The sequence below is a fragment of the Devosia sp. RR2S18 genome (genome assembly GCF_030177755.1).
GTDB classification, from domain to species: Bacteria; Pseudomonadota; Alphaproteobacteria; order Rhizobiales; family Devosiaceae; genus Devosia; species Devosia rhizosphaerae.
In genome coordinates, this window is sequence record NZ_CP126539.1 from 225,911 (window position 1) to 336,196 (window position 110,286).

Annotated in this window: 120 protein-coding genes and 1 tRNA gene (2 of these 121 only partly in view); 71 read left to right on the forward strand and 50 right to left on the reverse strand. The window is 62.3% G+C overall.

Going from position 1 to position 110,286, the window contains the following annotated elements; all coding sequences use genetic code 11:
* Together QOV41_RS01115 and QOV41_RS01120 are read left to right on the forward strand one after the other, a co-directional pair.
* Positions 1-451: the 3' portion of a ParA family protein gene (locus tag QOV41_RS01115; RefSeq protein ID WP_284578951.1), read on the forward strand. It extends 350 nt beyond the left edge of the window; 451 of the gene's 801 nt are visible here — the last part of the coding sequence; its start codon lies beyond the left edge, outside the window; the stop codon is at positions 449-451.
* A 9-nt stretch (positions 452-460) separates the two neighbouring features.
* Positions 461-1,336 carry a ParB/RepB/Spo0J family partition protein gene (locus QOV41_RS01120; RefSeq protein ID WP_284578953.1) on the forward strand — a complete coding sequence of 292 codons (876 nt, stop codon included), beginning with the start codon at positions 461-463 and terminating at the stop codon, positions 1,334-1,336.
* A 13-nt stretch (positions 1,337-1,349) separates the two neighbouring features.
* Here the strand turns inward: QOV41_RS01120 and holA are convergent, their stop codons facing one another.
* Positions 1,350-2,372 (reverse strand): DNA polymerase III subunit delta, encoded by a 1,023-nt coding sequence (gene holA, locus QOV41_RS01125; RefSeq protein WP_284578954.1) that lies wholly within the window; start codon positions 2,370-2,372, stop codon positions 1,350-1,352.
* A gap of 36 nt (positions 2,373-2,408) precedes the next feature.
* Positions 2,409-5,027: a leucine--tRNA ligase gene (gene leuS, locus QOV41_RS01130; protein ID WP_284578956.1), complete on the reverse strand. Its 2,619-nt coding sequence runs from the start codon at positions 5,025-5,027 to the stop codon at positions 2,409-2,411.
* 131 nt (positions 5,028-5,158) lie between these two features.
* On the opposite strand from leuS, the gene QOV41_RS01135 reads away from it, so the two are divergent.
* The 3 genes from QOV41_RS01135 to QOV41_RS01145 all read left to right on the forward strand — a co-directional run bounded on the left by QOV41_RS01135 (position 5,159) and on the right by QOV41_RS01145 (position 7,243).
* Positions 5,159-5,848, forward strand: coding sequence for a YggS family pyridoxal phosphate-dependent enzyme (locus QOV41_RS01135; RefSeq protein ID WP_284578957.1), 690 nt, complete (start codon positions 5,159-5,161; stop codon positions 5,846-5,848).
* Between the two features lie 147 nt (positions 5,849-5,995).
* Positions 5,996-6,679: a response regulator transcription factor gene (locus tag QOV41_RS01140; protein ID WP_284578959.1), complete on the forward strand. Its 684-nt coding sequence runs from the start codon at positions 5,996-5,998 to the stop codon at positions 6,677-6,679.
* 99 nt (positions 6,680-6,778) lie between these two features.
* A complete protein-coding gene (locus QOV41_RS01145) occupies positions 6,779-7,243 on the forward strand; it encodes a cyclic nucleotide-binding domain-containing protein (RefSeq protein ID WP_284578960.1) in 465 nt (154 codons plus the stop codon).
* Here QOV41_RS01145 and QOV41_RS01150 read toward each other — a convergent pair.
* From QOV41_RS01150 to rimM, 4 genes are all read right to left on the reverse strand, one after another.
* The gene (locus QOV41_RS01150) at positions 7,240-8,052 is read right to left on the reverse strand and encodes an exodeoxyribonuclease III (RefSeq protein ID WP_284578962.1); all 813 of its coding nucleotides are present in this window, start codon (positions 8,050-8,052) and stop codon (positions 7,240-7,242) included. The genes QOV41_RS01145 and QOV41_RS01150 overlap by 4 nt on opposite strands.
* Before the next feature lie 147 nt (positions 8,053-8,199).
* Positions 8,200-8,748 carry a 50S ribosomal protein L19 gene (gene rplS / locus QOV41_RS01155; protein ID WP_284578964.1) on the reverse strand — a complete coding sequence of 183 codons (549 nt, stop codon included), beginning with the start codon at positions 8,746-8,748 and terminating at the stop codon, positions 8,200-8,202.
* A 178-nt stretch (positions 8,749-8,926) separates the two neighbouring features.
* Positions 8,927-9,616 carry a tRNA (guanosine(37)-N1)-methyltransferase TrmD gene (gene trmD, locus QOV41_RS01160; RefSeq protein WP_284578965.1) on the reverse strand — a complete coding sequence of 230 codons (690 nt, stop codon included), beginning with the start codon at positions 9,614-9,616 and terminating at the stop codon, positions 8,927-8,929.
* On the reverse strand, positions 9,613-10,152 hold the full coding sequence (gene rimM, locus QOV41_RS01165; protein ID WP_284578967.1) for a ribosome maturation factor RimM: 540 nt from the start codon (positions 10,150-10,152) through the stop codon (positions 9,613-9,615). The genes trmD and rimM overlap by 4 nt, the downstream gene beginning before the upstream one ends.
* A 187-nt stretch (positions 10,153-10,339) precedes the next feature.
* Here rimM and QOV41_RS01170 point away from each other — a divergent pair, with 187 nt between their 5' ends.
* The gene (locus QOV41_RS01170) at positions 10,340-10,732 is read left to right on the forward strand and encodes a hypothetical protein (protein ID WP_284578969.1); all 393 of its coding nucleotides are present in this window, start codon (positions 10,340-10,342) and stop codon (positions 10,730-10,732) included.
* On the opposite strand, the gene QOV41_RS01175 is transcribed toward QOV41_RS01170, so the two are convergent.
* Together QOV41_RS01175 and leuC are read right to left on the reverse strand one after the other, a co-directional pair.
* Entirely contained in the window at positions 10,733-11,161 is a 429-nt protein-coding gene (locus QOV41_RS01175; protein WP_284578970.1) for a metallopeptidase family protein, read from the reverse strand. It abuts the gene before it with no gap.
* Entirely contained in the window at positions 11,152-12,552 is a 1,401-nt protein-coding gene (gene leuC, locus QOV41_RS01180) for a 3-isopropylmalate dehydratase large subunit (protein WP_284578971.1), read from the reverse strand. The genes QOV41_RS01175 and leuC overlap by 10 nt, the downstream gene beginning before the upstream one ends.
* Before the next feature lie 188 nt (positions 12,553-12,740).
* Between leuC and QOV41_RS01185 the strand changes: the two genes are divergently transcribed.
* The gene (locus tag QOV41_RS01185; RefSeq protein WP_284578972.1) at positions 12,741-14,051 is read left to right on the forward strand and encodes a lipopolysaccharide biosynthesis protein; all 1,311 of its coding nucleotides are present in this window, start codon (positions 12,741-12,743) and stop codon (positions 14,049-14,051) included.
* A gap of 114 nt (positions 14,052-14,165) precedes the next feature.
* Positions 14,166-15,335 (forward strand): carboxylate--amine ligase, encoded by a 1,170-nt coding sequence (locus tag QOV41_RS01190; protein WP_284578973.1) that lies wholly within the window; start codon positions 14,166-14,168, stop codon positions 15,333-15,335.
* Between the two features lies 1 nt (position 15,336).
* Here QOV41_RS01190 and purH read toward each other — a convergent pair whose 3' ends face one another.
* The 4 genes from purH to htpX all read right to left on the reverse strand — a co-directional run bounded on the left by purH (position 15,337) and on the right by htpX (position 20,982).
* Entirely contained in the window at positions 15,337-16,923 is a 1,587-nt protein-coding gene (gene purH / locus QOV41_RS01195; RefSeq protein ID WP_284578975.1) for a bifunctional phosphoribosylaminoimidazolecarboxamide formyltransferase/IMP cyclohydrolase, read from the reverse strand.
* Between the two features lie 65 nt (positions 16,924-16,988).
* Positions 16,989-18,587, reverse strand: a complete 1,599-nt coding sequence (locus QOV41_RS01200) for a heparinase II/III family protein (protein WP_284578976.1) — start codon at positions 18,585-18,587, stop codon at positions 16,989-16,991.
* A 107-nt stretch (positions 18,588-18,694) separates the two neighbouring features.
* Positions 18,695-19,993: an RsmB/NOP family class I SAM-dependent RNA methyltransferase gene (locus tag QOV41_RS01205; RefSeq protein ID WP_284578977.1), complete on the reverse strand. Its 1,299-nt coding sequence runs from the start codon at positions 19,991-19,993 to the stop codon at positions 18,695-18,697.
* An 8-nt stretch (positions 19,994-20,001) separates the two neighbouring features.
* A complete protein-coding gene (gene htpX / locus QOV41_RS01210; RefSeq protein ID WP_284578979.1) occupies positions 20,002-20,982 on the reverse strand; it encodes a zinc metalloprotease HtpX in 981 nt (326 codons plus the stop codon).
* Positions 20,983-21,088: 106 nt separating this feature from the next.
* Here htpX and QOV41_RS01215 point away from each other — a divergent pair, with 106 nt between their 5' ends.
* Positions 21,089-21,289 (forward strand): DUF1674 domain-containing protein, encoded by a 201-nt coding sequence (locus QOV41_RS01215; RefSeq protein WP_284578980.1) that lies wholly within the window; start codon positions 21,089-21,091, stop codon positions 21,287-21,289.
* Here the strand turns inward: QOV41_RS01215 and QOV41_RS01220 are convergent.
* The 5 genes from QOV41_RS01220 to ccmA are packed head-to-tail and all read right to left on the reverse strand — an operon-like array spanning position 21,286 to position 24,050.
* Positions 21,286-21,819: a DsbE family thiol:disulfide interchange protein gene (locus QOV41_RS01220; protein ID WP_284578981.1), complete on the reverse strand. Its 534-nt coding sequence runs from the start codon at positions 21,817-21,819 to the stop codon at positions 21,286-21,288. The genes QOV41_RS01215 and QOV41_RS01220 overlap by 4 nt on opposite strands.
* On the reverse strand, positions 21,819-21,983 hold the full coding sequence (ccmD, locus tag QOV41_RS01225) for a heme exporter protein CcmD (RefSeq protein WP_415926735.1): 165 nt from the start codon (positions 21,981-21,983) through the stop codon (positions 21,819-21,821). The genes QOV41_RS01220 and ccmD overlap by 1 nt, the downstream gene beginning before the upstream one ends.
* The gene (locus QOV41_RS01230; protein WP_284578983.1) at positions 21,980-22,738 is read right to left on the reverse strand and encodes a heme ABC transporter permease; all 759 of its coding nucleotides are present in this window, start codon (positions 22,736-22,738) and stop codon (positions 21,980-21,982) included. The genes ccmD and QOV41_RS01230 overlap by 4 nt, the downstream gene beginning before the upstream one ends.
* A gap of 11 nt (positions 22,739-22,749) precedes the next feature.
* Positions 22,750-23,403, reverse strand: coding sequence for a heme exporter protein CcmB (ccmB, locus tag QOV41_RS01235; protein ID WP_284578984.1), 654 nt, complete (start codon positions 23,401-23,403; stop codon positions 22,750-22,752).
* The gene (gene ccmA / locus QOV41_RS01240; RefSeq protein ID WP_284578985.1) at positions 23,400-24,050 is read right to left on the reverse strand and encodes a heme ABC exporter ATP-binding protein CcmA; all 651 of its coding nucleotides are present in this window, start codon (positions 24,048-24,050) and stop codon (positions 23,400-23,402) included. The genes ccmB and ccmA overlap by 4 nt, the downstream gene beginning before the upstream one ends.
* Positions 24,051-24,215: 165 nt before the next feature.
* Here ccmA and acnA point away from each other — a divergent pair, with 165 nt between their 5' ends.
* The 3 genes from acnA (at position 24,216) to QOV41_RS01255 (ending at position 28,478) form a co-directional block, all read left to right on the forward strand.
* On the forward strand, positions 24,216-26,888 hold the full coding sequence (acnA, locus tag QOV41_RS01245; protein ID WP_284578987.1) for an aconitate hydratase AcnA: 2,673 nt from the start codon (positions 24,216-24,218) through the stop codon (positions 26,886-26,888).
* A 161-nt stretch (positions 26,889-27,049) separates the two neighbouring features.
* A complete protein-coding gene (locus QOV41_RS01250; protein WP_284578988.1) occupies positions 27,050-27,790 on the forward strand; it encodes a DUF1223 domain-containing protein in 741 nt (246 codons plus the stop codon).
* Positions 27,791-28,088: 298 nt separating this feature from the next.
* Positions 28,089-28,478, forward strand: coding sequence for a DUF2794 domain-containing protein (locus tag QOV41_RS01255; protein ID WP_415926736.1), 390 nt, complete (start codon positions 28,089-28,091; stop codon positions 28,476-28,478).
* 3 nt (positions 28,479-28,481) lie between these two features.
* Here the strand turns inward: QOV41_RS01255 and QOV41_RS01260 are convergent, their stop codons facing one another.
* Positions 28,482-28,979 (reverse strand): GNAT family N-acetyltransferase, encoded by a 498-nt coding sequence (locus QOV41_RS01260; protein WP_284578989.1) that lies wholly within the window; start codon positions 28,977-28,979, stop codon positions 28,482-28,484.
* Between the two features lie 87 nt (positions 28,980-29,066).
* A complete protein-coding gene (locus tag QOV41_RS01265) occupies positions 29,067-29,801 on the reverse strand; it encodes a Bax inhibitor-1/YccA family protein (protein WP_284578992.1) in 735 nt (244 codons plus the stop codon).
* Between the two features lie 198 nt (positions 29,802-29,999).
* Between QOV41_RS01265 and thpR the strand changes: the two genes are divergently transcribed.
* From thpR to QOV41_RS01295, 6 genes are all read left to right on the forward strand, one after another.
* Complete coding sequence (gene thpR / locus QOV41_RS01270) at positions 30,000-30,539, forward strand: RNA 2',3'-cyclic phosphodiesterase (RefSeq protein ID WP_284578994.1); 540 nt, start codon at positions 30,000-30,002, stop codon at positions 30,537-30,539.
* Between the two features lie 203 nt (positions 30,540-30,742).
* Positions 30,743-31,264: an invasion associated locus B family protein gene (locus QOV41_RS01275; RefSeq protein ID WP_284578995.1), complete on the forward strand. Its 522-nt coding sequence runs from the start codon at positions 30,743-30,745 to the stop codon at positions 31,262-31,264.
* Between the two features lie 98 nt (positions 31,265-31,362).
* Positions 31,363-31,866 carry an invasion associated locus B family protein gene (locus tag QOV41_RS01280; protein ID WP_284578997.1) on the forward strand — a complete coding sequence of 168 codons (504 nt, stop codon included), beginning with the start codon at positions 31,363-31,365 and terminating at the stop codon, positions 31,864-31,866.
* 141 nt (positions 31,867-32,007) lie between these two features.
* Positions 32,008-33,216: a dual-specificity RNA methyltransferase RlmN gene (gene rlmN, locus QOV41_RS01285; RefSeq protein WP_284578998.1), complete on the forward strand. Its 1,209-nt coding sequence runs from the start codon at positions 32,008-32,010 to the stop codon at positions 33,214-33,216.
* Positions 33,217-33,245: 29 nt separating this feature from the next.
* The gene (locus QOV41_RS01290; protein WP_284581417.1) at positions 33,246-33,593 is read left to right on the forward strand and encodes a restriction endonuclease; all 348 of its coding nucleotides are present in this window, start codon (positions 33,246-33,248) and stop codon (positions 33,591-33,593) included.
* Positions 33,590-34,009: a GNAT family N-acetyltransferase gene (locus QOV41_RS01295; protein WP_284579000.1), complete on the forward strand. Its 420-nt coding sequence runs from the start codon at positions 33,590-33,592 to the stop codon at positions 34,007-34,009. The genes QOV41_RS01290 and QOV41_RS01295 overlap by 4 nt, the downstream gene beginning before the upstream one ends.
* A 3-nt stretch (positions 34,010-34,012) precedes the next feature.
* Here the strand turns inward: QOV41_RS01295 and QOV41_RS01300 are convergent, their stop codons facing one another.
* Genes QOV41_RS01300 through QOV41_RS01315 form a run of 4 tightly spaced genes read right to left on the reverse strand, consistent with a single transcriptional unit; the run spans position 34,013 to position 36,207 of the window.
* Entirely contained in the window at positions 34,013-34,171 is a 159-nt protein-coding gene (locus QOV41_RS01300; RefSeq protein ID WP_284579002.1) for a YqaE/Pmp3 family membrane protein, read from the reverse strand.
* Between the two features lie 51 nt (positions 34,172-34,222).
* A complete protein-coding gene (locus QOV41_RS01305; protein ID WP_284579004.1) occupies positions 34,223-35,071 on the reverse strand; it encodes a 23S rRNA (adenine(2030)-N(6))-methyltransferase RlmJ in 849 nt (282 codons plus the stop codon).
* Entirely contained in the window at positions 35,068-35,715 is a 648-nt protein-coding gene (locus QOV41_RS01310) for a LysE family translocator (protein WP_284579005.1), read from the reverse strand. Before QOV41_RS01310 ends, QOV41_RS01305 begins: the two co-directional genes overlap by 4 nt.
* A 27-nt stretch (positions 35,716-35,742) precedes the next feature.
* A complete protein-coding gene (locus tag QOV41_RS01315) occupies positions 35,743-36,207 on the reverse strand; it encodes an Lrp/AsnC family transcriptional regulator (protein ID WP_284579007.1) in 465 nt (154 codons plus the stop codon).
* A gap of 128 nt (positions 36,208-36,335) precedes the next feature.
* On the opposite strand from QOV41_RS01315, the gene QOV41_RS01320 reads away from it, so the two are divergent.
* From QOV41_RS01320 to QOV41_RS01360, 9 genes are all read left to right on the forward strand, one after another.
* Positions 36,336-37,559: an argininosuccinate synthase gene (locus QOV41_RS01320; RefSeq protein WP_284579009.1), complete on the forward strand. Its 1,224-nt coding sequence runs from the start codon at positions 36,336-36,338 to the stop codon at positions 37,557-37,559.
* A gap of 131 nt (positions 37,560-37,690) precedes the next feature.
* Positions 37,691-39,820, forward strand: coding sequence for an EAL domain-containing protein (locus tag QOV41_RS01325; RefSeq protein WP_284579010.1), 2,130 nt, complete (start codon positions 37,691-37,693; stop codon positions 39,818-39,820).
* A 12-nt stretch (positions 39,821-39,832) separates the two neighbouring features.
* Positions 39,833-40,450, forward strand: a complete 618-nt coding sequence (locus tag QOV41_RS01330) for an RNA polymerase sigma factor (RefSeq protein ID WP_284579012.1) — start codon at positions 39,833-39,835, stop codon at positions 40,448-40,450.
* Positions 40,451-40,510: 60 nt separating this feature from the next.
* Positions 40,511-40,894 carry a VOC family protein gene (locus tag QOV41_RS01335; protein ID WP_284579014.1) on the forward strand — a complete coding sequence of 128 codons (384 nt, stop codon included), beginning with the start codon at positions 40,511-40,513 and terminating at the stop codon, positions 40,892-40,894.
* A 230-nt stretch (positions 40,895-41,124) separates the two neighbouring features.
* Entirely contained in the window at positions 41,125-42,939 is a 1,815-nt protein-coding gene (gene typA / locus QOV41_RS01340) for a translational GTPase TypA (RefSeq protein WP_284579015.1), read from the forward strand.
* A 104-nt stretch (positions 42,940-43,043) separates the two neighbouring features.
* Positions 43,044-43,652 (forward strand): DedA family protein, encoded by a 609-nt coding sequence (locus QOV41_RS01345; RefSeq protein WP_284579017.1) that lies wholly within the window; start codon positions 43,044-43,046, stop codon positions 43,650-43,652.
* Between the two features lie 291 nt (positions 43,653-43,943).
* The gene (locus tag QOV41_RS01350) at positions 43,944-44,246 is read left to right on the forward strand and encodes a YggT family protein (protein WP_284579019.1); all 303 of its coding nucleotides are present in this window, start codon (positions 43,944-43,946) and stop codon (positions 44,244-44,246) included.
* Between the two features lie 4 nt (positions 44,247-44,250).
* Entirely contained in the window at positions 44,251-44,580 is a 330-nt protein-coding gene (locus QOV41_RS01355) for a DUF167 family protein (protein WP_284579020.1), read from the forward strand.
* A 133-nt stretch (positions 44,581-44,713) separates the two neighbouring features.
* Positions 44,714-46,858 (forward strand): sodium-translocating pyrophosphatase, encoded by a 2,145-nt coding sequence (locus tag QOV41_RS01360; protein ID WP_284579022.1) that lies wholly within the window; start codon positions 44,714-44,716, stop codon positions 46,856-46,858.
* A 66-nt stretch (positions 46,859-46,924) separates the two neighbouring features.
* Here QOV41_RS01360 and QOV41_RS01365 read toward each other — a convergent pair whose 3' ends face one another.
* Positions 46,925-48,193, reverse strand: coding sequence for a cytochrome P450 (locus QOV41_RS01365; RefSeq protein WP_284579024.1), 1,269 nt, complete (start codon positions 48,191-48,193; stop codon positions 46,925-46,927).
* Positions 48,194-48,349: 156 nt separating this feature from the next.
* On the opposite strand from QOV41_RS01365, the gene QOV41_RS01370 reads away from it, so the two are divergent.
* The 4 genes from QOV41_RS01370 to QOV41_RS01385 all read left to right on the forward strand — a co-directional run bounded on the left by QOV41_RS01370 (position 48,350) and on the right by QOV41_RS01385 (position 51,320).
* Positions 48,350-49,327 carry an ABC transporter substrate-binding protein gene (locus QOV41_RS01370; RefSeq protein WP_284579026.1) on the forward strand — a complete coding sequence of 326 codons (978 nt, stop codon included), beginning with the start codon at positions 48,350-48,352 and terminating at the stop codon, positions 49,325-49,327.
* Positions 49,328-49,407: 80 nt separating this feature from the next.
* Positions 49,408-50,100: an ABC transporter permease gene (locus QOV41_RS01375; RefSeq protein ID WP_284579028.1), complete on the forward strand. Its 693-nt coding sequence runs from the start codon at positions 49,408-49,410 to the stop codon at positions 50,098-50,100.
* Entirely contained in the window at positions 50,097-50,819 is a 723-nt protein-coding gene (locus QOV41_RS01380; RefSeq protein ID WP_284579030.1) for an ABC transporter ATP-binding protein, read from the forward strand. Before QOV41_RS01375 ends, QOV41_RS01380 begins: the two co-directional genes overlap by 4 nt.
* An 87-nt stretch (positions 50,820-50,906) precedes the next feature.
* Positions 50,907-51,320 carry a VOC family protein gene (locus QOV41_RS01385; protein ID WP_284579031.1) on the forward strand — a complete coding sequence of 138 codons (414 nt, stop codon included), beginning with the start codon at positions 50,907-50,909 and terminating at the stop codon, positions 51,318-51,320.
* A gap of 72 nt (positions 51,321-51,392) precedes the next feature.
* Here the strand turns inward: QOV41_RS01385 and QOV41_RS01390 are convergent, their stop codons facing one another.
* The gene (locus tag QOV41_RS01390) at positions 51,393-52,694 is read right to left on the reverse strand and encodes a PQQ-dependent sugar dehydrogenase (protein ID WP_284579033.1); all 1,302 of its coding nucleotides are present in this window, start codon (positions 52,692-52,694) and stop codon (positions 51,393-51,395) included.
* A gap of 150 nt (positions 52,695-52,844) precedes the next feature.
* Positions 52,845-52,934: transfer RNA gene (locus QOV41_RS01395), tRNA-Ser, on the reverse strand.
* Positions 52,935-53,160: 226 nt separating this feature from the next.
* On the opposite strand from QOV41_RS01395, the gene QOV41_RS01400 reads away from it, so the two are divergent.
* From QOV41_RS01400 to QOV41_RS01485, 18 genes are all read left to right on the forward strand, one after another.
* Positions 53,161-53,937, forward strand: coding sequence for an MBL fold metallo-hydrolase (locus QOV41_RS01400; RefSeq protein ID WP_284579036.1), 777 nt, complete (start codon positions 53,161-53,163; stop codon positions 53,935-53,937).
* A 222-nt stretch (positions 53,938-54,159) separates the two neighbouring features.
* The gene (gene rplU / locus QOV41_RS01405) at positions 54,160-54,705 is read left to right on the forward strand and encodes a 50S ribosomal protein L21 (RefSeq protein ID WP_284579038.1); all 546 of its coding nucleotides are present in this window, start codon (positions 54,160-54,162) and stop codon (positions 54,703-54,705) included.
* A gap of 11 nt (positions 54,706-54,716) precedes the next feature.
* Positions 54,717-54,983 (forward strand): 50S ribosomal protein L27, encoded by a 267-nt coding sequence (gene rpmA, locus QOV41_RS01410; RefSeq protein WP_284579040.1) that lies wholly within the window; start codon positions 54,717-54,719, stop codon positions 54,981-54,983.
* Positions 54,984-55,104: 121 nt separating this feature from the next.
* Complete coding sequence (locus tag QOV41_RS01415; RefSeq protein ID WP_284579042.1) at positions 55,105-55,635, forward strand: GNAT family N-acetyltransferase; 531 nt, start codon at positions 55,105-55,107, stop codon at positions 55,633-55,635.
* On the forward strand, positions 55,628-56,149 hold the full coding sequence (locus QOV41_RS01420; RefSeq protein ID WP_284579044.1) for a GNAT family N-acetyltransferase: 522 nt from the start codon (positions 55,628-55,630) through the stop codon (positions 56,147-56,149). The genes QOV41_RS01415 and QOV41_RS01420 overlap by 8 nt, the downstream gene beginning before the upstream one ends.
* Positions 56,146-56,670: a GNAT family N-acetyltransferase gene (locus tag QOV41_RS01425; protein ID WP_284579046.1), complete on the forward strand. Its 525-nt coding sequence runs from the start codon at positions 56,146-56,148 to the stop codon at positions 56,668-56,670. Before QOV41_RS01420 ends, QOV41_RS01425 begins: the two co-directional genes overlap by 4 nt.
* Positions 56,667-57,203 (forward strand): GNAT family N-acetyltransferase, encoded by a 537-nt coding sequence (locus tag QOV41_RS01430; RefSeq protein ID WP_284579048.1) that lies wholly within the window; start codon positions 56,667-56,669, stop codon positions 57,201-57,203. Before QOV41_RS01425 ends, QOV41_RS01430 begins: the two co-directional genes overlap by 4 nt.
* The gene (obgE, locus tag QOV41_RS01435) at positions 57,200-58,243 is read left to right on the forward strand and encodes a GTPase ObgE (protein WP_284579050.1); all 1,044 of its coding nucleotides are present in this window, start codon (positions 57,200-57,202) and stop codon (positions 58,241-58,243) included. The genes QOV41_RS01430 and obgE overlap by 4 nt, the downstream gene beginning before the upstream one ends.
* Positions 58,243-59,385 (forward strand): glutamate 5-kinase, encoded by a 1,143-nt coding sequence (gene proB / locus QOV41_RS01440; RefSeq protein ID WP_284579052.1) that lies wholly within the window; start codon positions 58,243-58,245, stop codon positions 59,383-59,385. The genes obgE and proB overlap by 1 nt, the downstream gene beginning before the upstream one ends.
* Positions 59,372-60,655 carry a glutamate-5-semialdehyde dehydrogenase gene (locus QOV41_RS01445; RefSeq protein WP_284579054.1) on the forward strand — a complete coding sequence of 428 codons (1,284 nt, stop codon included), beginning with the start codon at positions 59,372-59,374 and terminating at the stop codon, positions 60,653-60,655. Before proB ends, QOV41_RS01445 begins: the two co-directional genes overlap by 14 nt.
* Positions 60,656-60,661: 6 nt before the next feature.
* Positions 60,662-61,288 (forward strand): nicotinate-nucleotide adenylyltransferase, encoded by a 627-nt coding sequence (locus tag QOV41_RS01450; protein WP_284579056.1) that lies wholly within the window; start codon positions 60,662-60,664, stop codon positions 61,286-61,288.
* A gap of 215 nt (positions 61,289-61,503) precedes the next feature.
* Positions 61,504-61,869 (forward strand): ribosome silencing factor, encoded by a 366-nt coding sequence (gene rsfS / locus QOV41_RS01455; protein WP_284581418.1) that lies wholly within the window; start codon positions 61,504-61,506, stop codon positions 61,867-61,869.
* 8 nt (positions 61,870-61,877) lie between these two features.
* Entirely contained in the window at positions 61,878-62,360 is a 483-nt protein-coding gene (gene rlmH, locus QOV41_RS01460; protein ID WP_284579057.1) for a 23S rRNA (pseudouridine(1915)-N(3))-methyltransferase RlmH, read from the forward strand.
* Positions 62,361-62,466: 106 nt separating this feature from the next.
* A complete protein-coding gene (locus tag QOV41_RS01465; protein WP_284579059.1) occupies positions 62,467-63,912 on the forward strand; it encodes a murein hydrolase activator EnvC family protein in 1,446 nt (481 codons plus the stop codon).
* A 7-nt stretch (positions 63,913-63,919) separates the two neighbouring features.
* Positions 63,920-65,356, forward strand: coding sequence for a S41 family peptidase (locus tag QOV41_RS01470; protein ID WP_284579060.1), 1,437 nt, complete (start codon positions 63,920-63,922; stop codon positions 65,354-65,356).
* A gap of 103 nt (positions 65,357-65,459) precedes the next feature.
* Positions 65,460-66,572 carry a divergent polysaccharide deacetylase family protein gene (locus tag QOV41_RS01475; protein ID WP_284579061.1) on the forward strand — a complete coding sequence of 371 codons (1,113 nt, stop codon included), beginning with the start codon at positions 65,460-65,462 and terminating at the stop codon, positions 66,570-66,572.
* A 9-nt stretch (positions 66,573-66,581) separates the two neighbouring features.
* Positions 66,582-67,121, forward strand: coding sequence for an RNA pyrophosphohydrolase (locus QOV41_RS01480; RefSeq protein WP_284579062.1), 540 nt, complete (start codon positions 66,582-66,584; stop codon positions 67,119-67,121).
* 3 nt (positions 67,122-67,124) lie between these two features.
* Complete coding sequence (locus QOV41_RS01485; protein WP_284579063.1) at positions 67,125-67,811, forward strand: aspartate/glutamate racemase family protein; 687 nt, start codon at positions 67,125-67,127, stop codon at positions 67,809-67,811.
* Between the two features lie 66 nt (positions 67,812-67,877).
* Here QOV41_RS01485 and QOV41_RS01490 read toward each other — a convergent pair whose 3' ends face one another.
* From QOV41_RS01490 to QOV41_RS01515, 6 genes are all read right to left on the reverse strand, one after another.
* The gene (locus QOV41_RS01490; protein ID WP_284579064.1) at positions 67,878-68,303 is read right to left on the reverse strand and encodes a F0F1 ATP synthase subunit epsilon; all 426 of its coding nucleotides are present in this window, start codon (positions 68,301-68,303) and stop codon (positions 67,878-67,880) included.
* Positions 68,304-68,392: 89 nt separating this feature from the next.
* Positions 68,393-69,832 carry a F0F1 ATP synthase subunit beta gene (gene atpD / locus QOV41_RS01495; RefSeq protein WP_284579065.1) on the reverse strand — a complete coding sequence of 480 codons (1,440 nt, stop codon included), beginning with the start codon at positions 69,830-69,832 and terminating at the stop codon, positions 68,393-68,395.
* Between the two features lie 20 nt (positions 69,833-69,852).
* A complete protein-coding gene (locus QOV41_RS01500) occupies positions 69,853-70,746 on the reverse strand; it encodes a F0F1 ATP synthase subunit gamma (protein ID WP_284579066.1) in 894 nt (297 codons plus the stop codon).
* Between the two features lie 24 nt (positions 70,747-70,770).
* The gene (atpA, locus tag QOV41_RS01505; protein ID WP_284579067.1) at positions 70,771-72,306 is read right to left on the reverse strand and encodes a F0F1 ATP synthase subunit alpha; all 1,536 of its coding nucleotides are present in this window, start codon (positions 72,304-72,306) and stop codon (positions 70,771-70,773) included.
* Positions 72,307-72,903: a F0F1 ATP synthase subunit delta gene (locus tag QOV41_RS01510; protein WP_284579068.1), complete on the reverse strand. Its 597-nt coding sequence runs from the start codon at positions 72,901-72,903 to the stop codon at positions 72,307-72,309.
* 187 nt (positions 72,904-73,090) lie between these two features.
* Entirely contained in the window at positions 73,091-75,259 is a 2,169-nt protein-coding gene (locus tag QOV41_RS01515; protein ID WP_284579069.1) for a primosomal protein N', read from the reverse strand.
* A 100-nt stretch (positions 75,260-75,359) separates the two neighbouring features.
* Between QOV41_RS01515 and QOV41_RS01520 the strand changes: the two genes are divergently transcribed.
* The 3 genes from QOV41_RS01520 to QOV41_RS01530 all read left to right on the forward strand — a co-directional run bounded on the left by QOV41_RS01520 (position 75,360) and on the right by QOV41_RS01530 (position 78,402).
* Positions 75,360-76,289, forward strand: coding sequence for a tyrosine recombinase XerC (locus QOV41_RS01520; protein WP_284579070.1), 930 nt, complete (start codon positions 75,360-75,362; stop codon positions 76,287-76,289).
* A gap of 154 nt (positions 76,290-76,443) precedes the next feature.
* Positions 76,444-77,382: a DMT family transporter gene (locus QOV41_RS01525; RefSeq protein ID WP_284579071.1), complete on the forward strand. Its 939-nt coding sequence runs from the start codon at positions 76,444-76,446 to the stop codon at positions 77,380-77,382.
* A 75-nt stretch (positions 77,383-77,457) separates the two neighbouring features.
* On the forward strand, positions 77,458-78,402 hold the full coding sequence (locus tag QOV41_RS01530) for a hypothetical protein (RefSeq protein WP_284579072.1): 945 nt from the start codon (positions 77,458-77,460) through the stop codon (positions 78,400-78,402).
* Positions 78,403-78,538: 136 nt separating this feature from the next.
* Here QOV41_RS01530 and QOV41_RS01535 read toward each other — a convergent pair whose 3' ends face one another.
* From QOV41_RS01535 to sdhC, 5 genes are read right to left on the reverse strand one after another with little or no spacing between them, the layout of a single operon-like run.
* Positions 78,539-79,321 carry a succinate dehydrogenase iron-sulfur subunit gene (locus QOV41_RS01535; RefSeq protein WP_284579074.1) on the reverse strand — a complete coding sequence of 261 codons (783 nt, stop codon included), beginning with the start codon at positions 79,319-79,321 and terminating at the stop codon, positions 78,539-78,541.
* A 43-nt stretch (positions 79,322-79,364) separates the two neighbouring features.
* Positions 79,365-79,667 (reverse strand): hypothetical protein, encoded by a 303-nt coding sequence (locus QOV41_RS01540; protein WP_284579075.1) that lies wholly within the window; start codon positions 79,665-79,667, stop codon positions 79,365-79,367.
* Positions 79,667-81,478, reverse strand: coding sequence for a succinate dehydrogenase flavoprotein subunit (gene sdhA / locus QOV41_RS01545; RefSeq protein WP_284579077.1), 1,812 nt, complete (start codon positions 81,476-81,478; stop codon positions 79,667-79,669). Before sdhA ends, QOV41_RS01540 begins: the two co-directional genes overlap by 1 nt.
* 5 nt (positions 81,479-81,483) lie before the next feature.
* Positions 81,484-81,879, reverse strand: a complete 396-nt coding sequence (gene sdhD / locus QOV41_RS01550; RefSeq protein ID WP_284579078.1) for a succinate dehydrogenase, hydrophobic membrane anchor protein — start codon at positions 81,877-81,879, stop codon at positions 81,484-81,486.
* Positions 81,879-82,265, reverse strand: a complete 387-nt coding sequence (gene sdhC / locus QOV41_RS01555) for a succinate dehydrogenase, cytochrome b556 subunit (protein ID WP_284579079.1) — start codon at positions 82,263-82,265, stop codon at positions 81,879-81,881. The genes sdhD and sdhC overlap by 1 nt, the downstream gene beginning before the upstream one ends.
* A gap of 248 nt (positions 82,266-82,513) precedes the next feature.
* Between sdhC and QOV41_RS01560 the strand changes: the two genes are divergently transcribed.
* From QOV41_RS01560 to QOV41_RS01580, 5 genes are all read left to right on the forward strand, one after another.
* Positions 82,514-83,101: an NUDIX domain-containing protein gene (locus tag QOV41_RS01560; protein WP_284579080.1), complete on the forward strand. Its 588-nt coding sequence runs from the start codon at positions 82,514-82,516 to the stop codon at positions 83,099-83,101.
* 62 nt (positions 83,102-83,163) lie between these two features.
* Complete coding sequence (gene deoD, locus QOV41_RS01565) at positions 83,164-83,874, forward strand: purine-nucleoside phosphorylase (protein ID WP_284579081.1); 711 nt, start codon at positions 83,164-83,166, stop codon at positions 83,872-83,874.
* A 110-nt stretch (positions 83,875-83,984) separates the two neighbouring features.
* Positions 83,985-85,325 carry a hypothetical protein gene (locus tag QOV41_RS01570; RefSeq protein ID WP_284579082.1) on the forward strand — a complete coding sequence of 447 codons (1,341 nt, stop codon included), beginning with the start codon at positions 83,985-83,987 and terminating at the stop codon, positions 85,323-85,325.
* Complete coding sequence (locus QOV41_RS01575; protein WP_284579083.1) at positions 85,322-86,137, forward strand: COG3904 family protein; 816 nt, start codon at positions 85,322-85,324, stop codon at positions 86,135-86,137. Before QOV41_RS01570 ends, QOV41_RS01575 begins: the two co-directional genes overlap by 4 nt.
* Before the next feature lie 73 nt (positions 86,138-86,210).
* A complete protein-coding gene (locus QOV41_RS01580) occupies positions 86,211-86,507 on the forward strand; it encodes a hypothetical protein (protein ID WP_284579084.1) in 297 nt (98 codons plus the stop codon).
* Here the strand turns inward: QOV41_RS01580 and QOV41_RS01585 are convergent, their stop codons facing one another.
* Positions 86,508-87,722 carry a GGDEF domain-containing protein gene (locus QOV41_RS01585; RefSeq protein ID WP_284579085.1) on the reverse strand — a complete coding sequence of 405 codons (1,215 nt, stop codon included), beginning with the start codon at positions 87,720-87,722 and terminating at the stop codon, positions 86,508-86,510.
* A gap of 75 nt (positions 87,723-87,797) precedes the next feature.
* On the reverse strand, positions 87,798-88,808 hold the full coding sequence (locus QOV41_RS01590; protein ID WP_284579086.1) for an LLM class flavin-dependent oxidoreductase: 1,011 nt from the start codon (positions 88,806-88,808) through the stop codon (positions 87,798-87,800).
* A gap of 139 nt (positions 88,809-88,947) precedes the next feature.
* On the opposite strand from QOV41_RS01590, the gene QOV41_RS01595 reads away from it, so the two are divergent.
* Positions 88,948-89,526: a hypothetical protein gene (locus QOV41_RS01595; protein ID WP_284579087.1), complete on the forward strand. Its 579-nt coding sequence runs from the start codon at positions 88,948-88,950 to the stop codon at positions 89,524-89,526.
* Here the strand turns inward: QOV41_RS01595 and QOV41_RS01600 are convergent.
* Positions 89,523-90,713, reverse strand: coding sequence for a BaiN/RdsA family NAD(P)/FAD-dependent oxidoreductase (locus tag QOV41_RS01600; RefSeq protein ID WP_284579088.1), 1,191 nt, complete (start codon positions 90,711-90,713; stop codon positions 89,523-89,525). The two genes, QOV41_RS01595 and QOV41_RS01600, sit on opposite strands and share 4 nt — an antisense overlap.
* A 362-nt stretch (positions 90,714-91,075) precedes the next feature.
* Between QOV41_RS01600 and QOV41_RS01605 the strand changes: the two genes are divergently transcribed.
* The gene (locus tag QOV41_RS01605; protein ID WP_284579089.1) at positions 91,076-92,113 is read left to right on the forward strand and encodes an aspartate-semialdehyde dehydrogenase; all 1,038 of its coding nucleotides are present in this window, start codon (positions 91,076-91,078) and stop codon (positions 92,111-92,113) included.
* A 105-nt stretch (positions 92,114-92,218) separates the two neighbouring features.
* Positions 92,219-93,121, forward strand: coding sequence for an EamA family transporter (locus tag QOV41_RS01610; RefSeq protein ID WP_284579090.1), 903 nt, complete (start codon positions 92,219-92,221; stop codon positions 93,119-93,121).
* A 44-nt stretch (positions 93,122-93,165) separates the two neighbouring features.
* Here the strand turns inward: QOV41_RS01610 and QOV41_RS01615 are convergent, their stop codons facing one another.
* Together QOV41_RS01615 and QOV41_RS01620 are read right to left on the reverse strand one after the other, a co-directional pair.
* Complete coding sequence (locus tag QOV41_RS01615; protein WP_284579092.1) at positions 93,166-93,459, reverse strand: EF-hand domain-containing protein; 294 nt, start codon at positions 93,457-93,459, stop codon at positions 93,166-93,168.
* Positions 93,460-93,831: 372 nt separating this feature from the next.
* A complete protein-coding gene (locus QOV41_RS01620) occupies positions 93,832-94,473 on the reverse strand; it encodes a carbonic anhydrase (RefSeq protein ID WP_284579093.1) in 642 nt (213 codons plus the stop codon).
* Positions 94,474-94,532: 59 nt separating this feature from the next.
* Between QOV41_RS01620 and QOV41_RS01625 the strand changes: the two genes are divergently transcribed.
* From QOV41_RS01625 to leuB, 5 genes are all read left to right on the forward strand, one after another.
* Entirely contained in the window at positions 94,533-94,739 is a 207-nt protein-coding gene (locus QOV41_RS01625; protein WP_284579094.1) for a DUF1737 domain-containing protein, read from the forward strand.
* Positions 94,740-94,801: 62 nt separating this feature from the next.
* Positions 94,802-95,752 (forward strand): N-acetyl-gamma-glutamyl-phosphate reductase, encoded by a 951-nt coding sequence (argC, locus tag QOV41_RS01630; protein WP_284579095.1) that lies wholly within the window; start codon positions 94,802-94,804, stop codon positions 95,750-95,752.
* 88 nt (positions 95,753-95,840) lie between these two features.
* Positions 95,841-96,446: a 3-isopropylmalate dehydratase small subunit gene (gene leuD, locus QOV41_RS01635; protein WP_284579096.1), complete on the forward strand. Its 606-nt coding sequence runs from the start codon at positions 95,841-95,843 to the stop codon at positions 96,444-96,446.
* A gap of 8 nt (positions 96,447-96,454) precedes the next feature.
* Complete coding sequence (locus tag QOV41_RS01640; RefSeq protein ID WP_284579098.1) at positions 96,455-96,844, forward strand: RidA family protein; 390 nt, start codon at positions 96,455-96,457, stop codon at positions 96,842-96,844.
* A gap of 9 nt (positions 96,845-96,853) precedes the next feature.
* Positions 96,854-97,954 carry a 3-isopropylmalate dehydrogenase gene (leuB, locus tag QOV41_RS01645; RefSeq protein ID WP_284579100.1) on the forward strand — a complete coding sequence of 367 codons (1,101 nt, stop codon included), beginning with the start codon at positions 96,854-96,856 and terminating at the stop codon, positions 97,952-97,954.
* Positions 97,955-98,139: 185 nt separating this feature from the next.
* Here the strand turns inward: leuB and rpsP are convergent, their stop codons facing one another.
* The 3 genes from rpsP to QOV41_RS01660 all read right to left on the reverse strand — a co-directional run bounded on the left by rpsP (position 98,140) and on the right by QOV41_RS01660 (position 100,862).
* Positions 98,140-98,505, reverse strand: a complete 366-nt coding sequence (gene rpsP / locus QOV41_RS01650) for a 30S ribosomal protein S16 (protein WP_284579101.1) — start codon at positions 98,503-98,505, stop codon at positions 98,140-98,142.
* Positions 98,506-98,538: 33 nt separating this feature from the next.
* Positions 98,539-100,143 (reverse strand): signal recognition particle protein, encoded by a 1,605-nt coding sequence (gene ffh / locus QOV41_RS01655; protein WP_284579103.1) that lies wholly within the window; start codon positions 100,141-100,143, stop codon positions 98,539-98,541.
* Positions 100,144-100,361: 218 nt separating this feature from the next.
* Positions 100,362-100,862, reverse strand: coding sequence for a methyltransferase domain-containing protein (locus tag QOV41_RS01660; protein ID WP_284579104.1), 501 nt, complete (start codon positions 100,860-100,862; stop codon positions 100,362-100,364).
* Positions 100,863-101,000: 138 nt separating this feature from the next.
* Here QOV41_RS01660 and QOV41_RS01665 point away from each other — a divergent pair, with 138 nt between their 5' ends.
* Positions 101,001-101,192, forward strand: a complete 192-nt coding sequence (locus tag QOV41_RS01665) for a hypothetical protein (protein WP_284579105.1) — start codon at positions 101,001-101,003, stop codon at positions 101,190-101,192.
* A gap of 167 nt (positions 101,193-101,359) precedes the next feature.
* Positions 101,360-102,559, forward strand: coding sequence for a GNAT family N-acetyltransferase (locus QOV41_RS01670; RefSeq protein ID WP_284579106.1), 1,200 nt, complete (start codon positions 101,360-101,362; stop codon positions 102,557-102,559).
* 51 nt (positions 102,560-102,610) lie between these two features.
* Here the strand turns inward: QOV41_RS01670 and QOV41_RS01675 are convergent, their stop codons facing one another.
* Together QOV41_RS01675 and QOV41_RS01680 are read right to left on the reverse strand one after the other, a co-directional pair.
* A complete protein-coding gene (locus QOV41_RS01675) occupies positions 102,611-103,561 on the reverse strand; it encodes a cupin-like domain-containing protein (RefSeq protein ID WP_284579107.1) in 951 nt (316 codons plus the stop codon).
* Positions 103,558-104,733, reverse strand: coding sequence for a GNAT family N-acetyltransferase (locus QOV41_RS01680; RefSeq protein ID WP_284579108.1), 1,176 nt, complete (start codon positions 104,731-104,733; stop codon positions 103,558-103,560). The genes QOV41_RS01675 and QOV41_RS01680 overlap by 4 nt, the downstream gene beginning before the upstream one ends.
* A gap of 214 nt (positions 104,734-104,947) precedes the next feature.
* Between QOV41_RS01680 and dapF the strand changes: the two genes are divergently transcribed.
* From dapF to QOV41_RS01700, 4 genes are all read left to right on the forward strand, one after another.
* A complete protein-coding gene (dapF, locus tag QOV41_RS01685; protein ID WP_284581420.1) occupies positions 104,948-105,799 on the forward strand; it encodes a diaminopimelate epimerase in 852 nt (283 codons plus the stop codon).
* The gene (gene mtaB, locus QOV41_RS01690; protein WP_284579109.1) at positions 105,799-107,064 is read left to right on the forward strand and encodes a tRNA (N(6)-L-threonylcarbamoyladenosine(37)-C(2))-methylthiotransferase MtaB; all 1,266 of its coding nucleotides are present in this window, start codon (positions 105,799-105,801) and stop codon (positions 107,062-107,064) included. The genes dapF and mtaB overlap by 1 nt, the downstream gene beginning before the upstream one ends.
* A gap of 14 nt (positions 107,065-107,078) precedes the next feature.
* The gene (gene ftsY / locus QOV41_RS01695) at positions 107,079-108,341 is read left to right on the forward strand and encodes a signal recognition particle-docking protein FtsY (protein WP_284579110.1); all 1,263 of its coding nucleotides are present in this window, start codon (positions 107,079-107,081) and stop codon (positions 108,339-108,341) included.
* A 114-nt stretch (positions 108,342-108,455) separates the two neighbouring features.
* Positions 108,456-109,073 (forward strand): septation protein A, encoded by a 618-nt coding sequence (locus QOV41_RS01700; RefSeq protein ID WP_284579111.1) that lies wholly within the window; start codon positions 108,456-108,458, stop codon positions 109,071-109,073.
* A 15-nt stretch (positions 109,074-109,088) separates the two neighbouring features.
* Here QOV41_RS01700 and QOV41_RS01705 read toward each other — a convergent pair whose 3' ends face one another.
* From QOV41_RS01705 to QOV41_RS01715, 3 genes are all read right to left on the reverse strand, one after another.
* Positions 109,089-109,496 carry a DUF1761 domain-containing protein gene (locus QOV41_RS01705; protein ID WP_284579112.1) on the reverse strand — a complete coding sequence of 136 codons (408 nt, stop codon included), beginning with the start codon at positions 109,494-109,496 and terminating at the stop codon, positions 109,089-109,091.
* A 73-nt stretch (positions 109,497-109,569) separates the two neighbouring features.
* A complete protein-coding gene (locus tag QOV41_RS01710; RefSeq protein ID WP_284579113.1) occupies positions 109,570-110,001 on the reverse strand; it encodes an EVE domain-containing protein in 432 nt (143 codons plus the stop codon).
* Positions 110,002-110,004: 3 nt separating this feature from the next.
* Positions 110,005-110,286, reverse strand: the 3' portion of a protein-coding gene (locus QOV41_RS01715; protein ID WP_284579114.1) for a YciI family protein. 12 nt of this gene lie beyond the right edge of the window; only the last 282 of its 294 coding nucleotides appear in the window; its start codon lies off the right edge, out of view; it ends in the stop codon at positions 110,005-110,007.

Sequence of the window (110,286 nt, forward strand, 5' to 3'; positions counted from 1 at the left end):
TGATCTGACCATCAATGATCGTCCAGTTAGCTACATTCTCATCGACTGCCCGCCGTCGCTCAACCTTCTGACCGTCAACTCGCTGGTTGCGGCCGACGCTGTGCTGGTGCCGCTACAATGTGAGTTCTTTGCTCTAGAAGGTCTCAGCCAACTGCTGCAGACCATTGAGCAAATACGGTCCACTCTCAACCCGCGGCTCTCCATCCAGGGCGTGGTGATGACCATGTTCGACAAGCGCAACAATCTCTCTGAGCAGGTCCTGCAGGACGTGCGGCATGAGATGGGGGACCTGGTCTACGATACCGTAATCCCGAGAAATGTGCGGCTAAGCGAAGCGCCGTCCTACGGCAAGCCAGCGCTGCTCTATGATTTGAAGTGTGCGGGGAGCCAGGCCTATCTCAGGCTTGCAACCGAAGTGATTAGGCGCGAGCGTCAGCTCGCTGCTGCATAGGAGCATTCGATGACCGACAGACCTCCTCGTCTGGGCCGGGGCCTTGCCGCTCTGATCGGCGACATGGCTACGCTGGAAGGCGCTCGGGTCACCGAGTCCGGTGGTATTAAGCGGCTGCCGGTTGAGTTCATCATTGCAAACCGCTCAAATCCCCGCCGGACCTTCAACGAGGATCAGCTGGAGGAGTTGACCAACTCTATTCGCGAAAAGGGCGTAATGCAGCCGCTGCTGGTTCGCCCTAGCGAGGATCCCAACATCTTTGAGCTGATTGCCGGCGAACGGCGGTGGCGTGCTGCCCAAAAGGCCGGTCTGCACGACGTTCCTGTTATCGTTCGGGAGGTCGGTGACAAGGAAGCCCTCGAACTGGCGATCATCGAGAACGTGCAGCGGGCGGATCTGAACCCGCTGGAAGAGGCTATGGGCTACGGACAGCTCATGGAGCAGTTCGACTACACGCAGCAGGATTTAGCCCAGGTCATCGGCAAGAGCCGATCCCATGTCGCTAACACGTTGCGCTTGTTGCGCCTCCCAGAGGATGTTCGCGAAATGGTGGCAAGCGGGACGCTCACCGCTGGTCATGCGCGCACACTGATCACGGTAGAGGATCCTGCAACTTTGGCGCGGCAGATTGTGTCGAGCGGGCTTTCCGTGCGGGAGGCAGAAGCTCTCAGCCAGCAGCGTGAAGCTGCCAAAGGCAAAAACAGCCCGCAGGCGCGGGCTGAACGGGATTCCGACACTGTCGCTTTGGAGCGGCGCCTGTCCGACGCCCTGGGTCTTTCCGTGTCGCTGGCACACAGCGAGCGTGGGGGTAAGCTGGAAATCCGTTATAAAACACTGGAGCAGCTGGACGGTATTTGCGTCAAGCTCACTGGCTACTCCAACTAAGTTTCACGTCAAACTACTGCGTTGCCGCCATCATGCAAATGGCGAGCAGAGCCCGTCGCAGGCTTGCCTCTGCAAGGGCCGGTCGGCGGCGGCTTTCGCCAGTCGCTTGCAGGATCCGTTCCGCTGCGGTTGAGAGGCTTACATCGTTCCAGAGCCGGAGCTGCTGCTCCAAGGCGCCCATGCGCGAGAAGTGGGGCTTCGGCCGGTGCCCCTCGAGAACAGTGCGAGGCGTCTTGCCGCTGTCGACCTCAGTTCGCCAGCGGCGCAGTGCTGCAAAATGCAGCGTCGCCATGGCGAGCAGCCGCTGGGGCTCAACAGCAGATCCTAGAGCGCGGTTCAGGGCCAATTCCAGCCGCTCAGCATGGCCACTGCCGGTCGCGTCAAGAATGGTATCGATGACCAGAGCGCCATTGTCGGCGCAGAGTGTCAGCACATCTTCGCGCGTCAGCTGCTTGGTCGCGGCTGCGTAGAGCGTCAGCTTCTCGATCTCCCGCCGCGTGATTTCTCGATCATTGCCAAGATTCTCGCGCAAGGTGGTGATGACATCACCGTCGATCCGAATCCCCGCCTGATTGAACGTCTCCCGCATCAGGGCGCTGAGCGTCTCGTCGGAGTCCGGGTAACAGGGCAGGGCGCGTCCCGCGGGAGAGGCTTCCACCAGAGCCCGAAGGGGATCACGGGGTGGCAAATTGCCAGCCTCTAGCACTATGGCAGTCCCGCCTGGGTCGTCACGAAACTGCGTCAGCGGCATCACGGCAGATTTGCCCGCCCCTCTGACACGGAGTATTCGCTTGCCGCCAAAGAGCGAGGCTGAGCGGGCCTCCATAAGGAGGACTGAGGGGTCTGCATCCACTTCGCTGCCATCGAGGACAACGACGCTTGCCCCATCCGGCTCTGGCCCCGCCAAGTGGCGGATCAGCTTCTGCGCCGTCTCACGTACGAGCCCTCCGTCCGGCCCATAGGCCAGGAAGATGCCCTCCGAGAGATCCGGGCGGGCAAGAAAGCGCGCGACCTCATGGGCCTTCAGCGATGCCATTTGCCTGCCGAAGCAAGCTCAAGGTGCACGAGGCGCCTAGAGGACAACATTGACGATCCTATCGGGTACCACCACGATCTTTTTGGGTGCCTTGCCCTCCAGCATGCGCACGACGGCATCGTTAGCCAGCACCAGCCGCTCCACTTCTGCGTTTGGCAGACCTTTGGAAACTACGATTTCGCCGCGCCGTTTGCCGTTGACCTGAATGGGCAAGGTGACGGTGTCGTCTACCAACAGGCTCTCGTCCACTTCTGGCCAGAGCGCATCTGCAACAAGGCCCGGCTTGCCGAGCAATTCCCAGCACGCTTCGGCGAGATGTGGCATCATCGGCGCGATAAGCTGCACCAGGCGCTCTACGCCCTCCTCCAGTGCGAACAGGCGAGCAGAGGGAGCCGCGGCGACCAGTCCGGCAGACCGCACCAGGGCGTTAGTCAGCTCATAAATCTGCGCCACGGCACGATTGAACCGAAGCCCCTCGATATCTGTACCCACCTGGTGCACGGCACGATGCACGATCTTACGCAGCGCAGTTGCTTCTTCATCGGGCTCACCCCGGCTGAGAACTGCGGCCTGGGCGCCCAGTTCAACGGTTTCGATGACCAGCCGCCAGACACGTTGTTGGAAGCGACTGGCGCCTTCAACGCCAGCCTCCGTCCACTGAACATCGCGTTCGGGCGGGGAGTCGGACAGCATGAACCAGCGCGCCGTATCGGCGCCATAGGTGGCCACGATTTCGTCGGGGTCGACCACGTTGCGCTTGGATTTGCTCATCTTTTCGACAGAGCCGATGGTGATTGCCGCTCCCGACTGCAAATGGCGCGCGGTTCGGACATCACCATTGGTCTCGACAACCACGTCGGTCGGCGCCACCCATTCTCCGCTGGGAGCCTTGTAGGTTTCGTGGGTCACCATGCCTTGGGTGAAGAGGCCCTTGAATGGCTCGTCCAGGTCCACGTGACCGGTCGCCTTCATGGCGCGGGTGAAGTAGCGGGAATAGAGCAGGTGCAGGATCGCGTGCTCCACGCCACCGATATATTGATCGACGGGCAGCCAGCGATTGGCAACTTCCGGGATGGTCGGTGTGTCCGCGTGTGGGGCGGTGAAGCGCGTATAGTACCAGGACGAATCCACGAAGGTGTCCATCGTGTCGGTCTCGCGCCGAGCAGGGGCGCCACATTGGGGGCAGTTGACGTGCTTCCAGGTGGGATGGTGGTCCAGCGCATTGCCCGGTTTATCGAATGTGACGTCGGTGGGCAGAACCACCGGCAGGTCCTTCTTCGGCACGGGCAGCGTACCACACACTTCGCAATGAATCACCGGAATGGGGCAGCCCCAGTAGCGCTGGCGGGACACCCCCCAGTCGCGCAGGCGGTAGTTCACCTCGACCCGGCCCTGCGGCTTGCCATCGACAGTGCGGGCCGCGAAGAATTCAGCCGCCGTCTTCTTGGCCTCCTCGATCGAGAGGCCATCCAGGAATCCCGAATTGAAGATTGTGCCCGCGTCGGTGAACGCCTCGTCGCCGACCGCAAAGTCTTTGGCCTCGGTTCCGGCGGGCAGCACCACCGGCTTCACCGGCAAGTCATATTTGCGCGCAAAGTCCAAATCGCGCTGGTCATGCGCAGGGCAGCCGAAAATGGCCCCGGTACCGTATTCCATCAGCACGAAATTGGCGACGTAGACGGGCAAGGTCGCCCCTTCCACGACCGGGTGCTTAACGCTGAGGCCGGTGTCGAAGCCCTTTTTCTCGGCTTTTTCCAGTGTTTCGGTCGCCGTGCCCTGGCGGTGGCACTCAGCGACAAATTCCGCCAAAGAGGGGTTCTCAGTTGCGAGCTCGGCGGTGAGCGGATGGTCTGGAGACAACGCCACGAACGACGCCCCAAAAATGGTGTCGGGTCGCGTGGTGAAAACCTCGATGCTGCTGGCACTCGTCGTTGTGCCTGGCAGCAGCTCGAAGAGCAGCCGCAGGCCTTCGGAACGGCCGATCCAGTTGCGCTGCATGGTGCGCACCTTTTCGGGCCATTCGGTCAGCCCATCCAGCCCGTTCAGCAGGTCCTCGGCGTAGTCGGAGATCTTGAAAAACCACTGGGTGAGCTCCCGCTGCTCTACTACGGCACCCGAGCGCCAGCCGCGCCCGTCGATCACTTGCTCATTGGCGAGCACGGTCATGTCTACCGGATCCCAATTGACCTTGGACTGCTTGCGCGTGACCAGCCCGGCTTGCATCATGTCAATGAACATAGCCTGCTGGTGTTGGTAGTATTCGGGCTCGCAGGTGGCAATTTCGCGCGTCCAGTCGATAGACAGACCCATGGACTTGAGCTGCGCCTTCATGGCCTCGATGTTCTGGCGCGTCCAGGTCCCGGGGTTAAGCTTGCGCTCGATGGCGGCGTTCTCGGCAGGCAGTCCGAAGGCATCCCAGCCCATGGGATGCAGCACGTTCTTGCCCTTGGCCCGCTGATAGCGCGCGACGACGTCACCCATGGCGTAGTTCCGCACGTGCCCCATGTGGATGCGGCCCGATGGATAGGGGAACATCTCAAGAACGTAGTAGGTCTCGCGCGGATCGTCGGTTGCGGTAACGAAGCTCTGTGCTTCCTCCCACACCTTCTGCCATTTGGGTTCGCTTTCGCGCGGATTGTAGCGTTCGCCGCTCACGTCTTCGTCCTTATGAAAATCGCTGAGGCAAGCGCCGCCCAGAGCCGGCGCAGCTTGCCTTTGGAGGGGATTTCAGGCTACCGGACCATCACCAGAAATCCCCTGCAAGGTCAACACAAGAGGGCATTAGCATGGATGGCGAAGCAGCAATCGCGCTGGCGGCGATCCGTGACCGCATCGGCAGTGCACGGCACCGCTTTGGGGGCCCTCCGGCCGCGGTAGAGCTGGTGGCGGTCTCCAAAACCTTTGGCGAGGATGCTATTGCCCCATTCCTCCAAGCCGGCCAGCGCCTTTTCGGTGAAAACCGGGTGCAGGAGGCCAAGGACAAATGGCCGGGGCTGCGCGAACGGTATCCCGATATCGAGCTTCACCTCATCGGCCCCCTGCAGACCAACAAGGCACGGGAAGCTGTGGCCTTGTTCGACGTCATCGAAACATTGGACCGTGATAAGCTCGCAGGTGTGCTCGCTAGCGAGATGGATAGAGCTGGCCGGTCTTTGCCCTGCTTTGTGCAGGTCAATATCGGGGGCGAGCCGCAAAAGGCGGGCATTGCTCCAGAGGATGCGGTAGATTTCGTGCGGCGCTGCCGCTCCGAACATCGGCTGAACGTTGTGGGGTTGATGTGCATTCCGCCCGATGGCGTTCCGGCAGGCCCCTATTTCGCGCAATTGGCGATGCTCGGCCGTCGTGCAGGTGTTGAGCATCTTTCGATGGGCATGAGCGGCGACTTCGAAGTCGCAATCGCCATGGGTGCCACTCATGTGCGGGTCGGATCCGCCCTCTTCGGACATCGTCCCCGGCTGGCAACGCCGAACCTATAGCAATCGCTCTGTCGCAAGCGGACAGCACTGCAACTATGCGTGCCGTTATCTCGTTGCTCGCACGATGATATCGATGTGGTTGGCGGGTCGAAATCTGGTCGCAATACTGCTGGCGGTCGTTCGACACGCAAAAAGCCGGAGAACAGAATGAACAAGCGACGCATCCTGCTGGTCGATGACGACGCTGATCTGCGTCAGACTTTGGTGGAACAGCTCGAAGGACATCGCGAGTTCGACATCTTGGAGGCAGGTACTGCGAACGACGCACTTAAAGCGGTTCGCGAGACCAATGTCGATCTTATGGTCCTCGACGTCGGACTGCCCGACATGGACGGACGGGAAGCCGTCAAGGTTCTAAGGCAGGAAGGCTTCAAAAGCCCCATCCTGATGCTGACCGGGCACGATACCGATGCAGACGAGATCAAGGGCCTTGAATCAGGAGCCAACGACTATCTCACCAAGCCATTTCGCTTCCCCGTGCTTCTCGCCCGCATCAATTCGGCGTTGCGCCAGCACGAGCAGAGCGAAGACGTGGTTTTTACCATCGGGCCTTATAGCTTCCAACCCTCCGCCAAGTTGTTGGAAGCCAATGACGGCAACAAGGTTCGGCTGACCGACAAAGAAACCTCGATTCTTAAGTTCCTCTATCGCCAGGGGCCCAAGACTATTACGCGTGACGTCCTCCTCAAGGAAGTTTGGGGCTACAATAATCGGGTAACGACACACACGCTCGAGACGCACATCTATCGCCTCCGGCAGAAGATTGAGCGGGATCCCTCCCATGCGCGCCTCCTTGTGACCGAGGACGGAGGCTATCGCCTCGTCCCCTGATCGGGTCTAGAAATCCGGTACAAATCGACGTGAGATGCCGTATAGGGTGTCTGTCGCGCTGGGCTGCACGGTCTGTCGCGCACATCCGGACGGGGGCTTATGATCAGGGACGACGCAGCCGAGGCGCTGGCGCAAGCCGAATTCTTCGACATCTGCGATGACGAGCAGCGCCGCATGCTCGCCTTCGCGGGTGATCAGCGCTTCTTTGCAGCGGACTCGGTGCTCTATCAGGCTGGTGATATTCCTGACGGTGCATTGGTGCTAATTTCAGGCACTCTGCGCGCCAGACCGGAAGGCGATGGCGGCGACCGACCCTACACCATCACCCGGCCCGGCAGTGTGATTTCCACAATGGCCTTGATCCTCGCCAAGCCCCGCCCGGTGACTGTCACCGCTGTCACCAACGCCGAAGCCCTGTTCGTGCCGCGACACGCCTTTCTCAAGCTCGTGCAGCAATCCCCTGACCTGGCGCAACGCGCAGTAGCGCGCATCCAGGAGGATTTGGGCAACTATCTCGGCGCGCTCGAACCGCTGCGCCAGCGGATCAAAGACAGAGAGGGCTAGACGCCGGCGAACCGGGCAATCACCGGGACGTGGTCGCTGGGCTTGTCGGTCCAGCCGCGGGCAGGCTTTATCACCTCGGCTCCGATGCAGTGTTCAGCGACATCGTGGGTCGCCCAGACATGGTCGAGCCGACGCCCGCGATTAGATTTTTCCCAATCCTTGCCGCGATAACTCCACCAGGAAAAGAGCTTCTGGTCGATGGGCACATGCTTGCGCACAAGATCGGTCCAGCCGTGTCCACCGTTGAGCAGTGCATTCAAAGCCTCGGTCTCTACCGGTGTGTGGCTCACTACCTTTAGCAGCTGCTTATGGCTCCACACATCATTCTCGTGTGGCGCAACATTGAAGTCGCCCGCGATGAGATGACCGCGCTGAAACGCAGGTTCAACAAACCAGCTCTGAAGCTCGTTCAGGAAGTCGAGCTTGTGCTTGAACTTGCGGTTGATCGAAGGGTCAGGCTCGTCCCCACCGGCCGGTATGTAGAAATTGTGTACCGTCAGGGGGCCGCGGCCGAAATCGAGCAGCGCCGAGATATGCCGGGCCTCGGGAATGTCACAGAATACCCGGCTCGAAATATCGGTCAGCGGGAACTTCGAGACGATCGCCACCCCGTGGTAGCCCTTTTGACCATGCACGGCCAAATGCGGGTAACCGGCCTCGATGAAGGCGTTGCGGGGAAACTGGTCATTGGTGCACTTGATCTCCTGCAGCATCAACACGTCGGGCTGGTAGTCGCGCAGGAAGTCGAGCACCATCGGCAGGCGCAGCCGCACAGAATTGATGTTCCAGGTGACGATCGAAACGGACATGGGACCTCTACGGGAGCGGCGGAAGCTCCTTATCGCCAAGCCGCCCAACAAGGTAAAGCGGGTTCTTCGCCGGCCAGCGGCGCGTAAGGCAGCGCACAAAAAAGCCCGGCCAAAGCCGGGCTTCTGAAAATGCATGAGCCGGAGCGACTATTCGCTCTTAGCCTCGCCTTCGGCGCCATTGGCCTGCTCGGCGGCAGCAGCGGCTGCCGCAGCTTCGGCGTCCTTGGCTGCCTGCTCGGCGGCAAAGGCCTCAGCGGCGGCGATCTTTTCGGCTTCACGAGCCTCGCGTGCCGCGACGGCGGCAGTGCGCTCTTCGGCCTCGATCTTCTTGGTGCGGGCGTTGGTCGATTCGAAAATGCGAGCCGACTTACCGCGACGATCGCGCAGGTAGTAGAGCTTGGCGCGACGAACCTTACCGCGCTTGAGAACTTCGATGGAAGCGACGTTGGGGGAATAAAGCGGGAACACGCGCTCCACGCCTTCGCCGTACGAAATCTTGCGCACGGTGAAGCTTTCCATCAGGCCGCCGCCGGTGCGGGCGATAACGACGCCCTCATAGGCCTGGAGGCGCTCCTTGTTGCCTTCGGTGATCTTAACCCACACCTTGATGGTGTCACCATGGGTAAATTCGGGGAAAGTGCGCTTGGCGGCAAGCGCCTCAACCTGTTCGGCTTCGAACTGCTGGATGATATTCATGATCCGTCCTGATCTTTTCAAAGGAGCGATTGTTCGGGCTTTCATGCGCCCGTCGCCCGGTCTTGGTTGGTAACGGAGAGTTTTCGTCTTCTTATTGGTGCCTGCTAGGTCCGATATGCCCACGCAAGCGAGTAGTGGCGGCGCTATAGGGGAAAAAGACCGCCGAGTCTAGGCAGTTTCAGCCTTCATCGGGCAGGAGGTCCGGCCGTCGCGCGCGCGTCAGCAGGCGGCTTTGTTCCAGCCGCCAGCGGGCGATCTTGCCGTGGTCACCTGAGGTGAGGACAGGGGGGATCGTCATGCCCTCGAAAGTCTGTGGCCGCGTGTAATGCGGGTATTCCAACAACCCATTTTCAAAGCTCTCGTCGGCATGGCTTTCCGCCGCCCCAAGCACACCGGGGATCAGCCGCACCACCGCCTCGAGCAGCACCATGGCGGCGACTTCGCCCCCCGCCAGCACATAGTCGCCGATAGAGATTTCTTCTAAGTGGCGGCTATCGATCACCCGCTGATCAACCCCTTCGAAGCGACCGCAGACGATCACCGCGCCGGGGCCTTGTGCCAGCTCCCGCGCTCGGGCCTGGGTGAGCGGCCGGCCGCGGGGCGACATGAGGATGCGGGGTCGCAGATCATCGGGGGGCGATACCGTGTCTATTGCCTGCGCGAGGATATCGGGCTTCAGCACCATTCCCGCGCCACCGCCCGAGGGGGTGTCATCGACCGTCCGGTGCCGGTCCGTCGCGAAACTGCGCAGGTGCACGGCTTCCAGGGACCACAATTTGTCGGCCAGGCCGCGACCAAGCACCGAAGCACCCAATGGTCCCGGAAAGAGCTCGGGGAACAGCGTGATGATGGAGGCTGAAAAGCTCAATCGGGCTCTTCCTCACCTTCTGGGGCATCGCGCGGCAGGACGATGGTGAGATAGCCCTCCGCGATGCGGATATCGGGAACCACGGCCTTGGTGAAGGGATAGAGGAAGGTGTCGCCGCTCTGCGGATCCTGCACCTCAAGCAAATCGCCGGCGCCGAAATTTGGCAGAGCCGACACCCGGCCGATGACGACGCCCGTTTCAAGGCGCGCCTCCAGTCCGATCAGGTCGGCATGGTAGAAATCGTCCTCGTCCTCCGGTGGCGGGAGGCGGTCGCGGTCGATGAATAGGGAGACGCCGTTGAGCTTTTCAGCTTCGTTGCGGTCCGTCACACCCTTAATGTGAGCAATGGCAACATTCTTCTGCAGGCGCAGTTTGTCGATCGTGATGGTCAGGCCAGGGCGATCGGTCTGCAGCGCGCCGTAGCTGGCGATCGCTTCGGGATCCTGCGTAAAGGTGGTGACCCGCACTTCTCCCTTGATGCCGTGGGCGGCGCCGATCTTGCCAAGGAGCAGGGGCTGGGACGGTGGTAACTTCATGTGGGCTCCAAGAGCTCTGTTGTCCGGCGTCTTAGCAGGCCCATCCTGCCGCGCAAGTATCGCCTGCCTTCGGCGGCTGCTCGGAAGTTGCGGTCCGGAGGAGGGCGAGCACTGCCTGCCGACGAAATGGGAACTCAATGCCCTCTGCCGTTCTTACTCGAAACAAGACACACAAGGAGCCTGTTCCATGGCAAGAACTCTCACTTCGCACGACGACATTCGGCAATGGGCGCAGGCGCGCGGCGGCAACCCCATGCTGATGGATACGCCCGACGTGCATGAAGACCGCACGCTTCTCACCATCACCTTTGGCCAGCACGCTCTCAATGCCGAGCGCAACGAGGGCCCGGATGTGAACCCCTATGGCGGCTGGAATCTCTCCGGCTGGGAGGAATGGTTCGCCGAGTTCGACAAGCAGAAGCTGGCGATCAAGGTCAATGATGACCAACCCGGCTCGCTCGACAATGATTTCACCTTCGTGCCGCGCGATGGTGACAAGGCCGAGCAAACCACCGATGCGGCGCGGCAGCCACCCAATGTCAGCATCAAATCGCCTGATCCTGCCGACCGGGCGTCCTAGTCAGTCGGTATCCACCTGGGTCTCGATCGCCTCCATGTCCTCGTCGGAAAAGCCGAAATGGTGGCCGAGTTCATGGACAAGCACATGGGTGACGATCTCGCCGAGCGTGTTGTCGTCATGCTCGGCCCAGTAGTCGAGGATGGCACGGCGGTAGAGGTAGACGGTGTTGGGGAGCTGCCCGGTAAACGGGGCGGCTCCACCTTGTGCCAGACCCACTCCTGAAAAAAGGCCCATGAGTTCGAATGGGCTCTCCATTCCGAATTCCCGCAGGACATCGTCCTCGGCAAATTCGGCGACCGAGCAGGTTACATCGGCCGCCAATGATTTGAACGGCTCCGGCAGGTCCGCCAGTGCGGCGCTCGCCAGAGCCTCGATGTCGTCGAGACTGGGGGCGTAACGCTCGCCCCAGTCGTCAGTACTTACTGCCACTCGCGAATATCGACGAAATGCCCCGCGATGGCTGCTGCCGCGGCCATGGCAGGCGATACCAGGTGCGTGCGACCCTTGAAGCCCTGACGACCCTCGAAATTGCGATTGCTGGTCGAGGCGCAGCGCTCTTCGGGGCGCAGCTTGTCGGGGTTCATGGCGAGGCACATGGAGCATCCTGGCTCCCGCCACTCAAAGCCGGCGTTCTTGAAGATGACGTCCAGCCCTTCGGCCTCCGCCTGCTCTTTGACGAGGCCTGACCCGGGAACGACCATCGCGCTCACACTCGGCGCCACCTTGCGGTCCTTGATCACGGCAGCAGCGGCGCGCAGGTCTTCGATGCGGCCATTGGTGCACGAGCCCAGGAACACCCGGTCGACATTGATATCGGTGATCTTGGTGCCGGGCTTGAGGCCCATATAGTCCAATGCCCGCCACTTGGAGGCGCGCTTGTTCTCATCGGCAATTTCGTCGGGGTTCGGCACTGCACCGGTTACCGAGATCACGTCCTCGGGCGAGGAGCCCCATGAGACAATCGGGGGGAGCTTGGCAGCATCGAGCACTACGACCTTGTCGAAGTGCGCGCCGTCATCGGAGTAGAGCGTCTTCCAATAGTCCAGCGCCATGTCCCAGGCTTTACCCTTGGGCGCGCGCGGACGGTCCTTCACATAGACAAAGGTGGTCTCGTCTGGTGCGATCAAGCCCGCACGTGCGCCGCCTTCAATGGTCATGTTGCAGATGGTCATGCGACCTTCCATGGACAGCGACCGAATGGCTTCGCCTGCAAATTCGATGACGTGACCATTGCCGCCGGCTGTGCCGATCTCGCCGATAATGGCCAGGATAATGTCCTTGGCGGTGACGTGCGGGGGCAATTGCCCATCCACCCGCACCAGCATGTTCTTGGCTTTTTGCTGCTTCAGCGTTTGGGTGGCCAGCACGTGCTCGACTTCGGACGTACCAATGCCGTGCGCCAGGGCGCCGAAGGCACCGTGGGTCGAGGTATGCGAATCGCCGCAAACGATGGTCATGCCCGGCAGGGTGAAACCTTGTTCAGGCCCCACGATGTGCACGATACCCTGCCGTCGGTCATAGGCGTCGTAATACTCGATGCCGAAGTCACGCGTATTCTCCGCTAACGCGGCGATCTGAGTGGCGCTTTCCGGATCCGGGTTGGGCAGGCTGCGATCGGTTGTGGGGACGTTATGATCAACCACTGCGAGCGTGCGTTCCGGGTGGCGCACCTTGCGGCCGCTCATTCGAAGGCCCTCGAAAGCCTGTGGGCTCGTTACCTCGTGAACAAGATGCCGATCGATATAGAGGAGGGAGGTTCCATCCTCGTTGTTCTGCACCAGGTGGTCGTCCCAAATCTTGTCGTAGAGCGTGCGGGCCATTGGAGTTCCGGCAGGAGTGAACAGTTTGGAGCCGTTCTAAGCCTTGGAGGCGGGAGCGGTCAAGCATAACCGTACTCACGGGTACGGTAACACAAATGCGTGTTCGGACGTAAGGGAATGCTTAGCTTGGGTGCGCTAGCATCCTCCTTGCCAGTTTTGATCCACCTGTCCCTGTCCCGGAGAAGCTCTTGCCGTCCCTATGGCGCCTGCTCGCGCCGATCTTTGGCTTGATGGGTGCACGACTTGCTGGAGCGGCGTTTGGCTTTCTCAGCCAGTTGGCTTTGGCTCGGGCGTTCCCGCCATATCAGGTGGGCGTTGCCTTTCTCGCCATCAGCGTCACCACCTTTGTCAGCCTCCTTGTCACCGGTGGGTACCACACCATCGGTCTTGCCTACCTGGCTCGCTTCCAGGCCTGGGGACGAACACGCCTGACCTCGGCGTTCCTCAGTGCTTCCCTACGGGACATGGCTATTCTGTGGTGTCTAGCGGGCATCCTTGCCGGTAGCCTCTGGTTCCTACCTGCTGACCGTGGCATGGCGGCTGCGGGCTTCTGGGGTACGCTCGCTGCGATCCCGCTCAGCCTCATCCGCCTCAACAACAGCATGGCCAATGCGCAGCGGCGCTTTGCGCTGTCCTATGTGCCGGACTTCGTGGTTCGTCCGGCGCTGCTGCTCGGCCTCATCCTTATCCTCGTAGCAATCGGCGCGCGCCAGTCTGCCCTGCCGCTGCTGATTGCCTTGCCCGTGATTGCCCTGGCCGTCGCCATTGGGCAGGGCTTGCTCATGGGTCCAGACAATGTCCTGAGGCGTTGGCACTTCCAAGGAGCCGATTTGCGCCGGAAATACCGTCCCCGCGCCATCGCCATGCTGGCCGTGACGATCGTATCGGGAGCCACTGCGGATCTCGTGGTGCTCGTCGCCGGCTTTCTCTTACCGCCCGAGGAGGTGGCTGTTTTGGGGGTGGCCATTCGCATAGCGGCACTGGTGGGTTTCTTCGCATTGGCTTCGCAACAATTCGTGCTTCGGGACCTTGTTGCGGCCCGCAGCAGCGGCGATCCACTCGTCCTCAATCAGCTTCTGCTACGGACCAACCTTGCAGGGGCCGGCACGATGGCTGTTGCTGTTTTGGCAGCCCTGCTGCTCGGCCATCTTGTTTTGGCGCTCTTTGGCGAAACCTATGAAGATGCCTATCTGCCCATGGTCATCTTCCTGATCAGCCAAGCGGTCCGCGTCATGGGCGGGTTGAATGCACAACTGCTTGCCCTGGGTGGACATCAAATCCGCAGTGCCGCCATCTGTTTGGCCGCGCTGGGCGTGCTGGTGGTCGGCTCGCTGGTGCTGACGCCAATTTGGGGCGCTCTCGGCATAGCGGTAGCGACCCTTGCAGCCGAGATATTCTGGGCACTGCGGCTGGCAGGTCTCACGCAGCGCTTGGAGGGCCGGCGCGCCGATCTGTTCTTTGGATGGACGCGACATCATTTGTTAATTCCGCGGCGCTAGGAAATTGGAGGTGGCGACCCATACTCTCCTTGGTGGCCAAGGCAGGCTGAGCGTGTACTTCAACTTCCCTTGCCGGCTGGCTCCAAGCAGCCGGTTGCTGCTGGACGATCGCCCATGAGCGGCAATTCCAAACTTCGGGGCGTACTCATCCTGGGTGGCAGCTATGGGGCTCTGGCTGTCGCGCGCAGCGTCGGCCGGCACGGCATTGCCGCAGCCTATCTGGGCGAGCGCTACTCCGTCGCCCACTCGTCCCGCTATATCGGGCATGCATCGCCCTGGGAGAGCAGCAACGAACCCGACCCGCTAGAGAAGCTTCTCGGTTTCGCTGATGAGCATCAGCTGGATGGCTGGTTGCTTCTGCCCTGCGCAGATTTCGAAGTGCAGTTCATCGCCAAGAACCACGCGCGGCTCGCTGAGCGCTTCCAACTCGTCACCATGGACTGGTCAGCCTTGGAGCCACTCAACGACAAGTCGGCACTTTATCGGCTCGCCGGAACTATCGGCATTGGGCACCCGCAAGTCTACGAGGCGGGCATCCCACCGGCGGATATTGCGTTCCCGGTGGTGCTCAAACCCATCTCAACCGAGGCCCCAAATCCGTTGACGCGCGCCAAGGGATGGCGTGCGGAAAATGCGACAGACTTCGCAATGAAGCTGGCGCGGGCCGAGAGCTATGTTGGGCGGCGCGGGCTCGTTGTGCAGCAGTTGATCCCCGGCTCGGGCGACGCGCAGCTTTCCTATGCAGCACTCTGGGACAATGGCTGCGAAGTGTGCAGCGTGACGGCGCGTCGCTCGCGGCAATACCCCCTGGGCTTTGGTACTAGCCCCTTTGTCGAGAGCGTCGAAATACCGGACGTGAGCAACGAAGCGCGTCGCCTTCTTGGGGCCGTCGGCTATCATGGTCTCGTCGAGGTCGAGTTCAAGCGCGATCCGCGCGACGGTTCCCTCAAGCTGCTTGACGTCAACACTCGTGTCTGGGCATGGATCGGGCTGGGTGAGGCGATGGGAGTGGATTTCCCCTATCTAGCCGCGCTGGTCGCCGCCGGCGAACCAGTGCCGGCGCTCCACCCGCCCCGCTACGGACCCGTGTGGCGACGGCCCATTCCCAATGCCCTTTCGGTGCTCCACAGCGTCCTGCAAGACGGCCAACCCGGCTATGCTGCGGGGCGGTCCGTTTTTGCCCGCGCCCATTCGGCCGTTTTTTGCTGGGACGATCTCCGCCCCGTCTTCGCGGAACTGCCCACCCAGATCATGCGCGCCGTTGGAGCCTTCCTCAGCCGCTGACCTAATGCCGGAAGTGGCGCATGCCGGTCATCACCATGGCAATGCCGGCCTTGTTTGCCGCCGCGATCACCTCTTCGTCGCGCATCGAGCCACCGGGCTGCACCACCGCTGTGGCGCCGGCCGCAACCAACGCCTCCAAACCATCGGCAAAGGGAAAGAAGGCGTCCGACGCGGCGACCGAGCCTTGTGTGAGTGCACCCTCTATGCCTGCCGCCTTGGCAGCATCGATCGACTTGCGGTGGGCGGTCAGCGCCGAATCCACCCGGCTCATCTGCCCGGCACCGATGCCCACCGTTGCGCCATCCTTGACGTAAACGATGGCGTTCGATTTCACGTGCTTTGCCACCTTGGCTGCAACCCTTATGTCGCGCATCTGTGCATCAGTGGGGGCACGTTCCGTTACCACTTTGACCTCGCAATCATCGACATTGCGGTTGTCGCGTGACTGCACGAGCAGGCCACCCGAAACCGACTTCACCAACAGCCCTTCGGCCTTGGAATCGGCAAGGCCGCCGGTGAGCAAAAGGCGCAAATTCTTTTTTGCTGCAATGATTTGCTGGGCTTCCTCGGTGGCCGAGGGAGCAACGATCACCTCGGTGAAAACCTTGACGATCTCGGTCGCGGTCGCGGCGTCGATCTCCCGGTTGGTCGCGACAATGCCCCCGAACGCCGAGACCGGGTCGGTGCGCAGCGCATTTCGGTAAGCCGTTGTAAGATCATCAGAAACTGCAACGCCACAGGGGTTGGCATGCTTGATGATGGCGACTGCCGCCACCTCGGCCGGGTCGAACTCCGAGACCAGCTCAAAAGCGGCATCGGTGTCGTTTATGTTGTTGTAAGACAACGTTTTACCCTGCACCTGGGTGGCCGTCGCGACGCCCGGGCGTGCATCGCCATTGCCATAGAAAGCAGCCCATTGGTGCGGGTTTTCGCCATAGCGCATTACTTCGCGCAGTGAGCCGGCGAAGCTGCGATAGCCGACCTCCGGATAGTCGATCGCCCGGGCGAACCAGTTCGAAATGGCGCTGTCATAAGCGGCGGTGCGGGCATAGGCTTTGGCGGCAAGCCGCTGCCGTAGGGCATATGGCACACCCCCTTGGCTGCGAATTGCTTCTAGCACCGCAGGGTAGTCGTCCGGGTCGACAACTACGGTCACATAGGCGTGGTTCTTGGCAGCGGAGCGCACCATGGCCGGGCCGCCGATATCGATGTTCTCGATGATGTCGTCGTATGATGCGCCAGAGGCGACGGTCTTCTCGAAGGGATAGAGGTTGACCGCCACCAAATCGATCGCGCCGATCTCATGCGTACTCATTGCTTGAGCGTGTTCCGCCTTGTCGCGGACGGCAAGGAGACCGCCATGCACCTTGGGATGCAGGGTCTTGACCCGCCCGTCCATCATCTCGGGAAAATCGGTGAGATCCGAGATCTCTCGCACTGGCAGGCCGGCGTCCCGGATCAGCTTGTGCGTGCCGCCGGTCGACACCAACTCCACGCCAGTCTCCGCTAGTCCTCGGGCGAAGTCGGCCATGCCTGACTTGTCGAAAACCGAAAGCAGGGCCCGCCCGACCTTGACCGTCTTGCTCATGAGAGTGTCTCGTTGTTGATGATTTCGCGGGCTCGCTAGCACGAAGTCGGCCCTGCGCCAATGCGCTATTGCTGCTCGAGCGTGAAGATCCAGGCGATCTCAAGGTCGGCCGCGACATCGGCTTCCAGAACCAGTTGGCGCGTCCTGTTGAGACCCAGATGGGCGGATTGACGCACACTGTCGTCTTCCCGCAATTCAGCGCCTTCCCAAAGAAAGCTCCAGACTGCCCCGTTGGACAGAACGAGGCGCAGCACCCCCTCACCCTGATCATTTCGGATCATCACCCCTGGTGCTAGGTGAAACCGGATCGCCAGCCGCCCCCGCGGCTTGCCCGTAACTATAAGCCGGTCCTGTCCGACCAAGGTTGTTCCGCCCGATAGGAGGGTCAAGCGGCGCTCGAGATCAACGCCGAAGCGTTTGGCGAAGCCGCTGCTGGTGAGGGTGAGAATATGGTCGGCGCTATCGAGCTTTGCCTGTGGCGCCTCGGAGCCCAGCACATCTTCCTCATCGATTGTCGGAGCGCTGTGAGCGATGGTCTGACGGAAGAGCTCCCGGCTTTCGGGAAGATCGGTCGGCGCGGGGCCGCAATTGCCCACGATCAGCTCGCTGCCATGGGAGAATTCGAAGGCAAGCGCACTGGCATGGCTGCCGCGGCTCATGCTTGGCGGTGGCAGCAGCCCAGTGTCGGCAATCACCACCGCCTCTCCGTCGCGCAGGGTGCCGTAGCCGCCGACGATGCGGGAGCGGGGAGGGCGCCCCGGCCCGTTAGCCTGAATGGCGATCAGAACATCGTGGGGCAAGTGTCCGCCGCCGTTGAAATATCCTGGTTGCCCGTTGGAAAGGGTCAGGGCGGCGAGGCTCTCATGCATGCGCTCAATCTGCGCGGATAGCTCATTGAGTGCTTCCGATTTGGCGATGAGCGCTGCCGCGCCTCGCACGCTTACCAGTTCGACAAGCAGTTGCAGTTGCAGGCGGGGGTTGCGGGAGCGGTGCAGGCCATCAGGATCGAGCTGCTGCGCCAGCAGCGCGTTGAGCTCAGTTAATCGTGCGTCGACTTCCGTATTGTCGCTCTGTTCGCAGCATTCGGCGCCCAGGAGCGCGGCGGCGGCAAGCAGCGCGTCAGCGGGATCCGCCGCGAGGGGGCCTCGTATCCTGAGGCTTTGGATTTGGGTGCTAAGCACACGCTGCAAGGTCCTAGCCTCGCCCGGGGAGGCGCCGTCAAGCAGCAGCGTCAGGTGTCGCAACCAGTTGAGCACGCGTTGTGCAGTAACCTGTATAGCCCAACTATCGTGGTCGAAAGCGCCCTCGCGATTGATCCAATCGAGCACCAGCATGCGGGCGAACTGCCGTTCGCCGGAGTCCACCGTGCCGCGGAAGTGCCGTAGCCACGAAAAACCCTGCAGGTTCGACCACCAATCCAGATGGTCAACGTCAACGCTGAATGGAGATGCGCCACCGGTCTCGACCAGCTTGCTGGACAATAGATAACGTCCGGCCATCATGTCGCGAACGGTGTCCCGATCCGAGGGGCGGAACTCCGGCAAATCCCCTGCAAAAGCGTTGTCCGCGAGGCTGCGCCAAGTCCAGCGCAACAAGGGCAGCGTGACGATCCAGTCCACGGTGGCCGAGGACAGACGGCGCGTACGGTCGCGGAGCGCTGGCATCTACGCCTCTCCCGCCCGTCGGCGCATCAGCAGCACCGGCATCGCCAAGATCTTCAAAACCCACCTCACCAGCGGCAACGAAGCGCCACTGCCCCGACTCGCCCTCTCTATCTACGGCGAAACCGGGCGACGAAGAAGCCGTCCATGCCCCCCGAAATACCACCAGGATTCATTCCGGGGTGGGTCCGCACCATTCCTTGGCCTGTGACAGCCGCTTGCAGTCCCGGTAAATCATCTGTGGAGAGCGGCCAGAGCTCAAGACCCGATAATCTATCTAAGGCCCACATCGCCTGCTCCTCGCCCTCGGCAGGCTCAAGCGAACAGACGCAATAGATCAGAACGCCGCCCGGCTTCAGGCAGCCCAATGCATTGCGCAAGAGATTGCGCTGCAATCTAACTCGCCCTGCCACATCGGCAGAGGTGCGCCGCCAGATGACCTCAGGGTGACGCCGGAAGGTGCCGGTTGCCGAACAGGGGGCGTCGAGCAGCACGCCGTCGAAAGGCTCCGTGGCAGCATAGGTGGCGGCATCTCCGACGATTGTCTCTGCTGTATATCTCAGGCGACTCAGATTGCCGGAAAGGCGTTCCATACGCTTGGCATCGCTATCGAGCGCCGTTACCGCGTAACCCGACTTTGCCAGTTGCGCAGTCTTGCCGCCCGGGGCTGCGCATAAATCCAACACTCGCGCACCAGCCTCAAGTCCAAGGAGGCGAGCAGGGATGGCGGATGCTGCATCCTGCACCCACCACTGTCCTTCATCAAAGCCGGGGAGAGCATCTACAGGTCGGTCCCGTTGCTCGATGCGCACCGTATCGGCAATAACCTGCTCGGCGCCGAGTGCTGCAATCAGGTCTGCATCTTCATGCTTCAAGGTGAGGTCGAGCGGGGCACCATCGAGCAGGGCTTTGGAAAAAGCGGCGATGGCGTCCTCGCCATATGCCTCAAGCCAGGTATCACCAAAGGATTCCGGAATCAGGAGGTCGTCAGAAAGCATGCCGAACTTGGCGGAATTTGCCTGCGCATTGCGAAGTACGGCATTCATCAGACCGGCAAGATGGCGGGCCCTGGCATCCCGCTTGATTGCCTCGACCGCCAGGAACAAGGCGCTGTGAGCGCCGAGATCAGGCAGAAACACCAACTGCGTCAAGCTCAGCCGCAGCACGGCTTCGAAGGTCCCGGATTTACCGGGCATGCCTTTGTCGAGCAGGGCGTGAATGATGAAGTTCAGCTGCCCCTGGCGACGCAAGGCAGTGGTGATGAGGCGGTTCGCCAGCGCGCGATCGCGGCCATCGGCCAGGTCGGCAGACGTGAGAGGCGAGAAATTGTCGCCGTCCAACACGGATTTGAGCCGCTGGGCGGTAACGAGGCGGAGCTTCAGTCCCGCCGGTTCAGTCTTGTGAGCCACGCTTTTGCTTATCCCCAGGGGCCGCGACCATCGCGATCCTCTTCGGCGCGCTCGACACTCGGCACGCGCCAGCCATTGCCGCTCTGCCGCACCGTCACGGGCGGGCGGCGCGGCTGCGACCGAGGCGTGTTATCGGCCAGCGGCATCTCCCCGGCAAGTCTTTGCAGCGCAACGATGCGGTTGCCGGTGTCAGGGTGGGTCGCAAAGAGATTATCCATACGCTGCCCGGAGAGCGGATTGATGATGTACATGTGCGCCATGGCGGGGTTCCGCTCGGCAGGGACATTGACCTGCCGACCGGCGAGCGTGGCAATCTTCTTTAAAGCCGAGGCGAGCGCCAGCGGATCGCCCGAGATCTCGGCCCCATCCTTGTCAGCCTCATATTCCCGGGTGCGGCTCACGGCCATCTGTACCAAGATGGCAGCGAGCGGGGCCAGGAACACCATCAGGAGGGCGCCGACGCCGCCCAGCGGGTTATCGCGATTGTTGCCGCCGCCGAAAAACAAGCCAAACTGCGCCAGGGCCGAGATGGCGCCGGCAAGGGTGGCCGTGATGGTCATGGTTAGGGTATCGCGCGAGCGGATATGGGCGAGTTCGTGCGCAACAACAGCCGCGACTTCGCGCGTGTCGAGGTGCCGGAGCAGGCCTGCAGACACCGCAACGGCGGCGTTATTAGGATCGCGGCCGGTGGCGAAGGCGTTAGGCTGATCGGTCTGGATGACATAGACCTTAGGCGTTGGGATTCCCGCCTTGCGGGAAAGAACGTCAACCATCTCATAGAGTTCTGGTACGCGCGAGCGCTCCACCGGCACGGCATTCTGCATCCGGAGCACCATTTTGTCGGAGTTCCAGTAGGCAAAAAGATTCGTGCCGGCGGCGAAGAGGAAGGCAATCATCATGCCGGTGGTGCCACCGATGAAATAGCCAACGACCATGAACAGCGCGGTCATAGCCGCCAGCAACAGCGTGGTGCGAAGTGCGTTGAACATGGCGGAGCCCTTGGGTTCTCAAGCTATGGCAATTATGTTGGGTGCCAGCTGGTTCCGCGCAAGGCGCGTGAACAAACCGTAATCCTGAACGGGTTCTGAACGCATTATGAATGACGAAAACACCCTTCCTGAACAGCAAAAGCCGCTCCCGCCAGCCGCGCAACGGGCCTTGGCGGAAGCGGAGGCACGGCGACGCGATATCGATGCTAGGACAGCCTTCGCTCCCAAGGAGAAAGGTGGCCGCGGCGGGCTGGAGCCGAACCGCTATGGCGACTGGGAGATTAAAGGGCTGACCAGCGACTTCTAGCTGGCGGCCGCAGCGATGGCGGGCAGGAGTTCGCGCTCGAAAGTCTGAGGGGTAAGCGGACCGACATGCTTGAAGGTGATGATGCCATTGGCATCCACCACGAAGGTCTCGGGCACGCCATAGACACCCCAATCGATGGAGACGCGGCGATTGCGGTCGGCGCCGACGGCGTCGTAGGGGTTGCCCAGTTCGGCTAGGAAGGCCCGAGCATTCTCGGGTGCATCGGCCTGGTTGATGCCGTAGAGGCGGACGCCAGTGTTGGCCTTGAGTGCTTCGAGCAGTGGGTGCTCGGCACGGCAGGGCACGCACCAGCTGGCAAAGACATTGACCACTGTCACCTCGCCCCCAAGGCTTGCGGTGTCGAAGCCCGGCACGCCTAGCTCAGGCACCGGCTCGAGCGCAAAGCTGGGCACTGGTTTGTCGATCAGCACCGAGCGCACGAGATTGGGGTCGCGGTCGATGGAAAAGGCAAAGACGGCCACAAGTGCGATCAGCAAAAGCAGTGGCAGCCCGAACAGCACATAGCGCATCAGGTGGCGTCCCGGCGGCGGGGATTGGCCGCTTCGAGTTCAGCGAGGCGCAGCCGGGTGCGGCGGGCGTCCAAGAGGGTCCAGCCGGCCAGCGCTGCAACTGCGAGCGCTACGCCGAGGTAAGCCCAGATTATATAGATGGCGTGCGGCCCCAGATCGATCATGCGGCCCTCTGCACGGCGCGGCGCTCCAGCCCCTGAATGCGCCGGCGCTGCACTTCGGTATGCATGGCCTTGAGATGGAGCGCGAGGAACAGGAAGGTGAAGGCGAAGAACATCAAGAACAGCGGCGTTAGGATTGAGGGCGGCATGGTTGGGCCGTCGGCTCGGAACACGCTTGCCGGTTGATGAAGGGTCGACCACCAATCCACCGAGAATTTGATGATGGGGATGTTAACAGCGCCCACAAGGGTAAAAACGGCGACCACGCGTGCCGCCCGGAGCTGGTCGTCGAAGGCGCGCCACAAGGCGATGATGCCCAAATAAATGAAGAGGAGCACCAGAGTGGAGGTCATGCGACCGTCCCACTCCCAGAACGTCCCCCAGGTCGGGCGACCCCAAAGAGCGCCGGTAAAGAGCGCCAACGCGGTAAAGAGCGCGCCCAGCGGTGCAGCCGACTTCATGGAGACATCGGCCATGGGATGGCGCCAGACCAAGGTGCCGATGGCCGAGATGGACATCACCACATAGGTGAACTGGCTGAGCCAGGCGTTGGGCACGTGAATATACATGATCCGGACGGTGTGGCCCATCTGGTAGTCCTCGGGCGAACCGAAAAACGAGAACCACAAACCCACGGCGAAGAGGATGGCGGTCAGCGCCACCAAAGGCCAGAGCAGGGGACGCGTCCAGGCGACGAATTGGCCGGGATGGGCGATCCGGTTCCACCAGCGCTGCTTGGGTGCGGTTTCGATGCTCATGGAAACTGGCTCTAGTCTTCAGCCGAGCTTATCGCAAGGGCGGCGGCAAAGGGAGACAGCGCGACTGCCATGAGGCTCAATGCCGCAAGAAAGAGCAGTGCCGCACCCGCTTGCGGATTGCCGATAGCGCCGACCCCGAAGATGAGCACCGGGATGGAAAGCGGGGCGATGAGGATGGGCGCGACCAGGCCGCCGCGCCGAATCGCAACGGTCACGGCCGCACCAACGGCCCCAAAGGCTGCCAGTGCGGGGGTCCCCACTAATAGCGAGAGGAAAGTGCGCCAGAAGGTTGGGACATCCATGGCGAGCAGCATCGCCAGGAAGGGAGAGGCGATGATCAGGGGCAGGGCCGAAACAATCCAATGCGCCATCACTTTTGCGGCAATGGTGGCCGATAGCGGCAGATCGGCCTGCCGCAGCAGGACCAGCGTGCCATCGTCGTGATCGGGGCCAAAGAGCCGGTCGAGGCCCAGCAGCATGGCCAAAAAGGCCGCGATCCAGACGATGCCTGGCGCCACGGTCGCCAGCAAGACCTGATCGGGGCCAACAGCAAAGGGCACCAGAGCACCGACGATGACAAAGAAGAGGACCAGCGTCAGTACGTTGCCGCCGCCTCGCAGCGAGAGCTGCAGGTCCCGCCGGAGCACCGCCCAGAACGCCCTCATGCTGCAGCCTTGAGGCTGAGGATTTCAAGCTGGCTGGTGGGAGCGAGGTCGATGGGGTCATGGGTGGCGACAATGGCAAGTCCGCCTCGGGCCAGATGCCCGTCGAGCAAGCGCGCGACCAGGGTGTGGCCCTGGCTGTCGAGCGCAGCGGTGGGTTCATCAAGGAGCCAGACCGGTCGAAGGCTGACGAGCAGCCGCGCCAGAGCCAGGCGACGGGACTGTCCCGCAGACAGATGGCCGGCGTCGAGCCGGGCAAGCGAGCCCAGCCCAACTTCCTCTAGGGCTGCTTGGGGCGAAACGCCGGTTTCGCCATTAAGTTGTGCCCAGAAGGAGAGATTTTCGAGCACGCTCAGCCGTGGCTTGATGGCGTTGCGATGGCCGCAATAGTGCAGCTGCGGACCTGCGTCGGCATCGGCTCCATCAATGACCATTGCGCCGGCGAGCGGCGGCACCACGCCTGCCAGGGTCAGCAGCAGCGTGGTCTTGCCGGTGCCGTTTGGCCCGCGCAGCAGAAGGCAAGTGCCCCCGGCGACGGCGAAATCGAGGTTATCGACGAGGGTCAATCCGGCTCGGCCACAGGCAAGCCCCTGAGCGCGCAGCTCCAGCGGCGGAAAGGCTGGCGGTGGAAAGACTTGCCGATCGGTCATGGCCCCATCTCGTATTGAACGAAAGGCAAGGCTGGCAAGGCCAAACTCGATTGGCTATAAGCCGTCCAGATTGGAGTCATTCCAGGAAAGGCGACGCTTTTCGAGAAGTTCTCCGGGCTTTCCCCCGTAAGCGTCAGCACCATAAGCAAAAGGGCGGGACCAAACGTGAGCTCACTAGACAGCTTCAAATCGAAATCGACCCTAACGGTCGGCGGCAAGACCTACACCTATTACTCACTTGCCGAAGCCGAAAAGAACGGGCTCGCGGGCGTTTCGGCCCTGCCGCACTCGATGAAGGTGGTGCTGGAGAACCTGCTGCGCTTTGAAGACAACCGCACCGTCACCAAGGAAGATATCCTGGCGGTGGCCGAGTGGCTCAAGACGCGCACCAGCGAACACGAAATCTCCTATCGGCCGGCGCGCGTGCTAATGCAGGACTTCACCGGCGTTCCCGCCGTGGTGGATCTGGCGGCCATGCGCGACGCTACGGCCAAGCTCGGCGCCGATCCCCAGAAGATCAATCCCCTCGTCCCCGTCGACCTCGTGATCGACCACTCCGTGATGGTCGACCAGTTCGGCACGCCAATGGCGTTCGAGCAGAATGTGGAACTTGAATATGAGCGCAATGGCGAGCGCTATGAATTCTTGCGCTGGGGCCAGTCGGCGTTCGACAATTTCCGCGTCGTACCGCCCGGCACCGGCATTTGCCACCAGGTGAACCTTGAATACCTGGCCCAGACCGTCTGGACCAAGGACGAGAACGGCGAGACCGTTGCCTATCCCGACACGCTGGTTGGCACTGACTCGCACACCACCATGGTCAATGGCCTGGCAGTGCTGGGCTGGGGCGTTGGTGGGATCGAGGCCGAGGCGGCCATGCTGGGCCAACCGATCACCATGATGATCCCCGAGGTCGTCGGCTTCAAGCTGACCGGCAGGATCAACGAGGGTATCACGGCCACCGATCTGGTGCTGACCGTCACCGAGATGCTGCGCAAGAAAGGAGTGGTCGGCAAGTTCGTTGAATTCTACGGCCCGGGCCTCGATTATCTCAGCCTCGAAGACCAGGCGACGATCGCCAACATGGCGCCCGAATACGGCGCCACCTGCGGCTACTTCCCGGTTGATGCCGACACTCTGAAGTACTTGACCACTTCAGGCCGTGATCCGCAGCGCGTGGCGCTGGTGGAAGCCTATTCCAAGGCGCAGGGCATGTTCCGCGAGACCACTTCGCCGGATCCGGTCTTTACCTCCACTCTCGAACTCGACCTCACCACCGTCGTTCCCTCGATCTCCGGCCCGAAGCGCCCGCAGGATCGAATCGTGCTGACCCAGGCCAAGGAGAAGTTCATTGCCGGCCTGCCGACCGAGTTCGGCAAGACAGACGAGCCGCAGGTGCAGGTGGAAGGCGAAGACTACGCCATCGGCCATGGCGATGTGGTCATCGCAGCCATCACCTCGTGCACCAACACCTCGAACCCATCGGTGCTGGTTGCTGCCGGTCTCGTGGCCCGCAAAGCCCGCGAACTGGGGCTGACCCGCAAGCCATGGGTCAAAACCTCGCTAGCGCCCGGGTCGCAGGTGGTGACCGACTATCTGACTTCGGCAGGCTTGCAGGAAGACCTCGACGCTATCGGCTTCAACCTCGTGGGCTATGGCTGCACCACCTGCATCGGCAATTCCGGCCCGCTGCCGGCGCCGATCAGCAAGGCAGTGCAAGCCGGTGACTTGGTCGCCGCCTCGGTCCTTTCGGGTAACCGCAATTTCGAAGGTCGCGTGAACCCCGACGTCAAGGCGAACTTCCTCGCCTCGCCGCCGCTGGTGGTCGCCTATGCGCTGGCCGGTTCGATGAAGATCGACATCACCACCGAGCCGCTGGGCACGGGCAAGGACGGGCAGCCGGTCTATCTCAAGGATGTCTGGCCCTCCAACCACGAGGTCGCCGAGATCGTCCGCACCCACGTTACCCCCGAGATGTTCAAGGGCCGCTATTCGGACGTTTTCAAGGGCGACGAGCACTGGCAGGGGATCGCGGTGGAAGGCGGGGAGACCTATGCCTGGAATTCCGGCTCCACCTATGTGCAGAACCCGCCTTACTTCGAAGACCTCGAAATCGAGCCCAAGCCGGTAACCGATATCGAGAAGGCGCGCGTCCTGGCGCTCTTCCTCGACTCCATCACCACCGACCACATCTCGCCAGCCGGTTCGTTCAAGCCGAGCACGCCAGCGGGGCAGTATCTGCAGGAGCACCAGGTCGCGCCTAGGGATTTCAACTCCTATGGCGCGCGTCGCGGCAACCATGAAGTGATGATGCGTGGCACCTTTGCCAATATCCGCATCAAGAACCAGATGTTGCCGGGCGTCGAAGGCGGCTTCACCAAAGGTCCCGATGGCAGCCAAATGCCGATCTATGACGCAGCCATGGCGTACCAGGGCCAGGGCACGCCGCTGGTCGTCTTTGCCGGCAAGGAATATGGAACGGGCTCCTCGCGCGACTGGGCGGCCAAGGGCACCAACCTGCTTGGCGTAAAGGCCGTGATTGCCCAGAGCTTTGAGCGTATCCACCGCTCGAACCTGGTGGGCATGGGCGTGATCCCGCTGCAGTTCAAGGACGGCGAGAGCTGGCAGTCGCTGGGCCTCGATGGCTCCGAGACGGTGGACATCATCGGGGTCGAGACAATCACCCCGCGCGCCAAGGTGAACGTCCAGATCACCAAGGCCGATGGCAGCGTGCTGAACGTCGAAACGCTGTGCCGCATTGATACGGCCAACGAGCTCGACTACTTCAAGAACGGTGGCATTCTGCACTACGTGCTGCGCAGTCTCGTCGCGGCATAAGGGCACCTCGCTCGATCAAGCTTAGAATGGCGGCCCATGAGGGCTGCCATTTTTGTTTGTGCGGTGCTGTGTGACCGAACGTACACCCGTGGCAGCGGATTCACTGTCTCACCCCTTTTTGACTAGCGGGGGCCCTCGCGGCGGGCTTACAACTTCGGTCCATGACCCTTCGTCCCCTTCTTGCCGCCTCGCTCGGCCTTGTTGCGCTTGCCCTATCGTCCTCTTTTGCCGGGGCCGAGCACTATCGCATCCGGCCCAAGGCGGTGGTTGAGCTGTTTACCAGCCAGGGCTGCGCCCAGTGCCCCCCCGCTGACGCCCTGCTCACGAGCCTCGCCGAGAGCGGGGATGTCGTGGCGCTCGCCTACCATGTCGACTATTGGGACTATGTGGGTTGGGAAGACACTTTCGGCGACGGCATGTTCTCGGACCGGCAGCGTGCTTACGCAGAAAGCTGGGGCTCCTCGCGCATCTATACTCCGCAGATGGTGGTCAATGGCGCCAAGGGCGTTGTAGGCTCAAAGCGTCATGAAGTGCATGGCGCCTTGAGCGGGGTGAGCCTGCCCCTTTCGGTGGAGCTCGAGCGCGACGGCGACATGCTCAAGGTCAGTGTGCCGGCCGATCCGCAGCTGGGTGACGCAGTGGTGTGGCTGGTTACCTATCGCGACCGTGCCGAAGTGATGATCGACAAGGGCGAGAATGCCGGCAAGACCATGGCCTATACCCAGGTCGTGACCGGGCGACAGGCGCTGGGCATGTGGGAAGCCGAAACCGGTGCGGATCTCAAGCTGCCGCTCCACGAGGTGATGGCCGACGAGGCCACGGGGATTGCCGTACTCGTGCAGCAAGAACGCGAAGGTTTGCCCGGACCTATTTTGGGAGCCGCCGCCTACGAGCAGCATTGATCGCAACCATGCAAAGAAAGCCCGCCCTTGGGGGCAAGGGCGGGACGGTCTGACTGACTGGTCAACTTAGAAAAGGGCGGCTGGTGTCCAAACGTTTCGGTTGGGGGCTCGGTCTGCCTGGGCACCAGCCACTGGAGGCAACGATCACAAGATCGTGGGCTAATCGGGCGGGCTGAGGGACAAAGTATGACCGAATTGGGGTATTTCGTTACCTGAGCGTTAAGCGTGCGACCGCTTGCATCGGGGACTGAAAGCCGCAACTATGACACTACGTTGACATCGGAGGGCCACCCCAAAGGTGCAGGGCCGGACATCGAAAGACAACAAAGTTAGCCTTTCCCTGGTGCAGGGTGGGGAGGGATCGCCACCGACTGGTGGCGGCAAGCCGCTCGCCATCGTGCCCTTTGATCGCAAGGAACTGGCGACGATCCTCTCGGTCTATGGCCGCAAGGTGGGGCAGGGCGAATGGCGCGACTACGCCATGGATTTCCTTAAGGACCGTGCGCTCTTTTCAATCTATGCGCGCGTTTCTGAGCGGCCGCTCTTTATCATCGAAAAGGCGCCTCGCCTGCGCAACCGGCAGGGGCAGTATTCGGTGACCAATCAGCAGGGCCGTATCCTCAAGCGCGGGCATGACCTCGCGCAGGTGCTGCGAGTGCTTGATCCGCAGCTTGCAGTGGTGAGCTAGCGCCTAGAGCGCCAGCTGCATGTGGACGATGTCCAGCCAGCGGTCGAATTTGAGACCGAGCTTCTCGTGCCGCCCGATGTGGCGGAAACCGAGTTTTTCGTGCAGGGCAATGGAGCGGTCCTGCTCCCCGGTGATGACGGCGATCATCTGCTTGAAGCCGAAGGTGCGGGACTGGACGATGAGCTCGGTCAGGAGCGTTCGGCCCAGGCCGGAGCCAATGGCATCCTCGCGCAAATAGATCGAATCCTCGCAGGTAAAGCGATAGGCGGGCCGGGGCCGGTAAGTCGAGGCATAGGCGTAGCCGATGACCTCACCCCCGCGCTCGGCGATGATTACTGGATGCCCCGCATCAAGCATGTGGCCGAACTTTTCGGCGAGATAGGTATGGCCAGGTGCCTCAAGGTCGAAGGTGGCCGTCGATGTCTCGACATAGTGCCGGTAGATGGCGGTGATCGCGGGGATATCACCCCAGGAAAAGGGGCGCAGGACGAGGTCGGACACTTGAGGGCGCAACTCGACAAAAGAAAAGGACCGCAGCCTTTCTAAGCTGCGGTCCCGATATTCGTCCAACCAAATTCTTGGTGCTGGTTACTCGCGAGTGCCGAACAGGCGGAGCAGCATCAGGAAGAGGTTGATGAAGTCGAGGTAGAGGCTCAGCGCGCCCATGATGGCGCCCTTGGCCAGCGTGTCGGCACCAAGCGTCTCGGAGTAGCCTTCCTTGATCTTCTGGGTGTCGTAGGCGGTGAGGCCCACAAAGATCAGCACGCCAACGGCAGAGATCGCAAATTCAAGCATCGAAGACTGCATGAAGATGTTGACCACCGAGGCGATGATCAGGCCGATCAGGCCCATGAACAGGAAGCTGCCCATGCCGGTGAGGTCACGCTTGGTGGTGTAGCCGTAAAGGCTCATGGCACCGAACGTAGCGGCCGTGATGAAGAACACCTTGGCGATCGAGGCGTCGGTGTAGACCATGAAGATGGAGGACAGCGACAGGCCCATGATGGCCGAGAACGCCCAGAAGGTGCCTTGCGCGGCAGTCACGGAAAGCTTGTTGATGCCAAAGCTCAGCACCATTACAAAAGCGAGTGGCGCCAGGGCCACAACCCACATCAGGGGCGTGGTGTAAAGCAGCGCACCCCAGGCGGTCAGCTCGCCATTGCTCACGGCGGCGGCATTGGAGAAGTAGGCGACGACACCCGTCACTACCAGTCCGATACCCATATAGTTGTAGACGCGCAGCATATAGCTGCGCAGGCCCTCGTCGATGGCCAAGGCCGAGCCGGCCCGCGCACCGAGGGTCTGACGGTCATATTCAGCCATTTAATCGGTTTCCTTTCCCAATATGAGAGCGGTCTCTAACCGCCGGTGGGCATTGCTTGCCACTTGCACAACAATATGGATGCCACGCCCTTGGTTTACAAGTGATCTCGGGGCGCTGCGACGAATGGACTGGCTGCGGCTTAAGGTTGTGTTACGGTCCGGGGCGAATCTGATGCTGACCTGCACGAGGAGGGCCCCATGCCCCGGCTCTTTACCGGCCTCGAAATCCCGACAGATGTGGGATTTGCGCTTTCTCTCAAGCGCGGTGGCCTCAGCGGCGCCCGCTGGATCGACCCCGAGAATTACCATATCACCCTGCGCTTCATCGGTGATGTCGACGGGCAGACCGCCGACGAGGTGGCCGATAGCCTCGATCGGCTCTCCAATTCGATGCGGTTCGAGGTGCGGCTCACCCATCTAGGGACATTTGGTGGCGATAAGCCGCGGGCGCTTTATGCGGGGGTGGATCCGAGCGAAGCTCTAACCCGGTTGCAAGCCGCCCAGGAGCGGGTGCTACAACGGGCGGGACTACCCGCCGAGGGGCGCAAATTCGTGCCGCATGTGACACTGGCGCGGCTGCGCGGAGCCGGCGCCGAAGAGGTGGCGCGCTTTATTGCCGATGCCGGGCGGTTCGAACCGCTGAGCTTTCCGGTGGGCCGGTTCGTGCTCTATTCCAGCAAGGACTCGGTGGGCGGTGGGCCCTATGTGGTCGAGCAGAGCTACCCCCTGGCCGCCTAAAGGTCACTCAAGTGTTAGCGCATTGGTAACGCTGAGCGTAGCTTGAAGCGCTGGGCGCCAAATTGCCGCCGCCTTTGCCTCGCATTTGAAGTGAATTGGTCCGGTGCAGGGCGGCGCTTGACTTCTTGGTAACCATGTTGGGGCAGAGTCGCGCGGGCAGCTCTTCCGAGCATGGACCACATAGACGAGAGGAAGAATTGGCGATGACGAAGAAAACCGGTGGCCTTATCCTTGGGCTCGCGGTCGGCGCGGTCATGGCTCTCGCTCCTGCCGCCCAGGCGCAGCAGGCGACCGAGCTCGGCACTTTCAGTGCCTGGACCGCCTGGCAGGCGACCGATGCCTCGGGCACGATCTGCTATGTCTCTGGCACGCCGCAATCGAGCGAGCCGGCCGGGGCCAATCGCGATCCGATCCATTTCATGATCATCCACCGCAAGGGGATGGGCACCAAGAACGAAGTCCAGACCATTATTGGCTATCCCTTCAACACCACCGACGCCAAGGCCAGTGCGACGATCGACGGGCGCAGCTACCCCATGGTGACCGAGGGTTCGGCCGCCTGGCTCGCCTCGACAGGTGATGAAGCCGGCTTCGTGCAGGCCTTCAAGGCTGGCAGCCAGCTGGTGGTGCGCGGCACCTCGCAGCGTGGAACCAATACAGTGGACACCTATTCCCTGTCGGGTGCCACGGCGGCGGTGAACGCGATCGACGGCGCCTGCGCCTGATCACCCTTTCGGGTTGCCCCCTAGGGGCGATCCGCCATAATCGGGCGGCGGGCCGCGAGGCCCACGCCCTTTTTGTTGTTTGTCCAGAGAGGCCCTTCATGACCAAGCCCGTCCTTGCGCTTGCCTTGCTCGCCACCCTAGTTCTGCCCGCCAGCGCCCAGGCGCAGCAGGTACGGCTCTTGGGAGAGCATCGCGCCTGGTCGAGCTATGCGGCAAATGATGCGGCGGGCGAAGTGTGCTTTGCGATGGCCGAACCCGAAAGCGTCGAGCCGACGCCGGACGACTACAGCCAGGCCTATGCCTATGTGACCAACCGGCCGGCCGAGACTGTCAGCAACGAATTCAACCTCGTGGCTGGCTTTGCTTTCCAGCCCGATAGCCAGGCCACCGTGACGGTGGACGGCCAGACCTTTAATCTCTTCACCCAGAACGACGCGGCCTGGCTCGACGATGCCAGCCAGTCTGGAGCGCTGGCCAGCGCCATCCGCGCCGGATCTTCCATGGTGATCGAGGGCACGACAGCCGCCGGCATCAAGGTGACGCAGACCTATTCGCTCTCGGGCGCCACCGCTGCGCAGCAATCGATCGACGCGGAGTGTTGAGTCGTTCCGCTCGCGCAGACGTGACAGAGAAGGGCGAATAGCAGGCCTGCATCCGGCAAACGGACCCATGACTTTGCGCAAAGGGCACCCATATGGTATGGGCTTCGCCACTTCCCGCATTTCCGGACTCTTGCCACGCCCATGAGCATTGCGCTGAACCTCGACCATTCGACTGCCGTGCGCCCTGCCGCCGCCAGCCGGCCGTCGCTGATCGGTCTTTCCAAGCCGCAGCTCGCTGCCTCGTTGTTGGACGCGGGAATTGCGACGGAAAAGGAAAGCCGCATGCGGGCGAGTCAGCTGTGGAACTGGCTCTATGTGAACGGCGTCACCGATTTCGAGCGGATGACCAATGTGGCCAAGCCGGTGCGCCAGAAGCTCGCCGACGCGTTTATTCTCGACCGGCCCGAAATCGTCTCCGAGCAGGTTTCGAGCGATGGGACCCGCAAATGGCTGTTCCGCTTCCGCGACCCGGCCAATCCGAACTATCCGCCCGTCGAGGTGGAAACCGTCTATATCCCCGAGGCGGATCGTGGCACGCTCTGCGTGTCGAGTCAGGTCGGCTGTACGCTCACCTGCTCGTTCTGCCATACCGGCACGCAAAAGCTGGTGCGCAATCTCACTGCCGGCGAGATCCTGGGCCAGGTGCTGATGGCACGCGAGCGCCTGGGCGACTTTCCCGGCGGCCAGCGTCCGGATGACGGCGGACTCGTGCCCGGCGGCGAGAGCCGCGCCATCACCAATATCGTGATGATGGGCATGGGCGAGCCGCTCTACAATTACGAGAACGTCAAGCAGGCCCTGCTGATCGCTTCGGCCGGTGATGGCATGAGCCTGTCCAGGCGCCGCATCACGCTTTCGACCTCCGGTGTCGTGCCCTTTATCGAGCCGACCGGGCGCGAGATCGACGTGATGCTCGCCATTTCGCTCCATGCCACCAATAATGATCTGCGCGACGTGCTGGTGCCGATCAACAAGAAGTGGCCTTTGGAAGAGCTGCTCGAGGCCTGCCGGAACTATCCCGGCCTCTCCAATGCCCGCCGCATCACCTTCGAATATGTGATGCTCGACGGGATCAATGACAGCGACGCCGAGGCACGCGAACTGGTGCGGCTCTTGGCGGGCATTCCCGCCAAGATCAACCTCATTCCGTTCAACCCCTGGCCGGGCTCGAACTATGGCACCTCGCCCTCCTCGCGGATCGAGCGCTTTGCCGACATCGTCAATCGCGCGGGCTATGCCAGCCCTGTTCGCACGCCACGCGGCCGCGATATCTTCGCCGCCTGCGGGCAGCTCAAGAGCGAGAGCGAACGGCTGAGCAAGAAAGACCGCGAGGCGCTGGCGGTGCTGTGAGCCCGTCGGCGCGACGCGTCGAAGCGGCCCTGGCCGCAGTGGAAGCTGCAGCCGCGCGGCGCCACCCCGATATCTGCCCGCTCTGCGAGCGACCCATTCCGCCCGAGGCGAAATCAAGCCGGCATCATCTAACGCCCCGGCTCAAGGGCGGCACGCATAAGGGTACGGTGCGCCTCCATCAGGTCTGCCACAGCGCCATCCACGCCCGGTTCTCGGAAGCCGAGATCGCCACCCGGCTGGCAGATGTGGAAAGCCTGCGCAGCGATCCGGAGATGGCGGCCTTTATCACCTGGATCCGCGACAAGCCGCCGACCTTCCATGCGCCCACCCGCATGACGCGCGAGCGGCGGCAAACCAAGCGGGAGCGCAACCGGTGAGCATCACCGTCCGGCGCATGGCCCCTGACGATTCGGCGGCCTTCGCCAGAATTGCCGGTGGGGTGTTCGACCAGCCCATCGACCCGGTCCGCCTCCGCGACTATCTCGCCACGCCAGGGCATCTACTGGTGCTGGCCTTTGACGGTGACCTGATCGTGGGACAGTGCGCTGGGGTGCTGCACCGGCATCCCGACAAGGTGACAGAGCTCTATGTCGATGAGGTGGGAACAGGTGATAACTATCTGCGGCGCGGCGTCGCTTCCTTGATGCTGGGAGAGCTCTTTGCATGGGGGAGGGAGCTGGGCTGCGCGGAGGCGTGGCTGGGCACCGAGCTCGACAATGAGGCGGCCAACGGCTTTTATCGCCGCTGGGGCGGCGCCGAAGACACGATCAAATACTACGAGTTCAAGCTCTAGCTGCTATTTGCGCAGGATGACCCAGACGGCGTGGATGAGCCCGGGGAAATAGCCCAGCAGCGTCAAAAGGATGTTGAGCCAGAAGTGCAGCCCCAATCCCACCTGCAGGAACACCCCGATGGGTGGGATGATAACCGATAGGATGATGCGGAGGACGTCCATGGCTTGCTCCCAATGCTCAGGGAGAACAACGGGCAGCTCAGGGCAGAGTTCCTATTCGCCCGCCACCCACTCGATCCGGTAGCCGCCACGACCCTCTTCGGCAAGCCGCTCGGCAAGGGCGGGCAGCAGCACTTGCATTTCCCCTTCTAGCGCAAAGGGCGGGTTCACCACGATCATGCCGGTGCCGTGGAGGCGCGGCGGGGCGGACGGCGCGCGAATGGTGAGCTCAAGGCGGAGGATCTTGCCAATGTTGCTCGTGCGGAGGTCGGCCATGTAGGCCTCGACGTCGCGCGGTTCCTTGATGGGATACCAGAAGGCGTAGATACCGGTGGGCCAACGGCAATGCGCCTTGACCAAGGCCGCCGCCATGCGGGCGAACTCGCCCTTTTCCTCGAACGGCGGATCGACCAAGACAAGCCCGCGCTTTTCCTTGGGCGGCAAATGCGTGCCCATGGCGGCCCAGCCATCGAGGTGGGTGACGCGGGTTTGGATGTCGCCGGCGAAGTTCTCGCTGAGAGCCTCAGCATCCTGAGGGTGCAGCTCGAGGGCAAAGAGCCGGTCCTGTTCCCTCAAGAGCTGGCGGGTGAGCAGCGGGGAGCCGGGGTAGAAGCGCAGGGTGCCGTCTGAGTTCTGCGCCCGGACGGCCCTGAGGTAGGTCGCTGCGAGGTTACCAGCCTCGCCGGCCAAGCCCTCGGCGACGAGCCGCCCGATGCCGTCCACCCACTCGCCGGTGCGCCCGGCTTCGTCGCCCTGGAGGTCATAAAGGCCGATCCCGGCATGCGTATCAAGCACGCGAAACGGCGTTTCCTTGCGCTTCAAATATTCCAGTATCCGCACCAGGATCAGGTGCTTGACCACATCGGCGAAATTGCCGGCGTGAAAGGCGTGGCGATAGTTCACTTGCGGCCTTCGGCTAGGAGGATGGTGGCGGCAAAAGCCATGAACACCGCCGCGAAGCTCCAGTTGAGAAGCTTGCTGACCCAGGGGCGCTCCCGCAGGGTGGTGGTCAGCCACTCGGCGAACAAGACGATCGCGATCACCACTGGCAGCGAGACCAGCACGAATTCGGCGCCCAAGAACAGGAGCTTGCCGGCGGCGGCCGGATCGGCAGCCGAGACGAACTGGGGCAGGAAGGTCACGAAGAAGAGCGCGATCTTGGGATTAGTGAGGTTGATGCCCAAGCCCGTCATATAACTTTGGGCGAAGCTTGGCTGCTTGCCGGCGGCGCGGCTCACCAGCAGGCCGCCGCCGCTGCGAATGGCGCCGATAGCCAGCCACACGAGATAGAGCGCGCCCACGATCTTGAGGACCCAGAAGGCGGCGGGCGCGGTGACGATCAGAACCGAAATACCGAAGGCGACAAGGCTGGTGTGGATGGCGATGCCGGTCAGGGCTCCGAGCACCGTGGCAAAGCCATGCACCCGCCCCCAGTTCATGGTGCGTGAAATAAAGAGCGCCATGTCCGGTCCTGGAGTCACCGCCAGCACTAAGGCGGCCAGCGCGAAGGTGAGGATAACAGAGAGATCGGGGAGAAAGGCGGGCATGATCGTTCCGGCTTTGGGCCTCGCCGCCTAAAGGGGCAGCTCGTAGCTTCGCTTGATGGTTTCCATCGGGACGTCGGTCTTGACGCTCTGCACGCTTGGAATACGGGTCAATCGGTCCGATTGGAAGCGCCAATAGGCGTGGAGGTCCGCGGTGACGACGCGCATGATCGCATCGCATTCGCCCGTGGTGAGGTAACATTCCACCACTTCAGGGAAGCTGCGGACGGTCTCGGCGAACTGATGGGTGATGGCAGCATCCTGCGTCTTGAACCAGACTCGCACAAAAACCGTCAGGCCCGCGCCGACTTTGGCGCCGTTGAGTACGGCCACATAGCGATCGATTACGCCGGCTTCCTCGAGAAGCTTGACGCGCCGCAGGCAGGGGGAGGGCGAGAGCCCAACTTCATTTGCCAGCTCCACGTTGGAGATGCGACCATTGCGCTGGAGGGCCTTGAGGATGCGCCGGTCAATGGGATCAAGCTTGTCTGGCATTCCGAGCTTCTTCTGCGACACTCATTGGCATTATGTGCCAAGACCTGCTTCATTCCTGATGCATTTGCAAGATTGTTGCGTCGGCGCTGCTCTATCCTGTCGCCAGCTTGAAACCGGAACGGAACACCATGGCTAAAGACATCAAGAAGGTCGTGCTCGCCTATTCGGGCGGCCTCGACACCTCGATCATCCTCAAATGGCTGCAGGAAACCTATGAATGCGAGGTGGTGACCTTCACCGCCGATTTGGGGCAGGGCGAAGAGCTGGAGCCCGCCCGCAAGAAAGCCGAGATGCTGGGCATCAAGGAGATTCATATCGAGGATCTGCGCGAGGAGTTTGTCCGGGACTTCGTCTTCCCTATGTTCCGCGCCAATGCACTCTATGAGGGCGTCTACCTGCTCGGCACCTCGATTGCCCGGCCGCTGATTGCCAAACGCCTAGTCGAGATCGCGCAGGCCAGCGGCGCCGATGCGATTTCCCATGGCGCTACCGGCAAGGGCAATGACCAAGTCCGCTTCGAGCTCACCGCCAATGCGCTCGACCCTTCGATCAGGGTCATTGCGCCCTGGCGCGAGTGGGATCTGCGCTCGCGCACCAAGCTGCTCGAATATGCCGAGATGCACCAGATCCCGATCGCCAAGGACAAGCGCGGTGAAGCCCCGTTCTCGGTGGATTCCAATCTGCTGCACACCTCATCGGAAGGTCGCGTGCTGGAGGATCCCGGGGTCGAGGCGCCTGATTACGTCTACCAGCGCACGGTGGACCCTGAGCAGGCGCCCGGCGAAGCCGAATACATCACCATTGGCTTTGAGAAAGGTGATGCCATCTCGGTCAATGGCGATGCGCTTTCTCCGGCAGCGCTGCTCACCAAGCTCAACGAGCTGGGCGGCAAGCATGGCGTGGGGCGGCTCGACCTCGTCGAAAACCGCTTTGTCGGCATGAAGTCGCGCGGTGTCTATGAGACCCCCGGCGGCACCATTCTCCTCCACGCGCATCGGGGCATCGAGTCCATCACGCTCGATCGTGGCGCAGCCCATCTCAAGGACGAGATCATGCCGCGCTATGCCGAGATCATTTACAATGGCTTTTGGTATTCACCAGAACGCGAGATGCTGCAGGCGCTGATCGACAAATCCCAGGAGTTCGTTGCCGGCGAAGTGACGCTTAAGCTCTATAAGGGCTCGGCCAATGTGGTAGCGCGCACCTCGCCCAATACGCTCTATTCGGAAGACCTCGTGACCTTCGAAGAGGGCGCGGTGGCCTATGACCACAAGGATGCCGAGGGCTTCATCCGCCTCAACGGCCTGCGTCTCAAGACCTGGGCGGCGCGCAATCGCAAAGCTGGTCGGTAAGATCCTCTATGGAACGGTCCGGAGGGTTCCGGACCGTTTCGTGACTCTTGGATGACGCGCTTAACACGCTCTTAACACGATGCTCTTAGCCTCCCGTGGCGCCGTAATGCGGTGCCATGGGGGATGCAGCGGTGCGTGCACAAGATGCTGTCAGCGTAAGCGAAATGGCCGAGACGCTGCTACTCGATGCAGCGCTTGAGAATATCCCCAGCGGCTTTGTCGTCTGGTCGCCGCAGTTCCGTCTCGTGATGTGGAACAAGCACTGGCAGGACCTCTATGGCTTCTCAGACTCGGCCATAAAGCGGGGGATGAGCCTGGAAGAGGTGGTGGAACTCTCGGCCAAGCTCGGCAATCATCCCGGGCAGGACGCCACCACTTTCTACGAAAACTACACCGAGATTCTGCTCGCCAATAGGAGCGGTGCCCGGACCAAGTCCCAGGAGGTGCTCCGCGGCGGGCGCACCATTGAGACAGCGCTGATCTATTCGGAGGCGCTGGGCTGGATCGTCAGCCACGAGGACATCACCGACGAGATCGCGCGCACCGAAAATGTCGCCAAGCGGAAGCTCGAACTTGAGCGGCAGAATATCCGGCTCGACGCGGCGGTGAACAATATCTCCATTGGCCTTTGCATGTGCGACCCCAAGGGGCGGCTGGTCATCTGCAACGAGCCCTATGCGCGCATCTACAATTTGCCTTCGGCCCTGCTGCGGCCGGGAACGCAGCTCGAGGACATTCTCGCGCACCTTTTCGAGCAGGGAATGAGCGCGGGTTCGACTACCGAAGAGTATTTCGCCTGGCGCCGCGACGTGATCGCGCGCCGCGAATACGGCAAGAACATCCACGAGCTCAACGGCCGCACCATCATGATGCAGCATCATCCCATGAAGGATGGCGGCTGGGTCACCACCCACGAGGACATCACCGAGCAGCGGCAAAACGAGGCGCGTATCCGCCATCTGGCGCGGCATGATGCGCTCACCGATCTGCCCAACCGGATCGAATTTCTCGAACAGATGGCCAAAACCGAGGCCGGGCTGGCCCGCGGCGAGATGGCTGCGGTGCTTTATATCGATCTCGATCACTTCAAGGCGGTGAATGACACGCTCGGCCACGCCGTTGGCGACGAGGTCATCAAGCAGGCGTCCGCCCGCCTTTGGGGGACGACGCGCGAAACCGACGTGCTGGCGCGGCTGGGTGGTGATGAATTCGCCCTGTTGTTGCGGCCCATCGAGAGCGCTGCCGACGCGGCCAAGGTGGCCGACCGCATCATCAAGGCCATGTGCGCGCCCATGAATATTGGCGGGCAGCAGGTCGAGATCGGCGCCAGCGTCGGCATTGCTGTTGGGCCCGGCGACGGCGTGAAGACCGATACCCTGGTCAAGAATGCCGATCTGGCGCTCTACAAGGCCAAGAGCGAAGGACGCTCGACCTACCATTTCTTCGAGGCGGGCATGGACGCGGATCTCCAGCAGCGCCGGTCCATCGAGGCGGGCTTGCGCCTCGCACTGGCGCGGGGCGAGTTGCGCCTCGTGTTCCAGCCCCTGCTGGGCCTGCCGGAGGATCGCATCACCTGCGTCGAAGCGTTGTTGCGCTGGGACCATGATGACCGCACCATCTCGCCCAATGAGTTTATCCCCATCGCCGAGGAAACCGGGCTGATCGTGGCCATTGGGGAATGGGTGCTGCGCGAGGCCTGTCAGACCGCCGTTACCTGGCCCGACGATGTGCGGGTGGCGGTCAATCTCTCACCCATTCAGTTCAAGAATCGCGATCTGGTCGGCGTCGTGCAGGCAGCGCTGAGCGACGCGGGATTGGCTCCGACGCGGCTGGAACTCGAGATCACCGAATCCCTGCTGCTCGCCGAGAACGAGACGACGCTCAAGGCGCTGCATGATCTGCGTGCAATGGGGGTGCGCATCTCCATGGATGATTTCGGCACCGGCTATTCATCGCTGAGCTATTTGCGATCTTTCCCCTTCGACAAGATCAAGATCGACCGCTCGTTCATGGCAGACCTCACCAGCCGTGATGATAGCCAAGCCATCATCAAGGCCATCATCGGGCTGGGCCAATCGCTGGGCATGACGACCACGACCGAGGGCGTCGAAACCGCAGAGCAACTGGCGCTGGTACGCGAGCATGGTGCCTCGGAAGTGCAAGGTTTCCTCTTCTCCCCGCCGCTGCCGCCCGGTGCCCTGGCCAACCTCCTCCATTCTGACGCCGCCAAGGCCCAGACGACCGGCAAGAAGGCCAGCTGAAGGCGCTTGTGGGTGGCGCGGAGGTCTGACACCTTCAACCCCATGCGCACCCAGCTCTACACCCAACTCCTCGCAATTGCCTGCCGGCATGCCGGTCCGTTAGCCGCGGAAGACGTGGTGCAAGACGCCATGGTTGCAGCGGTCCGTGCAGGTCGCATGGACCTCGCCAAACCCGGAACGGCGCGGTGGCTTACCGGCGTAGTGCGCAACCGCGCACGCATGACGGCTCGCTCCAGTTGGCGGCGGCAGATGCGGGAAACGCGATGGCAGGCCGATGACGTTGCTGAAGCCGAGCGCGATGGACATGAGGCCGATCAGATCTTTGCCGGCTTATCCAAGCCCCTTCGGGTGGTGGCCGCCTTGACCCTTACTGGGCACAACCGGCGAGAGATCGCCCATCTCTTGAGCTTGTCCGACGCCGCGCTGCGGCAGCGGATCAAAAGCCTCAAGAGACACATGGCGCACAAGGGACTAGCCGCTCCCGACGAGTTGCGGGGCCTCCATCTCGATCTCGCCTATGGGCGCATACGCGATGCGCTTTCTGCAGCGCTCAAGCAGCAGGACGCCTTTCTTGGTAGCCATGATCCGGACGGGCACCTTTTTCTGGTCCGCCGCTCACAAAAAGGCTGATCACGGCAATGATCATCTGGGCCGCAGCAAGCGGCCGATCTCCGCGAGGGAAAAATCTCCATGGGCTTAAAGCCGAAAAGCGCCAGCATTGTCTTCTACGTCAGCGACATTGCACGCACCGAAAACTTCTACAGCAGCACCCTGGGACTGGATCTTGAACGCATGGAGGGCGCCGAGCCCTTCTGGCTGCAAGGTCGGCTCGATAATGGGCTGGAGCTGATCTTTTTCGAGATGGACGGAGTGCGCGGCAACACGCCCGCCCTCATATTCGACGTCACCGAAGGCGGCATCGACGACATTGTCGCCGAACTCGCCGAGAAGGGTGTCACCATCGTTACCCCGGTATCCGAGGCTCCCGGAGGGTGGAGCGCCGACTTCCTGGACCCCGATGGCTTTGGCCTAGGGCTTTGGCAATCTGGTGAACTGCCGCGAACCCACAGGTAGCAGCCGCCCTGGGCAGGCCGAGCTCCGGTCCGGCTTGCCCTAACGGAGACGTGCAACCCACCCCTGCGCCTGCGGGGATTGTGAGATTGCCCGTCTTCCTGTAAGGACCGCGACAAATTGCACCAGCCTGCCTTGAGCGGTTGGCGTTCACCATTTCCTGCATGGTCCAGCCGTTTGCAGCCGCACTCGCGGTTCCCGGCCGTGGATCATGCCAAAGAGGCCGGTTTCCTATGTCCTTGCGCAATATCGCCATCATCGCCCACGTTGACCACGGCAAGACCACGCTGATCGACGTTTTGCTCAAGCAATCCGGTTCCTTCCGCGAGAACGAGCGCGTTGAAGAACGCGCGATGGACAGCAACGATATCGAGCGCGAGCGCGGTATCACCATTCTGGCCAAGGTCACTTCGCTGATGTGGAACGACACCCGCATCAATATCGTCGACACCCCCGGACACGCCGACTTCGGCGGCGAAGTGGAACGCATCCTCTCGATGGTCGACGGCGTGGTGATCCTGGTGGACGCTGCCGAAGGCCCGATGCCGCAGACCAAGTTCGTGCTCGGCAAGGCGCTGGCCCAGGGCCTGCGCCCAATCGTTGCTATCAACAAGATCGACAAGTCCGACGAGCGGCACCTCGAAGTACTCGAGGAGATCTTCGACCTCTTCATCGCCCTTGATGCTTCCCCTGAACAGCTCGATTTCCCGGTCCTCTACGGTTCGGCAAAGCAGGGCTGGATGGCGCTCGAGCCCGAAGGTCCGAAGGAAACGCTCGCCCCGCTGCTCGATAAGGTGGTCGAGCACGTGCCAGAGCCGACCGTCGAAGAAGGCGCCTTCCGCATGCTCGTGACCACCATCGAGCGCAACCCGTTCCTGGGTCGTATTTTGACCGGTCGTATCACTTCGGGCACGGTCAAAGCGAACGATGCCATCCACACCCTCAACCGTGAGGGCAAGGAAGTCGAAAAGGGCCGCATCTCCAAGGTGCTGGCCTTCCGTGGCCTCGAGCGTACCCCGGTCGACCAGGGCGAAGCGGGCGACATCGTCGCCATTGCCGGTCTTGTCACCTCCACGGTGGCCGACACGCTGTGTGCCACCTCGGTGACGCAGCCGATCGCCTCCAAGCCCATCGATCCCCCGACCCTGTCGGTCACCTTCCGCATCAATGACGGCCCCCTGGCCGGCCGCGAAGGCGACAAGGTGCAGTCGCGCGTCATCCGCGAGCGCCTGATGCGCGAAGCCGAGGGCAACGTCGCTATCCGCGTCACCCCCGGCGATGACAATGACAGCTATGACGTGGCCGGCCGTGGCGAATTGCAGCTGGCGGTTCTGATCGAGAACATGCGCCGCGAAGGGTTCGAGCTGACCATCGGTCGCCCCAAGGTGCTGTTCAAGGAAGAGAACGGCCAGCGCCTCGAGCCCATCGAGGAAGTGATCATCGACGTCGATGACGAGCACACCGGCACGGTCGTGCAGAAGCTCACCGAGCGCAAGGGCGAGCTGACCGACATGCGCCCCTCGGGCGTGGGCCGCACCCGTATTCAGTTGCTGGTCCCCACCCGCTCGCTGATCGGCTACCAGCCTGAACTCTTGAGCGATACGCGCGGCACGGCAATCTTCAACCGCCTGTTCCACTCCTTCGTGCCGTTCAAGGGCGAACTGCCCACCCGCCGCACCGGCGTCCTGATTTCCAACGGCACCGGCCAGTCCGTGGCCTTTGCGCTGTGGAACCTGGAAGACCGTGGCGCCATCATGATCGACGCTGGCGTCGACATCTATGAAGGCATGATCATCGGCGAGCACTCCCGCGAGAATGACCTCGAGGTCAACGCGCTCAAGGGCAAGCAGCTTACCAATATCCGCACGACGTCCAAGGATGAAGCGGTGCGCCTGACCACGCCCAAGAAGCTGACGCTGGAGCAGTCGCTGGGCTATATCGCCGAAGACGAATATGTCGAGGTGACCCCCAAGTCGATCCGCCTGCGCAAGATCTGGCTGGACCCCAACGACCGCAAGCGCATGAGCCGCGCCTCCAAGTCGGCTTAATCCCAACTAGCCTCCCCCTGAAAGGGGGAGGTATCTCACGGGGTGTGGCAGGAATTGCTCGCCCCACGCTTCTCCGCCCGACAGAGGGTCTCTGGAGGCGCCGCATGAGCGACTGGATCATCAGCACCATCGAGGCGACCGGGTATACCGGCATTTTTCTCCTCATGGTCCTCGAGAACGTCTTCCCCCCCATACCCTCGGAACTGATCATGCCCTTTGCCGGCTATGTCGCGGCCAATGGGCAACTCAATATCTACGGAGTACTTCTGGCCGGAACGCTAGGATCGCTCTTGGGTACCTCGATCTGGTATTTCGCCGCGCGGCTCTTGGGCATTCACCGCTTTACCTGGCTCTGCAACAGGTTGGGGCGGGTGGCGACCATCAGCGAGGACGATATCGACCAGGCAGTGCACTGGTTTAATAAGTATGGACCAGCGGCCGTGTTCCTGGGCCGTCTCGTTCCCGCCATCCGCACGCTGATTTCGGTGCCGGCGGGTCTGGCCGCGATGCCATTTGGCAAATTCCTCCTGATCTCCTCGGCCGGAACGCTGCTCTGGACTGCGTTGCTGACCGCTGCCGGCCTCCTGCTGCATGAAAACTATCACGCCGTGGAAGCCTGGGTGGACCCGGTCTCGACCGGTGTCGTGGTCTTGGCCGTCGTGATCTATATCTATCGCTTCGCCACCTGGAAGCCGATCAAGGACATCGGCTGAGCGTTTCCTCGCGCTGCATTCGCATTTTGCGAAAGCCTCGCATTCTGCGAGGCGCTTCCATGGTGCAAAATGCATGAATTTACCGGCGCTTAATCTCTGCCCCAGCGTTTGCGGGCACCTCGGTCTGGCACGCATTCTGCACTGGTAGTGGTGTCCGGAGTTCTATGTTGCGTACCGGATGTCAGTCATTGGCCTCGCTTCGTGCGACCGAAGCGGGGCCTGTGCTTGTCAGGCTTGTGGGTGGGCATCCCAACCACTAGATAGTCCAGCAGTATTCAACCGGAGACGCCCATGCGCGCCGTGCTCGACATCATCCTTTTGATCCTCCAGCTGTACTGGTGGGTCGTGCTGGCCATGATCATCATGAGCTGGCTGATCTCGTTCAACGTGATCAATACGCGCAACCAGTTCGTGGCGTCGCTCTGGCGCATCCTCAACCAGTTGACCGATCCGGTTCTGGGTCCGATCCGGCGGATGATGCCGAACTTTTCTGGGCTCGATATCAGCCCGATTATCCTGTTCATCATCATCTTCTTTATCCAGCAGATCATTGGCTATTACCTTTATCCGGCGGTAATCCGCGCCGGCATCTGAGGCCTTGGACACTGCCAAGTGTTACCGGCTCAGCCCCGAGGGGCTGAGCCTTTTTGTTCGGGTAACGCCTAATGCCGGGCGCGACGCCATTGAAGGCGTCGAAAAGCGAGACGACGGCAGCGTCGTGCTGCGGGTTCGGGTCAAGGCCGTGCCCGACAAGGGCAGGGCGAACGCCGCCGTGGTGAGCCTGCTCGCCAAACTTCTGGGGCTGGCGAAATCGGATCTCAGCGTCGCCGCGGGGGAGACGGCCCGCCTCAAGACCATTGCTGTCCGGGGCGACGGCGGAGCCCTTGCCGCCAAGCTGAGGGCATACTGCGACAATTCACCGCAATAGCCATTGCCTCGCGCCCCAATCCAGCTAATCATCGGCGCTGGAGGGGCTCGATAGGAGGGTGGTGCCAAGCCGATTGGAGGATCGGTCCGCATCGCGCGAGCCCCGGAGGAAACACCGGTTAGGGGCATATCTCATGAGTTTGGCACTCTGGCTGATCGTCGCATGCGGCGCTCTGTCCATCGTATATGGCGTTGTTACCACCAAGGGGCTGATGGCGGCCGATGCCGGCACGCCGCGAATGCAGGAGATTTCGGCGGCCGTGCGCGAGGGGGCCTCGGCCTATCTCAAGCGGCAATACACCACGATCGGCATCGTGGGGGCGGTGATCTTGATCGCCGCCTTTTTCCTTTTGGGCATCTATGCCGCGATCGGCTTTCTCTTGGGAGCCGTGCTCTCGGGCGCGGCCGGTTTCATCGGGATGAACGTGTCGGTGCGGGCCAATGTGCGCGTGGCGCAGGCGGCGACATCCTCACTCGCGCGCGGGCTCGACCTCGCCTTCAAGTCGGGTGCCGTCACCGGCATGCTGGTGGCAGGGCTGGGGCTCCTGGGCGTGACGCTCTATTTCATCGTGCTCGTGCAGTTCCTGGGCTTTGACCCGATCAGCCGCACGGTGATCGACGGCCTTGTGGCGTTGAGCTTTGGCGCTTCGCTGATTTCCATCTTTGCCCGGCTCGGCGGCGGCATCTTCACCAAGGGAGCCGATGTGGGCGGCGACATGGTGGGCAAGGTGGAGGCGGGCATTCCCGAGGACGACCCGCGCAACCCCGCGACCATTGCGGACAATGTGGGCGATAATGTCGGGGACTGCGCCGGCATGGCGGCCGACCTTTTCGAGACCTATGTGGTGACCATCGTCGCCACCATGGTGCTGGCTGCCATCATCCTGCCCGAGCCGGTCAAGCTCATCGGCATGGTGCTGCCACTCGCGATCGGCGGCGCCTGCGTGGTGACCTCGATCATCGGCACCTATTTCGTCAAGCTGGGGCCTAGCAACAACATCATGGGCGCGCTCTACAAGGGCGTCATCGCGACGGGTGTCTTGTCGTTGGTGGCGCTGTTGCCGGTGCTGTGGCTGATGTTTGGCGACATGAACCTTGCCATCGTGGCGAGCGACCACACCTTCACCCCCTGGGGCCTTTTCTGGTGCGGCGCGGTTGGCCTTGTCATCACCGGGCTCATCATCGTCATCACCGAATACTATACCGGCACCAATCGGCGGCCGGTCAATTCCATTGCCGAGGCCTCGGTCACCGGTCACGGCACCAACGTGATCCAGGGACTCGCAGTTAGCCTCGAGTCCACTGCACTACCGGCGCTGGTGATCATTGCCGGAATTATCGTCACCTATTCGCTGGCTGGGCTCTTCGGGATCGCCGTTGCCGTTGCGACCATGCTGGCGCTGGCCGGCATCATCGTGGCGCTCGACGCCTTTGGGCCGGTGACCGACAATGCGGGCGGCATCGCCGAAATGGCCGGTCTGCCCGAAGAAGTGCGGCACAATACCGACGCACTCGATGCGGTGGGCAACACCACCAAGGCCGTAACCAAGGGCTATGCCATTGGTTCGGCCGGCTTGGGTGCGCTGGTGCTCTTTGCTGCTTATACGCAGGACCTCATCTACTTCGCCGCGCTTCCCAATGCACCGGCGATCTTTGCCGGCATGGGCAATCTGACCTTCTCGCTGGCCGATCCTTATGTGGTGGTGGGCCTGCTGTTCGGCGGGCTGCTGCCCTTCCTCTTTGGGGGCATGAGCATGACCGCGGTGGGGCGCGCCGCGCAGTCCGTCGTGGTGGAGGTTCGCCGTCAGTTCAAGGCCGATCCGGGGATCATGGCGGGCACCTCGAAGCCGGACTATGCGCGGGCCGTGGACATGCTGACCAAAGCGGCGATCCGCGAGATGATCGTCCCCTCGCTGTTGCCGGTGCTCAGTCCCATCCTCGTCTTCTTCCTCATCAACTGGATTGCCGGCCCGGCAGCCGGGTTCTCGGCGCTGGGTGCCATGCTGATGGGCGTCATTGTGACCGGGCTCTTTGTGGCCATTTCCATGACCGCCGGCGGCGGCGCCTGGGACAACGCCAAAAAGAGCTTCGAGGATGGGTTTACCGACAGCCACGGCGTCACCCATTACAAGGGCGGTGACGCGCACAAGGCCTCGGTCACCGGCGACACCGTCGGCGACCCCTACAAGGACACCGCCGGCCCGGCGGTCAATCCGATGATCAAGATCACCAATATCGTCGCACTGCTGCTGCTCGCGGTGCTGGCGCATTGGGGGTGAGTGGCAGCGCTCCAGCTGCAATGAGGAGGCCCGGAGAAAGCGGGCCTTCTTCACTACAGGTCAGCCTCAGCCTTCCGTAGCCCGTCGCACATTCCGCATTCGAAAGCCTTGCTTCGGCCGGGTTGGCAGGCGGTCGCGGGGGAGGGCGAGGTCCTGCTCGGGCACCTCGTAGCGCATCTCCCGGGTGAGAAGGCGAATGGCGCTGGTCATCATGCCCACGGTCAGCCGCTCGCCCGGGCAGCGGTGGTCGACATGGGCGTCGCCAGCGCCCTGTGGCATGAAGCGGAAGTCCTGGTCGCGCCAGCTATGCGCCCGTTCGGGGCGAAGGCTCTCGGGGTCGGGATAGAGAAGAGGGTCGCGGTTGGTGCTGAAAAGATCGAGCAGCACCCACTGGCCTGTGGGATAGCTCTTGCCGCACCAGGTGAAAGGGACCTTGGCGACGCCGCCGATAACCGGGAAAAACGGATAGATGCGTCGCACTTCCTCGGCAAAGGGCTCCATCATGGCATCGTCGCCGGCAGCGAAGCGGTCAGCCCATTGCCGGTGCTCGTTGAGCGCCATGCCGCAATAGAGCACCCAGCGTCCGATCGCCACGATGGGGCGCAGGAGATTGATCAGCTCGACACTGGCGATGGTCTTGGGCAGGAACTTGCCGTCGCGATCACGATGGGTGGCGATGGCCACAGCCGGCGCATCATAGGGCAGATCGAGGGTGCCGTTGCGGATGCGCTCTATACAGCGCTCCAACTGCCGCTCCGTGCCCGAGCGTCGTGCCAGTTCGCGCCACATGCGCGGTCCGACTTTGCCGGCGTTTTCGACCATGCCGACGAGGCGGCCACACATGTCCTCGTCGTCGAGTTCGCTCAAGGGCAGCCCGGCCCACTCCCAAGCCGCCCGGGTCAGCACCAGATTGGAGGCACTGAAGAGTTCCATCTCCCCCTGCCGCTCCCAGCCGGTGAGCGCCTCGCGCCAGTGCCGTTCGAACAGCTGCACCATGCGATCGGGCGCACTATCCATCAGCAGGGCCGTAAAGAGCGCCTTGCGGTGCCGGTGCGCCACGCCGTCCAGAGATTGCACGCTGCCCTTGTCCTGCAACAGACGAAGCGTCGTGGGTGGCATGGCGCCCTTCCGGGTGAAGAGCCCCTTGCCGTAAAAAAGCTGGGCGGCCTTGGCGCCGCGCAGACACAGCACCGGGCGCAGCATCAGTCGAGTTTCAAAGCCGTCACTGCCCAAGTGTTGGCAGCGATTACCGATGAAATCATAGCCCTCGCGCAAGAGGCTGACGGTGTTGTCGAAGCCTGATGCCTTGGGCACGGGTGCGGGATCATGAGCCATGCCCCGGCAACGTGGAGACTGGATGCTTGTTCCCCCGACTACGGGCGGTGAAGAGCGAGCTGCGAGAAGCACGGCTTTGTGCCTGACAGGGAGGGTAGCATCCGAGCCGGAGGAGTGCTTAATGGCAGCGAAACTCCCCCGATCCGGAGCAATGCCGTGCGCCTCCTCGCCTCTCTTCTCGCCCTGCTGGTGTCCATCAGCCCCGTTGCTGCAGCGGAAGAACAGCTGACGCTGACGGTGGGCGTCCAGGAATCGGGCACGGTGCAATGGGAAATCGAAACCATCCAAGCGCGTGGCCTTGATGCCGAACATGGGCTGGACCTCCAGATCCGGCCGCTGGCCGATAGCCGTGCGGGGCAGATTGCGCTCCAGGCCGGCGCTGCCGATGTGATCTTGTCCGATTTTGTCTGGGTGAGCCTGCAGCGTGAGGCCGGCAACGAAGTTGCCATGGTGCCCCATTCCCTAGCCGTTGGTGGGTTGATGGTGCCAGCGGATGGCGATTTGACTGAGCTGACCGATCTGGCGGGGCGCACGATCGGAATTGCCGGCGGTCCAGTCGACAAGAGCTGGGTGATCCTCCAGGCCTATTACAACAAGCAGACCGGCGAGGTGCTGGCCGAAGATGTGCGGGCCAATTTCGGGGCACCGCCTCTGATCAACGAACTCCTCGCCAATGGCGGGGTCGATGCGGCGCTTAATTTTTGGCAGTGGAATGCCCGGGCCAAGGCGGCGGGCGCCACCGAACTGGTTTCGGTCGCAACTATGCTCGAGGAACTGGGTGTCGACGAGCAGCCGCCCCTCCTGGGCTGGACGTTCTCCAAAGATACGGCCCAAACCAAACAGGAGGCCCTGACCGCATTCCTCGATGCATCCTTCGCCGCCAAGCGAACCCTTCTTGAGGATGACGATACCTGGGAAGCGCTCCGCCCGCTGATGGGCGCCGAGGCGGACGACGCCCTTTTCACTCAATTGCGGGACGATTATCGCGCTGGCATTGTCGCGCAGTATGATCCCGGCGCCATGCAAGCGGCCGAGGACGCCTTTGCGCTCCTGGCGGCGTTTGGCGGTAGTGAACTGGTGGGGGAGGCCGAAACACTGGCTCCCGGCACCTTCTGGCCGGGCTACAGCAAATAGGCTCCTCAAGTTCCAGCCATGAGGCGAAGGGCAGGGCGCTCGAAGCGCTTTCGCTGCCGCTGCTGCTTGCCCTCTGGCAGGTGTTGGCCCTTATTTTCGCCCATCGCCTGTTTCCCACACCCCTGGCCGTTGCCCTGGAGATGTGGGATGCGGCGAGCTCCGGGCCGCTGCTGGCAGATTTGAGCAAGACCCTCCTCCGGGCCGGTACCGCCTTCCTGGTCGCTATGGTGGTCGGCACAGTGTTGGGGATCGTCCTGGGCCGGGTGCGGTGGCTCGACCGCCTGTTCTCGGGCTGGCTGCTGGTGGGTCTCAACGTGCCGGCCATCGTCACCGCCATCGTGCTCTATATCTGGCTGGGACTAACCGAGTTCGCGCTGATCCTGGCGGTGACGATCAACAAACTGCCGCTGGTCACCGCCACCATCAGGGAAGGTGTCCGCAGTTTTGCCACCGACTACGACGAGCTGGGTACGGTGTTTCGCATGTCACTGGTGCGGCGGCTGCGGCTGATCTTCCTGCCCCAATTGCTGCCCTTTCTGTTGGCCGCAGCCCGCACCGGGCTCTCGCTGATCTGGAAGATCGTGCTGGTCTTTGAAGTGCTGGGCAGTGACGGCGGTGTGGGGTATCGGGTGGCGGTGATGTTCCAGTTCTTCGATATCGCCGGCATCCTGGCCTACACCACAGCCTTTATCCTAGTGGTACTGGCCTTTGAATATGGGGCCCTGCGGCCGCTGGAGCGACGGGTGTTGCGTTGGCGACCAGCCCAGAGTTGAGCATCGATATTGCTGAAAAGCTTTTCCCCGGTGCGGCGGAGCCGCTCTTTGCCGATGTGCGGTTGACCGTGGTGCCGGGAAGCGTCGTGGCGATAGTGGGCCCATCGGGGATCGGCAAATCCACTCTGCTGCGCATGGTGGCCGGCATCGATGGCGATTTTACCGGAAGCATCAGGGTTGGCGGTGTTCTGGCCCGGGAGGCGCCGCCACCCGGCTTCGTGTTTCAGGATGCCCGGCTGCTGCCCTGGCTCTCCGCTGGCGAGAATATCCGCGCGGCAGCTCCGACGATTTCTGCGGAAGACGCAGGAGCGGCCCTGCGCTTGGTCGGGTTGGGCGATGCCGCCCATCTCTATCCGTACCAGCTCTCGGGCGGCATGCAGCGCCGCGTCGCCATTGCGCGGGCTTTGGCCGTCAACGCCCGCCTCTTGCTGCTCGACGAGCCTTTCGTGTCGCTCGACCGGGTGCTGCTGGGAGAAATCCAGCAGCTCTTCAGCCAGGTGGTCGCCGAGAGCCGCCCGACCGTCTTGTTCGTGTCGCACCTCACCGATGACGCAGCCCGGCTTGCCGACCGCGCCATCCTGCTCGACCATCGGCCAGCAGACATCATTGCCGATCTCGCGTTCGAGGTGCCGCCGAGGGAACGCAATGCCGCCTGCGTTGCCGGCTATCGCGCCCAATTGGATCGGCACTTTGGCGGCGGTGCTGTGGTCGAGCCCTAACTCCCGGGCACATCGTCTGCGGCAACACGCTTGCTCGCCCCCTCACTTGCGGCTCTAATCACGCAAGACCAGCAACGAGACCCGATCATGCGTTCCTTGTTTCACCTCGCCTACCACGTCACCGATCTCGATGCCGCCCGCCGGTTCTATGGTGACGTCCTTGGCTGCGCCGAGGGTCGCAGCACCGACACTTGGGTGGACTTCGACTTCTTTGGCCACCAGATTTCGCTGCATCTGGGCAAACCCTTCGAGACCACCCGCACCGGCAAGGTTGGCGACCACATGGTGCTGATGCCGCATCTGGGTGTGGTTCTGCCGCTGAACGAATGGCTGGAATTGTCCGACAGGCTCGAGGGCAAGGGCGTGGCGTTTGACATTCCCCCGGTCGTCCGCTTTGCCGGCGAGCCAGGTGAACAGCGCACCATGTTCTTCCGAGATCCGAGCGGCAATCCCATTGAGGTCAAGGGTTTTGCGGACTTCGAGGGCGTCTTCGCGCGCTGAGCATTTCCGGAACGAAAAGAGCTCCGCAGGTAACCCGGCGGAGCTCGATTGGCTGAAGCAAAGTGTTAGCGCCTAGGCGCCAGTGACGCGCCAGATGACGTCGCCGACATCGTCCGCCATCAACACGGCCCCGTCCGCCGCAAGCGCCACACCCACCGGTCGGCCATAGGAGTACTTCTCGTCCGGCGACAGGAACCCGGTGAGGATTTCGCGCGGCATGCCGGTGGGCTTGCCGTTCTCGAACGGGACGAAAGCCAGCTTGTAGCCCGACAGCTTGGAGCGGTTCCACGAGCCGTGCTGCCCTATGGCCATGCCAGCGGGGAACCCGGGCAGGGTGCCCGCGGGAAGCCAGCAGAGCCCCAAGGATGCTGTGTGGCCGCCTAGCGCGTAATCGGGCTGCAGCGCCGAAGCGACCTTTGCTGCGTCCTGCGGGACGCGGTCATCCACAACCCGGTTCCAGTAGCAATAGGGCCAGCCATAAAAGCCGCCGTCGCGGACCGAGGTCAGATAATCGGGCGGTGTCTCGTCGCCGAGCCCGTCGCGTTCGTTGACGACGGTCCAGAGCATTCCACCTTCGGGCTCCCAGGCCATGCCGACCGGATTGCGCAGGCCACCGGCGAAGATGCGCGACTGGCCGGTGGCGATGTCGTATTCGTGGATGCAGGCGCGGTCTTTCTCCGCTTCCATGCCGGAATCGCCGATATTGCTGAGCGAACCCACGGCGACATAGAGCTTGGTGCCGTCCTTGCTGGCGATCAGATTGCGCGTCCAGTGCCCGCCTGGCACCAGATCCATCAGTTTCTTGCCTGGCGTGGTGATCTTGGTCGCGCCCGCGTCATAGGGATAGGCCAGGAGCGCATCGCTGGCGCCGACATAGAGGGTGTCGCCCACCAGGACAATACCAAAGGGCTGGCGCACATTTTCGATATAGGCGTGGCTTACTTCGGCAACGCCATCGCCGTCAGCGTCGCGGAGCAGGGTCACCCGGTTGGGGCTGTCACCCGAGGCGCGCGCCCGCTGCATGGTGGCAGACATGGCGTGGTCGAACAGGGATTTGGGATTGCCCGACTCGCCCATGGATTCGGCCACAAGCACATCGCCATTGGGCAGCACATGCATGTTGCGGGGATGGACGAGCCCGCGGGCAAAGGCATTCACCTTGAGACCGGGCGCCGGGGTGGGCTTGTGATCGCCTTCCCAACCCTTCGCCGTGGGCATCTTGAGGGTTGGGATTTTGCCCTGCGGCTTGGCCTCGGGAATGGCAGGCGCGGTGCCATAAACCGGGGATCGTTGCGGATCGCCCGAATGGCGCAGCGCAACGGCACCTTGACCGACAAGGGCGACTAGGCGGGCGAGAAGGGAAGGCTCGGTCATAGGTGGTGTCCGACGATGTTGATGGTGTGAAGAGAACACCACGATAAGACCTTCAGGCCGGGAGCACTAGGGTGTTCACGAGCGGTCTTCTGCTTGCATCACCAAGATCAGGCGAACAGTCGGACCGGAGGTGAGGGGTCAGGGAATTAGTGGCGGAGAGAGAGGGATTCGAACCCCCGATGGAGTTGCCCCCATGCCGCATTTCGAGTGCGGTGCATTCAACCACTCTGCCATCTCTCCGCGAGATCGATGAGGGCGCCTCGCGGGCGCGGCTGGTCGATACGAGGCGGGCTTATGGCACAGCAAAAGGACGGCTGCAACACCTGTGATGGTTCTGGCCGGCGGCTACCGCCGTCAAGCTCGGGAAGGTTGCGGCCTTGTTCATCACATCTTCGTGGGTGCTGATCCGGCTGCCTGCGGTCGGCGTTGCGGTTGCGCAATCAAACATTAGCCTTGGGAGAAGACCATGATGAAGCGCCGCACCGTCGTTGCTGGCATCGCCTCGCTGCCCCTTGTTATCTGGGGTGCCGGTGCCTTTGGGATATTCGCGCAGGAGGGGACGAGCTTGGAAGGCGATACTGTGACCACTTCGGAGGGCGATCTCGTCATCCACCCCATCGAGCATGCCAGCATGCTGCTGGGCTATGGCGACGAGGTCATCTATGTCGACCCGGTCGGTGGCGCTGCGGCCTATGAGGGCCTGCCCGAACCCACGGCCATCCTCATCACCCATGGCCATGGCGATCACTATGACCTGCCCACGCTGGAGGCGATTGCCGGATCGGTGCCGATCATCGCCAATGGCGAGGTCTATGACCAGCTGCCCGAAAGCCTCAAGGCCAATGCGACCTCGATGGCCAATGGCGACGCGGGCGAGATCGTGGGGCTCAGCATCCGTGCGGTGCCAGCCTACAACACGACCGAAGAGCGGCTGCAATACCACCCCGAGGGCGTGGGCAATGGCTATGTCGTTACCTTTGGCGACAAACAGGTCTATATCGCCGGCGATACCGAGCCGACCGAGGAAATGCTGGCATTGACCGATATCGACGTCGCGTTCCTGCCGATGAACCTCCCCTATACCATGACGGTCGAGCAGGCCGCCGAGGCGGTCAACACCTTCAAGCCCGCCATCGTCTACCCCTACCATTATGGTGACAGCGATCTCGATGCCTTCGAAGCCGGGGTCGAAGAGGGGACCGAAGTGCGCCGCGGCAACTGGTATCCCGAAGGCCAGGGTTGACGCATAAGCCTTGACTCTGCGGGGCTTTGGCACGATAAGCCCACCCGGAAGGCGCGCTGGCATCACTGGCGCGCTTGCCGTTATTGGAAAGACGCTGTTCGAGGCTGCCCGCCGGTTCGCCGGTACGCATGACGAAGACCGCAGGCCTATCGGGCTTTTACCTGCGGCGCCATAGGAGCGCGACAGAAAGGGACCGAGCGTATCATGCGCTCGGCAGTGAGTATGACTTTTGCCGTGATCAAGACCGGTGGCAAGCAGTACAAGGTTGCCGCCAACGACGTTCTCAAGATCGAAAAGCTCGACGCCGAGGCTGGCGACATCGTGACCTTTGACCAGGTTCTCATGGTCGGTGACGAAGTCGGTGCGCCGCTCGTCGAAGGCGCCCTGGTGGCTGCCGAACTGATCGAGACGCGCAAGCAGAAGACGGTCATCATCTTCAAGAAGAACCGTCGTCACAATTACCGTCGTCGCAATGGTCACCGCCAGCTGCTCTCGACTGTCCGCATCACCGAGATCCTGACCGGCGGCGCCAAGCCATCCGTCAAGGCCGCTGCTGCTGCCGGCTCGACCGAGACCGTGACCGAGAAGGCCCCGGCCAAGAAGGCTGCGCCCAAGGCTGAGGCTGCCGAGGGCACCGAGGCTCCGGCCAAGGCGAAGAAGGCTCCGGCCAAGAAGGCTGCTGCCGACACCAACACCGAAGCCGCTGCTGAAAAGCCGGCGAAGAAGGCCCCGGCCAAAAAGGCCGCACCCAAGGCCGACCAGGAATAAGGAGCTAGAAGATGGCACACAAGAAAGCAGGCGGCTCGTCCCGCAACGGTCGCGATACCGCTGGCCGTCGTCTTGGCGTCAAGAAGTTCGGTGGCGAAGCTGTCGTTGCCGGCAACATCCTCGTGCGTCAGCGCGGCACCAAGTGGCATCCCGGCACCGGCGTTGGCCTGGGCAAGGATCACACCATTTTTGCGCTGGTCGACGGCAAGGTTGCGTTCCGCACCCGTCAGAACAACAAAGTATTTGTTTCCGTCGATCCGGCAGAGGCCGCCGAATAACCCGGCCGGTCTGACCAACCCCGCCGGTGACCAGTTCCCCGGCGAGGCGTTCCGCGACACCAAGCGAAATCTTCAGGGGAACCGGTCCGCCGGTTCCCCTTTCGCTTTTGGAGTCACGACAATGGATAGCCTGCGCGACCACCTCGATCCCACCATCACCACCGAGCGCCTCACCCTGGCGACCCCGGCGCTGGCGCATGTGGCCGAGATGGCGGCGTTGGCCAACAATCCGCGGATCTATCAGGTTCTGGCGCGGCTGCCCCACCCTTACGAGGAACAACACGGGCGGGAATTCGTCGAGAAAATCGCGCGCGGGCCAGAAGAGTTTGCCTGGTCCATCCTGTTTGAGGGGCGGTTCATCGGCGTTGTTGGGCTGCATCTGCTCCCCGGCAAGCTGCCCGAGCTCGGCTATTGGCTGGGGGAGCCGTTCTGGGGGAAGGGCTATGCGACCGAGGCGGCACGAGCGGTGGTCGCGGCCGCAGTGCGGGCAGGGGCGACCGGCTTGGGCTCGCGGGCTCTTCTCACCAATCGCGGGTCACGCAACGTCCTGCTTAAATCCGGCTTTGCCGAAATTGGCGAAGCGCTGGACGAGACCGGCACGCTGGTCGGGCAGCGCGTCATGCTTATGCGATGGGAACCGGATCATGGTTGAGCTCAGGACCGAACGGCTGCTGCTGCGCGACGCCACGCTTGAGGATGCGCCGCGCTACTGCCTGGGCATCAGTGACTATCAGGTGGCGCGCTTCCTGACGCCCTTGCCCTATCCCTATACACTGGGCATGGCGATCGACTGGCTGCGCCAGGCGCCCCCGACTTCGGCCGAGCGCTGCATGCTGGTGATCGAGCTGCCCGGCCAGGGATTGATCGGCTCGGTGGCACTGCTTGACGAACTAGGCTTCTGGATCGCCCGGCCGCATTGGAACCGAGGCTACGCCACCGAGGCGGCTACGGCGCTATTGAGCTGGCACTTTCAGGGGACGAGCCGCCCCAGCGTTGTCTCCAGCGCGCAGCATAACAATGCTGCTTCGCTCGCCGTGCAGCGCCGGCTCGGCTTTGTCGAGGCGCGGCGGGAGCTCCGTTTCTCCCAGGCGCTCCAGCACAATGTCCAGCATGTGGTGACTGAACTAAACCGCGCCGACTGGCTGAACCATAAAGGTGCGGCATGAAGTTGCGCGACGACCTTCCCAGCAGCATCATATCGGATCGGGTTACCCTGCGGCCGGTCACCGAAGCCGATTTGCCTACCTTTGTGGCGCTGGCCAACAATTGGAACGTCATCGAGCCCACCGCCGCCATGCCCTTCCCCTATCTGGAAGAGCATGGGCGTGCCTTCCTGGCCGATGCCCGCGCCAATGCGCAGCAGCATCCTTATGGGCTGGAGAACGAGGCCGGTGCATTTATTGGCGTGCTCGGCCTCAAAGCTGTCGAGGACCAGCTGCCCGAGCTCGGCTACTGGCTGGGCGAGCCCTATTGGGGGCGCGGCTATGCCACCGAAGCGGTGCGCGCGGTGCTCGGCACCGTGGCGCAATGCGGCATCAAGCGCATCGCTGCGCGGGTGCTGCAAAGCAACCCTGCTTCGCAGCGGGTGTTGGAAAGCTGCGGGTTCGGGGTGGTCGAACAGACGCTTAGCGTGGTTGAGCGCCACCGCGGCAAGCCGCTGGTCATTCTGCAATGGAGCGCGCCATGATAGCCGTTCTGCGCACCCCGCGCTTTCTCCTGCGCCAACCCCAGCTTGGCGACGCCGAGCTGATCGCCCGTTACCTCAACGATTACGATGTGGCGGGTAACCTTGCGCGGGTGCCTTATCCTTACCATCTCTCCGATGCGAAAGCCTGGCTGCGCACGCGCGTGCCCGGACTGCCGGTGGAGGAGACGAACTTTTCCATCGAGCTGGCGGGGGAAGGCTTCGCCGGCCATGTGGGGTTCCATCGTGGACCGCAGGGGCCGATCATCGGCTATTGGCTGGGCAAGCCCTTTTGGGGCCGCGGCATTATGAGCGAGGCAGTCGAGGCCAGTCTCGACTGGTTCTTTTCGGCATCGGCGGCGCCCGTAGTCTACTCGGGCGTGTTCCACTTCAACGCTGCCTCGCTTGCCATTCAAACCAAGCTCGGATTTACCGAAACCGGGCGCTCAACCCTGCTCTGTCTTGCGCGTGGCGCCGAGCTGGAGCATATCGACACGCAATTGACGCGCAGCGTCTGGAAGGCCCGGCACACATGAAATTCCTTGATCAGGCCAAGATCTATGTCCGCTCTGGCGATGGCGGCGCGGGTGCGGTCTCCTTCCTGCGCGAAAAGTTCGTTGAATTCGGCGGACCCAATGGCGGCAGTGGTGGCCGTGGCGGCGACGTCGTTATCGAATGCGTCGACGGGCTCAATACCCTTATCGACTATCGTTACCAGCAGCACTTCAAGGCCAAGACCGGCACCCACGGCATGGGCAAGAACCGCACGGGCGCCGATGGCACCGATGTTGTGCTGCGCGTTCCGGTGGGCACCCAGGTCTTTGAAGACGACAATGAGACGCTGATCGCCGACCTCACCGAGGTCGGGCAGCGCGTGGTGCTGCTTTCGGGTGGCAATGGCGGCTTTGGCAATGCCCATTTCAAGACCAGCTCCAACCAGGCGCCCCGCCATGCCAATCCGGGCCAGGTGGGCACGGAAAAATGGATCTGGCTGCGGTTGAAGCTCATCGCCGATGCCGGGCTTGTGGGGCTGCCCAATGCGGGCAAGTCTACCTTCCTTGCGGCTGTGTCCGCCGCCAAGCCCAAGATCGCCGACTATCCCTTCACCACGCTCCATCCCAATTTGGGCGTGGTCTCCATTGGTGAGCGCGATTTCGTGCTGGCCGATATTCCCGGGCTTATTGAAGGGGCGAGCGAAGGGGCTGGTATTGGTGACCGGTTCCTGGGCCATATCGAGCGGTGCGGCGTGTTGATCCATCTCATCGATGGCACCCAGGAGGACATCAAGGGCGCCTACACCACCATCCGTGGCGAGCTCGAAGCCTATGACGAGCGGCTGATCGAAAAGCCCGAGATCGTGGTGCTAAACAAGATCGATGCCATCGAACCCGAGGCGCTCAAGGAAAAGCTCAAGGTGCTCAAGCGGGTGAGCAAGGCCGATGTGCTGACCGTTTCGGGCGTGACGGGGCAGGGGGTCGACATGGTGCTCTACGCGGTTGTCGGTGTGCTCGACGCCGGCAAGGCCGAAAAGGCCGAGGCAGAGCGCCGCAAGATCGAACCCGACTGGGCCCCCTGATGAACGCGCTGGCGCCCTATCGCAGCCTCACCATCAAGATCGGCTCGGCCCTGTTGGTCGATAAGGCCGGCAAGCTCCGGAGCGCTTGGCTCGCTGGCTTGGCCGAGGACGTCGCGGCGCTCAAGGCGAATGGCTGTGATGTGGTGGTGGTCTCCTCCGGCGCTATTGCCTTAGGGCGCGGCCTCCTCGGGCTCGACGCAATTTCGCTGACGCTGGAGCAGTCGCAGGCAGCGGCTAGCGCTGGGCAGATCGCTCTGTCGCAGGCCTGGGCCGAGGCGCTGGGGCGGCACGGGATTGTCACCGGACAGATCCTCATCACACCCAATATCACCGAGGAGCGGCGTTACTATCTTAATGCCCGCACGACCATTGCAACGCTGCTGTCGCTGGGTGCGGTCCCCATCATCAATGAGAACGACTCGGTAGCAACGGCCGAGATCCGCTATGGCGACAATGACCGGCTCTCGGCGCGCGTCGCCACCATGGTGGAGTCCGATTGCCTGGTTCTGCTATCGGATATCGATGGGCTATATACCGCGCCCCCAGCCAAGGACCCCGGTGCCGAGCACATTCCTATGGTCAAGGCCATCACCCCGGCCATCGAGGCTATGGCTGGCGGCGCTGCCAGCCACCTGTCGCGCGGCGGCATGACCACTAAGATGGAGGCCGGTAAGATCGCGACCCTTGCCGGCACCGCCATGATCATCGCCAAGGGCACCGAACCACATCCGCTGCGGGCTCTGACCGAGGGTGGCCGGCACACGCTGTTCCAGCCGTCGCAAAGCCGCGCCCAAGCGCGTAAACGCTGGATCATGGGCTCGCTCGCCGTTGCCGGGACGCTGCAGGTGGACGCGGGGGCGGCGCGGGCGCTGCTCACCGGCAAGTCCCTCCTGCCCATCGGCGTGACCAAGGTGAGCGGCGAGTTCGAGCGCGGCGACGCGATCGCCGTGCTCAATCCTGACGGCGCGGAGATTGCGCGCGGTTTGGCTGGTCTCGACAGCGACGAGGCTCGGCTGGTGATGGGCAAAAGGAGCGATGCGGTGCTGGAGCTGCTGGGTGCAGGCAACCGCTCGGCTATGGTCCACCGCGACAATCTGGTGCTGGTGGGCGCGCAAGAGGAGGTAGATCATGAGCTTGGCTGAAGCCATCGGCGAGGACGTTCCCGCCATCATGCTGGCAATGGGGCGCAAGGCCCGCGCCGCGGCCGCGAAACTTGCAACGGCGACGGCCGAGCGCAAACATGCCGCCCTGATCGGCGCCGCCGAAGCGGTGTCCCGTCATCGCGCCGACATCCTTCTCGCCAACCAGCGCGACATGGAAGCCGCCAAGAGCAAGGGCATTTCCAAGGCCTTTCTCGATCGGCTGCAGCTCACCGATGCGCGGCTCGAGGACATCGTTTCGGCCCTGCGCACTATTGCTGAACTGCGCGATCCCGTGGGCGCCATTATCGCCGAATGGGACCGCCCCAACGGCCTTCACATCGAGCGGGTTCGCACGCCGCTCGGCGTCATCGGCGTCATTTATGAATCTCGCCCCAATGTCACGGCCGATGCCGGTGCCCTCTGCCTCAAGTCGGGCAATGCGGTGATCCTGCGCGGGGGCAGCGACAGCGTTCATTCCTCGCAGGCACTGGTTTCCTGCCTGCGGGAGGGGCTCCGATCGGCCGGCCTGCCCGAGGACGGCGTGCAATTGGTGCCCACCACCGACCGCGCCGCCGTCGGCGAGATGCTGCGGGGCCTGGGCGGCAGTATCGACGTCATCGTCCCCCGCGGCGGCAAGACGTTGGTAGCCCGGGTGCAGGAGGAGGCGCGCGTCCCGGTCTTCGCGCACCTAGAAGGCCTCGTCCACGTTTACATCGACCGCTCGGCCGACCTCGACAAGGCGGTCAAGGTCACTCTCAATGCCAAGATGCGCCGCACCGGCATTTGCGGTGCCGCCGAGACGCTCCTGGTCCACAAGGACGTGGTGGACACCCACCTGGCGCCCATTCTCGACAGTTTACGGGCAAAGGGTTGTGAAGTGCGGGGCGATGCGGCGGTTCTGCGCAACAGTCCGGGAACAGTTTTGGCTACCGAACAGGACTGGCGCACCGAATATGAGGACGCCATTATCTCGGTCAAGATCGTCGACAGCCTCGAGGAAGCTATCGCCCATATCGAGCACTATTCCAGCCACCATACCGAAGCAATCATCGCTGAAGATCCTGTCGCCGTTGAGAAATTCTTCAACGAGATCGACTCGGCAATCCTGATGCACAACGCCTCGACCCAGTTTGCCGATGGCGGTGAATTCGGTTTTGGCGGTGAAATCGGCATCGCCACCGGCAAGATGCACGCCCGCGGCCCGGTCGGGGTCGAACAACTCACCAGCTTCAAATACCGCGTCCGCGGCGACGGCCAGACCAGGCCCTAGCAGCAGTTGACCCGTCGCCCACGTCTTCGCCTGCCGGGGATTACCGCGCTGCCGACTTCCGGGTCCGGCATGCGCATTGGCCTGTTCGGTGGCAGCTTCAATCCGGTGCATGACGGCCATCGCCTGGTTGCCGAAGAGATGCTGCGGCGGCTGGAGCTGGACGCCCTGTGGGTTCTGGTATCGCCCGGTAATCCGCTCAAGGATCAATCCGAGCTCCAGCCACTAAGCATGCGGGTGACAGCCGCCCGCGAACTGCTGGACCATCCGCGCATTCGCGTCACTGGCTTTGAAGCCGCGCATGGTTTTACCTACACGTGGCAGACCATCGACTTTCTCACCCGCAGCCTGCGTGACCGGCGCTTTGTGTGGATCATGGGGGCCGACAGTCTCGCCGGCTTCCACCATTGGGAGCGCTGGCGCGAGATCGCAGCCATGGTGCCAATGGCGGTATATGTGCGCCCCAGTTCACTCCGCGCGCCAGTTTCCCTAGCCGCAACGGCACTGTCCAAATGGCGGCTGGACGAGGATCAGGCGGGGGTGCTTGCCCTGCGGAAGCCGCCCGCCTGGGTTTACCTCCACGGGCGCCAATCGCCGCTTTCATCGAGCGCTTTGCGGGCGCTCAAGCAGCGGTGAAAACTGGAATCTTCGCCAAACCTTGCGAAACTGTCATTGAGCGCGCATATTGTGTCTCGTGTGATGTTAATCACCCAGAATAGGAACATCTGCTTGCCGTTTTACCGAACGCCTGCACATTCCGATCAACAACCAAGGATGCTGACCCCACGCATGACCCATGCACGAGCATGGGCGGAAGGCCGTTGCTAATGGCTTTGCTGCCCGAGAATTCCATGTCCTCCTCTCAGGCGCCGATCGCGCCGGAGCGCCCCATAGTCGATGTGATCCTCGATTGCCTCGATGACGCCAAGGCCGAGGAGACCGTTTCCGTCGACATTACCGGCAAGTCTTCGCTGGCTGACCACATGGTGGTGACCTCGGGTCGCTCGCAGCGTCACGTCGGCGCTGTTGCCGATCAGCTGATCACCGCGCTGCGCGATGCCGGCTACGGCAAGCCACGCGTCGAGGGCCTGCCTCATTGCGATTGGGTGTTGGTGGATGCGGGCGACGTGATCGTTCATATTTTCCGCCCTGAAGTGCGCGAGTTCTATAACATCGAGAAGATGTGGCAGGCGGATTTCGCCGCTGACGCGCACTAAGCGCGGAAATGCGCATTGTCGTTGCGGCCGTTGGCCGGATGAAAACCGGGCCCGAGCGAGAGCTCGTGGCCCGTTATCTTGAACGGGCGAGCGGTAGCGGCAAGCCACTGGCTTTAACGGGTTTCGAGGTCACTGAGCTGACCGAATCGCGCGCCGGTTCGGCCGCCAGTCGCAAGAGCGAAGAGGCCAAGTCCCTCCGATCTGCCTTGCCGGATGGCATCGTCGTGGCGCTCGATGAACGCGGCAAGTCCATCGGATCGGAGACTTTCGCCCATCAGCTCGGCCGTTGGCGGGATGATGGACGTCCCGCTGCAAGTTTTGTGATCGGCGGGGCCGATGGCCTGGACCCCGATTTCGTCCGCAGCGCCGATCTGGTGTTAAGCTTTTCGCCCCTCACTTGGCCCCATCAATTGGTGCGCATCATGCTGGCCGAGCAGCTCTACCGCGCCACCACCATCCTTTCGGGGCATCCCTATCACCGTGGCGACTGAGCCATATTCTCGCAACATGGTTAAGCATCGTTAACCTGCGGTTTCCGAGGCGCTTGTTAAGGTGCCCGGACTGATTCGGGCGCGGGCGCGCCAGTGTGGAGTGCTGATGGCTGTTTGGCCGGGCAAGACGTGGAGTGGGGCATTGGCCGGCTTGGCGCTGGCGGGTGCGTGCACCGTGCCATTGTTAGCGCAAACCGTAGATGGTCCGGCGACGAACACGGCCGCTGAGCAGGACAATGCAGCGCCACAGCCCGCCGTCACCGCTGGGGAAGTGCCGGCTGGAGAGACGCCCGCTCAGCAGGTGCCTTCCCTGTCAGAACCTCAGGCTACACCAGCGGCCTCGACCGCTGAAGATCCGGCTGCGGCCGAAGCATCCTTGGATGAAATCGAAGCGAGCATAGGCCTCAGCCGGGAACGCATGGAGGCGCTGCGCGCCGAGATCGCCGAAATGGAGGGTGACCGTGCTCGCCAGAACGCTGCGCTGATCGCAGCGGCCCAGCGCGTCAAACTGGCCGAGATCGAGATCGCCGATGTCGAAGAGCGGTTGGATGCACTGATCGTCTCCGAGATGGAAGTTCGGGGTCGGCTGGATGGCGCCGATGCCGAGATCGCCAATGTGTTGGCTGCGCTCGAGCGCATTTCCCTTAATCCACCGCCGGCGCTGATCGTTGATCCCGATGATGCGCTTGGATCGGCCCGGAGCGCGATGTTGATTTCGGCGATTGTGCCGCAATTGCGCGCCAAGGCCGATACTGTCACGGCCGATCTTCAGGCATTGACCGACATCAAGGCAGCCGCTCTCGCCGAAGAGGAGGTGCTGCGCGCCAACTATGCGGTGCTCGAGGAAGAGCAGTTGCGCATTGCTACTCTGATCGCTGCCCGCAAGCAGGGAGTCGAAACGCGAACGGCTGAACTAGCGGCTGAAGAGCAGGAGGCTTTGCAGCTCGCGGCACGGGCTGGAGATTTGCGCGAATTGATCTCCAGCCTAACCGCGCGTGCCAATGCCGTGAGCACCCAAGGGGCGACACTAGAGCCGATCGATCCGGACGCGCCGACGATGTCGCCCGAAGTCATACAGACCGCGTTGGCAAATAGTGCCCGTACCGAGCCCGCCATGCCGTTCGTGCTGGCGCGCGGCTACCTGACCATGCCCGCCAATGGCGTAACCGTCGTGGATTATGGCGCCAGCGACGGGTTTGGCGGCATCAGCCAGGGCATGTCCATTGTGACGCGCGCCGAAGCCCAGGTGGTGGCCCCGGCTGATGGCTGGGTGCTCTACAAGGGGCCTTACCTCAATTACGGCCAAATCGTCATCCTCAATACCGGTCAGAACTATACCGCGCTTCTGGCTGGACTGGAGACTATATCCGTTGATATCGGCCAATTCGTGCAGATGGGAGAGCCCTTGGGAACCATGGGATCACGCACAATTGGGCGCACGGTGACCACCAACGCTGGAACAGACCAGCCGACCCTCTATATTGAACTGCGACAAGCCAACGAGCCTATCGATCCAACCGGATGGTGGGCCAATCAGACACAGAGTGGATAGAACCCTCATGCGCTTTACGCCTCTCCGTACCGCTGCAGTCGCTCTTGCGCTGCTGCTGCCGGCTTCCTTGCTGATTGCTCAGGAGGAGCCGGTTCCTGTCCAGACGGAGGAAACCCCAGTTCCGGCGCCTGACCAATCGCCTGGTCAAGCACCCGACGTCGAGCCGGCGCCGAGCGGGGAACAGCCCGAGCCCACGCCCGAAGAGGCGGCAGCAGCGCCACGCGACCCGCTTGAAGTCTACGCCGATCTCAATCTCTTCGGAGAAATTTTCGACCGCATCCGCGCCGAATATGTAGATCCGCCGGACGAGCAGGAACTGGTTCGCGCTGCCATCCAAGGTATGCTCACCTCGCTCGACCCCCATTCGGGCTATCTGCCGCCGGCTGATTACGACGAGATGCGCGAAGATACATCGGGCGAGTTCGGTGGCTTGGGCATCGAGGTGACCCAGGAAGAGGGTGTCATCAAAGTGGTGTCGCCCATCGATGAGACACCTGCTGCCCGGGCCGGTATCCTGGCCAATGACTTCATCATCGAGATCGATGGCGAGCCCCTCCAGGGCGTGACGCTCGACGAGGCGGTCAGCCGGATGCGGGGGCCGATCGGCACTTCGATCACTATCACGGTGCTGCGCGAGGGGGTTGAAGAGCCTCTCCAGTTTGAGCTTACCCGCGAAATCATCGCCATGCGCGCTGTTCGCTGGTCGATGGAAGGCGATATTGGCGTGCTGCGCCTCTCGCGCTTCTCCGAACAAGCGTTTGTCGGCATCGAGAACGCGATCGAGGATATCTTCGAAGAGCGTGACGGCGTCGCGCCTAAGGGCCTGATCCTCGACCTGCGCAACAATCCGGGCGGCCTGGTAGACCAGTCGGTCTATGTGGCCGACGCCTTCCTCAAACAGGGTGCAGTGGTGTTGACGCGCGGGCGCATTCCCCAGGAATCGGCGCGCTATGACGCTCAACCCGATGCACTCGACGCTCGTATCGCTGACGTGCCTGTCGTGGTGCTGATCAATGGCGGCTCGGCTTCGGCTTCAGAGATCGTCGCGGGTGCTCTGCAGGACCACAAGCGTGCAACCGTCGTGGGGACCCGTTCCTTCGGCAAAGGCTCGGTGCAGTCGATCATCTCGCTGGGGCCAGATGGCGCCATGCGGCTGACCACCGCCCGATATTATACGCCTGACAACCGGTCCATTCAGGCCCTGGGCATCACGCCCGACATCGAAGTGCGTCAGGTCGTGCCCGAAGAGTTCCAGGGCCGCGACGAGATCATCGGCGAGGCCGGTCTTGCTGGCCATATTACCATCGAGGGCCAGGAGGAGAACACCGTGGGCTCATCGGTCTATGTGCCGACCGAGAAAGAAGAGGATGCGCAACTGCAATACGCCATCCGCCTCATCAATGGCGAAGAAACCGATCCAGCCTATCCGCCGAAGGCGGAATAACGGCACCGGGTCTATGCTATCACAGCAATAGGGGCGGGGCGGCTGATTCGCCGCCTCGCCCCTTGTCTGTGCGGTGGCCAGGCGAAAGCCAGTACAGGGAAACATGGCGGACGATCTTTCCACTCCATTGACGGGCCGCCGCCGCAAGCCGGCGGAACCGCGCAGTTTTCCCGTCGCTCGCATTCTGTTTGCGCTGGTGTTGTTGATCGGTGGTGCCTTCATCTTGCGGATTCTGTTGACGGACGAGCCCGATGGGGGCCGCCCCAGCCAGGAAGTCGCGATCACCAGCACGCGCAACGGTAATGAACTGGCGAGCACCGTCAGCACCGGCCCTGTCACGATAACAGCGGATCCGCAGCAATATCCGGCCGGAACAGCACCAGCCGCGGAAGCCGCGGGTGAGGAGCCCGGCACGGCTGCAGGGCTGTTCGCGACTTTGCCGGACCTCGTTGAAGAGACAGAACTGGGCGCCATTCCCCGGATGTCGGCTTCTGGAGATACGCCCTTCTCAGCCTATTTGCGGCCTGCTGACCAAGCCGCTGCAAGTGGACAGCCGCTGGTGTCCATCATCATGGTAGGGCTCGGCATCAATGAGCAAGGTTCGCTGGAGGCGATCGACCAATTGCCCGAGGATGTGACGCTGGCCTTCGCACCCTACGGGAAATCCCTCGGCAACACGGTTGCTGCGGCCCGGCAGCAGGGGCACGAAGTGTTGCTGGAGGTGCCGCTCGAACCCTTCGATTACCCTCAGAACGATCCTGGTCCGCACACGCTGCTCACCGGCGAAGTGCCCCGGGCCAATCTCGACAAGCTGTTCTGGCTAATGTCCCGGTTCGGCGGCTACATCGGCGTCATCAACAATATGGGGGCTCGCTTCACCGCGGCCGCCGCCGATTTTTCGCCAGTGATGGAAGAGCTCGGCGCTCGGGGCTTGGGTTATGTTGATGATGGCTCGTCCAACCGCTCCGTCGCTCCGCAACTGGCCGATGGCAATGAGGTGCCCTACGCACGGGCGGACCTGATGATCGATACCAATCCGTCCCGGACGGCTATTCTCGAGGCGCTTGCCAGCCTTGAAGCCAAGGCAGTGGAGAATGGCCGGGCGATGGGTATTGTAACTGCGCTGCCGATTTCCATCGCGGCGATCAGCGAATGGTCCAGCGCGCTCGAAAGCCGGGGCATTACGCTCGTGCCTGCCAGCGCCCTCATGCAATAGAGAACACAAATGAACAAGCCGCTTCCCAACCGACAGAGCATGCCGTACCGGGACTGCGTTGGGGTGGCGGTATTCAATCGCGAGGGCGGGGTTTTTCTGGGACGGCGCAAGCCGGCAGACGACCCCGAGGATTCAGCCGAACTGGGCTCCCCTTGGCAAATGCCGCAGGGCGGCATCGATCCGGGCGAGGATCCTCTGAAAGCCGCGTTGCGGGAGTTGCACGAAGAGACCAGCATCACCTCGGCAAGTCTGCTCGCTGAGGCGCCCGAATGGATCTACTACGATTTGCCGGATGAGGCGCTCGGCATCGCCCTGCATGGAAAGTACCGCGGGCAGCGGCAGCGCTGGTTTGCCTTTGCCTTTACGGGCGACGAGAGCGAGATCGACGTGCTGCAGCCGGGCGGTGGCAAGTTCAAGGCTGAGTTCGATGTGTGGCGGTGGGAAGACTTGAAGCGCACCCCATCCCTCATCGTGCCGTTCAAGAAGGACGCCTATGAGCGGGTGGTTGCCGCCTTTGCCGATATTCCACAGCGCTTCTCGGAGAGTTGAGCAATGAGGACCATTGGCCTCATCGGTGGGATGAGCTGGGAATCGACGGCTCACTATTACCGCGTGATCAATCAGGAGACCGCCAGCCGGCTCGGCGGGCTCCATTCCGCGCCGCTGTTGCTGCATTCGGTGGATTTCGCGCCTATCGCCCAGATGCAAGCGGATGGTGACTGGCACCGTGCGGGAGAGCAATTGGGCAGTATCGCCAAGGGGCTGGAGCAGGCCGGCGCGGAGGTGATCGGCCTGGCAACCAACACCATGCATGTCGTTGCCGAGCAGGTGACTGCTGAGCTGACAGCGCCGTTCCTCCACATCGGTGACCCGACGAGCCAAGCACTGCTGGACGACGGCTTTCGCACCGTTGGCTTGCTGGGGACCCGCTTCACCATGGAAATGGGGTTTTATCGCGAGCGGCTGGAGGAGCGTGGTCTTCAGGTGCTGGTGCCCGAGGTCGACCAAACCAATCTCAACGGCATTATCTATGAAGAGCTGTGCCGGGGATTCGTGCGCGAGGAGTCACGGCAGGTCTATGTCCGGGCGATCGAGCGGTTGGCTGCGAGTGGTGCGGAGGCGGTGATTCTTGGGTGCACCGAGATCGGCATGCTGATCGACGATGATGTCAGTCCCTTGCCGGTCTACGACACCACCGACTTGCACGCCAAGGCTCTGGTAAGCGCCGCTCTGGCTTAGAGCTACCAACGAAAAGGGCGCCTGCGATCTCCGCAAGCGCCCTCAATGTTTGCATGTTCTATTTGCCTAGAGCACGTGAGTGCCGGTCATCTGCCCGGCTTCGCCGGCGAGGTTCTGTAGCGCGCTCAGCACCTGCTGGGCGGTCGTCCGGTCGTCCGGTGTCTGCGCCCGGTTGAGCTCTTCTTCTGCGCCCCGGATGCGGCCCTGAAGCTCTTCGTGGCTGAACTCGGAGAAGGGCGAGGCTTGTTCGGCAAGGATGGTCAGCCCCTCGGGGGACACATCTGCAAAACCACCCTGCACGAAGAAGATGTCGGAAGCGCCGCTGGTGGTCGTCACGGTGATGAAGCCGTGACGCAGCGTTGTCATGAACGGCGCATGGTTTTCCATGACCGTGAAGTACCCTTCAGTGCCCGGAACAGTGACGGACTGAACCGTGTCAGAGAGCACCAGACGCTCGGGCGACACAATCTCAATCTTGAGGCCTTCAGCCATTCTCTTGGTCCTTTGGCAGTGGAGCCGGGACGTGACATCCAGGCTCCATTACGAGATGAGGGCGGGCCCGCGAGGACCCGCTCCAGTCCTTAGGCAGCCTGCGCGGCCAGCTTCTGCGCCTTGGCGACGGCGTCTTCGATGGTGCCGACCATGTAGAAGGCGGCTTCCGGCAGGTGATCGTATTCACCAGCCACGAGACCCTTGAAGCCCTTGATGGTATCGGCGAGCTGCACGAACACGCCAGGGGAGCCGGTGAAGACTTCTGCCACGTCGAAGGGCTGGCTCATGAAGCGCTCGATCTTGCGGGCGCGGGCCACTGTGAGCTTGTCCTCTTCGGAAAGCTCGTCCATGCCCAGGATCGCGATGATGTCCTGCAGGGCCTTGTACTTCTGCAGCACTTCCTGAACGCGGCGAGCGGTCTCGTAGTGCTCTTCGCCCACAACCTGCGGGTCGAGAATGCGCGAGTTGGAGGCTAGCGGGTCAACGGCGGGATAGATGCCCTTTTCCGAGATGGCGCGGTTCAGCACGGTCGTCGCGTCAAGGTGCGCGAAGGTCGAGGCCGGTGCCGGGTCGGTGATGTCGTCGGCGGGGACGTAAACGGCCTGCACCGAGGTGATCGAACCCTTGTTGGTGGTGGTGATGCGTTCCTGCATCGCGCCCATGTCGGTTGCCAGCGTCGGCTGGTAGCCCACAGCGGAGGGAATGCGGCCCAGAAGAGCCGACATTTCCGAACCGGCCTGGGTGAAGCGGAAAATGTTGTCCACGAAGAACAGCACGTCCTGGCCCTGGTCGCGGAAGTTTTCGGCGACGGTGAGACCTGTCAGTGCCACGCGGGCGCGGGCACCGGGGGGCTCATTCATTTGGCCGAAGACGAGGGCGCACTTGGATCCGGCAGCCGAGCCACCGTTTTCGTGCGGGTCCTTGTTCACGCCCGATTCGATCATTTCGTGGTAGAGGTCGTTGCCTTCGCGGGTCCGCTCACCCACGCCGGCGAACACCGAGTAACCACCATGCGCCTTGGCGACGTTGTTGATCAATTCCTGAATCAGCACGGTCTTGCCCACGCCGGCACCGCCGAAGAGGCCAATCTTACCGCCACGAGCGTAAGGAGCGATCAGGTCCACCACTTTGATGCCAGTGACGAGCACTTCAGCTTCGGGGCTCTGATCGACGAAATCGGGAGCTTCCTGGTGGATTTCACGGCGGGCTTCGGTTGGGATAGGACCGGCTTCGTCGATCGGCTCGCCGATGACGTTCATGATGCGGCCCAGGGTTGCCTCGCCAACCGGCACGGAAATGGCCGACCCGGTGTCGAGCACTTCTGCGCCACGGACCAAACCTTCGGTCGCGTCCATGGCGATGGTGCGCACGGCGTTCTCACCCAAGTGCTGGGCGACTTCGAGCACGAGGCGCTGGCCGTTATTGGTGGTTTCCAGAGCGTTCAGGATCGCAGGCAGATGCCCGTCGAACACGACGTCCACGACAGCGCCTTTGACCTCAGAAATGCGGCCGGCTTTTCTCTCTGCCATTTGGTGTCCTCGCTAATGCGTTAGAGCGCTTCGGCGCCCGAGATGATTTCGATAAGTTCTTTGGTGATCTGGGCCTGGCGCTGGCGATTGTAGCTCAGCTGCAGCTTGTTGATCATTTCGCCGGCATTACGGGTCGCGTTATCCATCGCGCTCATCTGCGCACCGTAGAAGGACGCGCCATTTTCGAGCAGCGCCCGGAAGATCTGAACGCTCACATTGCGGGGCAGGAGGTCGGCAACAATGGCCTCCTCGCTTGGCTCGTATTCGTACTGAACCGTGCCCGTGTCGAGCTGACCCTCGCCTTCACCGTCTGGCATCACCAGCTTGGCCGGGATGATCTGCTGAGCGGTTGGCACCTGGCTAATCACCGAATTGAACTTGGCAAAGAACAGGGTGGCGATGTCGAACTCGCCGGCCGCGTACATCGACTGGACCTTCTCCGAGATCTGGGATGCCTGTGCAAAGCCGACATTCTTGATTTCGCGGAAGGTGATGTAGTCGACGATGTTGGCCGAGAACTGCCGCTTGAGGATGTCGTTGCCCTTGCGGCCAACGGTCAGGATCTTGACCGTCTTGCCTTCGGACAACAGGCGGTTGGCGTGGTCGCGTGCCAGACGCGCAATGGAGGAGTTGAAGCCGCCAGCCAGTCCGCGTTCGCCCGTTGCGACGATCAGAAGATGCACCTGATCGTTGCCGGTCCCGGCCAGTAGCGCAGGGGCATCGGCCTGGCCCTCGTAAACGGCGCCAAGGCTTGCCAGCACCCCGCCCATGCGTTCGGCATAAGGGCGGGCCGCTTCGGCTGCTTCTTGGGCGCGGCGAAGCTTGGCCGCCGCAACCATCTGCATGGCCTTGGTGATCTTCTGGGTCGACTTGACCGAGTCGATGCGGTTCTTGAGATCCTTTAACGACGGCATGAGCCTGGCGTCTCCTTGATGCCCTTAGGCCGCGTAGGTCTTTTTGATGTCGTCCAGAGCGGACTTCAGCTTGGCGCGCGTATCGTCGGAAAGTGCCTTCTCGGTCGCAATGGTCGAGAGGATTTCCGAGTACTTGCCACGCATGTTCGAGAGCACGTGCCGCTCGAAATCGCCCACCTTGGACACCGGGATGGTGTCGAGATAGCCGTTGGCGCCAGCAAAGATCACCGCTACCTGCTCTTCGGTCTTGAGCGGGCTGAACTGAGGCTGCTTGAGCAGCTCCGTCAGGCGCGCACCGCGATTGAGCAGACGCTGGGTTGCAGCATCGAGGTCCGAACCGAACTGGGCAAAGGCCGCCATTTCGCGGTACTGCGACAGCTCACCCTTGAGTGAGCCTGCCACCTGCTTCATCGCCTTGACCTGGGCCGAGGAGCCCACGCGGGACACCGACAGGCCCACGTTCACGGCAGGACGAATACCCTGGAAGAAGAGGTTGGTTTCCAGGAAGATCTGGCCGTCGGTGATCGAGATCACGTTGGTCGGGATATAGGCCGACACGTCGTTGGCCTGGGTCTCGATGACCGGCAGGGCGGTGAGCGAACCGAGGCCATGTGCCTCGTTCATCTTCGCCGCGCGCTCGAGCAGACGGGAGTGGAGGTAGAACACGTCACCCGGATAGGCTTCGCGGCCCGGCGGACGGCGCAGCAGCAGGGACATCTGGCGATAGGCAACGGCCTGCTTGGTCAGGTCGTCATAGGCGATCACGGCATGCATGCCATTGTCGCGGAACCACTCGCCAATGGCGCAGCCGGTGAAAGGCGCAATGTACTGCAGCGGGGCCGGATCGGACGCGGTAGCGGCAATCACGACAGAATACTGCAGGGCGCCGGATTCTTCGAGCAGACGCACAAACTGAGCGACGGTCGAACGCTTCTGACCCACGGCAACATAGATGCAGTAGAGCTTGTCGGTTTCCGACGCGCCCGCATCGTGTGCCGGCTTCTGATTTAGGAAGGTGTCGATAATGATGGCGGACTTGCCGGTCTGGCGGTCGCCAATGATCAGCTCACGCTGGCCCCGGCCGATCGGGATCAGCGCGTCGATAGCCTTAAGGCCGGTCGACATCGGCTCATGCACGGACTTGCGGGGCAGAATGCCAGGAGCCTTGACGTCGACGCGGCGGCGCTCGGTGTATTCGATCGGGCCCTTGCCGTCGATCGGATTGCCCAAACCATCGACAACGCGGCCAAGCAGGCCCTTGCCGACAGGGGTGTCCACGATTGAGCCGGTGCGCTTGACGGTGTCGCCTTCCTTGATGGCCCGGTCCGAGCCAAAGATCACGACGCCGACATTGTCGACTTCGAGGTTGAGGGCCATGCCCTTCACGCCGCCGGGGAACTCGACGAGCTCGCCGGCCTGGCAGTTGTCGAGGCCATATACGCGCGCAATACCGTCACCGACGCTCAACACCTGGCCAACCTCGGAAACCTGGGCTTCCTGGCCGAAATTCTTGATCTGGTCCTTGAGGATCGCAGAAATTTCCGCGGCTTTGATGTCCATTTATCCGACCTCTTTCATGGCGATCTTCATCGCGGTCAATTTCGTCTTGAGAGAAGAATCGATCAGCTGTGATCCGACCTTCACCTGAAGGCCTCCGATCAGCGAGGGATCGACGAACTGGTTGAGCGTCACGGTCTTGCCGACCCGCGCCTTGAGTGTTTCGCTGAGCGCGGCGACCTGCTCGGCGGTGAGCGGAGTTGCCGAGGTCACATCGGCGGTCATCTCGCCACGGGCCTTAGCGGCGATCTCGCGGAATTCCGAAATGATTGCGTCCAGGGCAAACAAGCGACCGTTGCGGGCGATGAGGCGAAGAAAGTTCGCGACGAGCCCGTTGGTCGAGGTCCGGCTCAAAATAGCGTTGAGAGCATCAGCCTTCTCGTCCGTGCTGATGACAGGTGAGCGCAAGAAGCTGGAGAAGTCAGCGCTTTCCCCGATCAGGCGGGAGACGTCGGACAGCGAAGTCTCGACCTGGGCCAGCTGGTTCTCGCTTTGCGCGAGGTCGAACAGAGCCGACGCATATGGTCGCGCAATCTGGGATAGCACCGAATTCTGCGCTGCCAATGCCGCTACACCCTCTTGGTTGCCCGCCTGCTTCACCGCCAGTTTTCGCTAGGGAAAACTCGGCTGGTCGCCGACGCTTGTTCTTTTAGGGAAGAAGGGCTTCACGCGCCCCTCTGAAATCGCGCAGGCTCTAGCACAAGGCTTGGCGCGCATGCAAGGCTTGGGGTCGCGAAACGGCCGATGCGAAAGTGTCGCAGGCAGTAAATGGAAGCAGCTCGCGCGATCACATGAAGCTCATCGGGTCGATGTCGACCTGCACCTTGAGATTGCCGGTTGTCTTCTCGCCCATGGCAAGCCAGAACCGGACATAGCCGGAAAGGTCGAAATCTTTCCCCGATTGGGCGAGGAGACGCACCCGGTAGCGCCCGCGGATCTGCGACACGGGTGCATCAGCTGGCCCGAAGAGGCGCAGCCCGTCGGCTTGCGGGGCTGAGGCGAGCAGGCGCTTGGCATAGTCCATGGCGGCTGCATGCTCATTGGCGGAAACAATCAGAGCTGCGAGCCGGCCGAAGGGCGGCAGGCCCCCGGCCTCGCGGGCGGTGAGTTCATGGGCATAGAAGGCCTCCCGGTCACCGGTCACCATCGCCCGCATCACCGGGTGATCGGGGTGATAGGTCTGGAGGAAGGCCTTGCCCGAGCGGGAGGCACGCCCAGCGCGCCCGGCGACCTGGGTCAGGATCTGGAAGGTCTTTTCGGCGGCACGTGGGTCGCCATGGGCAAGGCCAAGATCGGCGTCGAGCACACCCACCACCGAGAGCTTTTCGAAGTGGTGCCCCTTGGACACCAATTGGGTGCCGATGATGAGGTCATACTCACCGCGTTCGACTTCGGTGAAGCGTTCGCGCAGATGGGAATGGCTGCCCATGTCGGACGAGAGGATCACCCGCCGGGCATTGGGGAAGCGCTTGGCAGCCTCCTCGGCCACCCGTTCAATGCCGGGCCCTACCGCCACGAGGCTGTCGGTATCGCCGCATTCTCCACAGGACTTCGGGGTTTTTACCTCATGTCCGCAATGGTGGCACATGAGGACGCCGCGGAAGCGGTGCTCCACCATCCAGGCAGAACAGTCCGGGCATTTATATTGATGCCCGCAGGATTGGCAGAGCGTCAGCGGGGCATAGCCGCGCCGATTGAGGAACAGGAGTGCCTGCTCACCGCGGTCGAGCGCACCGAAGATCTCCCGGGCCAGAGTCGGTGCGATCCACTCGCCGCGCTCCGGGCCCTCGGTCCGCATGTCGAGCGCAGTGATGTTGGGCAATGCCGCCTCGGCGAAGCGGGAGGTGAGCAGCACATGCTCATAGCGGCCGACATTGGCATTGTTGCGTGTCTCGACCGACGGCGTGGCGGAGGAGAGGATAACCCGGGCATTACAGAGATGGGCGCGGACCACCGCCATGTCCCGGGCGTGATAGGTGATGCCGTCGGCCTGCTTATAGGCGCCGTCATGCTCTTCATCGAGCACCAGCATCCCCAGTTCGCGGAAGGGCAGGAAGAGCGCCGAACGGGCGCCGACCACGGCGCGCACCGTGCCCTCGAGCACGCCGCGCCAGACCTTGGCGCGCTGTGACGGCGTCATGTCGGAGTGCCACTCGGCGGGACGGGCGCCGAACCTGCGGGTAAAGCGATCGATGAAGGTGTTGGTAAGGGCGATCTCGGGCAGGAGAATCAGTGCTTGCCGTCCCGCCCGCAGCGTATCGGCGACGGCCTCGAAGAACACTTCGGTTTTACCGCCGCCCGTTACGCCATCGAGCAGGGCTACACCGAACTGGTGCGGGTCGAGGCGGGTGATCTGCTCGAGTGCCAGCTGCTGGGCTTCCGAGAGCTTGGCGATGGCGGCGTCGGGGTCTGGGGGCAGGACCACGGGTGGCGCCGGCATCTCCAGCCGTTCAATTGCGCCGACTCGTTCGAGGCCTTCCACCACCGAAGCGGACACCCCTGTGGCGCCGAGCAGTGCCGGCTTGGGCCAGGCCATGCCGTCCATCAGCGCATCCAATACTCGCAGGCGGGCCGGTGTCAGCTTCTCCGGCTCGTGCCCGGTGCTCCTGAACGCAATCACCGGCTTGGGGGGATCGAGCGCTTCGGTCGAGCGCAGCACCGAGCGGACCACCTGGCCGGGTACCGCCAAGGTGTAGCGCGCCACCCAGTCCACGAGCTTGAGCAGTTCTTCGGAAAGCGGCGGGACGTCATAGACATGGGCGATATCGCGCAGGCGATTGTGAGCGATGGTGTCGCGGGGCGGGCCCCAGACCACGCCATGGGTCAGCCTTGGTCCCAATGGCACCGCAACGATCGAGCCGCGCGCTACCGACACGCCGGGTGGTACGCGGTAGCTATAGGGGCCTTCGACGGCGACCCCCACCATGACGGCGACAATGTCGGATGATGCGTGCATTTGTGCCCGTTCTGTTCGCATCGGAACATAGGGAGCGCAAGTGATTCTGCAAAAGCTGTAGGGCTACGGTTTCGTTACCGAGATGCGCTAGAGTGTGGCCATGGTCGATTCCGCTTTTGCCACCGACGAGTTCGTTCGCACCCAGATCGCCGCCTGGCAGCGGGAGCTCGCCTCGGTGCGGCGCCTCGCGCTCGCTACGCTCGAGGCCTATGGCCGCGACGTCGATCAGTTTTTCGGCTTCCTTGCCGGACATACCGGTGGTCCGGTGAGCCTTGCCACGCTCAAGGCTCTGCGCGGCGCCGACGTGCGCTCCTTTATGGCGCAGCGGCGCAATGAAAGCCTTGGGGCACGCTCGCTGGCGCGGGTGCTCTCGGCGCTCAAGAGTTTCTTCCGGTTTCTCGAACGCGAGGGAGTGGTCGCAACCGAGGCGCTGAACGTTATTCGCACCCCTAAGCTGCCGAAAGCGCTGCCGAAAGCGCTGACGGTCCTGGAAGCCAAGCGCACGATCTCCACGACCGAGGAGATGGAGGAGCGGCCCTGGGTCGCGGCGCGGGACATGGCCGTTCTGTCACTCTGCTATGGTGCGGGGCTGCGTATTTCGGAGGCCTTGGCGCTGACCAAGGGAGACCTTGAAGGCGAGGTGCTGCGGGTGACCGGCAAGGGCGGAAAGGTGCGGCTGGTGCCGCTGATCCAACCGGTGCGGCGGTCCATCGAGCTGTACCTCGAACTCTGTCCGTTTAACGTCTGGCCCGAAGAACCGTTGTTCCGGGGGGTAAAAGGAGGCGTGCTGTCGCCGCGTTTGATCCAGTATCGAGTTGCGCAATTGCGCGGGGTGCTGGGACTACCGCCATCCGCAACGCCGCACGCTTTGCGGCATTCCTTTGCCACCCATTTGCTCGGGCGAGGCGGCGATCTGCGGGCCATCCAGGAATTGCTGGGGCACGCATCCCTTTCGACGACGCAGATCTATACCGCCGTGGATACCGACCGGCTGCTGGAAAGCTATCGCAAAGCGCATCCCCGCGGATGAGCAGCAGGCCACTCGGTCCCGTAGCACATCCAGCCGAACCGATATCGTGTGGGCGGACTTGCCTGCCGCAGGTTGGGAGGGCAAGCAGGTGCAAGGAACTGACATCCCACGCTTTCTTTGCAACGACGACGTAACCGGCGCCCTGGGGACGAACATGTCCAGCACCATAGTGGCCAAGACCACCCCATTGGACCCGGTCGGCTACGGCTTTGCCGTCATGGGGGCGGTGCTCTTCTCCACCAAGGGCATCTTCATCAAGCTCGCCTACGGTGCGGGGGTCTCCACCGAGCTGCTGCTCAGCCTTCGTATGCTGGTTGCCCTGCCGATCTATCTCGTCATTTTAGCGCTGGTTCTGTGGCGCGAAGACAAGTGGCGCGCAGCGCTCACGGCCCGGGTGGTGCTGGTCAGCATGGCCGTCGGCATCCTGGGCTATTACGTATCGAGCTACCTCGATTTCCTGGGATTGAGCTTCGTCTCGGCACAGTACGAGCGGCTGGTGCTCTTCACCTATCCGTTTTTTGTCCTCTTGTTCGGCGTCTGGTTCTTCGGTGACCGAATGGTCTGGCGCGTTGTTCCGGCGATGGCGCTTTCCTATGGCGGGCTCCTCGTCATCTTCGGCTGGAACTTGGCCGTAGCGCCGGAAGGATTGCTGGCGGGTACGCTGCTGGTGCTCGGCTCCGCAGCGACTTTCGCCCTCTACCAGCACTTGGCTAAGCGACAGATGGTGGTGATCGGCGCGAGCCTTTTTACCTGCATCGGCATGTCGACGGCGGCCCTTTGCGCCATCGGGCAGAATCTAGCGTTGGCGGGGCCACCGAGCTACTTCAATCTTCCGCCCGAAATTTGGCTTTATGGGCTCGCATTGGGAGTGCTCGGCACAGTGCTGCCCTCGTTCTTCATGAATGTCGGGATGGCGCGGATCGGCGCGCGGGCGGCGTCGTCGACGGCAGCTTTTGGCCCGGTGGTGACCATCGCTTTGGCGGTGATGATCCTCGGTGAGCCGTTTACGCCGTTCCACGCTATCGGCACGGCGTTGGTACTGCTCGGCTCACTGTGGTTTGCCAAAGCGGAGCGGGGTGCGCGAGCGGCATAAATCCGCGCTTGTGCGGCTACAAAGCCGAGGTAAGGTGCGGCGCAACTAAGCGGAACATGGGGAGAAACAGCGGAAATGACCACTAAAAACAAACTGTGGGGCTGTGCTGCCGCGAGCCTGATCCTCGCATCGGGTCTGGTGACGCCCGCCTGGGCCGACAAGATCACGCGCGAGGGCGCGTCCCCGCTAGACCCGGCAGAGATTTCTGCCCCGGGCAGCGCGTCCGAGATCGATTTCGGCGATGATAGTGGCGAATGGACCAATGACGGGGAGTGCGATGACCCCCGCTTCAGCGGCGAAGGCGCGGCCGATGAACTGGTCGAGGCGGATCGCATGAAAGACGCGACGGATTGCCGGGCGGCTTTGGAAGCCGGGACCATTACCTTCACCGGGGACGCTGAGGCCACCACGCTTGTCGCTCCAGAGATCGATTTTGGCGATGACACCAGCGAGTGGGCCAATGATGGAGAATGCGATGACCCCCGCTTTGCGGGGCCTGGTGCGGCAGAAGAGCTGGTTGGCGCAGACCTTTTGAAGGACGCCACTGACTGCAGGGCGGCCTATGAAGCGGGAACGGTGACCTATACCGGCGACCAGACGCCGATCGATAGTTCGGCGCCCGGGGCATTCGATTATGGCGGCGACACCAGCGCATGGGCCAAGGACGGGGAGTGCGACGACCCCCGGTTTACCGGGTACGGCATGGCCAAGAAACTCCTCAGCGAAGACAGCTATGCCGACGCAACCGATTGCCGGACGCTGGAGGCTGAGGGCAAGGTTTCTATTCGCACCGTCTATACGCCTGAATATGCCGCAGGCGCGCCCTATGACAGCGATGGGGTCGAATTTGGGGATAACAGCTCAAGCTTTGCCAATGACGATACCTGCGACGACCCACGTTTCGAGGGTCCCGGTGCTGCGGCACTGCTTTTGGAAGGAGATCGGCTCCGCGACGCCAATGACTGTCGCGTAGCCTATGAGGCCGGGACTGTGATGCTGATCGAATCTGAGCGAGGGTGAGTGGCAGGGGTATAGTACCCCAACCCGACCTCCCCCTGGTAAAGGGAGGAGTTGGCTCAGCGCCATACTGTGACGCGGTCACAATCCCGACGCCCCCTTGTAGGGGGAGGCTAGGAGGGGGTAACCCCAAGATCGACTACGCCGCCTTGCGCTCCACCATCATCTTCTTGATTTCGGCGATGGCCTTGGCCGGGTTCAATCCCTTGGGGCAGACCTTGGCGCAGTTCATGATGGTGTGGCAGCGGTAGAGCTTAAAGGGGTCTTCGAGATTGTCGAGCCGCTCTGGCGTGGTCTCGTCGCGCGAGTCGATCAGCCAGCGATAGGCCTGGAGCAGCGCTGCGGGCCCAAGATACTTCTCCCCATTCCACCAATAGCTCGGGCACGAGGTTGAGCAGCAGGCACAGAGAATGCACTCGTAAAGCCCATCGAGCTTGGCGCGGCTCTCGACCGACTGCGTCCATTCCTTTTCAGGCGTGGGTGAAGTGGTCTTGAGCCATGGCTCGATGGCGCGGTGCTGAGCGTAGAAGGTGGTGAGGTCGGGCACGAGATCCTTAACCACCGGCATGTGCGGCAGCGGGTAGATCTTGATGGCGCCAGAGCTGTCATCCATGCCTTTGGTGCAGGCCAGGGTATTCAGCCCGTTGATGTTCATCGAGCACGAGCCACAAATGCCCTCGCGGCAAGAGCGGCGCAGTGTCAGCGTGGCATCGACATTGTTTTTGATCCACAGCAGGCCATCGAGGATCATCGGCCCGCAATCGTCGAGATCGACGAAGTAGGTGTCGATACGCGGATTGGCATCCTGGTCGGGATCGTAGCGATAGACCTGGTATTCGCGCAGGCGCTTGGCATTGGCAGGCTTGGGCCAAGTCTTGCCCTTGGTGGGCCGGTCGGCCTTGGCGAGCATCAGTTCGACCATTGGTCGCTTCCTTCTCAATTGGACCCAAAAGGTCCAAGGATCGTCAGTAGTTCGGTTTGCAGACGCGGTTCGACTGGGCGACGTACGCGTTGTAGCGTGGGTAGTCGGCGGCGGCGGGCGATCCGCCCTTCATCGAGACGATAACCACGTTCATGAAGCGTTCGTCGATTAGGGTCATGGCGGCATCGGCCTTGCAGGAACAGAGCGTCTGGTCCTGCGAGATGCCCATGCAGACGGCATAGAACTCTGCCTTCTGCTCGGCAGTAGGCGAGGCCATTGTCGGGGTGACGGCTAGCGCCGGCACCGTCAAAACGCCGAGCACCGCGGTGAGAGCAAGCTTGCGCATCAGTAAACGCGAGCCTTGGGCGCGATTTTCTTGAGATCGATCCCGCCTTGGTCCTGCGGCGTCAGCGGCTCGGTGTGTACCGGGCGATAGCCCAGGCGCACGGCACCGGTGTCGGTGTCGATCCAGCTGAGTGTGTGCTTGCGCCAGTTCTCGTCGTCGCGGCTCGGATAGTCCTCATGGGCGTGGGCGCCGCGGGATTCGTGGCGTGCTTCGGCCGAAACCACGGTGACCATGGCGTTGGCCATGAGGTTTTCGAGTTCTAGGGTTTCGACCAGGTCCGAGTTCCAGACCAGAGAGCGATCCGTAACCTGCACGTCATGGAGACGTCCATAGATCTCGTTCATGCCATTGACGCCGCTCTTTAGCGAGTCCGACGTGCGGAACACGGCGGCATCCTGCTGCATCGTCCGCTGCATCTGGTCGCGCAGCTTGGCCGTGGGCTGGGAGCCCTTGGCGTTGCGGAGACGATCAAAGCGGGCCAGGATCTTTTCGTCCTGGGCGCGATTGACCGGCGGCACGGGCGTTGACTTGTCGAGCACCTTGCCGGCGCGGATGGCCGCGGCGCGGCCAAAGACCACAAGATCGGTGAGGGAGTTGGAGCCCAGGCGATTGGCGCCATGCACCGAAGCACAGGCTGCCTCGCCAACGGCCATGAGGCCAGCCACGATGCGGTCGGGGTCAGCCTCGGTTGGATTCAAGACCTCGCCGTGATAGTTCGCGGGAATGCCGCCCATGTTGTAATGCACTGTCGGCAGCACGGGAATCGGCTCACGGGTGAGGTCGACGCCCGCGAAGATCTTGGCGCTCTCGGTGATACCCGGCAGGCGCTCATGCAGCACCTTGGGATCGAGGTGATCCAGATGGAGGAAGATATGGTCCTTCTTGGGACCGACGCCGCGGCCTTCACGAATCTCGAGCGTCATGCAGCGGCTCACCACATCGCGGCTCGCCAGGTCCTTGGCGTTGGGGGCATAGCGCTCCATGAAGCGCTCGCCTTCCGAATTGGTGAGATAGCCGCCCTCGCCACGCGCCCCTTCGGTGATAAGGACGCCGGCACCATAGATGCCAGTGGGGTGGAACTGGACGAACTCCATGTCCTGCAGGGGCAGCCCGGCGCGCGCTACCATGCCATTGCCGTCACCGGTACAGGTATGGGCTGACGTTGCTGAGAAATAGGCGCGGCCATAACCGCCAGTCGCCAGCACCACGAGCTTGGCACGGAAGCGGTGAAGCGTACCGTCGTCGAGCTTCCAGGCGATCACCCCCTGGCAGGCGCCATCGTCGCCCATGATCAAATCGAGCGCGAAATACTCGATGAAGAACTGGGCGTCGTTGCGTAGCGACTGACCGTACAGCGTGTGAAGGATAGCGTGGCCGGTACGATCGGCGGCGGCGCAGGTGCGCTGCACCGGTGGGCCTTCGCCGAATTCGGTCATGTGCCCGCCAAAGGGGCGCTGGTAGATCTTGCCGGTCTCGGTGCGGCTGAAGGGCACGCCGTAATGTTCGAGCTCGTAGATGGCAGCCGGTGCCTCGCGCGCCAAATATTCCATGGCGTCGTTGTCGCCCAGCCAGTCCGACCCTTTAACGGTGTCGTACATGTGCCACTGCCAGGAATCAGGGCCCATGTTCTGGAGCGAAGCGGCAATGCCGCCCTGCGCCGCCACGGTGTGGCTGCGGGTGGGAAACACCTTGGTGATGCAGGCGGTGTTGAAGCCCTGCTCGGCCATGCCTAGCGTTGCGCGCAGACCCGCGCCGCCGGCGCCCACCACGACCACGTCGAATTCGTGGTCGATGATTTCGTATGAAGGCATCAGGTCTAACCCCAGAAGACGAGCTTGAGAATGGAGAGGACGCCGACCAGGCCAACAAGGACACAGAAGACGACGTTAGCCGTGTTGGCGAGCCGGTTGGTCCCATGCTCGTGCACATAGTCCTCGATGATGTCGTGCATGCCGATGCGCATGTGGAAGCAGACGACGGCAAAGAGCACCGCAAATGGTAGGCCCACCAGCGGATTGCCAATGGTCTGGACCATGTCGACGCGGTCCTGTCCCGCCAGACGCGTGATGATGAAAACCAAAAAGGCGATGAACAGGATGTTGAAGCCGCCGGAAAGGCGCTGGAGGCGGAAGCTGCGGGTGGCCGCCTTGCCATTGCCGTAGTGGGTAAGAGGATCGGCGACGACGCTACGCGTAACGGGTTTGTCGGCCATTATGCCACCCACACAAAGACGGCCCAGACCAGCAGGGTCAGGATTATGGAAGCGATGAGATTGCCCCAGGCGAGTGCCTCGCGCTGGCCGGGTTCGAAGCCGTTGATCGAATCCCAGACAAAGTAGCGCAGACCCCCCATCATATGGTGGAGGAGACTCCAGGTGTAGGCAAACAGCACTAGCTGCCCTAGCCAACTGCCATAGAGTGAATTGACGGCGTTGAGCGCTTCCTGGCTCCAGCCGGCTGCCACCAGCCAGATGGCCAGAAACAGCATGCCGGCATAATTCGCGACACCGGTGATGCGGTGGATAATCGACATCGCCATGGTGATGGTGAAGCGATAGATCTGGAGATGGGGAGAAAGGGGGCGGGAACGAACCGTCATTGCGCCTCGCTGGCGGGCAGGAAGAGCCCTGCAGTTTGGAATGGTTCGAGACTTCTAGCGCCCAAAGGTTACGAAATCCAAGAGCCAATGCTGCTCCGGACAAGTACTTTTGGCGCATTCCGCACTTTGTTCGTATATCGCACAAGGTGTTCGCTGCCCGCCGCTCGTTGCAATGTTAGGCTCGGGATGCTTGTGCCCTTGGCAGCCGCGACTTATCAACACAGGGATATCTCTGTGAGAACCTCCGATTGACCCAGACCATCACCATCGACGGCGTCACGCCCCTCGCTAACAACTGGGGACGCTTCGACAGCTACAAGGTCACCCATTCTCGCCGCGATGGCTCGACGCAGACCATCGAGCGCGAGGTTTATGACCACGGCTGTGCCGCAGCGGTGCTGCTTTATGCACCCGCGACCAAGACGGTGATCCTGACGCGGCAATTTCGCCTGCCGCCGCACCTCAATGGCGACCCTGCCTGGATGATCGAGGTGCCCGCTGGGATGCTGGACGGGGAGGCGCCGGCAATCGCAATCCGCCGCGAGGCCATCGAGGAGACAGGCTATGAGCCTGAGGCGCTGGAATTTCTCTTTGAGTGCTATGCCAGCCCGGGGTCGGTGACTGAGAAGTTCGCCTGCTATCTTGCGCGCTACACGCCCGGCCAGCAGGTCGGCGAAGGCGGCGGGCTGGCGCAGGAGGGCGAAGACATTGAGGTGTTCGAGCTCGCCTTCGACCGGGCGTTCGAGCTGATCGGCACTGGCGAGATTGCCGATGCCAAGACCATATTGCTGCTGCAAGCGCTGGCGCTACGCCGGAATGAACTCCTCGGCGCCTGAAGCTTGCCGTTGATCCGGCCAGTGGCAATGCTGGCGCAACAGCCCAGAAAAACGAGGCCACCATGACTCCCCACAACCATGCCCAGCCGGGCGACTATGCCGAAGCCGTGCTCCTGCCTGGCGATCCGCTGCGGGCCAAATGGATCGCTGATACCTTTTTCGAGGACGCGCAACTGGTCAACTCGGTGCGCAATTGTCTGGGCTATACCGGCACCTACAAAGGCAAGCGCGTTTCCGTGCAGGCGAGCGGCATGGGGCAGCCATCGCTGGGCATCTATGTGCACGAACTGATTAATGTGTACGGGGTCAAAACACTGATCCGGGTGGGCACCTGTGGCGGGCTCAATGCCAAGGTCAAGGTGCGCGACCTCGTGCTGGCGCAGGGCGCTTCCACCGACAGCGCTATCGTGCGCGACCGGTTTGGTCCCTATAATTTCGCGCCCATCGCCGATTTCGGCCTTTTGCGCGCTGCCGCGGCCAAGGCCGAGGAAAAGGGCATGCGCTACCATGCCGGCAACATGCTCTCCTCAGACATCTTCTATCATGCCGATGGCTTTGCCGGCTATGACAAGCTCCCCGACCATGGGGTCATCGGGGTCGAGATGGAAGCGGCGGCGCTCTATACGCTGGCGGCGCGCTTTGGCGTCCGGGCGCTGACCATCTGCACCATGACCGATTGCCTGATCACCCACGAGGAGATCAATGCCGACGAGCGGCAAACGTCCCTAAAGGATATGGTGACGGTGGCGCTGGATGTGGCGATCGAGGCCTAGAGCGCACGGGGCCTCCATTAACCCTCCCGTTTTTGTGCCTCCTTGTTGCCGCCATCGCTGTGTTAACCTCCCCTTAAAGGTCCGTTGAGGACGTCCGGGGTCGTTTCTTCATGCAGCTCAAGCCGAACGCCTATCGTCTTCATGAAACCGCCAAGGGCGTCGAGACGATGACCCGTTTCGCCCTGGCGGTGCTGGCGCTTGCCTCAGGCGTCTACACATATCTGGGGGTTCGCGGGCTGCTCGATGGGTCGGCGACCTTCGTCTTTTTTGCCGCTATCATCTATTCGGCCGCGGTGTCGGTTGCGATCTATGCCTTCTGGACGTTCATGATGCGCTTCGTGCCGCTGGTCACGAGCGGGGTGCAGCGGGCTTCGCTTTTTCTTACCATGGCGATCGGTTGCGGCATGATCATCGCAATGTCCAGCTGGCTCAATGCGGCGGCGCTGGCGGGGTCGGCGGCGCTCGAGCAGCATATGGCGGTGACCCTTCAGGGCTATGCGGAAGACCTCGATGACGCCCATGCCAATGCGTTGGCGGCTCAGTCGCTGCTGCCCGACGTACAGCGCGCCGCTGAGCGCTTTGCAGCTCTGGCCGCCGATGAACGAGAGCAGGGGGCGCTCACCGGTTCCATGGGCTCGGGCAGCGTGGTGCAGTTGCTCAGCCAGATGAGCACGCAGATGAACCAGCTGGCGGCGACCATTTCGGGCAGTCGCGAGGAAGTGGCCGGACTTTTCGAGCAGGGGTCGAACCGGCTCGCCACGATGCGCGAACTGGTCTCTACCCCCGGCACCATTGCGCCGCGGTCGGACAGTTTCCAAGCCGAAGCCGTGCAGCTGTCCGCTATCATTGCTGCGCTGCAGCAGACGGATGTGGCGGCCTCGGTGGCGCGAGCGTCGGAAGACCTGTCGGCTGGCTTCATTGCGCCGGTGGCGGATGGGCGCTCGGCCGACCTCGTCAACCGGCAGGACCAGGTGATGGAAACCGTGCGGGCCGCCGTCGCCGTTCAGTCGGCAGCCCTGACGGCAGCAGCGGACGAGATCCTTGCGACCCCCGCCGTGGAGCAGCGGCGGTTCGTGCCACTGTCGAGCGCCGAGGCCGTCTTGCGCTACTGGCAGGACTTTATCCCGTCCTGGGCGGGCGCCATTTCGATAGACCTGTTGCCGGTGGTGCTGGTGCTGGTGCTGATGATCGTCAACGACGCCATGCGCCGCGACTCGCAATCGCTGGAGGAGGCGGAGAACATCACGGCCGCCGAAATGCTGCGCGCCATGACGCTTTATCGCAAGATGGAGGCGGCGGGCGTGTCGGTGGAAGCGCCAGTCCCGCTTGCCGAATTCGCAGGGCCGCCCACTGAAAAGCCTGCCGCGGCTGATAACACACCTGAAGAGGCGACGGTCACCCCGATCGACAGTGCCCAGCGCAAGCGGACCGACGGCCCGCGCCCGGCATGAGTGCGGCCGCGAGCTCCACGCCAGGGAAGGTCAAGACGCGCCGCCGCGGCCTGGTCGAGTGGCTGGCTGGGTTGGAAGACGGCGCCATCATGCGCTTTGCCTTTTTCGGTTTGCTGATCGGTACCGTTGCGGTGCTCTACGTGGACTATCATGAACTTACTGCCGGGGAAGGGGCGGGCCTAAGTATCCCTAGCCGCCCCATTCTGCCGCCCGCCAGCACCGACGGGCCGGCTGATGGAGCCATGCCGCGGATCACCACCAGCCCCGAATTGCTCGAGCAATCATTGCAGATTGCCCTGGGGAGCGGCGGAGCCTTGCACCTCACCGGCACCTTCGACATCGGGTCCGCCGACCGTTTTGCGGCCGAGATCGCAGCGCGCGGCGAATATGTCGAAACAGTTGTGCTCGACTCCCCCGGTGGATCGGTGTTCGATGCGCTGGCGATCGGGCGCCTGATCAAGGAGCGGGAGCTCACGACCCGGGTGGAGGCGGGGTCCCTCTGCGCCTCGTCGTGCCCCATTGTCTTTGCCTCGGGTGCCGAGCGAATCGCGAGCGCCAATGCTGCAATCGGGTTGCACCAGATGTATGCGGCCGCCATCTCCGCCGAGCCGCTCGAAGCTCTGCGCGTCGCGGGCACCGCCATGGCCGACGCGCAGACGACCACTGGGCAGATCATTGCCCACCTGACGAAGGTGGGGGTCGATCCCGCTCTCTGGCTGCACGCGCTCGAAACCCCGCCGGACCGGCTCTACTACCTCTCCCCCGAGGAGATGACCGCACTTCGGCTCGTCACAGAACTTCTTCAAGATTGATCTAGATTAAAGAGGAACCTTGGAAGGGGGTATACAGTTAGGTCAGGTTGTAAGTGGAAGGGAGGCCACGACCATGAACCTTAAGCGTACATTGACCCGGCACCGGGATATCCAGAACTGGGTTACCGATCATAAGGGTACTCCCGCCATTTCGCGGGTGCGCAATCGCTTCGGCCAGGAGCGGGCGCAACTCAAGCTTAGCTTCAGCCGTCCCGACCGCGACAAGACGGATCTGACGAGCCAGGATGACGGAATCAGCCCCTGCTCCTGGAATGCTTGGTTGGCCGAACTCGACCGTCAGCAACTGGCGCTGAGCGTCGATCCAGCAGCCGACAAATATGAACTGGTCGAGCGTCGCGAGCTCAACTGATCAGGCGCGGCGTGATCCTTTGCGACGTTGGGGTCGCGCAGCCATCCGGTCGACCGATGGCTCCGACTTCACTGTGCAGACGCGGTCACGCCCACCCCGCTTGGCTTCATAAAGCGCAGCATCGGCGCGACGCAGCAGGTCCGACAGGCTGTCGCTGGAGCCAAGTTCTGTGACGCCCAGGCTAGCGCTGAATCGCTGGCCCGGACCAAGGGCTGCGATGGAGAGCGCAGCAAAGCTTGAACGCACATCTTCAGCATAGCCCTGAGCCGCCTCCAAGGTGGCGCCAGGCATCAAAATCGCGAACTCTTCTCCGCCCATGCGGCTGAGAAGCCGGGGCGCATTGCCGGCAGAGGTTAGCACGTCAGCAAAGGCGGTTATTACCCGGTCCCCCGCCTCGTGGCCATGCGTGTCGTTGATCGTCTTGAAGTGATCGAGGTCCGCTACCACCGCCGACAGTGGCCGGCCTAGGCGCCGGGTGTTGAGGATCACTACCCGCGCTCGATCCTCGAAGCCACGTCGGTTGAGCAAGCCTGATAGCTTGTCCGTCTCGGAGCGTGAGGTCATCTCCGCCATCTCTTCGCGCACGATGATGAGGAGCATCAGGACGCCATTGGTGATCAGCAGGAGCGCCGTGAACAGTTGCGAGTAGGCGCCGTACAGTGATTGGAGATAAGCCTGTGTCGAGCTTTCGCCCAGGCTAGCCGCTAAGAATGGCTTGGCAACAAATTGCGCGCCGCTGAGCAAGAGGAAGAGCAAAAGCGTTAGATCCAGCGCACTCCGCTTTCGGGCCCGGAACACCACCCAGGCGCCGACCAGATGCACGAAGAAATAAGGAAGCTGGTACACGAGCGCGCGGGGCAGGGAACTGGTGCTGTGCTGGTCCATCAAAACGGCATTGGCCAGGATGGAAGTGGCCAGGATCAGGGCCAGAGCACCCAGCGGCGGCTTTACCGCGTAGTGAGCTGCAAGCCCGATCGCTGAGACAGCGAAAGCGGCCAGGGCCACTGCGAAGACAAAGAGCCCGAGCAGTTCCGGGTGCGGCTGCAGCGGGAGAACAAACTCCAGACCCGCATTGAGAATGCCGATGGCATAGGCGAGGGCCAGCCAGCGGGCGGCGATTGCGCGAGGACTACGCCAGGCGATCACCAAAAAAGCCGCGGCGAACAGCCCAGCCACAAAGATATTTATGGCGAGAACGAAGCCAGCAGCGCTCAACGGAAGAACTCGAGATCTAAGATCCACCTAGTCTAGGTCAGCGACGCGAAACAAGACGTTAATTTAGCGTTTGCCTCAGCTCCTAGGCGCCAGATCAAAAGCTTTGGCTACCAGTTCATAAGAGCGCCGGCGCAGTTCGTAGCTGTGAATGGTTGTGGTCATCATCACCTCGTCGGCAGCGCAGCTTTCGGCTTTTGCCGCGATGGCATCGCGGACAGTGGTCGGCGAGCCGACGATCCAAAGGCTCGACTGGTGATCGATGATCGATTGCTGCTGCGGCGTCAGAACGCGGGCGTGTGCTTCTTCCGGGCTCATCAGCCGGCGCTGTTCGCCGGTGGTGAAGAGCGCCCACTGCACTGCCTGGGAGTGGGAGAGATACCGCGCCTCCTCGTCGGTGGGGGCGCAGACGACTGAAACACAGACCATCGCTTGCGGCTTGGGGAAGTGTTCGGTGGGGCGGAACGCGGCGCGGTAAGCCTCGAAAGCCGGTGCGGGCGGGGTGTGGCTGAAGTGGGCGGCAAATGCATAACCGATGCCCAACTGGCCGGCAGCTTCTGCGCTGGCGCCCGAGGAACCCAGCAGCCATAGCGGCGGCAATTTCACGCCACCTGGCGACACCGGCACGCGGGAGAAGGGGTGGTCGGGCGGAAAGCTCTCTTCTTCAAAGGCCAGAAGTTCGCCCATGTAAGCGGAAAACTCTTCTCCACCACCGCTGCGCAGGGCACGCATCGCATAACCATCCCCGCCCGGAGCCCGCCCGATCCCCAGATCGATGCGACCGGGATGCAGCCCCTCGAGCGTACGATAGGCCTCCGCAATCCGCAGGGGCGCGTGGTTGAGCAGCATGACCCCGCCCGAGCCGACTCGCAGATGCTTGGTGTGGGCGGCGGCGCTGCCAACCAGAATCTCCGGCACGGAGGAGGCGATGGACGCCATGCCATGGTGCTCGGCATACCAGAGGCGCGTGTAACCCAGCCGGTCACCCAGTTGGGCCAGTTTGATGGTTTCTTGCATTGCCTCGGGCGTGGAAACGCCTTCGGCAATAGGAGCAAGATCCTGGATGGACAGGGCAAAGGGTGCGGTCATAGCAATTACTCGAACAGGAAATCGGAAGTCTTCTATCGGCAAAATGCGATGGAAGCGAGGCGGTTCGGGGTTAACGTTCCGTTCAGGACAATTTTAGCTAAATCTTGCCTAGTGGGTGTGTGCGGTTCTCAATCGCACCATGCGCATCTTCTCTGCCCCACGTCCGCTTGCCCTCCTATCGCTCTCCCTAGCGCTGTGCGGTGCTCCAGCGGGGCAGGCGCTGGCCCAGTTCAACTTTCTGCCCGAGATTCGCGCCGGCGTGTTCAGCCGCGGCGTAGATCATGGGCAGAACCTGCTCGATCCCGAACGCATAAGCGATGCCAATGTCGAACTGCTCTTTTCCGCGCCGGACCTCAATGCTTGGACTGTGGTAGGCGAGCTGCGGCCCCATATGGGCGCCACAGTGAGCTTCAAGGGTGAGGACCCCTATGCTTACGCCGGGCTGAGCTGGACGGTGCGCGCGCCGATCCTGCCGGTTTTTGTGGAGGCGAGCGCTGGTGGCGTCGTCCATGGCAGCCTGCTTAATGCGCCGCAGGGCGATCCTTCGCGGGCGCTGGGCTGTGGCGCTGGCCTCAGGCTTGCAGCGAGCGCGGGGTTGGACCTGCCGCTCGGTACCTCGCTTATTGGCACGGTGGAGCACCTGCCAGACTTCGGTACCTGCGGTACGTCCGAGCGGGCCAATACCAATGTCGGCGTGCGGCTGGGCTTCCGCTTCTAGGCAGCCTGGCCGGCCGCCCAGCCCGACGCCCAGGCCCACTGGAAATTGTAGCCGCCCAGCCAGCCTGTAACGTCAACGACCTCCCCGATAAAGAAGAGGCCCGGCACGTTTCGCGCGGCCATGGTCTTGGCGTCGAGATCGCGCGTGTCGACACCACCTAGGGTGACTTCGGCGGTGCGATACCCCTCCGACCCGACGGGCTTGAGTCGCCAATCCTTGAGCGCCGCTGCCACTTCTGCGAGCTTTTTGTCCGAAAAATCGCCGATCATCCCCGGCATATTCAGCTCCTCGCCGATGAGCTGCGCTAGCTTTTTTGGCAGGAAGTTGGCGACGACGGTTTGCACCTGGAGCTTTGGGGTTTCCTTGCGTGCCCGCCGGAGGCGTTCTCCGGCATCAACCTCAGGCAGCAAGTCGACCGCAATACCGTCGCCCTCGCGCCAAAAGGACGAAATCTGCAGGACTGCCGGGCCCGATAGTCCGCGATGGGTAAACAGCAGCGCCTCCTCGAAGGCCGTCTTGCCGTGGCGCACGATGGCGTCCGTCGCGATCCCTGAGAGGGGTTTGAGCTTCTCGAGGGCGCCCGTCTCAAAGGTGAGGGGGACCAGGGCCGGGCGAGTGTTGGTGAGGCGCAGGCCAAATTGGCTGGCGAGCTGATAGCCTAGCCCTGTGGCGCCCATCTTGGGAATGGATTTGCCGCCGGTAGCAACGATGAGGCTCTCGGCGGTGACCGAAGCAGTCGAGAGCTCGAGGGCAAAACCGTCATCGGTTTTGCTGGCGCGCTCGATTTGCGTCTGCAGCGACAGTGTTGCCCCGGCGCGCCGCATCTCAGTGAGGAGCATGGTATTGACCTGCGTCGCCGGGCCGTCGCAGAACAGCTGGCCCAGAGTCTTCTCGTGAAACGCAATGCCATGCTGCTCAACGAGCGCAATGAACATCTCGGGCGTGTAACGGGAGAGTGCGGACAGTGAGAAGCGCGGGTTCTGCGACAGGAAGCGGTCGCGGCCCTTCTCCGCCGTGGCGTTGACATTGGTGAAGTTGCAGCGCCCACCGCCCGAGATGCGGATCTTCTCGCCGGCATATTTGGCGTGATCAACTACCAGCACCGACCGGCCGCGCCGACCTGCTTCGATGGCAGCCATCATGCCGGCGGCACCGGCGCCGAGAACGACGACGTCGTAGTGAGTCATAAGGCATTGTTCCGGTGGGGACACGTTGCGCTCGGTCTAGTCGAACTGCCACTCCCTGCCAAGCAAAGCCGCACCGGGTTGCCCGCCCGGCGCCAAAAACATTGACTCTTTCCTATATCCGCGTATGACAAGTCCTGCTTTGCAAACTAGGCAGTCCATCGATGCGCAGCCTTGCCGACATTGCTGATCTGGCCACCACCGGGCGTCATGCCCGTGGCGCTGCTGCCATCATGACCAAAACTACCAAAACCGTCTGACGCTTTTCCCCGGGCACGTCTCCCGCCGGGGAGAGGCTCAAGAGTATGCCGCAAGCCCAGGAGGTTTGCGCGGGGGCGGAATTGGCAAGGAACCGGAGTTCCAAAATGGGTTATCGCGTCGCTGTAGTCGGTGCCACGGGAAATGTGGGTCGGGAAGTTCTCAATATCTTGGCGGAGCGCAAGTTCCCCGCCGATGAAGTCATCGCCCTAGCGTCCTCGCGCTCGATTGGGCGGGAGATCTCCTTTGGCGACAAGATCCTCAAGGCTAAGAACCTCGATGATTTCGATTTCACCGGCGTGGATTTTGCGATCATGTCGGCGGGCTCTACCATCGCCAAGGAATGGGGCCCGCGCATCGCTGCGAAGGGCTGCATCGTCATCGATAATTCGAGCTACTGGCGCTACCATTCCGACGTGCCGCTAGTGGTGCCGGAAGTGAACGGCCATGTGCTCGACGCCTGGATGGCCAATCCCAAGCGCACCAATATCATCGCCAACCCCAACTGCTCGACCGCCCAGCTCGTCGTGGCGCTGAAGCCGCTGCACGACGCGGCCAAGATCACCCGCGTAGTGGTGTCGACCTACCAATCGGTGTCCGGCGCCGGCAAGGAAGGCGTCGACGAGCTCTGGAACCAGACCAAGGGCATTTTCGTCAACGATTCCGCCACCCCCGGCAAGTTCCCCAAGCAGATCGCCTTCAACGTCATCCCGCACATCGATGTGTTCATGGAAGACGGCTACACCAAGGAAGAGTGGAAGGTCTTGGCCGAGACCAAGAAGATCCTCGATCCTAAGATCCGGGTGACCTGCACCGCCGTGCGCGTGCCGGTCTTTGTGGGTCATTCCGAAGCGGTGAACATCGAGTTCGAGAACCCCATTTCGGCGGATGAGGCGCGCGACATCCTGCGCGAGGCACCGGGGATCAGCGTGCTCGACAAGCGGGAAGCCGGTGGCTACGCGACGCCGGTCGAGATCGTGGGCGAATACGATACTTTTGTCAGCCGTATCCGCGAGGATGCCACGGTGGAGAACGGTATCGCGATGTGGGTCGTGTCCGACAATCTGCGCAAGGGCGCCGCACTCAACACCATCCAGATCGCCGAGACGCTGATCGAGCGCGGCCTGATGCAAAAGGCGGCTTAGTCACGCCGGGCGTTCGGCATCCCGGCTTAAGTCGGGGTGCCAGTATTTTCCTTAAGCGACCATCTCGGGATTTGCCCGGCACAGGGCCGGGTTAGCATCTTGGGCGTGGCCGACCAGAGTGTCCCCATGCCCATTCGCCATGTCCTGCTGGCTCTCCTGACGGTTGCGATCTGGGGCTTCAACTTCGTTGTCATCAAGCTCAGTGTCGAAGCGCTGCCACCCATTCTGGCGGCGGCCCTGCGCTTTTTCTTCGCCGCCCTTCCGGCAGTATTCTTCGTCCGGCCGCCAAAGGCGCCATGGTATCTGGTGGTCGGGTTCGGCCTTGCCCTTGGCGTCGCGCTCTACGCCTTTCTCAATCTTTCGATCGCCTGGGGCATGCCGGCGGGTCTGTCCTCGCTGGTGCTGCAGGTGCAGGCTTTCTTCACCATGGGGTTGGCGTTTTTGTTGCTGGGCGAGCGGCCCAGCCGTTTCCAAGTGATGGGGGCGGTGGTGGCCTTTGGCGGTATCGGCGTGATCGCCCTGGAACGCGTTGGCGAAACGGCGCTAGTGCCGTTGACCATGACCTTGCTTGCAGCCCTCTCCTGGGGATTGGCCAATGTGCTCACGCGCAAGGCCGGTAAGGTCAATGCCGTCTCCTTCACCGTCTGGGGCGCGTTGGCGGCACCTTTGCCGCTGCTGGCCCTGTCGCTCTTGATCGAGGGACCCGAGGCGGTAGGGGCCGCACTATCGGACTTTGGCTGGTCGGATGCAGCGCTGATCGCCTTCCTCGCCTATCCGGCAACTCTTCTTGGCGGCGGCATCTGGAGTTGGCTGCTTGGGCAGCACCCGGCCACGGTGGTGGCGCCGTTCACGCTCCTTGTGCCGATTACCGGTGTGCTTTCCGGGCATCTGATCCTGGGCGAAGTTATCACCCTGCCCGAAATCGCGGGTGGCGCGCTGGTGATCCTGGGATTGATGGTGACGCTGATGCGCGGCAAGCCGCCCGTCGTTGCGGTGCGACTGGATTGACGGGAAGGGAAGGGCCACAGATGCGGGCCCTTCCCTTGAAGCGTTTAGCCGCCTGTTGGAGCGGCCGGTATGGCTTGGATACCCATGGCTCCCTCGGCGCTGCCACTGGCAGAAGGCTGGAGGGCCGCGAGTTCTTCCATGGTCAAGGCTCCATTGCCATCGATATCAGCGCCGTCAAACTCTTCCTGCGTCAAGTCCGGCCAGCCAACCACCAGTTCGGCAAAGGTCAAATCGCCGCTGGCATCGGCGTCGAGCGCCGTGAAGTTGGCCGGGGTCTGCGCCAGAGCGGCACCTGGGAAGCCGAGTACCAGAAGGGCGGGAACAACGAATTTGTGCATGAGTTTGAGCTCCACGGTGAGAGGAAGCGGCGACAGGTCTGCCCGGCGCCGACGGATCACTCTCCCGTGATCCGTCCCTGCAAGCTGAGCGCACAATGTGTCGCTCGCGGGCCGGGACAAAGGCACAGATCAGGAAAGTTGAGGGCAAGCCATAGGCAGTTGTGGCGACTATTCGGCGCAGAACTAACGGGGTAATTACGCACACCTCATCTCCGCCTCACGAAAGAGTATCTGGGGGAAGGCGCTGAGCTTTTTGAGTTTCGCCAAGCGGAACGGGCGCGGACCGCTCTAGATTTCGGTGGTGCTATTCTTCACGCGGCCGTTATCCGGCGGCTGATTACCGGCAGACACTAAGTTGCGGCAGCATCCGCATCAGAGTTCAGGGCGGATGAAGTCGCCACTTTGTGCATCCATGATCCAAAGTTCGCCTGTCGAAATGTCAAACCAGGCGCCATGCACCGTCAGTTCGCCCTTGGCTTCGAGTTCGGCGACATAAGGAAAGGTGCGCAGGTTGCGGATGGAGTTGCGGATGGAAATACGTTCCATCGCTGTCTGCCGCTCACTTTCGGTTAGCAGGGCATTCTGCCCCAACTGACTGGGAAGTTCGCCCAGCATGCTCATCCACTTGCCGATGAAGTCGCCACTGTCGAGCGGCTTGGCGACGGGGCCGAGCGCCGCACGGATGCCACCGCAGCGGCCATGGCCCATAATAACGATGTTCTTGATGCCAAGGCCTTTGACCGCGAACTCGATCGCGGCGGAGGTGCCGTGCTGTCCACCGTCAGGCTGATAGGTGGGCACTAGGTTGGCCACATTTCGTAACACGAAAAGCTCGCCCGGACCGGAATCGAAGATCATCTCTGGCGCCGCGCGGCTGTCGCAGCAGGCGATGATCATGGTTTCCGGCGTCTGTCCAAGCGAAGCGAGGTCCCGAATGCGGTCCTTTTCGCGAGCATAGCGTCCCGCCATGAAGTTGGCGTGGCCTTCAAGCAAGTGGTTGGGAAATCCGTGCATGGGAAAGCGATTAGCTGTAAGAGGCGCAAAGATCAATCAGGTGCATCGGGGGACGTGCCATGCTCATTTACCGCTTCCTTTCGGGGGAAGACGATTCCAGTTTTTGTCACAAGGTCACCAGAGCGCTGACGGAAGGCTGGCAGCTGCATGGCTCGCCCACCTATGCCTATGATGCCATTACCAAGAAGATGAAGGTGGGTCAGGCGGTGACCCGCGTCGCCAAGGATCAGCCATACGATCCCGACAAGAAGCTAGTTGACTATTAGACCCGGCTTGACGGGGCGGAACGCTGGTCCCATCTAGGCGTTCCGCAGCCAAGGAGAGGCACATGGTCGCCAAGATTTTCATCGACGGAGAAGCTGGAACCACGGGGCTGCAGATCCGGGAGCGCCTAGCTGCCCGGCGCGACCTCGAAGTGCTCTCGATCGATCCGGAGAAGCGCAAGGACCAGAGCGAGCGCCAGCGGCTGCTCAATGCAGCGGAGGTCGCCATCCTCTGCTTGCCGGACGATGCGGCCAAGGAGAGCGTCGCTCTGATCACCAACGAAACCACAAGGGTGATCGACGCGTCCACCGCCTTTCGGGTGGATCCGAACTGGACCTATGGCTTCGCCGAAATAGAGCCGGGGCAGGGCGAAAAGATCGCCCAGGCGCGGTTCGTGTCCAACCCGGGATGCTGGCCGCAGGGACTGATTGCGGCGCTCCGCCCGCTGGTCGAGGCGCGCCTCGTGCCCGGTGACTACCCGGTCAACTATCACGGCATTTCGGGCTATTCTGGGGGCGGCAAGCAGATGATCGCCGAGTATGAAGGCGCTGCCTCGGCCAGCCAATACATGCCTTATGCCTTGACCTTCGTGCACAAGCACCTGCCGGAAATGGCGCTTTACGCCAAACTGAACCGCTCGCCGCTCTTTGAGCCCGTAGTGGGCAATTTCGCGCAGGGCATGGCTACCTCCGTGCCGCTCCACCTCGACATGATGGCGGAGATCCCTACGGGCAAGGACCTCCATGCAGCGCTCTCGGACTATTACGCCGCCGTACCGGACAGCTTTGTGCAGGTTGCGCCCTATGACCCCTCCGCTGGCAAAAGCGTGGGCCTCGATCCCCAGGTGCATAATGGCACCAACACGCTGACCCTCCACGTCTTTGCCAATGACGACCGGCAACAGGCGGTAATTGCAGCGGTCTACGACAATCTTGGCAAGGGCGCCTCGGGAGCCGCAGTCCAGAACCTCAATCTTATGCTGGGCGTCAACGCGCGCGAGAGCCTCGCCGCGTAGGGCGCCTGACCGAACGGTTTCGCGCTAACCCGACTTGACCCCAACCTCCGCTTTGCGCCATGACCCATGGCCAAAGCGAGGTTTTCCCATGGAAAAATTCACCACTCTGACCGGTGTCGCGGCGCCCCTGCCGATCATCAATATCGACACTGACATGATCATCCCTAAGCAGTACCTCAAGACCATCAAGCGGACAGGTCTGGGGACGGCGCTCTTTTCCGAGATGCGCTACAATGAGGACGGCACCGAGAACCCCAATTTCGTCCTTAACAAGCCCGCCTATCGCAGTGCACAAATCATCGTCGCCGGCGACAATTTCGGCTGCGGCTCAAGCCGCGAGCATGCCCCCTGGGCGCTCCTGGATTTTGGCATTCGCTGCGTGATCTCCACCAGCTTTGCCGACATTTTTTACAATAATTGCTTCAAGAACGGCATTCTGCCGCTGGTGGTCAGCCCCGAGCAGCTCAAGATGCTGCTTGACGATGCCGAGCGCGGCTCCAACGCCACCCTGACCATCGACCTCGAGGCGCAGACCATCAAGGGTCCCGATGGCGGCACGCTCCACTTCGATATCGATCCGAGCCGCAAGCAGATCCTGCTCGAAGGGCTGGACGAGGTCGCGGGAACGCTCAAGGCCGATCCTTCCATCACCGCTTTTGAACACAAGATGGCCGCCGAGCGGCCCTGGCTCTGAGGACACCTATGGTGCAGCGCATTTCCACCGGCTCGCCTTTCGAGACGACTTTTGGCTATTCCCGTGCCGTGCGGCACGAGGACACCGTCTATGTCTCGGGCACGACGGGCTATGACTATGCCAGCATGACCATGCCCGAAAGCGTTAGCGAGCAGGCCAGCAATGCCCTCGCCACGATCGACAAGGCGCTCAAGGAAGCCGGCTCTTCCATCGAGGATACCGTGCGCGTCGTCTACTATGTCGGCGATCGATCCTATGTGGACGAAGTCGTTGCTGCCGTGGGACCGGTCTTTAGGAACATTCGTCCCGCCGCCTCCATGCTGATCGTCCAGATGATCGAAGCGGGCATGAAGATCGAGATCGAAGTCACGGCGCGCATTGGCGCCGCCAACAGCTAAAGGCACATCATGGCCACTCATTCACTCTTCCTCCTGCCGGGCGACGGTATCGGCACCGAGATCATGGTTGAGGTGGAAAAGCTCATCGCCTGGACCAACAGCGAGCAGCTGACCGATTTCTCGACCGATAGCGGCCTTGCCGGCGGTTCGGCCTATGACAAGCACGGCGTAGCCATCACCGACGAGGACACCGGCAAGGCACTTGCGGCTGATGCGGTGATTTTTGGCGCCGTTGGCGGTCCCAAGTGGGACAACGTCCCCTATGAGCATCGTCCGGAAGCTGCGCTCCTGCGACTGCGCAAGGAAATGGCCGTCTTTGCCAATCTGCGTCCCGCCATCTGCTACCCGGCGCTGGCCGATGCCTCCTCGCTCAAGCGCGAGCTGGTGGAAGGGCTCGACATCCTGATCGTGCGCGAGCTTACCGGCGGCGTCTATTTCGGTGAACCAAAGACCATCACCGAGCTCGAAAACGGGCAGAAGCGCGCCATCGATACCCAGGTTTACGAGACCTATGAGATCGACCGCATCGCCCGCGTGGCTTTCGATCTCGCCCGCACCCGCTCTGGCAAGGTCCATTCGGCGGACAAGAAGAACGTCATGAAATCGGGCGTCCTCTGGGACGAGGTGGTAAAGGGCGTTGGGAAAGACTATTCCGACGTCGAGCTGCACCACATCCTGGCTGACAACGCCGCCATGCAGCTCGTGCGCAATCCCAAGCAGTTCGACGTCATGGTCACCGACAACCTCTTCGGCGACATTCTCTCGGACGTGGCGGCCATGCTGACCGGCTCGCTGGGCATGCTCCCATCGGCTTCGCTCGGGGCGCCCGATCCGGTGACTGGCAAGCGCAACGCTTTCTACGAGCCCGTTCACGGCTCGGCGCCGGACATTGCCGGGCAGGGCATCGCCAATCCCATCGCCATGATCGCCAGCTTCGCCATGGCGCTGCGCTATTCCTTCGGCATGATCGAGCTCGCCACCAAGGTCGAGAACGCCATTTCGGCCGTGCTCAGCGAAGGCCTGCGCACCGGCGACATTGCCCAGGACAACCGCAAGACCGTCGGCACCGAGGATATGGGCGCGGCGATCCTGGCCAAGCTCAAGGCGTAGCAACCCCCACCCAGCCTCCCCTTTTGAGGGGGAGGAGCGCATCGAGTTCGGCAACGATCTCCCGCCACCCACCGGCAGATCCCTTTCCCTCCAGGAGGAGGTTAGGTGCGGGTCCTCTCAAGGATCGACCAACAAAAAGCCCCGGTGTCTCCACCGGGGCTTTTCCATTACCGTGTCGCCAAGCCTTATTCGGCAGCGGCTTCCTCGGCGGGAGCGGCGGCCTTGGCGGCGCGCTCTTCGGCACGTTCCTTGGCGCGCTCACCGGGCTCGCCCTTGTTGGGGTTGTTGCGGGCGTCGCGCTTGGCCAGGCCAGCAGCGTCGAAGAAGCGCAGCACGCGGTCGGTCGGCTGGGCGCCAACAGACAACCAGTGCTGAGCGCGCTCGGTGTTGAGCACGACGCGGTTCTCGGCGTCCTTGCCCAGCAGCGGGTTATAGGTGCCGAGCTTTTCGATGAAGCGGCCATCGCGGGGCGAGCGGGCATCGGCGACGACGATGTGGTAGAAGGGGCGCTTCTTGGTGCCAGCGCGGGCAAGACGGAGCTTGAGGGCCATTTTTGGGTGTCCTAAAGGTTTAGGTTGAAGGAGTTATTTCTTTTTGCCCATGCCGGGTAGGCCTGGGAAACGGGGAGCACCGCCGAGCCCGGGCAAGCCCGGTCCGCCGGAGGACTTAAGAAGCGAGCCCACATCGGCGGGCAGGGCCTTGGGAGCAGGTGCCTCGGCGGCACCGGGCAGGTTCTTGAGCATGGTAGGGTCGACGCCGGCCTGGCGCGCCATCTGCTCGAGCTGGGCGGGATCCATCTTGGACAGATCGGGCATGCCGCCCATCCCGCCCATACCGCCGAGCATATTGCCCATCTTGCCGCCGAACATGCCGCCAAGCGCGCCCATGCCGCCCTTGGAGACTTTTTTCATCATGTCGGCCATCTGGCGGTGCTGCTTGGCGAGTTTATTGATCTCGCTGACCTCGACACCGGCACCGGCGGCAATGCGCTTGCGCCGGCTGGCATTGAGCAGGTCCGGACTGGCCCGCTCCTTTTTGGTCATCGAATTGATGATGGCGACCTGCCGATCGAAGATCTTCTCATCGACATTGGCGCCTGCCATGGCCTTTTTGAGCTGTCCGGCACCGGGCAGCATGCCCATGAGGCCGCCCATGCCGCCCATCTTCTTCATCTGCAGCAATTGGCTGCGCAGATCCTCGAAGTCGAAGCTACCCTTTTTGAGCTTCTTGGCCATCTTGGCCGCGTCCTCGGCCGAAACGCTCTCGGACGCGCGCTCAACCAAGCTGACAATGTCGCCCATGCCCAGGATGCGGTCAGCGATGCGGCTGGGGTGGAAGTCCTCCAGAGCATCCATCTTTTCGCCGACACCGATCAGCTTGATCGGCTTGCCGGTCGCCGCGCGCATGGACAGCGCGGCGCCGCCACGACCGTCGCCATCGACGCGGGTCATGACAATGCCGGTGACGTCCAGCCGGCTGTCGAAAGAGCGGGCGACATTGATGGCGTCCTGGCCGGTCAGTGCGTCGACCACCAGGAGGATTTCATGCGGATGGGCGATCGCCTTGATTTCGGCGGTCTCAGCCATCAGTTCTTCATCAATATGGGTGCGACCCGCCGTATCGAGGATCAGCACGTCATAACCGCCCAGGCGTCCCTCGCGCTCGGCGCGGCGGGCGATCTGCACCGGCGTTTCGCTGGCGACGATCGGGAGCGTATCGACGCTCACCTGCTCGCCCAGCACGCGCAACTGCTCCATGGCTGCGGGGCGGCGCGTGTCGAGCGAGGCCAGAAGGACCTTTTTCTTCTGCCGTTCCTTGAGGCGCTTGGCGATCTTGGCGGTAGTGGTGGTCTTGCCCGAGCCCTGCAGGCCCACCATCAGTAGGGTAACTGGGGCCTTGGCATTGAGATCGATGGTGACCGTGTCGGAGCCCAAAACCGAGACCAGCTCGTCATGGACGATCTTGACCACCTGCTGGCCCGGCGTAACCGAACGGGTAACCTCGGCGCCGACGGCGCGGTCCTTAACCTGCTCGACGAAGGCGCGGACCACTTCAAGCGATACGTCGGCCTCGATCAACGCGCGGCGGATTTCGCGCAGCGCGGCTTCCACGTCCGCGGGGCTGAGCGCGCCACGGCCACGAATGCCATCAAAGATTTTGCCAAGCCGGTCGGAAAGGCTCTCGAACATATTTGGTCCTTCTCTCTGGGAGATCCCATGAGACATAGGGTTCATTACGGCAAACGACAAACCCACCCGCGGGCGCAACGCGCTGGCGGATGTTGGCCTCCGGGATCGGTTTATACCCTGAGGGGTCCCGGTCGGCTGGTCAGGTGCAAAAGCCTGATGAACGGGCTGCGTGTAGGGGAAAGCGCAGGCAGAGTCAAGAATGCCGGCAAATCAGCCGGTCAGTCCAGTGTGGCGCGGAGCACTCTTACCGGCCCGGCGCACTCGCTGACGGTGAAGCCGGTCTCTTCCAGGCCCTTCTGCGTGCGGCGGGCGATTGCGTAGGCCTTGTGACTGCCCGGTGGCGCCTCAAAGGCGAAGACGAAAACGCCTCCCGTGCGCAGGAGCGATTTGATCAACGCGGGCCAGTCCTCCTTGAGACGAAGGCCGAAGTCGACATTGACTGCAAGGATGCGATCGAAACGCGCGCCCTGCCAGTCAACGGCTTCGAGCGCCTCCGCCCTGGTGCGCAGCCTGCCCGATGCGAGAGCCTCAAGCGAGCTTGCTTCAACCGTCCCGATCATCTTGGCGGATCGGTCGAGCGCTAGGATGCTCCCGGTCGTGAGCCGCTCCAGAATCAGCCGGGTGGCAACCCCATGACCACAACCGATTTCAACCACGTCCTCGTGCCCGAGGAGTTCAAGAGCTTCTACTGCTGCGATATGGCGACGGGCGATCGACATAAGAAAGCCATGGACCGGAAGCTGAAATAGTTGGCATGTGGTTAATTGTGATGACGATGGGACATTCGTGATGGATCTATTGTCGGAAGGCCTCCGTTGCCGCGGGCAAGCACGAGAGCCCAGGGGAGTTGCGGACCTATGAAGCTATTGCTTGCGGTAGATATTGCCGACCGCATTATTCGCGCAGCCAGGCGCGACCACAAGCTCGATCTTCAAGCCGAGGCTGACGACTTGGTTCAGCGCCACCCAGAAGCTGAGGTGTCGGTGGAAGAAGTCGTTGCGGTGCTCGTTGAGGAAGCAAGAGCTGCACAGTACCTGCCGGCCGTCTAGCCGGGCGCACTACCCTACCTGCCGCAGTTGTGGCATCTCAAACGATATCCATCGTCTCCAACCTCGCACACTTGGCCGGGTAGATTGGTGGGTGTTGCTCATCCCATTAATCAATTCCTGCATATTACCCGCTAGCTTGGCCGTGAGTTCCGAGCCATGGGCCCTTCATGACAGTGACCCTGCTGACAGCGACAACCGCTGAACACAAGGTATCCAACATCCCCCGATCGCTTGAGATCGAGCTGTTCCGCGACATGGAAGTTGCCGAGGGAGAATGGCGGGCGCTTGAAGCTGTTGCCGTGCTGACGCCCTATCAGCGCTTCGATTGGATCAAAGGCCTCATCGATGCCGGGCTGGAAACCGACGAGGGCCTCGCTGTCGCCGCAATCCGGTGGGGTGAGCGTACTGTGGCTTTGCTCCCGCTGGCGATCAGGGGCCGGTGGGGCGCTCTCCGGATCGCCACCATGCTGGGCACTGCATCGTCCAACAGCGATTGGTTGATTGCTCTGCCAGAGTTCAAGCCGGACGCTCCAACTTTGCGCCGCTTGCTGCACCGGATCTGCAAAGCGGCGGGCGGGGCCGATCTCGTGACGCTCTATAACCAACCCGAGCGCTGGCAAAGTATGGATAACCCCGTGCTGGCTCTGAACAAGGCGCTCGGTGCATCCAACACCTATGTCGCCACCATCGCTGCGACGCCCGTGCCTTATATCGATCATCGGTTGAGCACCAAGCGGCGCAACAATATCCGACGTGGCATGCGTCGCCTTGAAGAACTCTACGGACCTGTCCGGACCGTGCGCGTCAACGACCTGCCAACCTTGGAGGCGGCCCATCGAGCCTTCCTTGAGCAGCGCGGTGCCCGGTTTGCCGAAATGGGCGTGCGCAACATCTTTGCCGAGGATAGCTTTGTGCGCTTTTTCCGGCAATTGGCAGCCGCTGGATTCGGCCAGCGTCGCCCGGCATTGTGTCTTCATGCACTCTTTGCCGGTGAGGAGATCGTTGCGACCTGCTGGGGAGCCATGGCCGGTGACCACTACTCGCAGTACATCAATTCAACCAGTTCAGGGCCTGCTGCCCAATATAGCCTCATGGCCATTCTGAACGGCATGGTGATGGACGACCTCACCCAGTCCGGCATCCAGACGATGGACATGGGCCTGGGCGACTTCGCCTATAAGACCGAGTGGACGCAAAGCGAGCCGGTGTTCCACAGCGTCATCGCCATGACGCGTCGGGGTCAGCTTGCCGCCGGATTTTCAGGACTGCAGGGGATCGTCAAGCGCCAGATCAAGCAGACCCCCTGGCTATGGGACAAGGCTAAGCTGCTGCGCCGAATTCTCTTCGGCTTGACCCACAGACCCTGACCACCGGGCGGCAGGTGGTCCGCCGCCCTGGCAATCTGCTGCAATCAAGCCCTACATGCCCGCCTGCTTGGGCTTGGCTTTGTCGCGATAGTAGTAATTGGCGTTCTTGCCCAGAACCAGTGTGCGGATGACCTTGCGCAAGCCCTCGCTCTGACGCAGCGGCGCGGCCGCAATCGCCATTGCCTGCACAGCCGCAACCTTGAGTCCGTCCAGTGCCGGGCTGAGCCCAGGCGCCTGCTGGGGAAAGCCGCGGTCGCGCAGCATGGAGTTGGCGAGATAGAGATTGTTACGGCGCTTCACCTCGGGGGTCTTCCAGGTAATCGCGAGCGAGATGGAATAGGTCGCTTTGGTCTTGACCCAGTGCGGCCAGATATAGGGCACGAACACGCCTTCGCCGGGCTTGAGGTCGTGGACGGTGCCGCGCGCCGCATAGGCGTCGTCGAACTTCAGGTTCCGGTGCTTGGTGATGGCGTGCTCGATCTGGTCTTCACTGGCGATGCTGCGATCGGAATTGTCGTAAATGGCAAACTGCTTATCGCCATGGATCTGCACGAAAAAGTTGTCCTCGCTATCGAGGTGGAACGGCGTGGTGGAATTGGGTGAAGACACGAACATAAAGCCCTGAATGTCGGTGAACCCGGCGTCCTTGACGCTCTTGAAACCGCGCGCCTTGGCCACCGAGTTGAGCGCTTCTTCCAAAAGCGCGCGGTAGGTGGGGTGGTGCTCGACACGCTTGAGCACCATCCAGGCGCCGGCGGTTTCAATCTGGGTGATGACCTCTTCGGGGTCGAGATCTACCAGCGGGGTGGAAGAGGGGTCCTGGCTGACTGCCGCCTTGCCCGAATTGTATTCAATCCGGTCGCGCGGCAGGGCTTTGACCAGTTCCAGGATCGCTGGCAACGTCAGGCGAGCGTCTCCGACCAAGCCATGGTTGATGCGGAAGGGCTGGTTTGGAAACTGCGTCTCGAAGGCGGTTTGTTCGGCGGTTAACAATGCGGTCACGAGCGTTTCTCCTTGGTGTTGCGGAGGGCATGCAGCAGTCGTTTGGCGCTGCTGCGAGCCCCTCGACGGGCGGCCATCGTAGCGATGATGGCGCCCGCGACGGGATCGTCGGGGGCGGTTGGAATCAAAAGATCGCCAATGGGCAGACGTTCGCGCCAGATATGGTCGATCATCGGATGCCCGGCGTCGGCGGTGGAATCGACTAGGGTAATGGTTGGGTCGGCAGCAAAGTGGTGGGTTAGCTCGAGTGTTAGCTGCACGCCTGGCGAAAAGCGCGAGCGGCTTTCGTCGTACGCGATCTTGAAGAAGAGGGCCTGGGTGCTCTGCCGGACTATGATGCCCGACGCGATGACCGCGCCATTAACGGTGAGTTCGCCGATTTCCACGCGCCCATCGGGGCTGAGCCCGGCTGCCGCGGCGCGCACGAAACTGGCGTCATTGGAGTTTTGCCCTAGGCCGGTGCCACCCGCGCCTTTCCAACCCTTTGCCTCGAGAATCAAAAAGCGCTCGAGCGCAGCCATGACCGCATCGGGAGTGTTGGCGATGGCGAAGGAGACAGGGCCCTCCTCGGCGAGGCGGTTGCGTAGACGCCGCAACTCCTTGAGCTTTTTGCCCCCCATGCCGGATCGCAAATAGGGTTCGGCCGGCTGGGTGGCGTCGAACGCGGCCCGCTCATGCTGGTTGTGGAGGGCATGGCTGAGGCCGCGCCGCTCCATGGCTCGCGCCAGTGCCGCAAAAGCAGGTCCGTTGAGCGTCATGGCGGGTAGGGAAAGCAGGCGTGCCCCGGCAGAAGCTGCGGCATCGATCAAGGCACCGGCAGCCCGTTCGGCGTGCTCGGCATGCAGGAGGGGTACGCTGAGCGGACTATAGGGTTGTTCGGCAACAAGCGCGGGCACCGGCAATCGCAAGGCAGTCCATGCCCACACCACCGGCACCAAGCCGATCAGTTCGCGAGTGGCGCTGTCATCCTGCGCGAGCAACAGATTGGGTTTGCCCAGCTTGCCTGTCAGGCCGAATGCCGGCAGCCCGTATTCGGGCGAGAAGAAGCCATTGGGCTCAATGGCAGCCCCGCACAGCTGACTCCATGCAGCAGGCGCCACAGATTGCAAAGGCACCAGCGCGGTACGGGCAACGAACCGCACCGCATCGGACACCCTGTCGATGCTGTCCACCGCCGTTCCGCCCATATGGCACGCTTCGCCTCCATTCGAGCCGACCATAGGGCAAATGGCGTTGGATGGGGAAACTGCCTCGCGTCCTGGTTAAGGCGCTCTGAAATAGCAGTTGTACGCGGCGGACTGGCAATTTTCGTGCGCATCCGCCATATAGGCGCTATTGAACAGAATACGAGGCGAGACGGCCGTGAGCGGCGTGCCCTTTTGGAAGATGAACGGGCTGGGCAACCAGATCATCGTAGCCGACATGCGCGGCCGCGCCGACCGCGTTACGCCTGAAGCCGCTGTCGCCATTAATGCCAAGCCGGGCACGAAGTTCGACCAGATCATGGCTATTCATGATCCCAAGACGCCAGGGACCGCCAACTATATCGAGATAATCAACTCGGATGGCTCGCAAGCGCAAGCCTGTGGCAATGGGATGCGTTGCGTGGTGCAGGTTTTGAGCGAAAATGCCGTTCAGAGTGCGTTCATCTTCGAGACCGTCGCGGGGCTGCTGACCGGCGAAACCCAGGAAAACGGGCTCATTACCGTCGACATGGGCACCCCGAAATTTGCCTGGTTCGAGATCCCCCTGGCCGAAGAATTCGGCGACACTCGCGCCATCGAGTTGCAGATCGGTCCGATCGATGCCCCTGTTTTGCACTCGCCTTCGGTCGCCTCCATGGGCAATCCGCACGCTACGTTCTGGGTCAAGGACGACGTCTGGAGCTATGCTCTCGACCGGTTCGGACCACTTCTCGAGAACCATCCGATTTTTCCGGAGCGGGCAAATATCTCGATCGCTCAAGTGCTTGCACCCGACAAGATCATCCTACGCACCTGGGAACGCGGCGCCGGCCTGACGCAAGCCTGTGGAAGTGCGGCCTGTGCTGCGGTGGTCAACGGCGCCCGCACCCGCCGCACTGCGCGCAAGGTCACGGTTACCCTGCCAGGCGGCGACCTCCACGTCGAATGGCGCCCCGACGATCATGTGGTTCTCACCGGCCCGGCGGAACTAGAATGGGCCGGCACGCTCGACCCCGCCACCGGCGAATGGGCCCGGGCCGAGGCCGCCGCCTAATGGGAGTTGAAACACTTACATTCGGCTGCCGGCTTAACGTCTATGAAGCCGAGGTCATGAAAGCCGAGGCGCAAAAGGCGGGGCTGGATAACGCTGTTATCATCAATACTTGCGCGGTGACAGCAGAGGCCGTGCGGCAGGCCAAGCAAGCCGTCCGCAAGGCCAGGCGTAACCATCCCGAGGCCCGGATTATCGTCACGGGCTGCGCCGCCCAAACTGAAGCGCGCAGTTTTGGCGACATGGCCGAGGTTGACCTCGTCATCGGCAATGCCGACAAACTCAAGGCCGAAAGCTACCAGCCCATGGTGTTCGGCACGCCTCTTAACGACAAGGTGCAGGTTAACGACATCATGAGCGTGCGGGAAACCGCAGGTCACCTGATCGAAGGCATGGACGGGCGCGCCCGCGCTTTTGTGCAGGTGCAGAATGGGTGCGATCATCGCTGCACCTTCTGCATCATTCCCTTCGGCCGTGGACCCTCGCGCTCGGTGCCGATGGGTGCTGTGGTCGAGCAGATCAAAAAGCTCGTCGGTAATGGTTACCGCGAAGTGGTGTTGACCGGGGTTGATATCACTTCATACGGGCCCGATCTGCCGGGGGCGCCCAGCTTGGGCAAGCTAACGCAGGCGATCCTCCGCCACGTGCCGGATCTGCCGCGACTGCGGATTTCCTCAATCGACTCTATAGAAGCAGACGAAGCACTATACGAGGTCGTCGCCAGCGATCGCCGATTGATGCCGCACCTACATCTGTCGCTGCAGTCAGGCGACGACATGATCCTCAAGCGCATGAAGCGGCGCCACTCCCGCGATGATGCACTCACCATTGTCGACAAGCTGCGAAGCCTCCGACCAAACATGGTGTTCGGGGCAGATATCATCACGGGTTTTCCCACCGAAACCGACGAGATGTTCGAGAACACACTACGGATCATTGGCGAGGCCGAACTCACGTACCTCCACGTCTTCCCATATTCACCGCGGCCGGGTACGCCGGCGGCGCGCATGCCGCAGGTTGATAAACGCGTGGCGCGTGAACGTGCCGCTTCCCTGCGCGATGAAGGCGACCGGCAATTTGCCAAGCTTTGTGCAAGTCGTGTGGGCGCAACCGAGGCCGTATTGATCGAGCGCGAGGGTTTGGGGCGAACCGAGCAGTTTGTGCCCGTTTTAGTCCCCGGCACGCAACCGGGTGAACTGCTTGCCGTTCGCATCACGGAAGCAGCGAGCGAGGGACTCGTGGGCGAGGCGCTGCGGCAAGCGGCATAAGCAAAGGGCTGCCAATGAGCGACAAGAAGCCAGGTTTCTTCAAGCGCCTGTGGGGGGACATCGTTGGCGAGCAGCCTGCGCCACCGCCCGAAGCTCCGGTCAACGACGTACCGCCCGGTGAGGGGGCACCCGCCGAAAATGTGCCGCCAATCGAAGACGCGCCACCTGCTCCTGAGAAGGTGGAGACTACATCGCCCACGCCGGACGCCGAGCCAGACGAGGTGACATCGCCGGGTCCGCCAGAGACCACGCCCGACTATGTGGAAGAAGTCGAGGAACAGGCGACCGCCGCCCGCCTGGCGCAAGGGGTGCCCGAGGCCGTGCCAGTTGTTCCTGCGCCGGAAACCGCCGAGGGGCGGCGGCAGAATTGGTTAAGTCGGCTTTCCTCCGGGCTGCGGCGCTCCTCGGACCAGCTCACCACTTCCATCACGTCGGTGTTCACCAAGCGGCGGCTCGACGATGCTACATTGGAAGAGCTTGAGGACGTCCTCATCCAAGCCGATCTTGGCCTCGAGACGGCGATGGCGATTACAGAAACGCTTCGACGCGACCGCTTCGACCGGGATGTGTCGGGGGAGGACGTGCGCGCCGTTTTGGCAAGTGAAGTTGAAAAAGTGCTCTCGCCGGTGGCGCGGCCGCTGGCAGTCGAGGGGGAGCACAAGCCCTTCGTGATCCTGATGATCGGCGTGAACGGGTCGGGCAAGACCACCACCATTGGCAAGCTCGCGCAGAAGCTCTCCGCGGAGGGCAAATCGGTGATGCTGGCGGCGGGCGATACATTCCGTGCGGCCGCGATAGAGCAGCTACAGGTTTGGGGCCAGCGCACCGGCGCTCCGGTGGTGACGCGGCCCGCTGGAGCGGACGCTTCCGGCCTCGCCTATGACGCCGTGACTGAAGCCAAGGCTGCCGGCACAGACGTGCTCATTATCGATACTGCGGGGCGACTGCAGAACCGCGATGAGCTCATGAATGAGCTCGAAAAGGTCATACGCGTTATTAAGAAGGTCGATCCGACGGCGCCGCATGCCACCTTGCTGACCTTGGACGCCACGACTGGCCAGAACGCCATGCGGCAGGTCGAGATTTTTGGCCAACGCGCTGGGGTTACCGGGCTGGTCATGACTAAGCTCGACGGGACCGCGCGGGGCGGCATTCTGGTGGCGATCGCCCGCAAGTTCGGGTTGCCGGTGCACTTTATTGGTGTGGGCGAGGGGGTGGATGATCTCGAGCCGTTCGCCGCTGCCGATTTTGCCCGAGCGATCGCGGGACGCGAATAAGTACAGGCACTTAGATCGTCGCAATCTCACCATGCTTGCGAGCTATGCAGGCCTTGCATGGCGCGGCACTTGCCCGCACAGTGTGTGGATTGCACGATGACAAAAAGTTTGCCTATGACTGAAAAAGCCGAACCGGAGGTCAACTGGGATGAGTTGCGGCCCCAGCTGATAAAGATGAGCCTCGAGCTCGGTCCACTGATTGTTTTCTTCATCGCCAATGCACGCGCTGACATTTTCGTCGCGACGGCATGGTTCATGGGTGCGATGGCCGTTTCGCTGATCCTCTCCTGGGCCATTCTCAAAAAGATTGCCGTCATGCCGCTGGTGACGGGCGTTGTGGTGCTGGTGTTCGGCGGCCTTACGCTGTGGCTACAGGACGATACCTTTATCAAAATGAAGCCGACCATCACCAATGTGTTGTTCGGATCGGTGCTGCTAGGCGGGCTGCTTTTCGGCCAATCGTTGCTGAAATATGTCTTCGGCGAAGTCTACAAATTGCGGCCGGAGGGCTGGAGCAAGCTCACCTTCAACTGGGGCGTGTTCTTTTTTGTACTGGCAGTTATCAACGAAGTGCTGTGGCGCAATTTCTCAACCGATTTCTGGGTTGCGTTCAAGGTCTGGGGCATCATGCCGCTTACGGTGATCTTCTCGCTTAGCCAGATGTCGCTGCTCAACAAATACGCCCCTGCCGATGAGCCGGAGCATGTGCCCCCAGTGGTTGTGGAAAGCTAAGGCGGATCCCCGCCGCTAGCCGAAGAGCCCGATCACCACCCCGTCAATCAAAAGGACGGCTAGCAGGTAGCCGCCATCGATAAGCGTGCGCGCCCATAGCGCACCCTCATATCGGTGGTTGAGCACCATGGCTGTGATGACGAAGCCTAACCACATGTGGGCGCCAATCAGCACGCCATTGGCGACGCTGATGTCGCCGGTCAGCAGCGGCGTGAGCAGGGCGATGAAGTAGGCCATGACGAACAGGCACAACACCGACCAGATGTACGGCATATAGTCGGACTTGTTGATGTCCTCTGGCTTCTTGCCGATCGAGGCCGTCCATTGCTTGGCAAGGGCCATGTACCAACCGGCCCCGAACAGCCAACTGGCAAGCGTTGCTAGAATGACGGCAAGCCAGTTCACCGCAAAGTGCGAAATCATCTTGTTGTCCCCCAATGCGCAAATGGCGCGGGCGGAGATTAGACCAGGGGAATGCGGGAGGGAAAGCGGTCGGTTAAAGTCCACCCATCGTGCAGATCAAAGCCCATTCCTCGGGGCGCACCGGGGATACCGAAAGGCGAGAGAGCTTGATCAGCGCCATCTCGGCGAGTTCGGGGGTGTTCTTGATGGTTTCCAGGGTCACCGGCGTGGGCAGCGGTTTTACCGCCTCCACTTCCACACACTCCCAAACAACCTTGCCGTTCTTCAGCTCGGCGGTGCTATCGGGATGGGCTGGCGCTGCGATCCGGATAATGCCGACGATCTCCTTGCCGATATTGGAATGATAGAAGAAGGCTTCGTCGCCCACTTCCATCGCCTTCATGTTGTTGCGCGCGGCATAGTTACGCACGCCGTGCCACTCTTCCAGCACGCCCTGTTGCGTTTTCTCCATCATCTCATCAAATGAAAAGACGTCCGGCTCGGACTTCATCAGCCAATAGGCCATGGACTAGCTGCCCTTAGCCATGTTGTTGATGGCAATACGCCAGGGCTTGATCTCGTAGCTGGCAAAGATGCCTTCTTTGACGAAGGGGTCGGCTTCGAAAGTGGCGGTGGCCGCTTGCAAACTCTCGGCTTCGATCACCATCAGGGAACCCTCGGGCACCCCATTCCCGTCCAGCATGGCGCCGGCAAGGACCATCTTGTCGCCCAGGCTATGAAGATGGTCCAGATGGACCGGGCGCACGGCCGTACGCTGCTCAGTCGTGCCGGGTCTATCCTTGGCAATCAT

Excerpts from the sequence above, each read along its gene's own strand:
- QOV41_RS01385 (WP_284579031.1), top strand. The coding sequence starts at position 50,907 with ATGCGTTCCTTGTTTCACCTCGCCTACCACGTCACCGATCTCGATGCC.
- ccmD (WP_415926735.1), bottom strand. The coding sequence starts at position 21,983 with ATGATCGATCTGGGGCCGCACGCCATCTATATAATCTGGGCTTACCTC.
- rpsP (WP_284579101.1), bottom strand. The coding sequence starts at position 98,505 with ATGGCCCTCAAGCTCCGTCTTGCCCGCGCTGGCACCAAGAAGCGCCCC.
- QOV41_RS01320 (WP_284579009.1), top strand. The coding sequence starts at position 36,336 with ATGGCTAAAGACATCAAGAAGGTCGTGCTCGCCTATTCGGGCGGCCTC.
- QOV41_RS01140 (WP_284578959.1), top strand. The coding sequence starts at position 5,996 with ATGAACAAGCGACGCATCCTGCTGGTCGATGACGACGCTGATCTGCGT.
- rplU (WP_284579038.1), top strand. The coding sequence starts at position 54,160 with ATGACTTTTGCCGTGATCAAGACCGGTGGCAAGCAGTACAAGGTTGCC.
- mtaB (WP_284579109.1), top strand. The coding sequence starts at position 105,799 with ATGGGAGTTGAAACACTTACATTCGGCTGCCGGCTTAACGTCTATGAA.
- QOV41_RS01470 (WP_284579060.1), top strand. The coding sequence starts at position 63,920 with ATGCGCTTTACGCCTCTCCGTACCGCTGCAGTCGCTCTTGCGCTGCTG.
- obgE (WP_284579050.1), top strand. The coding sequence starts at position 57,200 with ATGAAATTCCTTGATCAGGCCAAGATCTATGTCCGCTCTGGCGATGGC.
- QOV41_RS01485 (WP_284579063.1), top strand. The coding sequence starts at position 67,125 with ATGAGGACCATTGGCCTCATCGGTGGGATGAGCTGGGAATCGACGGCT.
- ccmA (WP_284578985.1), bottom strand. The coding sequence starts at position 24,050 with ATGACCGATCGGCAAGTCTTTCCACCGCCAGCCTTTCCGCCGCTGGAG.
- QOV41_RS01135 (WP_284578957.1), top strand. The coding sequence starts at position 5,159 with ATGGATGGCGAAGCAGCAATCGCGCTGGCGGCGATCCGTGACCGCATC.
- rimM (WP_284578967.1), bottom strand. The coding sequence starts at position 10,152 with ATGAAGTTACCACCGTCCCAGCCCCTGCTCCTTGGCAAGATCGGCGCC.
- QOV41_RS01500 (WP_284579066.1), bottom strand. The coding sequence starts at position 70,746 with ATGCCGTCGTTAAAGGATCTCAAGAACCGCATCGACTCGGTCAAGTCG.
- QOV41_RS01540 (WP_284579075.1), bottom strand. The coding sequence starts at position 79,667 with ATGCGCAAGCTTGCTCTCACCGCGGTGCTCGGCGTTTTGACGGTGCCG.
- QOV41_RS01620 (WP_284579093.1), bottom strand. The coding sequence starts at position 94,473 with ATGCACGGATTTCCCAACCACTTGCTTGAAGGCCACGCCAACTTCATG.
- thpR (WP_284578994.1), top strand. The coding sequence starts at position 30,000 with ATGCCCCGGCTCTTTACCGGCCTCGAAATCCCGACAGATGTGGGATTT.
- sdhD (WP_284579078.1), bottom strand. The coding sequence starts at position 81,879 with ATGGCCGACAAACCCGTTACGCGTAGCGTCGTCGCCGATCCTCTTACC.
- QOV41_RS01665 (WP_284579105.1), top strand. The coding sequence starts at position 101,001 with ATGAAGCTATTGCTTGCGGTAGATATTGCCGACCGCATTATTCGCGCA.
- argC (WP_284579095.1), top strand. The coding sequence starts at position 94,802 with ATGGTCGCCAAGATTTTCATCGACGGAGAAGCTGGAACCACGGGGCTG.
- QOV41_RS01365 (WP_284579024.1), bottom strand. The coding sequence starts at position 48,193 with ATGGCTCATGATCCCGCACCCGTGCCCAAGGCATCAGGCTTCGACAAC.
- QOV41_RS01425 (WP_284579046.1), top strand. The coding sequence starts at position 56,146 with ATGAAGTTGCGCGACGACCTTCCCAGCAGCATCATATCGGATCGGGTT.
- QOV41_RS01250 (WP_284578988.1), top strand. The coding sequence starts at position 27,050 with ATGACCCTTCGTCCCCTTCTTGCCGCCTCGCTCGGCCTTGTTGCGCTT.
- QOV41_RS01275 (WP_284578995.1), top strand. The coding sequence starts at position 30,743 with ATGACGAAGAAAACCGGTGGCCTTATCCTTGGGCTCGCGGTCGGCGCG.
- QOV41_RS01360 (WP_284579022.1), top strand. The coding sequence starts at position 44,714 with ATGAGTTTGGCACTCTGGCTGATCGTCGCATGCGGCGCTCTGTCCATC.
- QOV41_RS01230 (WP_284578983.1), bottom strand. The coding sequence starts at position 22,738 with ATGAGCATCGAAACCGCACCCAAGCAGCGCTGGTGGAACCGGATCGCC.
- dapF (WP_284581420.1), top strand. The coding sequence starts at position 104,948 with ATGAACGGGCTGGGCAACCAGATCATCGTAGCCGACATGCGCGGCCGC.
- rpmA (WP_284579040.1), top strand. The coding sequence starts at position 54,717 with ATGGCACACAAGAAAGCAGGCGGCTCGTCCCGCAACGGTCGCGATACC.
- leuB (WP_284579100.1), top strand. The coding sequence starts at position 96,854 with ATGGCCACTCATTCACTCTTCCTCCTGCCGGGCGACGGTATCGGCACC.
- ftsY (WP_284579110.1), top strand. The coding sequence starts at position 107,079 with ATGAGCGACAAGAAGCCAGGTTTCTTCAAGCGCCTGTGGGGGGACATC.
- QOV41_RS01415 (WP_284579042.1), top strand. The coding sequence starts at position 55,105 with ATGGATAGCCTGCGCGACCACCTCGATCCCACCATCACCACCGAGCGC.
- rplS (WP_284578964.1), bottom strand. The coding sequence starts at position 8,748 with ATGAATATCATCCAGCAGTTCGAAGCCGAACAGGTTGAGGCGCTTGCC.
- QOV41_RS01310 (WP_284579005.1), bottom strand. The coding sequence starts at position 35,715 with ATGCCCGCCTTTCTCCCCGATCTCTCTGTTATCCTCACCTTCGCGCTG.
- QOV41_RS01710 (WP_284579113.1), bottom strand. The coding sequence starts at position 110,001 with ATGGCCTATTGGCTGATGAAGTCCGAGCCGGACGTCTTTTCATTTGAT.
- holA (WP_284578954.1), bottom strand. The coding sequence starts at position 2,372 with ATGGCATCGCTGAAGGCCCATGAGGTCGCGCGCTTTCTTGCCCGCCCG.
- QOV41_RS01520 (WP_284579070.1), top strand. The coding sequence starts at position 75,360 with ATGGTCGATTCCGCTTTTGCCACCGACGAGTTCGTTCGCACCCAGATC.
- QOV41_RS01705 (WP_284579112.1), bottom strand. The coding sequence starts at position 109,496 with ATGATTTCGCACTTTGCGGTGAACTGGCTTGCCGTCATTCTAGCAACG.
- QOV41_RS01265 (WP_284578992.1), bottom strand. The coding sequence starts at position 29,801 with ATGGCTGAATATGACCGTCAGACCCTCGGTGCGCGGGCCGGCTCGGCC.
- purH (WP_284578975.1), bottom strand. The coding sequence starts at position 16,923 with ATGAGCAAGACGGTCAAGGTCGGGCGGGCCCTGCTTTCGGTTTTCGAC.
- QOV41_RS01400 (WP_284579036.1), top strand. The coding sequence starts at position 53,161 with ATGATGAAGCGCCGCACCGTCGTTGCTGGCATCGCCTCGCTGCCCCTT.
- QOV41_RS01670 (WP_284579106.1), top strand. The coding sequence starts at position 101,360 with ATGACAGTGACCCTGCTGACAGCGACAACCGCTGAACACAAGGTATCC.
- QOV41_RS01640 (WP_284579098.1), top strand. The coding sequence starts at position 96,455 with ATGGTGCAGCGCATTTCCACCGGCTCGCCTTTCGAGACGACTTTTGGC.
- atpA (WP_284579067.1), bottom strand. The coding sequence starts at position 72,306 with ATGGACATCAAAGCCGCGGAAATTTCTGCGATCCTCAAGGACCAGATC.
- sdhA (WP_284579077.1), bottom strand. The coding sequence starts at position 81,478 with ATGCCTTCATACGAAATCATCGACCACGAATTCGACGTGGTCGTGGTG.
- QOV41_RS01170 (WP_284578969.1), top strand. The coding sequence starts at position 10,340 with ATGGCAAGAACTCTCACTTCGCACGACGACATTCGGCAATGGGCGCAG.
- QOV41_RS01350 (WP_284579019.1), top strand. The coding sequence starts at position 43,944 with ATGCGCGCCGTGCTCGACATCATCCTTTTGATCCTCCAGCTGTACTGG.
- QOV41_RS01600 (WP_284579088.1), bottom strand. The coding sequence starts at position 90,713 with ATGACTCACTACGACGTCGTCGTTCTCGGCGCCGGTGCCGCCGGCATG.
- QOV41_RS01575 (WP_284579083.1), top strand. The coding sequence starts at position 85,322 with ATGAGTGCGGCCGCGAGCTCCACGCCAGGGAAGGTCAAGACGCGCCGC.
- leuD (WP_284579096.1), top strand. The coding sequence starts at position 95,841 with ATGGAAAAATTCACCACTCTGACCGGTGTCGCGGCGCCCCTGCCGATC.
- QOV41_RS01475 (WP_284579061.1), top strand. The coding sequence starts at position 65,460 with ATGGCGGACGATCTTTCCACTCCATTGACGGGCCGCCGCCGCAAGCCG.
- QOV41_RS01660 (WP_284579104.1), bottom strand. The coding sequence starts at position 100,862 with ATGTCGATCGCCCGTCGCCATATCGCAGCAGTAGAAGCTCTTGAACTC.
- QOV41_RS01150 (WP_284578962.1), bottom strand. The coding sequence starts at position 8,052 with ATGTCCGTTTCGATCGTCACCTGGAACATCAATTCTGTGCGGCTGCGC.
- QOV41_RS01220 (WP_284578981.1), bottom strand. The coding sequence starts at position 21,819 with ATGCGCTATGTGCTGTTCGGGCTGCCACTGCTTTTGCTGATCGCACTT.
- QOV41_RS01215 (WP_284578980.1), top strand. The coding sequence starts at position 21,089 with ATGAATGACGAAAACACCCTTCCTGAACAGCAAAAGCCGCTCCCGCCA.
- QOV41_RS01625 (WP_284579094.1), top strand. The coding sequence starts at position 94,533 with ATGCTCATTTACCGCTTCCTTTCGGGGGAAGACGATTCCAGTTTTTGT.
- ccmB (WP_284578984.1), bottom strand. The coding sequence starts at position 23,403 with ATGAGGGCGTTCTGGGCGGTGCTCCGGCGGGACCTGCAGCTCTCGCTG.
- QOV41_RS01590 (WP_284579086.1), bottom strand. The coding sequence starts at position 88,808 with ATGACCGCACCCTTTGCCCTGTCCATCCAGGATCTTGCTCCTATTGCC.
- QOV41_RS01190 (WP_284578973.1), top strand. The coding sequence starts at position 14,166 with ATGAGCGGCAATTCCAAACTTCGGGGCGTACTCATCCTGGGTGGCAGC.
- htpX (WP_284578979.1), bottom strand. The coding sequence starts at position 20,982 with ATGTTCAACGCACTTCGCACCACGCTGTTGCTGGCGGCTATGACCGCG.
- QOV41_RS01390 (WP_284579033.1), bottom strand. The coding sequence starts at position 52,694 with ATGACCGAGCCTTCCCTTCTCGCCCGCCTAGTCGCCCTTGTCGGTCAA.
- rlmH (WP_284579057.1), top strand. The coding sequence starts at position 61,878 with ATGCGCATTGTCGTTGCGGCCGTTGGCCGGATGAAAACCGGGCCCGAG.
- QOV41_RS01335 (WP_284579014.1), top strand. The coding sequence starts at position 40,511 with ATGGGCTTAAAGCCGAAAAGCGCCAGCATTGTCTTCTACGTCAGCGAC.
- QOV41_RS01315 (WP_284579007.1), bottom strand. The coding sequence starts at position 36,207 with ATGCCAGACAAGCTTGATCCCATTGACCGGCGCATCCTCAAGGCCCTC.
- deoD (WP_284579081.1), top strand. The coding sequence starts at position 83,164 with ATGACTCCCCACAACCATGCCCAGCCGGGCGACTATGCCGAAGCCGTG.
- QOV41_RS01145 (WP_284578960.1), top strand. The coding sequence starts at position 6,779 with ATGATCAGGGACGACGCAGCCGAGGCGCTGGCGCAAGCCGAATTCTTC.
- sdhC (WP_284579079.1), bottom strand. The coding sequence starts at position 82,265 with ATGACGGTTCGTTCCCGCCCCCTTTCTCCCCATCTCCAGATCTATCGC.
- QOV41_RS01530 (WP_284579072.1), top strand. The coding sequence starts at position 77,458 with ATGACCACTAAAAACAAACTGTGGGGCTGTGCTGCCGCGAGCCTGATC.
- rlmN (WP_284578998.1), top strand. The coding sequence starts at position 32,008 with ATGAGCATTGCGCTGAACCTCGACCATTCGACTGCCGTGCGCCCTGCC.
- QOV41_RS01465 (WP_284579059.1), top strand. The coding sequence starts at position 62,467 with ATGGCTGTTTGGCCGGGCAAGACGTGGAGTGGGGCATTGGCCGGCTTG.
- proB (WP_284579052.1), top strand. The coding sequence starts at position 58,243 with ATGAACGCGCTGGCGCCCTATCGCAGCCTCACCATCAAGATCGGCTCG.
- typA (WP_284579015.1), top strand. The coding sequence starts at position 41,125 with ATGTCCTTGCGCAATATCGCCATCATCGCCCACGTTGACCACGGCAAG.
- QOV41_RS01420 (WP_284579044.1), top strand. The coding sequence starts at position 55,628 with ATGGTTGAGCTCAGGACCGAACGGCTGCTGCTGCGCGACGCCACGCTT.
- leuC (WP_284578971.1), bottom strand. The coding sequence starts at position 12,552 with ATGGCCCGCACGCTCTACGACAAGATTTGGGACGACCACCTGGTGCAG.
- atpD (WP_284579065.1), bottom strand. The coding sequence starts at position 69,832 with ATGGCAGAGAGAAAAGCCGGCCGCATTTCTGAGGTCAAAGGCGCTGTC.
- QOV41_RS01120 (WP_284578953.1), top strand. The coding sequence starts at position 461 with ATGACCGACAGACCTCCTCGTCTGGGCCGGGGCCTTGCCGCTCTGATC.
- QOV41_RS01570 (WP_284579082.1), top strand. The coding sequence starts at position 83,985 with ATGCAGCTCAAGCCGAACGCCTATCGTCTTCATGAAACCGCCAAGGGC.
- ffh (WP_284579103.1), bottom strand. The coding sequence starts at position 100,143 with ATGTTCGAGAGCCTTTCCGACCGGCTTGGCAAAATCTTTGATGGCATT.
- QOV41_RS01580 (WP_284579084.1), top strand. The coding sequence starts at position 86,211 with ATGAACCTTAAGCGTACATTGACCCGGCACCGGGATATCCAGAACTGG.
- QOV41_RS01525 (WP_284579071.1), top strand. The coding sequence starts at position 76,444 with ATGTCCAGCACCATAGTGGCCAAGACCACCCCATTGGACCCGGTCGGC.
- QOV41_RS01615 (WP_284579092.1), bottom strand. The coding sequence starts at position 93,459 with ATGCACAAATTCGTTGTTCCCGCCCTTCTGGTACTCGGCTTCCCAGGT.
- QOV41_RS01300 (WP_284579002.1), bottom strand. The coding sequence starts at position 34,171 with ATGGACGTCCTCCGCATCATCCTATCGGTTATCATCCCACCCATCGGG.
- QOV41_RS01700 (WP_284579111.1), top strand. The coding sequence starts at position 108,456 with ATGACTGAAAAAGCCGAACCGGAGGTCAACTGGGATGAGTTGCGGCCC.
- QOV41_RS01595 (WP_284579087.1), top strand. The coding sequence starts at position 88,948 with ATGCGCATCTTCTCTGCCCCACGTCCGCTTGCCCTCCTATCGCTCTCC.
- QOV41_RS01430 (WP_284579048.1), top strand. The coding sequence starts at position 56,667 with ATGATAGCCGTTCTGCGCACCCCGCGCTTTCTCCTGCGCCAACCCCAG.
- QOV41_RS01280 (WP_284578997.1), top strand. The coding sequence starts at position 31,363 with ATGACCAAGCCCGTCCTTGCGCTTGCCTTGCTCGCCACCCTAGTTCTG.
- QOV41_RS01200 (WP_284578976.1), bottom strand. The coding sequence starts at position 18,587 with ATGCCAGCGCTCCGCGACCGTACGCGCCGTCTGTCCTCGGCCACCGTG.
- QOV41_RS01480 (WP_284579062.1), top strand. The coding sequence starts at position 66,582 with ATGAACAAGCCGCTTCCCAACCGACAGAGCATGCCGTACCGGGACTGC.
- QOV41_RS01605 (WP_284579089.1), top strand. The coding sequence starts at position 91,076 with ATGGGTTATCGCGTCGCTGTAGTCGGTGCCACGGGAAATGTGGGTCGG.
- QOV41_RS01490 (WP_284579064.1), bottom strand. The coding sequence starts at position 68,303 with ATGGCTGAAGGCCTCAAGATTGAGATTGTGTCGCCCGAGCGTCTGGTG.
- rsfS (WP_284581418.1), top strand. The coding sequence starts at position 61,504 with ATGTCCTCCTCTCAGGCGCCGATCGCGCCGGAGCGCCCCATAGTCGAT.
- QOV41_RS01515 (WP_284579069.1), bottom strand. The coding sequence starts at position 75,259 with ATGCACGCATCATCCGACATTGTCGCCGTCATGGTGGGGGTCGCCGTC.
- QOV41_RS01345 (WP_284579017.1), top strand. The coding sequence starts at position 43,044 with ATGAGCGACTGGATCATCAGCACCATCGAGGCGACCGGGTATACCGGC.
- QOV41_RS01535 (WP_284579074.1), bottom strand. The coding sequence starts at position 79,321 with ATGGTCGAACTGATGCTCGCCAAGGCCGACCGGCCCACCAAGGGCAAG.
- QOV41_RS01445 (WP_284579054.1), top strand. The coding sequence starts at position 59,372 with ATGAGCTTGGCTGAAGCCATCGGCGAGGACGTTCCCGCCATCATGCTG.